This is a genomic window from Arthrobacter sp. ZGTC212 (assembly GCF_002929255.1).
Taxonomy (GTDB): domain Bacteria; phylum Actinomycetota; class Actinomycetes; order Actinomycetales; family Micrococcaceae; genus Arthrobacter_B; species Arthrobacter_B sunyaminii.
On record NZ_PJIJ01000005.1, the window covers coordinates 1 to 114,396 of the forward strand.

The 114,396-nt window shown below is 64.4% G+C and carries 101 protein-coding genes, 2 tRNA genes and 2 riboswitches; of the genes, 55 read left to right on the top strand and 48 right to left on the bottom strand.

Translation table 11 applies throughout. The annotated features are described in order from the left end of the window. Window positions 1-260 precede the first annotated feature (260 nt). Together CXQ89_RS16560 and CXQ89_RS16565 are read left to right on the top strand one after the other, a co-directional pair. On the top strand, window positions 261-746 hold the full coding sequence (locus tag CXQ89_RS16560; RefSeq protein WP_146067284.1) for a hypothetical protein: 486 nt from the start codon (window positions 261-263) through the stop codon (window positions 744-746). A gap of 9 nt (window positions 747-755) precedes the next feature. Further along, window positions 756-2,129, top strand: coding sequence for an FAD-binding oxidoreductase (locus tag CXQ89_RS16565; RefSeq protein WP_374952997.1), 1,374 nt, complete (start codon window positions 756-758; stop codon window positions 2,127-2,129). A 39-nt stretch (window positions 2,130-2,168) separates the two neighbouring features. Here the strand turns inward: CXQ89_RS16565 and CXQ89_RS16570 are convergent, their stop codons facing one another. The 5 genes from CXQ89_RS16570 to CXQ89_RS16590 form a co-directional block, all read right to left on the bottom strand. After that, window positions 2,169-3,884, bottom strand: a complete 1,716-nt coding sequence (locus CXQ89_RS16570; protein ID WP_181032414.1) for a glycoside hydrolase family 13 protein — start codon at window positions 3,882-3,884, stop codon at window positions 2,169-2,171. A gap of 132 nt (window positions 3,885-4,016) precedes the next feature. After that, window positions 4,017-5,372 (bottom strand): DUF4032 domain-containing protein, encoded by a 1,356-nt coding sequence (locus CXQ89_RS16575; protein ID WP_104055981.1) that lies wholly within the window; start codon window positions 5,370-5,372, stop codon window positions 4,017-4,019. Between the two features lie 119 nt (window positions 5,373-5,491). Then, complete coding sequence (locus CXQ89_RS16580; RefSeq protein WP_104162082.1) at window positions 5,492-6,583, bottom strand: ABC transporter ATP-binding protein; 1,092 nt, start codon at window positions 6,581-6,583, stop codon at window positions 5,492-5,494. A gap of 130 nt (window positions 6,584-6,713) precedes the next feature. After that, complete coding sequence (gene otsB, locus CXQ89_RS16585; protein WP_104162178.1) at window positions 6,714-7,466, bottom strand: trehalose-phosphatase; 753 nt, start codon at window positions 7,464-7,466, stop codon at window positions 6,714-6,716. A gap of 20 nt (window positions 7,467-7,486) precedes the next feature. After that, on the bottom strand, window positions 7,487-8,950 hold the full coding sequence (locus CXQ89_RS16590) for a trehalose-6-phosphate synthase (RefSeq protein WP_181032415.1): 1,464 nt from the start codon (window positions 8,948-8,950) through the stop codon (window positions 7,487-7,489). A 168-nt stretch (window positions 8,951-9,118) separates the two neighbouring features. Here CXQ89_RS16590 and CXQ89_RS16595 point away from each other — a divergent pair, with 168 nt between their 5' ends. After that, entirely contained in the window at window positions 9,119-9,991 is an 873-nt protein-coding gene (locus tag CXQ89_RS16595; RefSeq protein ID WP_104055989.1) for a thioredoxin domain-containing protein, read from the top strand. Window positions 9,992-10,143: 152 nt separating this feature from the next. Continuing rightward, window positions 10,144-10,220, top strand: a tRNA-Thr gene (locus CXQ89_RS16600). 74 nt (window positions 10,221-10,294) lie between these two features. Here CXQ89_RS16600 and CXQ89_RS16605 read toward each other — a convergent pair. The 3 genes from CXQ89_RS16605 to CXQ89_RS16610 form a co-directional block, all read right to left on the bottom strand. Next, window positions 10,295-10,678: a hypothetical protein gene (locus CXQ89_RS16605; protein ID WP_104162083.1), complete on the bottom strand. Its 384-nt coding sequence runs from the start codon at window positions 10,676-10,678 to the stop codon at window positions 10,295-10,297. A gap of 235 nt (window positions 10,679-10,913) precedes the next feature. Continuing rightward, window positions 10,914-11,054: a hypothetical protein gene (locus CXQ89_RS18470; RefSeq protein ID WP_181032416.1), complete on the bottom strand. Its 141-nt coding sequence runs from the start codon at window positions 11,052-11,054 to the stop codon at window positions 10,914-10,916. Between the two features lie 207 nt (window positions 11,055-11,261). Next, window positions 11,262-12,239 carry a DUF5692 family protein gene (locus tag CXQ89_RS16610; RefSeq protein ID WP_104162084.1) on the bottom strand — a complete coding sequence of 326 codons (978 nt, stop codon included), beginning with the start codon at window positions 12,237-12,239 and terminating at the stop codon, window positions 11,262-11,264. A gap of 126 nt (window positions 12,240-12,365) precedes the next feature. On the opposite strand from CXQ89_RS16610, the gene CXQ89_RS16615 reads away from it, so the two are divergent. Then, window positions 12,366-12,974, top strand: a complete 609-nt coding sequence (locus CXQ89_RS16615; protein WP_104162085.1) for a TetR-like C-terminal domain-containing protein — start codon at window positions 12,366-12,368, stop codon at window positions 12,972-12,974. A 292-nt stretch (window positions 12,975-13,266) separates the two neighbouring features. Here CXQ89_RS16615 and CXQ89_RS16620 read toward each other — a convergent pair whose 3' ends face one another. Genes CXQ89_RS16620 through CXQ89_RS16630 form a run of 3 tightly spaced genes read right to left on the bottom strand, consistent with a single transcriptional unit; the run spans window position 13,267 to window position 16,752 of the window. Further along, the gene (locus CXQ89_RS16620) at window positions 13,267-14,619 is read right to left on the bottom strand and encodes an MFS transporter (RefSeq protein WP_104162086.1); all 1,353 of its coding nucleotides are present in this window, start codon (window positions 14,617-14,619) and stop codon (window positions 13,267-13,269) included. A 10-nt stretch (window positions 14,620-14,629) separates the two neighbouring features. After that, window positions 14,630-15,625 carry a PDR/VanB family oxidoreductase gene (locus tag CXQ89_RS16625; protein WP_104162087.1) on the bottom strand — a complete coding sequence of 332 codons (996 nt, stop codon included), beginning with the start codon at window positions 15,623-15,625 and terminating at the stop codon, window positions 14,630-14,632. Between the two features lie 11 nt (window positions 15,626-15,636). Then, on the bottom strand, window positions 15,637-16,752 hold the full coding sequence (locus CXQ89_RS16630; RefSeq protein ID WP_104162088.1) for an aromatic ring-hydroxylating dioxygenase subunit alpha: 1,116 nt from the start codon (window positions 16,750-16,752) through the stop codon (window positions 15,637-15,639). Between the two features lie 239 nt (window positions 16,753-16,991). Here CXQ89_RS16630 and CXQ89_RS16635 point away from each other — a divergent pair, with 239 nt between their 5' ends. Continuing rightward, window positions 16,992-17,576: a PadR family transcriptional regulator gene (locus CXQ89_RS16635; RefSeq protein WP_104162089.1), complete on the top strand. Its 585-nt coding sequence runs from the start codon at window positions 16,992-16,994 to the stop codon at window positions 17,574-17,576. 52 nt (window positions 17,577-17,628) lie between these two features. Here the strand turns inward: CXQ89_RS16635 and CXQ89_RS16640 are convergent, their stop codons facing one another. After that, entirely contained in the window at window positions 17,629-18,837 is a 1,209-nt protein-coding gene (locus tag CXQ89_RS16640; protein ID WP_104162090.1) for an ROK family transcriptional regulator, read from the bottom strand. Window positions 18,838-18,935: 98 nt separating this feature from the next. Between CXQ89_RS16640 and gap the strand changes: the two genes are divergently transcribed. Both gap and CXQ89_RS16650 read left to right on the top strand, forming a co-directional pair. Then, window positions 18,936-19,943, top strand: a complete 1,008-nt coding sequence (gene gap, locus CXQ89_RS16645) for a type I glyceraldehyde-3-phosphate dehydrogenase (RefSeq protein ID WP_104055998.1) — start codon at window positions 18,936-18,938, stop codon at window positions 19,941-19,943. A 257-nt stretch (window positions 19,944-20,200) separates the two neighbouring features. Beyond that, window positions 20,201-20,428: a hexameric tyrosine-coordinated heme protein gene (locus CXQ89_RS16650; RefSeq protein ID WP_104056000.1), complete on the top strand. Its 228-nt coding sequence runs from the start codon at window positions 20,201-20,203 to the stop codon at window positions 20,426-20,428. An 8-nt stretch (window positions 20,429-20,436) separates the two neighbouring features. Here CXQ89_RS16650 and CXQ89_RS16655 read toward each other — a convergent pair whose 3' ends face one another. After that, window positions 20,437-21,192: a dienelactone hydrolase family protein gene (locus tag CXQ89_RS16655; protein ID WP_237687276.1), complete on the bottom strand. Its 756-nt coding sequence runs from the start codon at window positions 21,190-21,192 to the stop codon at window positions 20,437-20,439. A 156-nt stretch (window positions 21,193-21,348) separates the two neighbouring features. On the opposite strand from CXQ89_RS16655, the gene CXQ89_RS16660 reads away from it, so the two are divergent. From CXQ89_RS16660 to CXQ89_RS16675, 4 genes are all read left to right on the top strand, one after another. Then, window positions 21,349-22,305: a patatin-like phospholipase family protein gene (locus CXQ89_RS16660; protein ID WP_104162091.1), complete on the top strand. Its 957-nt coding sequence runs from the start codon at window positions 21,349-21,351 to the stop codon at window positions 22,303-22,305. A 162-nt stretch (window positions 22,306-22,467) separates the two neighbouring features. After that, a complete protein-coding gene (locus CXQ89_RS16665) occupies window positions 22,468-23,622 on the top strand; it encodes an NAD(P)/FAD-dependent oxidoreductase (RefSeq protein ID WP_181032417.1) in 1,155 nt (384 codons plus the stop codon). After that, window positions 23,562-24,503, top strand: coding sequence for an RNA polymerase sigma factor SigJ (gene sigJ / locus CXQ89_RS16670; protein ID WP_104162093.1), 942 nt, complete (start codon window positions 23,562-23,564; stop codon window positions 24,501-24,503). Before CXQ89_RS16665 ends, sigJ begins: the two co-directional genes overlap by 61 nt. Before the next feature lie 5 nt (window positions 24,504-24,508). Continuing rightward, window positions 24,509-25,588, top strand: a complete 1,080-nt coding sequence (locus CXQ89_RS16675; RefSeq protein ID WP_104162094.1) for a PLP-dependent cysteine synthase family protein — start codon at window positions 24,509-24,511, stop codon at window positions 25,586-25,588. On the opposite strand, the gene CXQ89_RS16680 is transcribed toward CXQ89_RS16675, so the two are convergent. Next, window positions 25,585-26,064 carry a hypothetical protein gene (locus CXQ89_RS16680; RefSeq protein ID WP_104162095.1) on the bottom strand — a complete coding sequence of 160 codons (480 nt, stop codon included), beginning with the start codon at window positions 26,062-26,064 and terminating at the stop codon, window positions 25,585-25,587. The two genes, CXQ89_RS16675 and CXQ89_RS16680, sit on opposite strands and share 4 nt — an antisense overlap. 137 nt (window positions 26,065-26,201) lie before the next feature. Between CXQ89_RS16680 and CXQ89_RS16685 the strand changes: the two genes are divergently transcribed. Beyond that, a complete protein-coding gene (locus CXQ89_RS16685) occupies window positions 26,202-26,621 on the top strand; it encodes a hypothetical protein (RefSeq protein ID WP_104056011.1) in 420 nt (139 codons plus the stop codon). Window positions 26,622-26,633: 12 nt separating this feature from the next. Here the strand turns inward: CXQ89_RS16685 and CXQ89_RS16690 are convergent, their stop codons facing one another. Further along, complete coding sequence (locus tag CXQ89_RS16690) at window positions 26,634-27,206, bottom strand: dihydrofolate reductase family protein (protein WP_104162096.1); 573 nt, start codon at window positions 27,204-27,206, stop codon at window positions 26,634-26,636. Between the two features lie 119 nt (window positions 27,207-27,325). Between CXQ89_RS16690 and CXQ89_RS16695 the strand changes: the two genes are divergently transcribed. The 5 genes from CXQ89_RS16695 to CXQ89_RS16715 are packed head-to-tail and all read left to right on the top strand — an operon-like array spanning window position 27,326 to window position 34,176. Continuing rightward, window positions 27,326-28,654 carry an extracellular solute-binding protein gene (locus CXQ89_RS16695; protein ID WP_104162097.1) on the top strand — a complete coding sequence of 443 codons (1,329 nt, stop codon included), beginning with the start codon at window positions 27,326-27,328 and terminating at the stop codon, window positions 28,652-28,654. Between the two features lie 7 nt (window positions 28,655-28,661). Next, window positions 28,662-29,606, top strand: coding sequence for a carbohydrate ABC transporter permease (locus CXQ89_RS16700; RefSeq protein ID WP_104162098.1), 945 nt, complete (start codon window positions 28,662-28,664; stop codon window positions 29,604-29,606). A gap of 2 nt (window positions 29,607-29,608) precedes the next feature. Beyond that, a complete protein-coding gene (locus CXQ89_RS16705) occupies window positions 29,609-30,448 on the top strand; it encodes a carbohydrate ABC transporter permease (RefSeq protein WP_104162099.1) in 840 nt (279 codons plus the stop codon). Between the two features lie 7 nt (window positions 30,449-30,455). Continuing rightward, window positions 30,456-33,497, top strand: a complete 3,042-nt coding sequence (locus tag CXQ89_RS16710) for a glycoside hydrolase family 38 C-terminal domain-containing protein (RefSeq protein ID WP_104162100.1) — start codon at window positions 30,456-30,458, stop codon at window positions 33,495-33,497. 37 nt (window positions 33,498-33,534) lie between these two features. Next, the gene (locus tag CXQ89_RS16715; RefSeq protein ID WP_104162101.1) at window positions 33,535-34,176 is read left to right on the top strand and encodes a peptidyl-tRNA hydrolase; all 642 of its coding nucleotides are present in this window, start codon (window positions 33,535-33,537) and stop codon (window positions 34,174-34,176) included. 35 nt (window positions 34,177-34,211) lie between these two features. Here CXQ89_RS16715 and CXQ89_RS16720 read toward each other — a convergent pair whose 3' ends face one another. The 3 genes from CXQ89_RS16720 to CXQ89_RS16730 all read right to left on the bottom strand — a co-directional run bounded on the left by CXQ89_RS16720 (window position 34,212) and on the right by CXQ89_RS16730 (window position 36,293). Continuing rightward, window positions 34,212-34,673, bottom strand: a complete 462-nt coding sequence (locus tag CXQ89_RS16720) for a GatB/YqeY domain-containing protein (RefSeq protein WP_104056025.1) — start codon at window positions 34,671-34,673, stop codon at window positions 34,212-34,214. Between the two features lie 63 nt (window positions 34,674-34,736). Next, entirely contained in the window at window positions 34,737-35,429 is a 693-nt protein-coding gene (locus CXQ89_RS16725) for a bifunctional 4-hydroxy-2-oxoglutarate aldolase/2-dehydro-3-deoxy-phosphogluconate aldolase (RefSeq protein WP_104162102.1), read from the bottom strand. 42 nt (window positions 35,430-35,471) lie between these two features. Beyond that, entirely contained in the window at window positions 35,472-36,293 is an 822-nt protein-coding gene (locus tag CXQ89_RS16730; protein ID WP_104162103.1) for a DUF1684 domain-containing protein, read from the bottom strand. 79 nt (window positions 36,294-36,372) lie between these two features. Between CXQ89_RS16730 and CXQ89_RS18475 the strand changes: the two genes are divergently transcribed. The 4 genes from CXQ89_RS18475 (at window position 36,373) to CXQ89_RS16745 (ending at window position 40,041) form a co-directional block, all read left to right on the top strand. Further along, entirely contained in the window at window positions 36,373-36,540 is a 168-nt protein-coding gene (locus tag CXQ89_RS18475; RefSeq protein WP_181032418.1) for a hypothetical protein, read from the top strand. 165 nt (window positions 36,541-36,705) lie between these two features. Beyond that, window positions 36,706-37,089, top strand: a complete 384-nt coding sequence (locus CXQ89_RS16735; RefSeq protein WP_181032419.1) for a DUF4282 domain-containing protein — start codon at window positions 36,706-36,708, stop codon at window positions 37,087-37,089. A gap of 117 nt (window positions 37,090-37,206) precedes the next feature. Then, window positions 37,207-38,736 (top strand): acetyl-CoA hydrolase/transferase family protein, encoded by a 1,530-nt coding sequence (locus CXQ89_RS16740; RefSeq protein ID WP_104162105.1) that lies wholly within the window; start codon window positions 37,207-37,209, stop codon window positions 38,734-38,736. Between the two features lie 60 nt (window positions 38,737-38,796). Beyond that, the gene (locus tag CXQ89_RS16745; protein WP_104162106.1) at window positions 38,797-40,041 is read left to right on the top strand and encodes an MFS transporter; all 1,245 of its coding nucleotides are present in this window, start codon (window positions 38,797-38,799) and stop codon (window positions 40,039-40,041) included. 51 nt (window positions 40,042-40,092) lie between these two features. Here CXQ89_RS16745 and CXQ89_RS16750 read toward each other — a convergent pair whose 3' ends face one another. The 4 genes from CXQ89_RS16750 to CXQ89_RS16765 all read right to left on the bottom strand — a co-directional run bounded on the left by CXQ89_RS16750 (window position 40,093) and on the right by CXQ89_RS16765 (window position 43,558). Next, window positions 40,093-40,476 (bottom strand): RNA-binding S4 domain-containing protein, encoded by a 384-nt coding sequence (locus tag CXQ89_RS16750; protein WP_104162107.1) that lies wholly within the window; start codon window positions 40,474-40,476, stop codon window positions 40,093-40,095. 13 nt (window positions 40,477-40,489) lie between these two features. Next, window positions 40,490-41,425 carry a hypothetical protein gene (locus CXQ89_RS16755; protein WP_104162108.1) on the bottom strand — a complete coding sequence of 312 codons (936 nt, stop codon included), beginning with the start codon at window positions 41,423-41,425 and terminating at the stop codon, window positions 40,490-40,492. 52 nt (window positions 41,426-41,477) lie between these two features. Next, a complete protein-coding gene (locus tag CXQ89_RS16760) occupies window positions 41,478-43,091 on the bottom strand; it encodes an AMP-binding protein (protein WP_104162109.1) in 1,614 nt (537 codons plus the stop codon). Window positions 43,092-43,267: 176 nt separating this feature from the next. Next, complete coding sequence (locus tag CXQ89_RS16765; RefSeq protein ID WP_104056044.1) at window positions 43,268-43,558, bottom strand: DUF1540 domain-containing protein; 291 nt, start codon at window positions 43,556-43,558, stop codon at window positions 43,268-43,270. Between the two features lie 281 nt (window positions 43,559-43,839). Here CXQ89_RS16765 and CXQ89_RS16770 point away from each other — a divergent pair, with 281 nt between their 5' ends. Then, on the top strand, window positions 43,840-45,534 hold the full coding sequence (locus tag CXQ89_RS16770; RefSeq protein ID WP_104162110.1) for an HNH endonuclease signature motif containing protein: 1,695 nt from the start codon (window positions 43,840-43,842) through the stop codon (window positions 45,532-45,534). Window positions 45,535-45,619: 85 nt separating this feature from the next. Here CXQ89_RS16770 and CXQ89_RS16775 read toward each other — a convergent pair whose 3' ends face one another. The 4 genes from CXQ89_RS16775 to CXQ89_RS16790 form a co-directional block, all read right to left on the bottom strand. Then, the gene (locus CXQ89_RS16775) at window positions 45,620-46,549 is read right to left on the bottom strand and encodes a hypothetical protein (RefSeq protein ID WP_104162111.1); all 930 of its coding nucleotides are present in this window, start codon (window positions 46,547-46,549) and stop codon (window positions 45,620-45,622) included. 31 nt (window positions 46,550-46,580) lie between these two features. Further along, on the bottom strand, window positions 46,581-46,946 hold the full coding sequence (locus CXQ89_RS16780; RefSeq protein WP_104162112.1) for a DoxX family protein: 366 nt from the start codon (window positions 46,944-46,946) through the stop codon (window positions 46,581-46,583). 142 nt (window positions 46,947-47,088) lie between these two features. Continuing rightward, a complete protein-coding gene (locus CXQ89_RS16785; protein WP_104105043.1) occupies window positions 47,089-48,108 on the bottom strand; it encodes a LacI family DNA-binding transcriptional regulator in 1,020 nt (339 codons plus the stop codon). A 121-nt stretch (window positions 48,109-48,229) separates the two neighbouring features. Beyond that, window positions 48,230-49,954 (bottom strand): glycoside hydrolase family 13 protein, encoded by a 1,725-nt coding sequence (locus tag CXQ89_RS16790; protein ID WP_181032420.1) that lies wholly within the window; start codon window positions 49,952-49,954, stop codon window positions 48,230-48,232. A 311-nt stretch (window positions 49,955-50,265) separates the two neighbouring features. Between CXQ89_RS16790 and CXQ89_RS16795 the strand changes: the two genes are divergently transcribed. From CXQ89_RS16795 to CXQ89_RS16805, 3 genes are all read left to right on the top strand, one after another. Continuing rightward, window positions 50,266-51,552: a maltose ABC transporter substrate-binding protein gene (locus CXQ89_RS16795; RefSeq protein WP_104162114.1), complete on the top strand. Its 1,287-nt coding sequence runs from the start codon at window positions 50,266-50,268 to the stop codon at window positions 51,550-51,552. A 129-nt stretch (window positions 51,553-51,681) separates the two neighbouring features. After that, window positions 51,682-53,289, top strand: coding sequence for an ABC transporter permease subunit (locus CXQ89_RS16800; RefSeq protein WP_104162115.1), 1,608 nt, complete (start codon window positions 51,682-51,684; stop codon window positions 53,287-53,289). Next, window positions 53,286-54,224 carry a sugar ABC transporter permease gene (locus tag CXQ89_RS16805; RefSeq protein ID WP_104162116.1) on the top strand — a complete coding sequence of 313 codons (939 nt, stop codon included), beginning with the start codon at window positions 53,286-53,288 and terminating at the stop codon, window positions 54,222-54,224. Before CXQ89_RS16800 ends, CXQ89_RS16805 begins: the two co-directional genes overlap by 4 nt. On the opposite strand, the gene CXQ89_RS16810 is transcribed toward CXQ89_RS16805, so the two are convergent. Then, window positions 54,221-55,198 (bottom strand): aldo/keto reductase, encoded by a 978-nt coding sequence (locus tag CXQ89_RS16810; RefSeq protein ID WP_104162117.1) that lies wholly within the window; start codon window positions 55,196-55,198, stop codon window positions 54,221-54,223. The genes CXQ89_RS16805 and CXQ89_RS16810 overlap by 4 nt on opposite strands. 446 nt (window positions 55,199-55,644) lie before the next feature. Here CXQ89_RS16810 and CXQ89_RS16815 point away from each other — a divergent pair, with 446 nt between their 5' ends. Together CXQ89_RS16815 and CXQ89_RS16820 are read left to right on the top strand one after the other, a co-directional pair. Continuing rightward, window positions 55,645-56,544, top strand: a complete 900-nt coding sequence (locus tag CXQ89_RS16815) for a CHAD domain-containing protein (protein ID WP_181032421.1) — start codon at window positions 55,645-55,647, stop codon at window positions 56,542-56,544. Between the two features lie 48 nt (window positions 56,545-56,592). Then, a complete protein-coding gene (locus tag CXQ89_RS16820) occupies window positions 56,593-58,161 on the top strand; it encodes an MFS transporter (RefSeq protein WP_104104988.1) in 1,569 nt (522 codons plus the stop codon). Window positions 58,162-58,193: 32 nt separating this feature from the next. On the opposite strand, the gene CXQ89_RS16825 is transcribed toward CXQ89_RS16820, so the two are convergent. Further along, a complete protein-coding gene (locus tag CXQ89_RS16825; protein ID WP_104056065.1) occupies window positions 58,194-59,246 on the bottom strand; it encodes an LLM class flavin-dependent oxidoreductase in 1,053 nt (350 codons plus the stop codon). A 261-nt stretch (window positions 59,247-59,507) separates the two neighbouring features. On the opposite strand from CXQ89_RS16825, the gene CXQ89_RS16830 reads away from it, so the two are divergent. Together CXQ89_RS16830 and CXQ89_RS16835 are read left to right on the top strand one after the other, a co-directional pair. Further along, a complete protein-coding gene (locus CXQ89_RS16830) occupies window positions 59,508-60,581 on the top strand; it encodes a peptidoglycan bridge formation glycyltransferase FemA/FemB family protein (RefSeq protein ID WP_104056067.1) in 1,074 nt (357 codons plus the stop codon). Between the two features lie 357 nt (window positions 60,582-60,938). After that, window positions 60,939-62,486 (top strand): threonine/serine exporter family protein, encoded by a 1,548-nt coding sequence (locus CXQ89_RS16835; RefSeq protein ID WP_104162180.1) that lies wholly within the window; start codon window positions 60,939-60,941, stop codon window positions 62,484-62,486. Between the two features lie 51 nt (window positions 62,487-62,537). Here CXQ89_RS16835 and CXQ89_RS16840 read toward each other — a convergent pair whose 3' ends face one another. Both CXQ89_RS16840 and CXQ89_RS16845 read right to left on the bottom strand, forming a co-directional pair. Next, window positions 62,538-63,395 (bottom strand): siderophore-interacting protein, encoded by an 858-nt coding sequence (locus tag CXQ89_RS16840; protein WP_104056069.1) that lies wholly within the window; start codon window positions 63,393-63,395, stop codon window positions 62,538-62,540. A 14-nt stretch (window positions 63,396-63,409) separates the two neighbouring features. Beyond that, the gene (locus tag CXQ89_RS16845; protein WP_374952998.1) at window positions 63,410-64,198 is read right to left on the bottom strand and encodes a uracil-DNA glycosylase; all 789 of its coding nucleotides are present in this window, start codon (window positions 64,196-64,198) and stop codon (window positions 63,410-63,412) included. A 124-nt stretch (window positions 64,199-64,322) separates the two neighbouring features. Here CXQ89_RS16845 and CXQ89_RS16850 point away from each other — a divergent pair, with 124 nt between their 5' ends. From CXQ89_RS16850 to groL, 4 genes are all read left to right on the top strand, one after another. Continuing rightward, window positions 64,323-64,625 carry a DUF3263 domain-containing protein gene (locus CXQ89_RS16850; RefSeq protein WP_104056073.1) on the top strand — a complete coding sequence of 101 codons (303 nt, stop codon included), beginning with the start codon at window positions 64,323-64,325 and terminating at the stop codon, window positions 64,623-64,625. Window positions 64,626-64,662: 37 nt separating this feature from the next. Continuing rightward, complete coding sequence (locus CXQ89_RS16855) at window positions 64,663-65,292, top strand: LytR C-terminal domain-containing protein (RefSeq protein ID WP_104162120.1); 630 nt, start codon at window positions 64,663-64,665, stop codon at window positions 65,290-65,292. A 220-nt stretch (window positions 65,293-65,512) separates the two neighbouring features. Beyond that, complete coding sequence (locus CXQ89_RS16860; RefSeq protein WP_104056226.1) at window positions 65,513-65,716, top strand: cold-shock protein; 204 nt, start codon at window positions 65,513-65,515, stop codon at window positions 65,714-65,716. Window positions 65,717-66,037: 321 nt separating this feature from the next. Next, the gene (groL, locus tag CXQ89_RS16865; RefSeq protein WP_104104981.1) at window positions 66,038-67,675 is read left to right on the top strand and encodes a chaperonin GroEL; all 1,638 of its coding nucleotides are present in this window, start codon (window positions 66,038-66,040) and stop codon (window positions 67,673-67,675) included. Window positions 67,676-67,819: 144 nt separating this feature from the next. Here groL and CXQ89_RS16870 read toward each other — a convergent pair whose 3' ends face one another. The 6 genes from CXQ89_RS16870 to CXQ89_RS16895 form a co-directional block, all read right to left on the bottom strand. Next, on the bottom strand, window positions 67,820-68,110 hold the full coding sequence (locus CXQ89_RS16870) for a WXG100 family type VII secretion target (protein WP_104162121.1): 291 nt from the start codon (window positions 68,108-68,110) through the stop codon (window positions 67,820-67,822). A gap of 150 nt (window positions 68,111-68,260) precedes the next feature. After that, complete coding sequence (locus CXQ89_RS16875; protein ID WP_308471694.1) at window positions 68,261-69,730, bottom strand: HAMP domain-containing sensor histidine kinase; 1,470 nt, start codon at window positions 69,728-69,730, stop codon at window positions 68,261-68,263. Between the two features lie 3 nt (window positions 69,731-69,733). Beyond that, on the bottom strand, window positions 69,734-70,447 hold the full coding sequence (locus CXQ89_RS16880; protein WP_104056083.1) for a response regulator transcription factor: 714 nt from the start codon (window positions 70,445-70,447) through the stop codon (window positions 69,734-69,736). 80 nt (window positions 70,448-70,527) lie between these two features. Further along, window positions 70,528-72,174: a DNA repair helicase XPB gene (locus CXQ89_RS16885; RefSeq protein WP_104056085.1), complete on the bottom strand. Its 1,647-nt coding sequence runs from the start codon at window positions 72,172-72,174 to the stop codon at window positions 70,528-70,530. Continuing rightward, the gene (locus CXQ89_RS16890; protein ID WP_104162123.1) at window positions 72,167-74,599 is read right to left on the bottom strand and encodes a helicase-associated domain-containing protein; all 2,433 of its coding nucleotides are present in this window, start codon (window positions 74,597-74,599) and stop codon (window positions 72,167-72,169) included. Before CXQ89_RS16890 ends, CXQ89_RS16885 begins: the two co-directional genes overlap by 8 nt. 39 nt (window positions 74,600-74,638) lie before the next feature. Continuing rightward, entirely contained in the window at window positions 74,639-74,902 is a 264-nt protein-coding gene (locus tag CXQ89_RS16895; RefSeq protein WP_104162124.1) for a hypothetical protein, read from the bottom strand. Between the two features lie 242 nt (window positions 74,903-75,144). Between CXQ89_RS16895 and CXQ89_RS16900 the strand changes: the two genes are divergently transcribed. The 3 genes from CXQ89_RS16900 to CXQ89_RS16910 are packed head-to-tail and all read left to right on the top strand — an operon-like array spanning window position 75,145 to window position 77,405. Continuing rightward, complete coding sequence (locus tag CXQ89_RS16900; RefSeq protein ID WP_104056228.1) at window positions 75,145-75,528, top strand: cold-shock protein; 384 nt, start codon at window positions 75,145-75,147, stop codon at window positions 75,526-75,528. Window positions 75,529-75,542: 14 nt separating this feature from the next. Next, the gene (locus CXQ89_RS16905) at window positions 75,543-76,079 is read left to right on the top strand and encodes a DUF3027 domain-containing protein (RefSeq protein ID WP_104162125.1); all 537 of its coding nucleotides are present in this window, start codon (window positions 75,543-75,545) and stop codon (window positions 76,077-76,079) included. Window positions 76,080-76,130: 51 nt separating this feature from the next. Continuing rightward, window positions 76,131-77,405: an MFS transporter gene (locus CXQ89_RS16910; RefSeq protein ID WP_104162126.1), complete on the top strand. Its 1,275-nt coding sequence runs from the start codon at window positions 76,131-76,133 to the stop codon at window positions 77,403-77,405. A gap of 41 nt (window positions 77,406-77,446) precedes the next feature. On the opposite strand, the gene serC is transcribed toward CXQ89_RS16910, so the two are convergent. Further along, window positions 77,447-78,577, bottom strand: coding sequence for a phosphoserine transaminase (gene serC, locus CXQ89_RS16915; RefSeq protein WP_104162127.1), 1,131 nt, complete (start codon window positions 78,575-78,577; stop codon window positions 77,447-77,449). A gap of 229 nt (window positions 78,578-78,806) precedes the next feature. On the opposite strand from serC, the gene CXQ89_RS16920 reads away from it, so the two are divergent. The 9 genes from CXQ89_RS16920 (at window position 78,807) to fdhD (ending at window position 86,523) form a co-directional block, all read left to right on the top strand. Beyond that, complete coding sequence (locus tag CXQ89_RS16920) at window positions 78,807-79,505, top strand: metal-dependent transcriptional regulator (protein ID WP_104056097.1); 699 nt, start codon at window positions 78,807-78,809, stop codon at window positions 79,503-79,505. A gap of 65 nt (window positions 79,506-79,570) precedes the next feature. Beyond that, a riboswitch (cyclic di-AMP (ydaO/yuaA leader) is annotated at window positions 79,571-79,784 on the top strand. A 2-nt stretch (window positions 79,785-79,786) separates the two neighbouring features. Further along, entirely contained in the window at window positions 79,787-80,557 is a 771-nt protein-coding gene (locus CXQ89_RS16925) for a M23 family metallopeptidase (RefSeq protein ID WP_104162128.1), read from the top strand. A gap of 95 nt (window positions 80,558-80,652) precedes the next feature. After that, window positions 80,653-80,839: riboswitch (cyclic di-AMP (ydaO/yuaA leader) on the top strand. 3 nt (window positions 80,840-80,842) lie between these two features. Then, entirely contained in the window at window positions 80,843-81,679 is an 837-nt protein-coding gene (locus tag CXQ89_RS16930; protein ID WP_104162129.1) for an NlpC/P60 family protein, read from the top strand. 32 nt (window positions 81,680-81,711) lie between these two features. Beyond that, window positions 81,712-82,557, top strand: coding sequence for an NlpC/P60 family protein (locus tag CXQ89_RS16935; protein WP_104162130.1), 846 nt, complete (start codon window positions 81,712-81,714; stop codon window positions 82,555-82,557). A gap of 217 nt (window positions 82,558-82,774) precedes the next feature. Next, window positions 82,775-83,275: an HNH endonuclease gene (locus CXQ89_RS16940; RefSeq protein ID WP_104056105.1), complete on the top strand. Its 501-nt coding sequence runs from the start codon at window positions 82,775-82,777 to the stop codon at window positions 83,273-83,275. Window positions 83,276-83,304: 29 nt separating this feature from the next. Further along, window positions 83,305-83,991, top strand: a complete 687-nt coding sequence (locus tag CXQ89_RS16945; protein WP_219815635.1) for a molybdenum cofactor guanylyltransferase — start codon at window positions 83,305-83,307, stop codon at window positions 83,989-83,991. 32 nt (window positions 83,992-84,023) lie between these two features. Then, window positions 84,024-84,314 (top strand): DUF6457 domain-containing protein, encoded by a 291-nt coding sequence (locus tag CXQ89_RS18675; RefSeq protein WP_219815636.1) that lies wholly within the window; start codon window positions 84,024-84,026, stop codon window positions 84,312-84,314. Then, the gene (locus CXQ89_RS16950) at window positions 84,304-85,596 is read left to right on the top strand and encodes a molybdopterin molybdotransferase MoeA (protein WP_104162131.1); all 1,293 of its coding nucleotides are present in this window, start codon (window positions 84,304-84,306) and stop codon (window positions 85,594-85,596) included. Before CXQ89_RS18675 ends, CXQ89_RS16950 begins: the two co-directional genes overlap by 11 nt. Window positions 85,597-85,695: 99 nt before the next feature. Further along, window positions 85,696-86,523, top strand: coding sequence for a formate dehydrogenase accessory sulfurtransferase FdhD (fdhD, locus tag CXQ89_RS16955; RefSeq protein ID WP_104162132.1), 828 nt, complete (start codon window positions 85,696-85,698; stop codon window positions 86,521-86,523). Between the two features lie 10 nt (window positions 86,524-86,533). Here the strand turns inward: fdhD and CXQ89_RS16960 are convergent, their stop codons facing one another. Further along, on the bottom strand, window positions 86,534-88,207 hold the full coding sequence (locus CXQ89_RS16960) for an ATP-binding protein (protein WP_104162133.1): 1,674 nt from the start codon (window positions 88,205-88,207) through the stop codon (window positions 86,534-86,536). Window positions 88,208-88,417: 210 nt separating this feature from the next. Here CXQ89_RS16960 and CXQ89_RS16965 point away from each other — a divergent pair, with 210 nt between their 5' ends. After that, window positions 88,418-90,337, top strand: a complete 1,920-nt coding sequence (locus tag CXQ89_RS16965; RefSeq protein WP_104162134.1) for an ABC transporter ATP-binding protein — start codon at window positions 88,418-88,420, stop codon at window positions 90,335-90,337. Between the two features lie 69 nt (window positions 90,338-90,406). Here CXQ89_RS16965 and CXQ89_RS16970 read toward each other — a convergent pair. Next, window positions 90,407-90,480: transfer RNA gene (locus CXQ89_RS16970), tRNA-Arg, on the bottom strand. A 67-nt stretch (window positions 90,481-90,547) separates the two neighbouring features. Further along, a complete protein-coding gene (locus CXQ89_RS16975) occupies window positions 90,548-91,057 on the bottom strand; it encodes a MarR family winged helix-turn-helix transcriptional regulator (protein ID WP_219815637.1) in 510 nt (169 codons plus the stop codon). An 85-nt stretch (window positions 91,058-91,142) separates the two neighbouring features. Here CXQ89_RS16975 and CXQ89_RS16980 point away from each other — a divergent pair, with 85 nt between their 5' ends. Next, on the top strand, window positions 91,143-93,284 hold the full coding sequence (locus CXQ89_RS16980; RefSeq protein WP_104162136.1) for an MMPL family transporter: 2,142 nt from the start codon (window positions 91,143-91,145) through the stop codon (window positions 93,282-93,284). 80 nt (window positions 93,285-93,364) lie between these two features. Here CXQ89_RS16980 and CXQ89_RS16985 read toward each other — a convergent pair whose 3' ends face one another. Next, window positions 93,365-94,000 (bottom strand): hypothetical protein, encoded by a 636-nt coding sequence (locus tag CXQ89_RS16985; RefSeq protein ID WP_104056120.1) that lies wholly within the window; start codon window positions 93,998-94,000, stop codon window positions 93,365-93,367. Between the two features lie 383 nt (window positions 94,001-94,383). On the opposite strand from CXQ89_RS16985, the gene CXQ89_RS16990 reads away from it, so the two are divergent. The 5 genes from CXQ89_RS16990 (at window position 94,384) to CXQ89_RS17010 (ending at window position 101,577) form a co-directional block, all read left to right on the top strand. Further along, the gene (locus CXQ89_RS16990; protein ID WP_104162137.1) at window positions 94,384-95,184 is read left to right on the top strand and encodes an inositol monophosphatase family protein; all 801 of its coding nucleotides are present in this window, start codon (window positions 94,384-94,386) and stop codon (window positions 95,182-95,184) included. An 82-nt stretch (window positions 95,185-95,266) separates the two neighbouring features. Beyond that, on the top strand, window positions 95,267-97,765 hold the full coding sequence (gene pcrA, locus CXQ89_RS16995) for a DNA helicase PcrA (protein ID WP_104162138.1): 2,499 nt from the start codon (window positions 95,267-95,269) through the stop codon (window positions 97,763-97,765). 206 nt (window positions 97,766-97,971) lie between these two features. Beyond that, window positions 97,972-99,141 carry an ADP-forming succinate--CoA ligase subunit beta gene (gene sucC, locus CXQ89_RS17000; protein ID WP_104056128.1) on the top strand — a complete coding sequence of 390 codons (1,170 nt, stop codon included), beginning with the start codon at window positions 97,972-97,974 and terminating at the stop codon, window positions 99,139-99,141. Between the two features lie 38 nt (window positions 99,142-99,179). Then, window positions 99,180-100,082 (top strand): succinate--CoA ligase subunit alpha, encoded by a 903-nt coding sequence (sucD, locus tag CXQ89_RS17005; RefSeq protein ID WP_104056130.1) that lies wholly within the window; start codon window positions 99,180-99,182, stop codon window positions 100,080-100,082. Window positions 100,083-100,167: 85 nt separating this feature from the next. After that, window positions 100,168-101,577, top strand: coding sequence for a sugar porter family MFS transporter (locus tag CXQ89_RS17010; RefSeq protein WP_104162139.1), 1,410 nt, complete (start codon window positions 100,168-100,170; stop codon window positions 101,575-101,577). A gap of 152 nt (window positions 101,578-101,729) precedes the next feature. Here the strand turns inward: CXQ89_RS17010 and CXQ89_RS17015 are convergent, their stop codons facing one another. The 6 genes from CXQ89_RS17015 to CXQ89_RS17040 form a co-directional block, all read right to left on the bottom strand. After that, a complete protein-coding gene (locus CXQ89_RS17015; protein WP_207377617.1) occupies window positions 101,730-103,277 on the bottom strand; it encodes an alpha/beta hydrolase in 1,548 nt (515 codons plus the stop codon). A gap of 288 nt (window positions 103,278-103,565) precedes the next feature. Continuing rightward, the gene (locus tag CXQ89_RS17020; RefSeq protein WP_104162141.1) at window positions 103,566-105,446 is read right to left on the bottom strand and encodes a BCCT family transporter; all 1,881 of its coding nucleotides are present in this window, start codon (window positions 105,444-105,446) and stop codon (window positions 103,566-103,568) included. 372 nt (window positions 105,447-105,818) lie between these two features. Further along, entirely contained in the window at window positions 105,819-106,334 is a 516-nt protein-coding gene (locus CXQ89_RS17025) for a hypothetical protein (RefSeq protein ID WP_104056137.1), read from the bottom strand. Next, the gene (locus CXQ89_RS17030; RefSeq protein WP_104162142.1) at window positions 106,331-107,275 is read right to left on the bottom strand and encodes a DUF6507 family protein; all 945 of its coding nucleotides are present in this window, start codon (window positions 107,273-107,275) and stop codon (window positions 106,331-106,333) included. Before CXQ89_RS17030 ends, CXQ89_RS17025 begins: the two co-directional genes overlap by 4 nt. A gap of 102 nt (window positions 107,276-107,377) precedes the next feature. Continuing rightward, window positions 107,378-108,205, bottom strand: a complete 828-nt coding sequence (locus tag CXQ89_RS17035) for an aldo/keto reductase (protein WP_104162143.1) — start codon at window positions 108,203-108,205, stop codon at window positions 107,378-107,380. A gap of 9 nt (window positions 108,206-108,214) precedes the next feature. After that, entirely contained in the window at window positions 108,215-109,339 is a 1,125-nt protein-coding gene (locus CXQ89_RS17040) for a VIT1/CCC1 transporter family protein (protein ID WP_207348529.1), read from the bottom strand. A gap of 379 nt (window positions 109,340-109,718) precedes the next feature. On the opposite strand from CXQ89_RS17040, the gene CXQ89_RS17045 reads away from it, so the two are divergent. After that, window positions 109,719-111,473: a long-chain-fatty-acid--CoA ligase gene (locus CXQ89_RS17045; protein WP_258060189.1), complete on the top strand. Its 1,755-nt coding sequence runs from the start codon at window positions 109,719-109,721 to the stop codon at window positions 111,471-111,473. 54 nt (window positions 111,474-111,527) lie between these two features. Then, window positions 111,528-112,685: an AI-2E family transporter gene (locus CXQ89_RS17050; RefSeq protein WP_104056143.1), complete on the top strand. Its 1,158-nt coding sequence runs from the start codon at window positions 111,528-111,530 to the stop codon at window positions 112,683-112,685. 36 nt (window positions 112,686-112,721) lie between these two features. Here the strand turns inward: CXQ89_RS17050 and CXQ89_RS17055 are convergent, their stop codons facing one another. Next, on the bottom strand, window positions 112,722-114,236 hold the full coding sequence (locus CXQ89_RS17055) for a sodium:solute symporter (protein WP_104162144.1): 1,515 nt from the start codon (window positions 114,234-114,236) through the stop codon (window positions 112,722-112,724). Window positions 114,237-114,396 lie beyond the last annotated feature (160 nt).

Below are 114,396 nucleotides of genomic sequence, written 5' to 3' on the forward strand. Positions count from 1 at the left end.
GGAAGCTAAGACCCACTGCGCCGATGGTACTGCATCCGGGAGGGTGTGGGAGAGTAGGTCACCGCCGGACAATATTTCGGTTGAGAGGTTGAGGCCCGTATCTTTTGGTACGGGCCTCAACTGTTTAACAGGCCCTGTCTAACCCATCGACTATCTAACCCATCAACTGTCTAACAACGGCGTCCAGAGCCCTTGCCCACGGCGCTGCGCAGCGGTTGCCGGCCGGCGGCCGGCAGGGACATCGGGGCTAGGCTTGGATGATGAATTCCTCTCTCTTTTCACATGCTGAGCAGCCCGAGCCGGCAAAGGAAACTATTTCAGTGCCGGACATCGTCGTGGAACGGAGAGTTCCACGCGAATTGCACGAGGCCTTCAACGGTTTCACTGAATACGTACACCTGTGGTGGCCGGAGGAGCACACGCAATTTGGCGAAGGAACCCATCCGGAGTTCGAATCAGACGCCCTGACGGAAACCGGCCCAGCGGGAGAATCTGCCGTGTGGGCGACGGTGGCCAAAAGAGTGCAGGACTCTCAGCTTCTGCTGGGTTGGATGGTGCGGCATAGCCCGCAGACCCCAACCTCGGTGCAGATCAGCTTCAGTTCAGCAGACGGGACAAGCACCCTTGTCACCCTCACGCATTCCGGCTTCAACATGGTGGCGGATCCGGTGAAGACCCAGGATGAGTTCTCCGTATTCTGGCCGCAGGTTTTGGACCGTTACGCTCGCTTCATGGGTGCCCGGTAGCATCCTCGTATGACCGCAGACATGCTTCTTGACCTATCCCGCTCCCTGACCGGCATCGAGATGGACACCGCGCCTCAGACGCTGGCAGCCTATGGAAGCGATCAAGGGCCGGTCCTGGAGTACGTCAACCCTTTGGCGGTTGTGTGGGCCCGGTCCGTTGAGCAGGTCCAGCAGATTCTGCGCTGGGCATCGCGTAGCGGCACCACAGTGGTTCCCCGCGGTGCCGGGACTGGGGTGTCCGGTGGAGCCCATGCCACAGCCGGATGCATTGTCCTCAGCCTGGAGCGGATGAACAGGATCCTCGAAATTCGGCCGGAGGATGAACTGGCCATAGTGGAACCGGGGGTCATCAACGCAGACCTCAACGCTGCTGCGGCCGAATTCGGGCTGATGTACGCACCTGATCCCGCAAGCTACCGCGTCTCCACCGTCGGCGGAAATGTTGCGACCAACGCCGGAGGGCTGCGCTGCGCAAAATACGGCGTGACACGGGACTCTGTCCTCTCCCTCGACGTCGTCCTGGCCGACGGAACGCTCATCAGCACGGGCCAGGAAACGTTTAAGGGGGTGGCCGGGTACGACTTGACCAGCCTTTTCACCGGCTCCGAAGGGACACTGGGAGTAGTGGTGGGGATAACCGTGCGGCTGCGCTACCTCCCCGTGGATGTCTGCACGATCGCCGGATTCTTCCCTGACATCGAAAGCGCTGCAGCCGGGGTGCTGGCGGTGGGCCGCGCGCGGGTGCAGCCGGCGATCATGGAACTGCTCGACGCCGAGACCATGGTGGCGCTGGACACCGCCCACGGCTCCAACCTGCGCTCCCGCGGCGCTGCTCTGCTCCTCATTCAGACGGACGGTTACGGCGCCGCGGCCGAGGCCGACGTCGTGCGTTCAGTCCTGGGCGAGCTGGGCGGGCAGGTCAGCCTGGAGGGATCAGAGGAGGCACTGGAACTGGTTGACCTTCGCCGGCACAGCCGCGGAGACGCCATCCACACCGAACACCGGGTGGGGGAGGACGTTGCGGTGCCGCGCTCCCGGCTGGTCTCCTATATCGCCGAATTGAACCGCATGGCACGCGAGCATGAGGTGCGGCTGAAAGTGGTGGCACATGCGGGAGACGGAAATCTTCATCCCACCTTCTGGGTGGACAAAACCGAGGGCAGCGCCGGCCTTCAACGGCTGGACGCTGCCCTCGATGAATCCATAGCCCTTGCCCTGGCGATGGGAGGCACCATCACCGGTGAACACGGGGTGGGTCAGTTCAAGCTCCGGTGGCTGGCGCAGGAGCAGCAGGAACAAGTCCTGGAACTGCAGCGCGCCATCAAAGCGGTGTTTGACCCGGCGGGGATCCTCAACCCGGGGAAAGCGATCCTCACCAGCTGAGAGCATCCCCCGGCAGTACCCTGTGTCTCCCGCGACACCTTAGGCCAGTCGAAGCCACACAGTGCAGTTCGGACGGATTTTGGTTCCTTCCAGAGCAGAAGCCGAACTCATGGCAAGCACCGGGAGCTCCGGCAGCTGGATTGGGTTGTCTCCCATGTTCATGGCGACCAGGACGTTTCCGTTGACGAAGGCGACCAGGCCTTCGGCGTCATGCTCCGGCCACCACGCGAGCGACCCGGCGCCCAGCGCCAGCTCACGGCGAATCTCCAGTGCCGTGCGGTACATGTTCAGCGACGAGAACTGGTCCCTGCGCTGGATGTCCCGTGAATGCCGGCCCCAGTAGCCCGGCTGCGGCAGCCAGGTTTGTCCTGAGGAGCTGAACCCGAAGGACGGTTCGTGTACTCGCCAGGGCAGAGGCACGCGGCTGCCGTCGCGGCCCACCCTAACCCCTGCTGTGCGGTGATAAGTGGGATCCTGCCGGAACTCGTCAGGCATCAAGGTATGGTCCGGGAGGCCGAGCTCCTCGCCCTGATACAGATACACTCCGCCGGGCAATGCCAGCATCAGCATGGTGGCCGCCCGTGCCCGCGCCGCACCCAGCTGATAGTGCGGCTGGGCGTCGTTGGGCCCGATGCCGTCACCGCTGCGCAGATTATTGGCTTCCAGGCCGAAGCGGGACACATGCCGGACGACGTCGTGGTTGGACAGCACCCAAGTGGTGGGAGCGCCTACCTTGTCAAAGGCCCGCAGTGAGGAATCGATAATCTCCCGCAACTTCTCGGGGTTCCACGGATGGGTCAGATACGCGAAGTTGAAGGCCTGCTGCATTTCATCCGAGCGGACCCAGTCCGTCAGCCGGTCCAGCGGGTCAACGTTGGCTTCGGCGCACAGGACACGGTCGCCGTCGTACTCGTCAAGGAGCTTCCGCCAGGACCTAAAGATGTCGTGGATGCCCGGCTGGCCGAACATGGGCGCGTCATATCCGGGGAAACCTTCGGAGGAGGCGCCGTCGGCCTTCCCGCCCCAGTCAGGCAGCCCGGATTTCTTGATCAGTGCATGCGCCACATCCACCCGGAAACCGCCCACGCCGCGATCCAGCCAGAACCGCAGGATGCGCTCAAACTCTTCCCTGACCGCAGGATTGTCCCAGTTAAAGTCCGGCTGGGAGGTGTCGAAAAGATGCAGATACCACTGGCCCGGGGTTCCGTCCGGGTTGGCGATCCGGGTCCACGCTGGTCCGCCAAAGTGGGACTGCCAGTTGTTGGGCGGATTTTCGCCGTTCTCGCCGGTTCCGTCCCGGAAGATAAACATGTCGCGCTCCGGCGACCCGGGCTCCGCGGCGAGTGCTGCTTGGAACAGGGGATGCTGGTCGGAGCAGTGGTTGGGCACCAGATCCACGATGACCCGGATGCCGTACCCGCCGGCTTTGGCCACCAGGGCGTCGAAATCCTCCATGGTGCCGAAGATCGGGTCCACCGAGCAGTAATCTGCGACGTCGTAACCGGCATCCTTCTGTGGAGACCGGTAGAAGGGTGAGAGCCAGATGGCATCGATCGCGAGTTCAGCCAGGGCCGGGATTTCCGCGGTAATGCCGGGCAGGTCGCCAACCCCGTCACCGCGCAGATCCCGGAAGGACCGCGGATAGATCTGGTAGATCACCGAGGAACGCCACCACTCGCTGCCGGGCTGGCCGTCATGGACCGGAACAGTCCTCAGCGCACCTCCCTGGGAAGGGAAAACTGCTGATGCGGACATCTCTGAGGAGGATCCTCCTGCCTCGGGAAGGTTTTTAATAAGTTCCATCGACACTATTAAACGCAACAGCTGCGCCTGCTGCCATGAACTGGGCCACAGGCCGCAACGATGCCGTGCGGGTGCCGCCCGACGTCAGTCCGGTGCGCCGCCGGCCTCAAGTATTTTCATGGTCCTGGTGTCAGTGGACAGCAAAATGGCTGCCTCATCCCGGCGGTGGCGGAGCACGGTGTCCAGATAGGACTGCACGGCCTCTGCCATGGGGACGTTGCGGTTTTCCTTTTCCGACATGTACCACCGGTGCTCAAGCACCTCGTGCACCACTTCGGCCTGTTCCAGCTTGCTGCCAAGTTCCCGGGGCACGGACTTTACGATGGGCTCGAAGACCTGGGTGACCCACAGATGTGCACTGAGTTCCTCGTCCAGCTCCGGATGGTTGTCAGCCCGGTAGGAATCCATGTCATTGAGCAGGCGGCGCGCCTGGTTTTCCTGGGCATCCAGACCGGTCAGGCGCAGCAGGCGCCGCTGGTGGTGGCCGGCGTCGACCACCTTGGGCTGGAGCTGGACCTGGGTGCCGTCGGCGGTGGTGTTGATGGTGAGTTCGTCGACGTCGAACCCCAGGTCATTCAGGCGGCGGATGCGGGCATTGACCCGCCAGCGTTCGCCGAGTTCGAAGGATTCCTTCTCCGTGAGTTCTGCCCAGAGGTTCCGGTAGCTGTTCATGATGCGCTCGCTGGTGGCGAGCGGATCGACGCTTTCTTCGATCAGCCCGCCCTCTGCGAGGTCCATCAATTCGCCGGCGATGTTCACCCTGGCAATCTCCAGGTCGTATTCGCGCTGGCCCCGGGAGAGTTCCGGATAGAGCTCTCCGGTCTCGGCATCCACCAGGTAGGCGGCAAACGCTCCGGCATCTCGTCGGAACAGCGTGTTGGACAATGACACATCACCCCAGTAGAAGCCTGCCAGATGAAGCCGGACCAGCAGCAGGGCCTGGGCGTCGATGAGGCGGGTCAGGGTGACCTGGCGCAGCGTCTGGGAGAAGACGGCACGGTACGGCAGGGAAAAGCGCAGGTGCCTGGTGACGAGGACGGGCTGCAGTTCCTGGCCGTCTACGTCGTAGCGGCCGGTGATGACAGCCACCGGTTCAACGCTCGGAACATTGAGCCTGCGCAGCTTGCGCAGCATGTGGTATTCCTGCCGGGCCACGTGCTCGCTGGTTTCCTTGATGGCGATCAGCGAGTCACTCATTCGCGCGAAGCGGACGACGTGGCGGGAAATGCCTCGGGGCAGTGCCGCTAGGTTATCCTTGGGCCACTCTTCGAGCGGCAAATGCCACGGCAGGTCCAGCAGCCCCGGGTCCATCGAAGCAGCGGTAATGTTCAGGGACGCGAGTGCCTTTTGAGGGGCCGAGAGATGAATCCGGGGCAGTTTGCCCTGCTGCTCCCAGTCTGTTGGTTCATCGCGCCATTTGGCGCCTGCGGGTTCGGACATAAGCACACGCCTTCATCGAACGTTCTGCTGAAACGGAGCTGTAGTTAAACAGAAAATGCGGTGGCCCCTTAAACGAGTCTAGAACAGTCGCATGGGCCACCGCATATTCGGCGGCGGAACTAGGCCTGGTCTGCCAGGCGCTCTCCATTGCTGGTGTCGAACAGGTGCACATGGCCCTGCTGCGGGCGGACGAACAGGGTGTCGCCCTTCAGCGGGGGACGCCTGCCGTCAACACGGACCACCATGTCCCGGTCAGTTCCGTCGAGGGTGGTGTGCCCGTAAACATAAGCATCGGCGCCAAGCTCCTCCACCACGTCAACTTCCACCTTCAGGCCGGAGCCGGAGGAGTCAACGATCTCCAGGTCCTCAGGCCGGACGCCGACGGTCACGGTGTTGCCTGCGGCCGCGCCCAGAACCGAGCTGGCGACCGGGTAGATGGCGCCGCCGAAGGCAACACCGCCGTCCACAACGGGCAGTTCCAGCAGGTTCATGGCAGGGGAGCCGATGAAGCCGGCCACAAAGACATTCTTGGGGTGGTCGTACAGGTTGCGCGGGGTGTCCACCTGCTGCAGGATGCCGTCCTTGAGCACAGCCACGCGGTCACCCATAGTCATGGCCTCAACCTGGTCGTGGGTCACGTAAACGGTGGTGACGCCCAGGCGGCGGGTCAGCGATGCGATCTGGGTGCGGGTCTGTACGCGCAGCTTGGCGTCCAGGTTGGACAGCGGTTCATCCATGAGGAAGACCTGCGGGTTACGGACAATGGCACGGCCCATGGCGACGCGCTGGCGCTGGCCGCCGGAGAGTGCCTTTGGCTTGCGGTCCAGGTAGTCCTCGAGGTCCAGGAGCTTGGCGGCATCGCGGACACGTTCCATCCGCTCTTCCTTGCCGATGCCTGCGATCTTCAGGGCAAAGCCCATGTTGTCCGCTACGGACATGTGGGGATAGAGGGCGTAGTTCTGGAAAACCATGGCAATGTCACGGTCTTTGGGCGGGACATCCGTGACGTCGCGGTCACCGATAAGAATGCGGCCGGAGTTGACGTCTTCGAGTCCGGCGAGCATGCGCAGGGAGGTTGACTTGCCGCAGCCGGAAGGCCCAACGAGCACCAGGAATTCGCCGTCGGCGATCTCCAGGCTGAGGTTGTCCACTGCGGGCCTGTCAGTGCCCGGGTACAGGCGAGTGGCCTGGTCAAACGTTACCGTTGCCATGATATTTCTCCTTCACGGGCAGGTACGTGCCCGACGATCCGTTGTGAAGTGCTTATGTAGTTGTACAGCAGGTGGCAGCGGTTGTGGCCGCGGTCACAGGGTCAGTATGCCACACCCGTCCCGCGGCGGATCATTTGTGTGCGCGGCGAAGTTCCAGCAGGTGCGCCAGGACCGAGCTGAAGGCAGCCGGGGAGTCCACCCGGAAGGCGGCACGGGTGTCCCCGGGGCCGATCTTGATGGCCAGGTCCCCGGATTCCAGGGCTGCAAAGCCGTGCTCGTCGGTGACGTCATCGCCGGCGAACAGCACCGCCGTCGCACCGGTGAGTTCGCGCAGGGCGCGGATTCCTTCCCCTTTGTTGGTATGGACAACGGAGGCTTCCAGGACCCGCTTGCCGTCCGTGAGCTGGACACCGTCCAGTGCGCCAAGTCCCCGCCGGGCTGCATCGGTTGCGGCTGACGCGACATCATCCGGTGCGCTGCGGGTGTGGAGCACGACGCCGGCCGGCTTTGCTTCCAGCCAGGTGCCCGGATGGGACGAGGTTACCCTTTCCACCGCTTCGCGTGCCCGCGCCAGCAGGTCCGCCTGCTCCGGTGTCAGACGCAGCGGTTCGGCGTTGGGTCCCGTCCAGGCCTCTGCGCCGTGGCTGCCAATCAGCAGGGTTTCCGGCTCGGGGGAGGCGGTCCGGCGGAGGCTGTCCAGGGCGCGTCCGGAGATCAAAGCGGTAAAGGTGTCAGGCAGTTCTCCCAGCCCGGCCACTGCCGCAGCCGATGCCGGAAGCGGACGGGCGTTGTCGGCGTGCTCCACCAGGGGCGCGAGAGTACCGTCGAAGTCCAGCGCCACCAGCAGCGTTTCCGTGTCCGCCACCCGTGCCAGCGCCTGCATCAGATCTTCGGGGAGGTTGTTCACTGTGCTGCCTCGTTTTCTCCCTGCTGCAGGGCACTGAGGAAGTTCTTCGACCAGCGTTCGACGTCGTTCTGCAGGACCTGCCGGCGCATCAGGCGCATGCGGCGCTGGGCCTCGCGCTCCGGCATGTTGATCGCCGTCAGGATGGATTCCTTGACCCCGTCGATGTCGTGCGGATTCATCAGTACCGCCTGCCGCAGCTGGTCAGCGGCGCCGGCGAACTCGCTCAGCACCAGCGCACCGGTGTTGTTGATGCGGGCGGCCACATACTCCTTGGCCACCAGGTTCATGCCGTCGCGCAGCGCGGTGACGAGCATGACGTCGGCGGCGAGGTATAGCGCCACCATTTCCTCCACCGGGTAGCTGTGGTGCAGGTAGCGGATGGCGGTGTTGCCCATCGTGTCGTAGGTGCCGTTAATCCGGCCCACTGTGCCCTCAACCTCTTCGCGCAGCAGCCGGTACTGTTCCACGCGCTCGCGGCTGGGGCTTGCGACCTGGATCAGCGACGCGTCCGCGACGTTGAGTTTGCCGTCTTGGAGGAGCTCCCCGTAGGCCTTGAGCCGGTGGCTGATGCCCTTGGTGTAATCCAGCCGGTCCACGCCCAGCAGGACGGTCTTGGGATCACCGAGTTCCTTGCGGATCTGCTTGGACCGCTCGATGATGTCCTCGCGCTTGGCCAGCTCGGTGATCTGTTCAACGTCAATGGAAATCGGGAAGGACTCGGCCCGCGAAACGTAGGACACTCCGTCCTCATTGGTGACGTGCACCTGCTGCTGGCGGACCGTGTGTCCGGCGAAGCGGCGCACACAGCGCAGGAAGTTGCTGGCATCGGAGGGACGCTGGAAGCCGATCAGATCCGCGCCGAGCAGGCCCTCAATGATGTTGCGGCGCCAGGGCAGCTGGGCAAAAATCTCCAGCGGCGGGAAGGGGATGTGGTTGAAGAAGCCGATCTTCAGGTCCGGACGGTCCCTGCGCAGCATCTGCGGCACCAGCTGCAGCTGGTAGTCCTGGACCCACACGGTTGCCCCCTTGGCGGCCATGGTGGCAGCGGCGTCGGCGAAGCGGCGGTTGACGGTCCGGTAGGAATCCCACCAGGTGCGGTGGAACTCCGGCGGCGCAATGACGTCGTGGTAGAGCGGCCAGAGCGTGGCGTTGGAGAAGCCCTCGTAATACAGCTCCACTTCGGATGCGCTCAGCGGAACCGGCAGCAGATGCATGTTGTCATGATCGAACTCGTCCAGCTCTTCGTCGGCAGCTCCGTGCCAGCCCACCCACGCGCCGTCGGCCTTGGCCATCACCGGGGCCAGCGCTGTGACGAGCCCGCCGGGGGAGCGCCGCCAGCTTTCGCCGTCGTCCGTATTTACCCGGTCCACCGGAAGTCGGTTGGAAACTACGATGAAATCGAAATCGCCATACCCGTCCGTGGCATTCTGTCCTGCGGAATCAGCGGCAGCAGCGTTCACGATATGCACCCCTTGTTTGGCTTATGTATTTAGGCCACTCTATCCAAGGCTGGAAACTTTATGCCTGTACAGGCCGTTGAAAGTAAGGGCGGACACCCCCGGTGGCCTAAACTGTTGCTGCCCGGCCGCATGCCCAAACGGGCAGGCGTGAGAGAGACATGAGGAACTATGACTGAGCGGAACCCCAAGCCCAGCAAGGCCGATCGCACGGCTGCTGCGCGCGAACAGGCGCGTGCCCTGCGTGAAGCCCAGAAGAAGAAGGAGCGGCGCAACAAGCTCCTGGTGCGCTGGGGCGTGGTGGTTGCCGTGGTGGCGGTCATCGTCATCGTGGCGCTGATCGTGATCAATTCCGTGCGCAGCGGCAACGGAGCGGACGCCCAGACCGGAGAATCTCCGGCCAACGCGAATGAATACGGCGGCATTACGGTGACGTCCACCACCTCGCTGGAGCCCACCGAGCCGTTCAGCGTTGACGTTGCCTCACTGCCGGAGGCTCCGTCTGACGCCAAGGAAGACGCACCCGTTCCCCCGGGCATTGAAGCAGCCGAAGCCGGCCAGCCGGTGCCAATCGTGGCTTACGTGGATGTGAACTGCGTGCACTGTGCCGACTTCGAGAAGGCCTACAACTCGCAGATCGCCACCTGGCTCGACGCCGGCGAGGTCACCTTTGAGTACCGCACCGTAGCGTTCCTGGACCGCGGATCACCCACGAATTACTCCTCGCGCGGCGCCAATGCCGCAGCCTGCGTGGCGGACACCAACCCGGAGTCCTACTGGGACTTCATGAGTGCCATCTTTGCCAACTACGACAACGGCGAGATCAAGAACGCGGAGCTGGCTGACATGGCCGAGTCCGTGGGTGCCGGCGATGCGTCCGACTGCATCCAGAATGACGGCTTCCGCGCCTTCGTGAACTATGCGGACCGCCTGGCCCGCGTGGACTACGTCAGCGGAACTCCCACCGTGTATGTCAACGGTGCGGAGAGCAACCCCAATGACTTCACTGCCGCTGTCGAAGCTGCCATTGAGGCCACCAAGTAACCCGTTCCGGTTTCCCCCGGTGCGCCCGTTTCGCGCGGAACCGCCTCCTGGTTTCGCGGGAACGGGCGCTCTGGGCTAACCTTGACTAGCGCAGTTGCTGTGTTTGGCTTTTGAAGCACGACGACGGCGGTTAGCCGGCTTAGGCCGGCGCCGCCCCCTTAGCTCAGCTGGCCAGAGCACCTGTCTTGTAAACAGGGGGTCGCCGGTTCGAATCCGGCAGGGGGCTCCACGAAACCCCTCCTGATCAGGCATAACGCTGATCGGGAGGGGTTTTTCTATGGCATTCGAAGGCTCACGACACGCTTACAACAGGGGCTGGCGTGATGCTTCTGAATCAGCCGGTGCCAGGGGTTCGGCTCGCTCTGTGCGGTACAGACCGCGCAGGTAACCCTGATGCAGGAGGTCCCGCTGGGCCCATTGCAGGTACGAAACCCCCGGCTCCAGGTCGAGCCGCTGCCAGAGCTTGCCGGAGTAGAAGAAGGAACCGAGCAGGGTACCGAGCAGCAGGACCAACCCGCCGAGGATGTTGACTTCCCAGATTCTTTGGATGGCAAGCACGGCTCCGACAGTCAGCAGGATCAGGCTAAGAAACGGAACCCACCGGATTTCCGGGATCCGGACCGTTGCCAAGAGCACGCCTAGGCACAGTCCCAGAATGGCGATGATGATCAGCGGTGTTGCCTCCATGATGCTGCCTCCTGCTCCTCTGGCGGTAAACTTCAGGCTGTCAACCCACCTGCCGGATTTCAACCTATCGGCAGTCATCGTCACTGTAGACCAGGCCGATGGGAGCCGGAACCGTGGCGATGAACAGGCACCTTCCTTGGTACGGCTCCGCCTTCGAGTTCTAGGTGAATTGTTTTATGGGCAGCCGCTAAACCGGGCATGACAAGCCCCGGCCGAAACGGGGCAGAGCGTCAAATCATTCCTTGCGGCGGGCTGTGCGCCTGACAGCGCGCTGCGGCACACCTTTGCGTGCGACGTAGACGATCCCGAAGATCACCGCGGCAATCAGGAGAATCATGAGGAACACGGTCAATGTCCAGCCTGCGATAACACCCATTTCATTTGTCCTTCCGTCGAGCCATTAGCTATTCGGAGCAGGTCATGTACGCACACCGTAGCCCACGTTCAGCTGTACCCAGAACGTAAACGGAAGTGGGTCGCCGGTTCGAATCCGGCAGGGGGCCCACAAAAAACTCCTCCTGCTCAGGCATAGCACCTGAGCAGGAGGAGTTTTCTTTATCGCAGTGAGCGGCGGCCGGCGGGGTTAGACGGTGACCGGCCGGCCCGTTCCCGGGGACCCGGGCAGGGCAGCCGGGGACTCGCCGGGGAGGTTGGCGTCGCGCACCTCCTGGTACTGAGGCAGGTGGGTGTACAGCTCGTCGCGCAGCGGGTTGCGGTGCCGTTTGACGATGGTGAACACCTGGTAGACCGCGACGGCGATGTTGGCCGCCAGCGAGATGGCCGACACGACGAACAGTGCGGTCGGGTTGTGCGAGGACTCGACGGCGAACGGCGACGTGCTCACGAATGTGGGGACCGCCATCGTGAACATCATCCACAATGCCAGGGTGTGGGCGCGGTGCTGCAGCCATGCACCCTTCTTGAGGAAGAACGCGGGGATGGTGCATGAGATGAGCAGTGCCGCACCGGCGTAGAACGAATGGTCACCGACGCAGTTGTAAACGTAGGCGAAGTTCCACAGGTCGTACGCGATGATCCAGAACCACATCATGTCGGGCCAGATCATGTCCTTCGACTTGTCGCGGGAGACGATGATGCCCGTCCAGCCGCAGATGGTGAGCAGGTTCAGGATGCCGGCGATGGCGTTCATGTAGTTCCACGGACCGCCGACCATGAAAACGCCGTCGTGCATGCCCTGCAGGCCCGCCACCTCAAAGTCTCGGATGACCGCCTCGGCGATGTTGATCGCAAGGATCAGTGCAGGGAACATCAGCATCCAGCGGTTCTTCGCCAGGCGTGGGACATAACGGATGAGCATGAAGCCCAGGCACCCGAGGAGTGCCGAGTACACCTTCACCCAGTGGAACCACGTTCCTGTGGACGACCCTTCTCCGGCCGTCGTGGGCCACACGAACACGGTCAGGAGGACGGGCAGCGCCACGAAGAAGGCCAGACCGGCCCACTTCCAGCGCCGCGTCACTTCGTTAAGCGCAATGAGGGCAACCAGGACGACGCCGAGCATCGCCCAGGAATACCAGGGAATCGATTCGTACAAGAACATCTAGGGACCTCTCCTTAGCAGCCCGGTGTATAAATGCCTTCGGATTTAAAGGTAAAAACGCAAGTACCACGGGTCATTAGACAGATGATGCGATGTGTCCAAAAGCGCCCGGTGCTACCGTCAGGCATGACCGATGAGGGCACCGACGCGCAGCGTCACGCGAGTGCGCGAGAGGCTTTGGCTGCCGCGCTCAAGGCCCGGCTGAACACCGAGCCACTGGACAAAGTGACGGTCACGGAACTAACGCGCGACTGCGGACTGACGCGGCAGGCGTTCTACTACCACTTCACCGATGTGCGGGATCTCGCGGTCTGGGTGTTCGAGACCGAGGTTGCCCGCCGGGTCCGCGCTTTTGCGGCTGAGGTGGGATGGGCTGACGGACTTGTGCGGTTGATGCTGTACATGCGCGATAACCGCTCGTCGACGCTCGGTGTCCTCAACGGGGTGGGCCAGCCCGGGCTCGAGCGTTTCCTGTTTCGGCAGATGCGACCGATCACCGAGGCCGTGATGGACCGGGACGGCGGCGGGCCGGCGCGGCCACAGGACCGCGTCCTGGTGGTCGACTTCTACACCTCGGCCGTGCTCGCCGTGGTCCTGCGATGGGTCGCGGACGGCATGGTCGAACATCCCTACAGCGTGGTCGGCGATCTGGAGATCATGCTGCACGGCGCCGTGCAGGAGTCCGTCCGCCGGCTCGACGCCAGGGCAGCTCCGCCGGACATGAACCGGTCGTGATGAGCGTGCCCACTGCCCGGCATCCTGAAGCGGCTCCATCTATGGGAACCGCATCGACAACGCTGCCGACTACAACAACGGTTGCGGGACGAACTTCAGCAGCGTGCACGCTGTGGCGGCTCGGGCCGAAAAGACTATCCCCCCGGAAAGGAGGCCTTCGGCCCTCTTTCCGGGGGGATCAGTTCGCTGCTGCACAGGTTCCGGGAATGCCCGCGGAACTGACCGGCTCTACGAAAGTCTCACCAAATGCCGTCACGGCACACTGGAAGACCGTGCTTAGCAATTCAAAGCACTAGTCGTTCGATCCTGGTGAGGCAGCTGGCGCAACGGCGACTTCGGGTTCAGCAGCTTCCTCGTACGGGCGCAGCTTCCACAGCGCGAGTGCAGCCAGGACCACGACTGCCGCAACGCCAATGTAGAGGCTGACTGGGGTCCATCCGGCGTCGAGCAGGGCGCCGACCAAGATGGGTGCAAGAATCGCGCCCACCCGGCCAACGCCAATGCCCCAGCCGACGCCCGTTGCGCGCACTGCGGGCGCATAGCTCTGGGGTGCCACGGTGTAGAGCCCGGCAATACAGCCGTTGATGAGCATTCCAACCACCACGCCGCTGGAGAATGCCAGCAACGGCATTGAAGTGCTGATGATGAACAGGACGAGAGTCGCGGAGGAGAGCACCGTGAAGGTCATCAACGTTTTCTTGGCGTCCCACTTGGTAGTCAGGGCGCCGTAGAGCAGCGAGCCGAAGGTGCCGCCCATGGTCAGCATGAGGCCGCCGACTATTCCCTGTTCCTGTGTCATTCCAGATTCCACGAGCAGCGTCGGGGTCCAGGAGTTGGCGAAGTAGAACCCGAACATGATGAGGAAGAAGGAACCCCACAGGAGGAGGCTGGTGGTTCGGTAGCGGGGGCTGAACAGCTGGGCCATGCTGCTCTTCTGTACTCCCGCAGACGCTGGGGCGGCACTTAGCTGTACTTCCCCCTGCAGGTTGAGCCGGCGGGCTATGCTGGCCAGCTGCTGCCGCGCGCCGTCGTTCTGCCGGGTGCGCAGGTAATCCACTGATTCGGGCAGCAGAGCCGCAACCAGCACGACTGCCACAACGGTCAGGAGTCCGCCCGTCAGGAAGACCGAGCGCCAGCCAAACTCGGGAATCAGCTGGGTGGCACCCATGCCGCCCAAGGTTGCGCCCACTCCGTAGCCTGCAGTGAAGATGCTGATTGCCAGGCCGCGATACCGTTTGTTGGAGTACTCACTGGTGATCACGGTGACGGTGGCGAGGATGCCGCCGATGCCCAGGCCCGTCACTACGCGCCAGATCCCGAGATGGAAAGCGGACCCGGCGGTGGCGGACAGGAAAAGGCCGAGGGCGTTCACAGTCAGCGCGACCAGGAGCAGGCGGCGCCGGCCGTAACGGTCAGCCATGGGGCCGAAAGCCAAGGCCCCGACAGCCATGCCGATCAGCCCCGTGCTCAGCAGCCAGCCCAGTTGAGAGCCGGACAGGCCGAATTCCGCGGTTACGGACGTGGCAGTGAAGGCCATGGCGAGCACGTCATAGCCGTCGAGGGCATTAAGAAAAGTGGCAATTGCCACGATGCCCCACTGGTAAAGGGACATTTTCGAGGTGTCAATGCTTTGGCGGATGTCCATGCTGGACCTTTCAGGAAACGTCAATGGTCAGGAGAGCAGGCCGCTCTGCCCGGTGCACATCATTGGTGGCTGCCCGTGAAACACAGCAGCACATTTTGGTGTTGGGTTCCTTTTGCCGGTCGGAATAAAAGACATCGCGGTGGTCCAGATGTCCGTCCAAGTCAAGGACCTTGACCTGGCACAGGCCGCATTCGCCCTTCCTGCAGTCGAACATCATCTCCACGCCTTGACGCTCCAAGGCTTCAAGCATCGATTCGTCGGAGTTGACCCTCACCTCGACTCCCAAGCGGGGGATGCTGACGGTGAAAGGCTCCGGATCGAACCATCCGCTGTTGCCGAAGGTCTCGTAGCGCAGATTTGTCGGGTCCAGTCCCTGTGCAAGCCAGGAACGCCGAACAGCATCCATAAGCCGGATGGGGCCGCACATGTAGAGTTCCCCGCCCGGGGGCAGGCTCCTCACCAAGGCATCCACGTTGAGGGAGGACCCTTCGTCATCGATATGAGCCTCCAGCCGGTCTGCATGCAGGCTGGCCAGCGTTTCCGCGTAGGCCATCGCCGTGCGGCTGCGGGCGGCGTAGACGAGCCGGTAATCGGCGCCAAGACGGCGCAGCAGGGCAGCCATGCCGGCAATCGCAGTGACGCCGATGCCTCCGGCCAGTAAAAGGTAGGTGGGGGCGCCGATCCGCAGCGGGAAGTTCTGCAGAGGCTGCGTCATCTCCAACACCTGTCCCGGGGTGAGCTGGTGCATGAAGACCGACCCTCCGCGGGAGGTGGGAGTGAGGAAAACACTGATCGCCAGCTCCGCACCGTCGGGACTGGCGTCAACCACGGAGTAGGAACGGACGACGGCGGCGCCGTCGATCAGGACCCGGACGTCAATATGCTCCCCGGGCCGGACCTGCCGGGGCAGCTCGGGGCGTAGGACGATGCGGCGGATGCCTGCGGCGACATCCTCAACGTCGGAGACGGTGCCGGTCTGCCAGACCTGCGAATTGGAATCGGCCATGGTCGGCTCCTCTAAGCTCCTGCGGAGACGGGTGCGGCGGTGGTCATGCGACCTTCTGCCTCCAAGGCCCGCTCCAGCATCCGGCGGACCCACATGCCCCCGGCATCGATGTTGAGGCTGTAAAACTCGTAGTCCGGGTTGGCATCGATAGCTGCCTGCTGTGCCTGCAGCATGGCCTCGTCTTCGCCGAAGACACCGTGGACGCCGTTGCGCAGCTGGGTGGTGATGAGCTGGCTGTCGAGACGGTAATTACGCATAAATGCCCAGAAGTAGTGGCAGGAGCGGTCCGTCTCCGGCGTGATCGTATTCATGACATACCCGTTGACGCCGCGGGAGCGGTCACCCTCCGGGGCTCCCGTACCCGCCTCTGCGACGCCGACGTCGATGCAGATGGTGGACGGGAAGTAGTAATGGATGATTTGCCAACGGTCCACCTTGCCCTCGAAGCCCGGGAACTTGTCCCGCATGTTCTTGAGCCAGAACGGGGGAGCATCAATGTTGTGCATCCACCGGCTGACGGTCACAGAGTTCTCATCGTGGGTGACTTCGAACTCGGACTCGCTAAGTTCTTCCTGCCCGATTGAGGAGCTGTGGACAAACTCCTCATGGGTGAGATCCATAAGGTTGTCCAGAACGAGCTGGTAGTTGCAGGGGGCGTGGATCGTTTCCCCGTCCCCGGCCCATTCGGCGCTCGCCAGCTGGTGCATGTCCGGAATCAACGATGGATCGGCCATGGTGGGGTCCCCCAGCCAGACCCACAGATAGCGGTAGCGCTCGGTAACCGGAAACGAGGGCACTGTGGCGGAGGGGTTCAGCGTTTCCTGGGCAGGCATGGAGGTGCACCGGCCTGCAGAGTTGTAGCGGAGGCCGTGATAGGGGCATTGAATCTCGTCCCGGCCAATCAGCTTTCCCTGCGACAAGGGTGCCAACCGGTGCCAGCAGGCGTCGGCGAGGGCTACAGGGCGACCATCTTCAGTGCGGTAAATGGCCAGCGGCCTGCCGGCGACCGTGCGGGCCAAGATGCCTTTGGAAGTGGCTTCATGGTCCCACGCGGCGACGTACCAGGCGTTGAGCGGGTGGGAGAGAAGCTTCGCAGTCGTCGTGGTTTTGGTGGCGGGGACGGTCATGGCGGTGTCCTTTGTGCAGTCTGTCCGGGCGTTCACAAATACCTACGCAAATACCTATAAACATAGTTATTGAGTGAGATTCCTCACAGCGTAGCGAGTTGGTTCCAATGGTGCAAGATGGAGGCTGGGTATTTGCAATTTCGGGGGCGCCGCCCCTGAATCGAGCAGCAGCTGCGGCTGCGCGTGAAGCGGGGCTAGGCTCGAGGGGAGACCAACGCTTCAGAAAGGGCGGTGGAGGGTTGAGTTTACGAATGGCACTGCTGGCGCTGCTGTCCTCCGGTCCCATGACCGGATACGACGTCGGCAAACAGTTCAGTGCCTCTGTAGGCCACGTCTGGCACGCGCCCGACTCGCAGATCTACCCCGAAATGCGCAAGCTGCACGCGGAGGGTTTGTTGTCAGCCAGACCGGTGCCTTGGGGATCGCGCGGCGCAACCAAAACGGAATATGCACTGACCTCCGCCGGTGAAAACGCCCTGCGGGAGTGGCAGGACCAGCCGTTTCAATATGTCCGTGACCGGGATCCGGCACGTCTAAAGGCGGCATACTTCGAGTGGGCTCCCCCTGGAGCCGCCGCAAGACAACTGCGGGCGCACATCGCCCACCACGAAGAGCAGCGATTGCAGGCGCTTAGGGTGATTGAGGAGCTTCAGGAGCGGACCCAGCCCACTCTGGCCCGACGCCTCAGCGGCTACCCGGAACAGGAATGGGACCGGATTGTCCGGTTCAAGGTGTTCGCCTACGAGGGCCAGGTGGCCAATGCGGATGAGGAAATCGCGTGGGCGCTGCGGGGGCTAGAAATTCTGCAGGACCTGGGGGAGTAGCGGACCGATGGCGCCTGGTCGTTGGATCGGGGGTGACGGTGTCGGCGGTACTTCAGCCGGGACGGCGGACCTGCGGCACCAGTTCCAGCAGGTGCTCCTCCACATAGTCCAGGGCCAAGCGCAGGGCACCGGTTGGTACCAGCAGTTTGCCCATGTTTGAGACGGCCAGCCGCGGCGGCTCCGCCACATAGCCGGCAAGTTCCCGGGTCATGGCCGGCAGCAATGCCTCGGCCGATGCTGCCACGGCACCGCCAATGACGATCAGGCGCGGGTCGAAGAAGGACGAAACAAGGGCCAGCACCCGGGCCATGCGCCGGGCGATACGGTCCAGGATTTCCTGCGCCACCGGATCGCCGTCGGCTGCTGCCTCGAAGACATAGCGGGCCGACGCGCGGTTGGTTTTCGGCCCCACGAGGTCCCGGATCCGCCCGTCATGCCCCTCTTTGAGGGCGGCACTGCCCCAGAGGCGGGCCAGTTTCGCGATGCCGTCCTCGTTGCCGACGCCCTCGACCAGTTCCAGCCCGCCCATCGCACCCGTTCCGCCGCGGGCGCCGTGCAGCAGCCTGCCGGCGTCGATGATTCCGCTGCCCAGGCGCTCGCCGGCAAGGATCACCGCGAGGTTTTTTTCACCCGCGCCCACACCGCGCCACCGCTCGGCAAGCGCCGCCAGCTTGGCATCATTCTCCACCAGCATCGGCCAGCCCCGGACCTCGCCGAATTCCCGCTGCAGGCCGAGGTCAAACAGGGGTGCCATTGGCTGGCCGGGAACGACGACGCCGTCGCCGGCCACCTGCGCGGCAACACCCGTACCAACGCAGAACACATTTGCCGAGGTGATGCCGGCGTCCTCAAGCGCCTTGTCCACCGCGTCCGTCAATATCCGCCGCCGGGCATCCGGCTGACCGCCGTGGCGGGGGAATTGGGCCTCCGCACCGCCGACGACGGTTCCGGCGAGGTCGGCAACCAGGACTCGGATAGTTGCGATGCCGACGTCGAGCCCCAGGACATAGCCGGCATTTTCATTGAACTCAAAGCGCCGTGCAGGCCGCCCCTTTTGTCCTTCCGCACGCGGGGAATCAGCTTCCCGGGCCCAGCCGCGGGCGACCAGGTCATCACACACGGCGATCACCGTGGCACGCGTCAGCCCGGTGGCTTCGATCAGGTCGGTGCCCGTCACGGACGAGGCTGACCGCAGCACTTCCAGCACCGCCCGAAGGTTGGTGCGGCGCAGAAGCTGGGGGGTATTTGCGGAGGGGTCCATGGGATGCCTTTTGACGTGTGGCGGTAATAACAGCATAATTGTAGAAGGTAATAAATTTAGTGTCTAAATCTAATCCTGATCGAGCCTGAGGAGGCCCCATGACGGTACGTGTCGGAATTAATGGTTTTGGTCGCATTGGCCGCAATTTCCTGCGGGCAGCACTGGAGCACGGCGAAGGCTTTGAGGTTGTTGCAGTCAACGACCTCGGCGATCCCGCCCAGCTGGCGCACCTGCTGAAGTACGACTCCGTTGCCGGACGCCTGAGCGAAAAGGTCTCCGTCGAGGAGGGCAACCTCGTGGTTGGCGGTCACACCATCAAGGTCCTGGCCGAGCGCGATCCCGCCAACCTGCCCTGGGGCGAACTCGGCGTTGACATCGTCATCGAGTCCACCGGCTTCTTCACCAACGCCGATGACGCCCGAAAGCACATCACTGCCGGCGCCAAGAAGGTCCTGGTCTCCGCACCCGCCAAGGGCGATGCGTTCACCGTGGTCATGGGCGTCAACGACGCAGACTACGATGCCGAGAACCACGACGTCATCTCCAACGCATCCTGCACCACCAACTGCCTGGGCCCGCTGGCCAAGGTCCTCAACGACGCCTTCGGCATCGAAAAGGGCCTCATGACCACGGTTCACGCCTACACTGCAGACCAGAACCTGCAGGACGGCCCGCACAAGGACCTGCGCCGTGCACGCGCCGCAGCCCTGAACATGGTGCCCACTTCCACGGGTGCTGCCAAGGCCATCGGCCTGGTCCTGCCGGAGCTCAAGGGCAAGCTGGACGGCTTCGCCATCCGCGTTCCCGTTCCCACCGGCTCGGTCACCGACCTGACGGTCACGCTGGAAAAGGAAGCCACGGTCGAGGAGATCAACGCCGCCTACGCCAAGGCCGCACAGGACCCGCGCTGGGCCGGCATCCTCACCTACACCGAGGATCCGATTGTTTCCTCCGACATTGTGGGCGATCCGTCCTCCTGCATCTTTGACTCCGGCCTGACCCGCGTCATGGGCAACCAGGTGAAGATTGTCGGCTGGTACGACAACGAGTGGGGCTACTCCAACCGCCTGGTGGACCTGACCGGGCTGGTTGCCTCCAAGCTCTAAGGCTGGCCGCTTCCTTCGGGAGATCAGCACAGAACAACGCACGACGGCGCCGCGCCGGACCGCTTTCAGGGTCCGGGACGGCGCCATCGTGCGTTTAACGCCGTTGGCTCTTCAACCTCAGCAATGGTGCGCGGGCCTGCGTGCGCTGCCCTTGTTCGCCCCGGGACCAACCGCGGACAATGAGTCGGATAGCGGCATAAACCGGAAGCACCAGTGGTGCGGGGCGGGCCACTGTCTAACTCGACAGGACGGACACCATGGAACTCGTTCCCAACAACACCCTTATCTGCGCAAGCCCCGAAGACGGGAGACGGCTTGCCCTCGGTCTGGCAATGCAGACCTCTTTCGCCATTCAGCCCGATGATCACGTGCAGAAAATTATCCGCGACGCCTATATGAACAACCCTGACGGCCTGATTGCCGCTGGTCATGTGGTGGCCATTGAGTTCGCCACCATTGCGGCCGCCAACAATTACTGGCGCTGACTACAGGCCTAACGGTCCTGGCTCAGCGATTGGGCGAGGAATTCCAGCGTGCGGGCCCAGGCGTCGTCGGCGGCGTCCGAGTCGTAAGCAAACCGGTTGGTGTCATTAAAGAACGCATGGCCGGTGCCCGGATAGACATCCGCGGTGAAGTCGATGCCGGCCTCGGTCATGGCTGCACCCAAATCGGGGAGCGTTTCCACAAGGTCGGTGTCCTGATCGCCGTAAAACGCCAGGACGGGGCAGCGGATGGCGGCCAGCTCGGCGACGGAATAATCAGCCCGGCCGTAGAAGGATACGCAGGCCTTCAGGCGCGGCTCCTGGACGGCGAGGGAGAGCGCGAAGGTTCCGCCCATGCAGAAGCCAACGACGCCGATTTGTCCGTGGACGCCGGGGGAGGACTCCAGATACTCAAAGCAGGAGGAAACCCGTGCCGAGGCCTGTGCTGAAAAGTCCGGACTGCGGAACGGCGACATCAGAGCCCGCAGCTTCGGCTGTGCCGCGTGGCGCTGCTCCGGATCCGGGTTGAAGAGCTGCTCACCGAGTTCCGTGGCCACGTCATCAGTGATGCCGTTCTCGCCCAGCAGATCGGGGGCAACCGCAAGGTATCCCTGTTCGGCAAACCGGTCCGCCACGCTGCGGATTTGCCCAACCAGTCCCCACGCCTCGTGAATGACAATAACGCCGCCCCGAATATCTCCCTCCGGCCGGGAAACGTAGGAGTGAACCGCGGAAGAACCTGTGCCCATTTCAATCATTTCGCCCATGCCGACACCCTGCCACAGGGAAGGCACGCCGGGCTAGGGATGTTGTGAGAGCAAGAATCCGGACAGCGCCAACGTGCGGGGACCTTGACCCTGATCACCCCCGGGAGAAGGCTTAACCGCACGTTGGCACTTACCCCGCACCCCTTAGGAGCCGCCATGCTGCGCATTCTCTCGATCGACGGCGGCGGGGTCCGCGGGATCATTCCGGTCATCTGGCTCACCCACCTGGAAAGGCGCTCGGGGCAGCGGACTGCGGACCTCTTTGACCTCATAGTGGGCACCTCCGTCGGGGGCATGATTGCCCTGGCCCTGGCCTGCCCCCGCGACGGCGGAGCTCCGTACAGTGCAGCCGACCTCCGGCATCTGGATCTGGGCAGCGTCAAGAAGATCTTCCCCCGCCATACCGCAGCCCGCCCCAAGGCCGCACCGGGAACAGTCGCCTACTCCGCCGCACCGCTGCAGGAATTCCTGCATCAGGTCATGGGCCGGACCAAGCTCTCCGAGGCTTACCGGCCAGTGGGCGTCGTGACGTGTGATCTCGTCCATACCCAGGCTCTGCACTTCGCCGGCGGGGGATTGGACCAGTCACAGCTCGGTGATGCCGACATGGCGGTTGCTGCTCGGGCCACGGCATCGCTGCCGCGGTTCTTCCCGCCCGTCACCTTCACAGACCCCGGCGGGCAGGCGCGCGAGCTGGTGGACGGCGGGCTTGCGGCTGATGATCCGGCGCTGGTGGCCTACACGCTGGGCCGGTCCCTGGCTGGGGCCGACGACGGCGTGTTGTTGGTTTCGCTGGGCACCGGAACCAGCCAAACCTCCTCCGGCCTGCTGTTGAGCTCGGAACAAACCAGCAGCACCGCAGACGTGCAGGGGATGGAACGGGACTTTTCCATGGTTTACGAAGGGCCGGGACAGCTGGTCCGTGAGAGCCTGCGCCAGCTTCTGGGCGGGGACTACGTCCGGATCCAGACCAGCCTCCTTCCAGGCACGCATCACGCTTCCGACGACGCGAGCCCCAAAAACATCCTGGGACTGCTGGCTACCGCCGAGAAGATGGTCCTGGAGACTTCCTCCGAGCTGGACCGGCTGGCGGAACTGCTGCAGGGCAGGTAACCCGGCGCTGCTCCCGATCTCGCTGGCCCCGGTGCGGGCCTCCCTGCTGTCACAAATCCGGGCTGTCACAAACCCGGCCTGTCACAAATCCGGCCCGTCCGGTGTCCTATGTGTGAGCCGGCCGCGAGCCGGAGCGGCAGGTTTCAGGGACAGGAGAAGGACATGGGAACCACAGCAGTTGTCCTGGGCGGCGGATACGCGGGAGTCATGGCAGCCAATCGGCTCGCCGCCGCAGCACGGCCCGGACTCGACGTCGTGCTGGTGAGCCCGGGAGAGCGCTTCGTGGAGCGGATCCGGCTGCATGAGTATGCCGCCGGAGTCCGCAGTGATGCCACCGCCTCCTTTGAATCCGTGCTGCATCCGGCCATCCGACGGGTGCGGGACACGGCGGTGCGCATCGATGCTGCCGGCCGGTGTGTGCGGCTAGCCGGCGGCCGGCTGCTGAACTACGACTATTTGGTCTACGCAGTGGGATCAGGGGCCCTGAAGGTTCCGGACGGTGCGCTCACCGTCCAACAGCTGGAGGGAGCCGAAAGCACCCGCAGGGCACTCGAGGCGCTGGCCCCGGGCGGCCGGGTTGCGGTGGTTGGCGCCGGGTTGACCGCCGTCGAAACGGCGGCGGAAATTGCCGCCCACCGGGGAGACCTGCACGTACGCCTGCACACGGACGGTGTTCCCCTCCCACAGGTGACAGCGTCCGCCCGCCGCGGTCTGGAACGGAGCCTTCGCCGCACAGCAGTGGAACTGCAGTCCGGCGTGCGGGTATCCGGGTCCGGTGATCCGCATCTGCGGCTTCAGGCCGATGTGGTGCTCTGGTGCACGGGTTTTGGAGTTCCGGATCTCGCCTCGGCCAGTGGGCTGCCGGTTGATCAGGAAGGCCGTCTGCTGCTGGATCCGAATCTGCAGGTGCCCGGGGAGGATCGGATTTACGGGGCCGGTGACGCCGCAGTGATTGCCAGCCCGGAGTACGCCTACCTGCGGATGAGCTGCGCGGCGGCGATGCCCATGGGTGCTGACGCGGCGGGAAACATCCTGCGCGGAATGGATGGGGCACCCGGCATCCGGCATGACAGCGGTTTCGGCGGCCAGTGCGTTAGTCTGGGCCGCAGCGACGGGCTGGTCCAGTTTGTCCGGTCGGATGACACCCCGGTCCGCGTTCACCTGCGCGGCAGGTTGGCGGCGGTCCAGAAGGAGATTATCTGCCGGATGACGCTGCGCTGGATCCGCAGCGAAATCAAACGGAGCGGAGCATACACATGGCCCAAAGGTCCGCGGATGACGACGGCGGAGCAGACTCAGGCGCCGACCGGACGGTGAGCCGGGACGCCGATTTCCTCGCCCACCGCGGCATGGTGTTCACCATCGCCTATGACGTCCTCGGGACCGTGGCGGATGCCGAGGACGTTGTCCAGGAAACCTATCTCCGGTGGCGGACGGTCCCCGATCCGGTACGCAACCCCCGGGCCTATCTGGCGCGGATCGCCACCCGGCAGGCGCTGAACACCGTCCGCTCCGCAGCCCGGCGGCGTGAGGACTATCCGGGGGAGTGGCTCCCCGAGCCGCTCCGCACCGGCGCCGGCGCAGACGGCCCCGCCACTCCGGAAACCGCTGCCCTGACCGCAGCCGAAGTCTCCACCGCCATGCTGGTGGTCCTGCAGACGCTGAGCGGACCGGAACGCGCGGGGTTCATCCTGCATGACGTGTTTGGGTTTGGTTATCCGGAAATTGCAGAGGCGTTGGAGTGCGGGCAGCCTGCTGTCCGGCAACTGGTGCACCGGGCACGGGAGCGGGTGGAGCGGGGCACACCGAAGACCCAGCCCGATCCCGCCGAGCACCGGGCCGCCGTCGGACGCTTCCTGGAAGCCACCCTGACCGGATCGCTGCAGGCGCTGCTGGACGTGCTGGCCCCGGAGGTGGTGCTGCGTTCCGACGGCGGAGGCAAAGCCAGCGCCGCACTAAAGCCGGTGTCCGGACCGGAGAAGGTTGCGCGGCTGATGCTTGGGCTGGCCTCAAAGTATGCGGCCGGTGTCCTGCCGGAGTTCGTGGAACTGAACGGGCTGCCCGCCGTCGCCTTCCGTGAGGGCGGAAGCGTCACCACCGTGTTCCAGCTAAGCCTGGCGAACGGACAGGTCCAGGAGATCTACGCAACGCGGAACCCGGACAAACTCGGGCAGCTGCAGGGGCCGCCTGTAGGCTGAATCGGGTGACTATTTCCTCGACTCCCAACCGCCGCTGGTCCGAAGACGCCATCCGGCGCATCGAGGCCGACAGCAACCGCTCTGCCGACACCCACCTGTTTGAGATTCCTGTTCCGGCGGGCTGGTCAGTGAAGGTGTACCTCAAGGACGAGTCCACCCACCGCACCGGAAGCCTCAAGCACCGGCTCGCGAGGTCACTGTTCCTCTTTGGACTGGTCAACGGCTGGATCACCCGGGGCATGACCATCGTGGAGGCCTCCAGCGGATCCACTGCCGTGTCCGAGGCCTACTTCGCACAGCTGCTGGACCTTCCGTTTGTGGCCGTCATGCCGCGCAGCACCAGTGCTGAGAAAATCGCGTTGATCGAGCAGTACAAGGGCACCTGCCACTTCGTGGATGATCCGTCGCAGGTGTACGCGGCTGCCGAAGAGATTGCCCGCAGCACCGGCGGCCATTACATGGACCAGTTCACCTACGCCGAACGTGCCACCGACTGGCGCGGCAACAACAACATCGCCGAATCCATGTTTGGTCAGCTGAAACTCGAGGACTCCCCGGTGCCGGAGTGGATTGTGGTGGGCGCAGGAACCGGCGGCACCAGTGCGACGATCGGCCGCTACATCCGCTACCACCGCCATGGAACCCGGCTGGCCGTCGTGGACCCGGAGAACTCGGCGTTCTTCCCTGCCTGGCACAATCCGGGGGCTCCCGCCGTCGGCGGTCCGTCCCGGATCGAAGGCATCGGCAGGCCGCGGCTGGAACCCAGCTTCGTGCCCGCGGTCATTGACCACATGATCCAGGTGCCGGACGCCGCATCGGTTGCCGCGGCGCGGCACCTGCGGGAAACAGCAGGTCTCCACGCCGGGCCCTCCACCGGAACCAACCTCTGGGGAGTGTGGCAGCTGGGAGCACAGATGGAGGCCGAAGGCCGGGCGGGGAGCATCGTTTCGCTGATGTGTGATTCCGGGGACCGGTACGCCGCCTCCTACGGCGACGACGAGTGGCTCGCTTCCCGGGGACTGGATCCGGCGCCCGCGGCGGCTTTGCTGACGAAGCTGTTTGAGACCGGCCGCTGGCCCGCCTAAGAAGCCTGGGGTGCGCCCGTGCCGGGTTGGCCGCCCATGTCCTTCTCAGCGGTGCTTATCAGCTTTTCCTCATCGTCACGGACGTCAACCGGGCGCTTGCCCTGCAGGGAAGGGTTGGGGCTGTAGAACCACAGGGCAACCTGCTCGTCCTTCCAGCCGGCCCAACGCCCCATGCGGACTACGTCCTTGACCGCCGGGACGGTGCGGCCGCCGGGTTCGTCAAACTGGAAACCCGGATACAGGAATGTTCCACCGCGATGCACTGCCAGGACCCGCCCTTTGCCGGTCAGCCGTCCGGCCCGCAGGTTGGGTCCGTAACCGAATCCGAGCCGTTCAGCGGCTTCGGAGATGGTGTAAAGGCCGTGTTCCTGCCGCATGGCTCGCCACAGCGCCTCGGCCTTCTTTCCTGAGGGGATCGAAGGGATGGCGCCGGTCGGATGGGAACTGTGCCGCCGGTGGGTGTCGCGGTCGCTCATAATTCAACGGTACAACCGCCGCGGTCCCTGAGGCAGAGCTCGCAGCTCCCGCCGGTCCGGCAGGAGGAAAGCTCTTTCATGAGCGCGGCTGAACGGCCAAATAGGTTCTGTCCGCCTCCAGCTGGGATTATGGAAACATGCGAACACTCAGCCACCAGGAAGCCACCCGACTTGCGGAGCAGACAGCGGCCGTGGCTGAGGCCCACATCCCCTACGGGTCCGGACTGGGTGCACCGGCATCCTTTACACTGGCCTGGCTGATGGCGGGCGCGGGCATTGAGGACATCCGCGTGGCCAGCGGTAGCTCAGGCATGGGGGATCACTTCTGGATTGAGACGGCCCAATGGCGGATCGATCCGACGTTGCGCCAGTTTCCCCATCTGAAGCACCGTTCGCTGGTGGAGCCGGTGACGGAGGCCGGGAGCTTCGAAGCGCTCAAGTACCACAACGTCCCGGCTTCCCGGGAGGAAGCGGTACGCGAGGTCTCCTACGGTTTCCGGAACGCCGTTGAAACCGAGGCATTTGTCAATGAGATGACGGCGGCCGTCAGCTTCTGACGCCCTGCATCCCTAACCTGTGAAGCCGGCCTGCCGGATGCCGTAGCGCAGGAACACCACCCCGTTGCCGAACCGGCGCTCGTCGAGCAGTTCAAGGTCCAGTCGCAGTCCGTCCGGCAGGAAGGGCTTCCCGCCTCCGACGACGACGGGGGAGAGCAGCTGGTGCAGCTCGTCCACCAACCCTGCCTGCAGCGCCTGTGCCGCCAGGGTGGGGCCGCCGACTGTGAGATCCCGGTCGGCACTTTCTTTGAGCCGGCGTAGGGCCTCAGGGTCGAAGGTCCGCTCCAACCGGGTGTTGGAGGTGCTGATGGCGGGCAGCGTGCGGGAAAAGACGATCTTGTCCGCAGCCTTCCAGATGCCGGCGTAATCCTGAATCACGGCCGGTTCCCCGGCTACGGGCATGGTCTCCCACGCAGACATCACCTCGTACAGCTTTCGTCCGTAGAGCTGAGTTCCGGTCCTCCGTTCCAAATCATTGACGAAGGCATGAACTTCTTCGTCCGGCATGCTCCAGTCGAACTGCCCGTCCTCATCAGCGACGTAGCCGTCAAGCGAAGTAATGCAGGTGTACACCAACCGTCCCATGCTGTGCCTCCTGACACCGGTGCCGATGTGTCAATGATTGAGGAAAGCCCGGCGGTGTACTAGCGTCGGGCGCACCACGGGCCGGGTCCGCCGTGGAACCCGTGGATCAAAGGAGAACCATGCGAGGGATAACCAAGACCGTGATTGCAGCCGCGGCAATAAGTTTGGTGCTGACCGGCTGCTCCGGAGACGATACAGCAGACGGCTCGCAGACGCTGAGGATCGTTTACAAGAACGCCGACGCGGCCCCTCTGGTAGCCCTGATGGAGAACGTCAAAGAGGAGTTTGAAGCGGCCAACGAGGGTGTAACGGTTGAGCTGGCGCCCATTGAGGGAAACGATGAGGACTATGCCACCAAACTGGCCTTGTCCCAGCGCTCACCTGACACCGCTCCCGATGTCTTTGTGGAGGATTCCTTCAAGCTCCGTGCTGACTTTGACGCGGGCTATGTGCTGCAGCTGGACGATTATCTGTCCGATTGGGAGGACTGGGACAGCTTCAACGAAACGGCCAAGCAGGCGGGCTTGGCCGACGACGGCGGCACCTACGCGATCCCGCTGGAAACGGACACCCGCGTGATTTGGTACAACAAGAATGTATTGGGTGCAGCGGGTATTGAGCTTCCGTGGCAGCCGGAAAGCTGGGATGACCTCCTGACCATGGCACGCACCGTGAAGGATTCCAACCCCGACGTCATCCCCTTCAGCATGTATGCCGGCACCATGCAGAGTTTCTATGAGCTCCTCTACGGGACTGAAGGTGGAACCCTCTATGACGCTGACGAGCAGAAATGGGTCACCGGGTCCCAGGGCTTCATCGATTCCCTTGCGTTTCTGAAGACCATTTATGACGAGGGGCTGGCGGTCACCCCGGCGCAGGCCCTGGATGCGAATATCTGGCAGCCCATCGTGGGAGAGATGCTTCCGCAGGACCGCATGGGTGCCACGGTGGAGGGCTCCTATGCGCCGCAGTTCTGGCAGCCGGGAGGACAGTTTGAATGGCCCGAGTACAGCGAGGTTATGGCTACGGCACCGTTTCCCACCCAGAACGGGCAGGAGCCCGGTGCAGTCAGCATGTCCGGCGGGTGGACCCTGGCGGTGGGGGCCGGAACAGAAGAGCCGGAGCTGGCCGCTGATTTCGTAAAAATGGCCCTGAGCTACGAGAACTCCCTGGAGTACACCGTGGACAGTTCCAAGATTGCCGTACGGACCGACGTCGCAGAGGCCCCGGAATACCTGGACATGAATCCCTTTGCCTCCGAGGTCACGGAGGTGCTTGACGTCAGCAATTACCGCCCGGCAACGTCCGATTTCGCCGAGATCGATGCCGCTGTCCTCACAGCCACCCAGGAAGTGGTGGCCGGCGGCAAATCTCCGGAAGAGGCGGCGGCCGCCTATGACGAGACACTGACCAAGATAGTCGGTGACGAATTCGTGGTTGAGAAGTAGCTCGGGCATGTCCAGTACGTCTCTGGCCGGCCGCTCCCGCCCCGTGAGCGGCCGGCCGGATGCCCGCCGGGCCCGTCCGCCTTCAGCGCGCCGACAGCTCGGCAGGCTGCTGCCCCTGCTGCCCGCGGTGGCCCTGCTGCTGGTTTTTCTGGGCGGCCCCATCCTCTGGGCCTTCTACGGTTCCTTTACGGACGCCGGTCTGACGGGGGCCAGCGCAAAGAATCCGGAGTGGATCGGGTTCGAAAACTACCGGACCCTTTTCACGGACCCGTTGTTTCCGCGCTCGCTGTGGCTCACTTTCCTGTTTGTGCTCGCCTCGGCGGTCATCGGACAGAACTGCTTGGGCCTGGCCCTTGCTCTTGTCATGCAGCGGGCCAACAAGGCCGTTGCCGGTTTCGTGGGTTCCTGTGTGGTGGCGGCTTGGGTTTTGCCCGAGATTGTTGCGGCCTTCATTGCGTACGCATTCTTTTTTCGGGACGGCATGCTGAACCAGATGACAGGGCTGCTGGGGATCCCTGCCGTGGACTGGTTGTACGAGTACCCCATGGCGGCGCTGATCCTGGCCAACATCTGGCGGGGGACCGCTTTTTCGATGATGAACTACCAGGCAGCCCTGAACGACGTCCCACCGGACATTACGGAGTCAGCCACCATTGACGGTGCCGGAGGGCTTGCCCGCCTGCGGTTCATCACTCTTCCCATGATCAAACGCAGCATCGCGACAAACCTCATGCTGATTACTCTCCTGACCCTGGGTACCTTCACCCTGATTTACGTTGTCACCCAGGGAGGACCGCTCAATGCGAGCACCACACTTCCGATCATGGCCTATGAGCAGGCCTTCCAGTACGGGGACATCGGTTACGGCACGGCCATCGCGGTGGTGATGCTCCTGATTGGTGCCGTTTTCTCCATTGCCTACATCCGCATGCTGCGCGAACGGAAGGAGTAGACATGGCGATCGTTTCGGTTTCCTCCGGCCGCAAGAGCTCCGGTGCGAAGATCTCCAACGCAGTGCTGCTGTTGCTGGCCGCGTGTTTCCTCCTGCCGCTGGCCTGGCTGCTGACCGCCTCCGTCAACGCCGACGCTACGTATGAGCTCACCGCCCCGGTGCTCACCCTGGGCAACTTCAGTGCCATCATGAACGCCCAGCAAACCTTCATTCCGCTGCTGAACAGCTTCATCCTGGCGGTCGGATCCGCCACGGTCACCGTGGTGGCCGCGGTGCTGGCTGCCTATCCGCTGTCGCGCTACCAGATGCGTTTCAAGCGACCCTTTATGTACACCGTCCTCTTCGGCACCTGCCTGCCCATCACCGCCATCATGGTTCCGGTGTACAGCCTCTTTGTACAGTTGAACCTGCTCGATTCCCTGGGCGGGACCATTCTGTTCATGGGAGCCACATTCCTGCCCATCGCCATCTGGATGACCAAGAACTTTATGGACTCCGTGCCCATCAGCTTGGAGGAAGCGGCCTGGATTGACGGCGCCTCCTCAATGAAGGCCCTGTACTACGTAGTGCTTCCGCTGATGCGTCCGGGTCTCGCCGTGGTGTTCATCTTTGTGTTCCTGGAGGGATGGGGAAACTTCTTTGTTCCCTTCATCCTGCTGTTCGCCGCGGACAAACAGCCTGCCTCTGTGAGCATTTTCCGTTTCTTCGACGAGTACGGCGGGGTGGCATACGGGGAACTCGCAGCCTTTTCCATCCTCTATTCCCTGCCGGTGATTGTCCTCTACATCCTCTCCCGTGCCATGGGCGGTTCCTTTGCGCTCAGCGGGGCAATGAAAGGGTAGGTGCCACGTGCACGACAACCGTGAACTGGTGGAAGCACGTATCAACAGGTTCCTCCGGGAACGGCTGCCCGGAAGCCTGTGGCGGGACCGGAGGCCGGCGGAGCTGGCAGTTTGGGAAGCACCGGGGGAGCCGGTTCCTTTTGCCCAGGCAATCAGCCAGGACTTTCTGCCCTTTGCAGCCGGTCAGGCGTGGGGCGCCCCTTGGGGAACCACCTGGTTCCGCATCTCCGGTACGGTTCCGCTGGAATGGCGGGGCCCCGGAGCAGGCCGGCCGGAACTGCTCATCGACCTGGGCTTCAGCGGCAACGGCCCCGGATTTGAGGCGGAAGCACTGGTGTACACGCCGTCCGGGGAGATTGTGAAGGCGGTGGAGCCGCGGAACCTGTACGTACCGCTCCGGCAGCTGCCGGGTGAGCCCTTCGAGTTCTACGTGGAAGCGGCATCCAATCCGAACATCATTTCCGGCTTCACCTACGCGCCAACACCGATGGGCGATCCGGCGACCGCGGGCGGGAACCCGCTGTATGTGTTCCGCGGGGCGGACGCCGCCCTGCTGGACGTCGAGGCCTGGAACCTGGCGCAGGATTTCTGGACCCTCAACGGCCTGATGCATGAACTGCCGATGGACCTTCCCCGGCGGTATGACATCCTCCGGGCCATGGAACGGGCGGTCACCGCCGTCGACCCGTCGGATGTCTCCGGAACCGCAACGGCAGCCAGGGCGGAGCTGGCCCAAGTGCTGTCCACACCCGCCAACGCCAGCGCACACCGCATCCACGCCGTCGGGCACGCCCACATCGACAGCGCCTGGCTGTGGCCGGTGCGGGAGACGGTGCGCAAGGTCGCACGCACCTTCGCAAATGTGCTGGACCTGATGGAACAGGATCCTGAGTTCGTTTTCACGGCGTCCTCCGCACAGCAGTACGCGTGGCTCAAGCAGTACTACCCGGACCTGTTCTCCCGGGTGGCGGAAAAGGCGGCCGAAGGACGTTTTGTGCCCGTCGGAGGAATGTGGGTCGAGGCAGACACCAATATGCCCGGAGGCGAGGCGCTGGCCCGCCAGTTCCTGGCCGGGAAAAGATTTTTCCTGGAGAACTTCGGGGTGGAATCAGAAGTGGTGTGGCTGCCGGACTCCTTCGGATACTCGGCGGCACTTCCACAGATCGCCAGGGCGGCCGGCTGCCGCTGGTTCCTGACCCAGAAGATCTCCTGGAATGAGACCAACGTGGTGCCGCACAGCACCTTCCGCTGGGAGGGAATTGACGGATCCACGCTGTTCACCCATTTCCCGCCGGTGGACACCTACAATTCCGAACTGTCCGGGCGGGAACTGGCCCGAGCCCAGCGGCAGTACAAGGAAAAGGGGTTTGCGAATACTTCCCTGGTCCCGTTTGGCTGGGGCGACGGCGGCGGCGGGCCAACGCGGGAGATGCTGGCTGCTGCCCGCCGAACCGCCTCGCTGGAAGGATCACCCACCGTAAAACTGTCCAGCCCGGTGCACTTTTTTGCCGTGGCCCAGGCCGAGCTGGCGGAGCCGGCCGTCTGGTCCGGAGAGCTGTATCTGGAGTTCCACCGCGGCACCTACACCAGCCAGGCCAACACCAAGAAGGGCAACCGCCGCAGCGAGCATCTGCTGCGCGAGGCGGAGCTGTGGGCAACAGCTGCCTTCTTGGCAACCGGCGCGGACTATCCCTACGACGCTTTGGAAGAGGCATGGCAGACCGTCCTGCTGCAGCAGTTCCACGATATTCTGCCCGGCTCCTCCATTGCCTGGGTCCATCAGGAGGCCGAGCGGAACTATGCACTGGTGTCGGCCGGGCTGGAGGCCCTGATCGAGGGCTCGGCGCGGGCGCTGCTGGGCGACGGCGACTCGGCGGCAGCGCTCAATGCCGGCCCGTTTTCCCAGGCCCGGGTGCCGGCCGGCGGCGCAGGACCGGCGCCGGAACCGGCCCCGTGGACCTGGCAGCGTTCCGCAGAGGGCTGGACCATCGGCAGCGACCGGCTGCGTCTCGTCGTGGACCGGGAGGGGCTGTTCCGTTCCCTTACGGACCTTCCCGGCGGCCGCGATGCCTTCCTGCCCGGGCGGCCGGGGAACCTGTTCCAGCTCTTCCGGGACACGCCCAACCAGTGGGATGCCTGGGACCTGGATGCCCATTACAAATACAGCACCACGGATTTGATGCAGCCCGATGCCATGGAGATCGAGGAGGGAAGCGGGGGCCGTACGCTTCGAATCACGCGGTCCTTCGGGAACTCGGCGGTCACCCAGCGGATCTCCCTCAGTCCCGACGGCACAGCCGTGGATCTGGAGGTGGAGGTGGACTGGCATGAGCAGCAGAAGCTGCTCAAACTTGCCTTCCCACTGGACGTGCACGCAGCCCAGGCGGCTTCGGAAATCCAATTTGGCCATGTGTACCGCCCTACACACGCCAACACTTCCTGGGACGCGGCACGTTTCGAAACAGTGGCACACCGGTGGATTCATGTGGGAGAGCCCGGCTACGGGGTGGCGGTGGCTAATGATTCCACCTACGGCCATGACACCTTCCGTGACCTGGTGGGCAGCAAGAGCTGCACCACGGTCCGGCTTTCCCTGCTTCGGGCACCGCTGTTCCCGGATCCCTCGGCCGATCAGGGCCGGCACAGTTTCCGGTTTTCCCTGCGGCCGGCCGCAAGCATTGCGGACGCGCTCGCCGAGGGGTACCGCCTGAATCTTCCGCTCCGCGGGATCCGCGGGGTCTCACGGACGCGGACGGACCCGGTTGTTGCCGTGGACAACCCTGCAGTGGTGGTGGAAGCGGTCAAGCTTGCCGAAGACCGCAGCGGAGACGTCATCGTGCGGCTGTATGAGGCGCACGGCGGCCGCGCCGGTGCGGTGGTGCGCGTGGGTTTTGCCTATGACACCGTTGCTGCTGCGGATCTGCTGGAGCGTCCGCTGGCTCCCGGGTCACCGCTCACTGGCCGGACCGGAGCAGGGGAACCAGTAACGCTGATGCTTAGGCCGTTTGAAATCGTCACCCTGAGGTTCCGGCGCGGGGAAGGAAGGTAGCGAAAAACCTGTGCCGCAGCCGTGAAAAACTAAAGGCATGCAACCCAGTGACACCGTCCAGCCGATCGTTCTGCTCGTGGATAAGGAAGACCCCGCGGCCCACCTCGATGCAGTTGCCGCTGCAGCCGCGGCGAGCGTGAGCGCTTATGCCCGGCGGACGGAGGACGACGCCTGGGACAACTGGGTGTATGGCCGGTTTACGAAGTCGGTCCGCCGCGCAGGACCGAAGATGTTCGAGAAGATGGCGGCTTCCGCGCCGTCCGGAACCGTCTCCGTCGGCCGGGCGAAGGCGGCGGCCTTTGAACCGGTGAGCTATGAGGAGATGCCCAAGAAGCTGCGTGCGCTGCAGGTTTCGGGCACGCACCTGCCGGACGGCGAGCCGGCGCCCGCCAGCCCGGGCACGCCGCTCATCATTGTGAACGCGGACTTGGAAATGTCCACCGGCAAGGCAGGTGCCCAGGCCGCGCATGCCCTGATGGCCTGGTACCTGACGCTGTCCGCGGAGGAACGCGTTGCTTGGTATGACGACGGCGCCGGCCGGGCCAGCGTCCGGCTGGCCGCGGGCGCCGAGTTTGAGACGCTGGCGAAAGCGCCGGGGGCCGGTCCGCTGATTGTAGACGCGGGGATGACGGAGATCGCACCCAATACGGCCACAGCGTTTGTCGCGGCCGCCGGATAAAACGGCAGCCGCGGCGCCGGCACTGGCGTCAGGAGTTAGGAGAGGCGGCTGCGGACGATCTCGCTGACTGCCTTGCCGTCGAAGCGGCCGGCAACCTTGGCGGTGACCGGCTTCATGACCGCACCCATCTGGCGCATGGTCAGTACCGTGCCGTCCGCCGTCAGCTCGGCCACGGCTTCGTCCACGATGGCTTCAACGTCAGCGGCGGTCAGCGGGGCGGGAAGGTAGGCTTCGATGATCTCGGCCTCGGCGATTTCAGCGGCGCCGCGTTCCTTTTCCCCGGCCTCCAGGTAGATGCCGGCGGTGTCACGGCGCTTGGCGGCTTCCTTCTGCAGCAGCGAAACCACCTGCGCATCGTCCAGTTCCACCGGTGTCTTGCCGGACTTTTCCCGGGTCTCAATTTCGCCGAGGACGTTGCGGACCGTCATGAGCGCCGTGCGGTTACCGGCTTTCATGTGGGTTTTCATGTCGGACTGGAGCTGCTCTTTGAGTGTCATGCGGACTCATTTCCGGTGAAGATTGTTGAAGTGTGTTCTTCCCATGATCTCAGCAATGCGATCTCAGGCGGGCGCGTTCCCCGCTGCGGCACAGGCCAGGCGGGTCCGTACGCCGAGGGACTGCAGATCACCGCCTGGCAAAAGGGCATCGCCCACCAGGGACCGTCCCAGGACAACCGCAGCGGCGCCGGCGGCCAGCCAGCCGGTGACGTCATCCAAGGCGATTCCTCCTCCGGGAATCACTGGGATGTCCGGCAGCGCCCGCCGAAGGGTTGCGAGGTAGCCAGGTCCCACGGGTGCGCCGGGAAACAGCTGCACGGCGGTGGCTCCCGTCCGCCAGCCAAGATGAACCTCGCTGGGCGTCATCGCTCCGGGGTAGCTGGCCAGTCCGCAGCCGCGGGCGGCATGGACCACGTCCGGCGCCACATGGGGGGACATGACAAAGCGTGCCCCGGCGTTGGCTGCCCGGACAACGTCCTCCGGCGCGAGCACCGCCGCGAGTCCCAGGTCCACGCCGTCGGGCAGCCTGCCGGCCAGATGCTCAAGTGCACTGAGAGTGTTCCCCGCCGGGGTAAGGGCCAGGCAGCGCACGCCGTTAGCCACGAGGGTATCCGCAGCGGCCGCAACCTGAGACAAATCCGGGCGGTATTGGTCGGGTGCGGAATTGGTTGCAAGCACGGCCGCAATCCGGGTTTGCTGCAGTCCGGTGCCCATTGGCGCCCGGTTTGGCATGGGGCTGACTGGTTCCGTTGTCATGTGCAGGGCCAAATCATGGGCGGGGCCTTCCCAACCTTTAGGTCAGCGTTCCGGGGCCTTTTCGCCGGCCTCCACCGGTATGCCGATGATGTTACTGCCCACCGGCATGGGGCAGGTGCCGAACGCGGTGAAGGCGCTGGGATAGTTCACGGCGCGGTTGAAGTCCACCGTGACGGCAGACGTGCCCGGTGCCGGCGCGTCGAAGACGACTTTGCGCCATCCGGCAGTGCTTTGGTTGTTGGTGGCATCGTGGAAGGTGAGGGCCAGCCGGCCGTTTCCCTCGGCGCTGACCTGCAGCCGGTACTCGTGCTCCTCTCCGGGCAGCTGAACCACGAGTTCGCCCACGGTGAGGTGCACGCCGTCGACGGCGGGATGCGCGGTGCGGATCGGAACCTCCACCGGCTCGGGATAGGCCTCAAAGCGGCCCTGGACCACCAGATCGGGACGGTAGTCGAAAGTTGGCACGCCGTCGAAATCGGTGAACACGGCCGAGGCGGCGTCGCGGGTGCGGATGGCGTAGCGGCCGCCGCGCCGGGCCAGCTCCACGGCTATCCGCCGGCCGTCGGAACCGCCGAAATACACCCACAGAAGTGACTCCTCGTCCGCCAGGGATGCCGTGACAGTGCCGTCCACCGGGGCACCGGTTTCGGCGAGGGTCAGGCCGTCGTCGGCGGCGGCGGACAGGGTTGCCGCAGCATCGTCCGCAGCCCAAAGGCCCGGAAGATGCTCCACCGCCGCAGGCTCAACCGTCAGCCACTGCAGAGACGTCAGGGTCAGCCAGCCGTGCTGCTGCGCCAACTCGGCATCCCGCGCGCTGCGGAACCGGCGCCATTCCTCCAGGACTTCGGGCGTGGGCGTACTCATGGTTCCTCCTGATTGTCCGCCAAAATAATATTCGTCTCTCTGCAGGGAAGTGTAACTGCGCAGTTTGTAGGATGAGGCCATGGAAACCAACGGTTCACGGCCTTCGCTCGACCAGCTGCGCCACCGCCAGACCGAACTGGTGGCTGCCCTTTCCGTCGAAACCAGCACCTCTTCCCTGGCCGCGTTGAGCACAGAGCTGGAAAGCGTTCTGGAACAGATCCAGCAGCACGGCAGCCAGCGGATGTAGGTCGTCTAGGCGGGGACCCCGCCGTCGTCGTCCCCTGCCGCCACTCGGATGAGGGCGGCATCGAAGTTGCCGGGTCTTAAGTCGGTTACGCTGAATCGGCCGCCGCAGCCGCGGCAGTTGACCGCGAAGTGCTCACAGCAACTCGCAAAGTCTCAGGGGGACACCATGATCAATTTTTTCGATCCGTCATTTAAGAAGTTTTCGGCACCCATTCTGATCAAGCTGTATTACGGACTGTCCGTGGGCTTGCTGGCCCTGTTCTGGCTGGTTCTGCTCATCAGAGCTTTCGACGATGGTTTCCTGAGCGGCTTCCTGGTCCTGATCCTGGGCCCGGTGGTTGCCTTCTTCCTGCTGATAGCCACTCGGATTTCCTGCGAGTGGATTCTGGCCACCATCCAGGTTTCTCAGAACACTGCCAAGTTGGTTGATTTGATGGGCGGAACCTCTGCCCCGCTGTCCGGCGCAGCCGCGCCCGGAGGCACGTCCGGACGTCGTGGTGCAGGGCAGACGCCGTCCCGGCAGCCTGCGCCGATGCCGCCGGAACAGTAGACCGTGCCGGTTGCACCGCCCCGGCGGGCACCCGTCGGAGTGGTGCAACCAACGCGTGAATATGACCCACGCCTCACAACAGATAGTGTTGGTTGGTCCCATCTAAGAAAGGCCACCATGCACGACCGCATTCACCATGAAGGACTGCTTGAGCGCAGAATGTCCGCAGAACAGGCGGCAGCGCTCATCAAGCCGGGTATGACCGTGGCGATGAGCGGGTTTACCGGCGCCGGCTACCCCAAAGCCGTCCCGCAGGCGCTTGCCGTCCAAATGGAAGAAGCCCACGCCCGCGGCGAAGATTTCCAGATCAAAGTACTCACCGGTGCCTCCACCGCTCCCGAGCTCGACGGCGTGCTCGCAAAGGCCGGCGGCATGGAACTGCGTCTGCCGTACCAGTCGGATCCCACCCTGCGGAAGCGGATCAACGACGGCGAACTTGAGTACATTGATATCCACCTCGGGCACGTGGCCCAGTACACCTGGTTTGGCTTCTACGGCCACATTGACCTGGCGGTGATCGAGGTGGTGGGCATCAATGAAGACGGCTCCCTGATTCCGTCGTCGTCGGTTGGCAACAACAAGACGTGGATTGAGCAGGCAGACAAGATCATCCTGGAAGTGAATGTCCAGCAGGCCGCTGCCATGGACGGCATGCATGACGTTTACTACGGCACGGCGCTGCCTCCGCACCGCAAGCCCATCATGCTGGTCAATCCGGATGACCGGATCGGCGAGCCCTACCTGCGGCTGGATCCGGACAAGGTCCTCGCCGTCGTGGAAACCGATGCTCCGGACCGCATGACCCCCTTCGCCGCACCCGATGAAACCTCCACGCAGATCGCCGGGCACCTGATCGACTTCTTCGGGGACGAGATCAAAGCCGGCCGGCTGACCGACAAGCTCCTGCCGCTGCAGTCCGGTGTAGGAAACATCGCCAATGCCGTCCTGGGCGGGCTGGCCACCTCGGGGTACACCGGGCTGACCGCGTACACCGAAGTCATTCAGGACGGGATGCTGCACCTGATCCGCGACGGCGTGATCAGGGTGGCGTCCGCAACGTCCTTCTCGCTCAGCCCAGCGGGAATCGAAGAGTTCAACTCCAACATCGAGTTCTACCGCAAGCGCATCATCCTGCGCACCCAGGAGATCTCCAACCACCCCGAACTCATCCGCCGGCTGGGCTGCATCGCCATGAACGGGATGATCGAGGCGGACATTTACGGCAACGTGAATTCCACCCACGTGGCCGGCACGGCCATGATGAACGGCATCGGCGGATCCGGCGACTTTGCCCGCAACGGCTTCCTTTCCGCGTTCCTCTCACCCAGCACGGCCAAGGGCGGCAAAATCTCCGGCATCGTGCCCATGGTCAGCCATGTGGACCATACGGAGCATGACACCATGCTGATCGTGACCGAGCGGGGCCTGGCGGACCTTCGCGGGCTGTCGCCCAAGCAGCGGGCCCGCACGATCATTGAGAAGTGCGCGCATCCGGACTTCCAGCCCCTGCTGCAGGATTACTTCGACCGTGCCAGCCGCGAGAGCTTCGGCAAGCACACTCCGCACCTGCTGGACGAGTCATTGTCCTGGCACCACCGTTTTGTGAAAACCGGTGACAGCCGCCCGGCGGTGGCTGAACAGGCGTAAGGACACCCGCGGCACACAGCCGGCGTGCTGTTTTCCGGCAGACATGCTAGAAACGCTCAGATGAGCGAATTCGGCGGCCGGTCTGCAACCCAACGTAAAGGCACCGTGCCGCTGCCCCTGTGGCTGGCCGCCGTCGCCGTCATCCTGGTGGCAGTGAACCTGCGGCCGGGTGCGACGTCGGTGGGGCCGGTCCTTGCCGAGATCCAGGCGGGTCTTGGCATGGGATCGGTCCAGGCCGGGATTTTGACCGCGTTGCCGGGCCTCACCTTCGCGGTGGTGGGCGCCCTCGCCGTGACGGTCTCGCGCAGGGCTGGTGTCGCGTGGACCATCACCCTGGGGCTGGGGCTGGTTTCCGCCGGATTGCTGCTCCGGTCGATAGCGCTTTCCCCGGTGCTGTTCATGACTCTGACGGTGCTGGCGTTCGCCGGCATGGCGATGGGCAATATCCTGGTCCCGGCCTTTATCAAGAGCCACGGCGGGTCCCGAACTGCCCTGTTGAATTCGGTGTACGGCACAACCCTTGCGGCGGGAGCCACGCTTCCCCTGCTGGTGGCAGCGCCGCTGACCGCCTCGGATTCCGGGGGATGGCAGCTCAGCCTCAGGGTATGGGGGCTGGCGGCCCTGGCGGCGTTTGTTCCCTGGATCCTGGTCTCCGTGCGCAACCGCAGGACAGCAGTGCATATGGAGGATGCGTCGGCACCGAGGGACCGGCTGCGGATCACGTCTTCCCGGACCGCTGTGGCGTTGTGCGTGTACTTCGGTGTGCAGTCCATGCACGCCTACGTCCAGTTTGGCTGGGTGGCTCAGATTTACCGCGACGCCGGACTGGAGCAGGCTCAGGCCGGGTTGATGGCGGCCATCCTTGCATCCCTGGGTATAGCCGGGGGCCTAATCATGCCGGCGTTGGTGGCGCGGGCTCCCGGCCTGCACTTCTACATTGCAGGTCTGGCAGCAGCTGTGGTGGCCGGGTATCTGGGTTTGTTGCTGGCCCCCGCAACGGTGCCGTGGATGTGGGCGCTTCTGCTCGGAGTCGGCGGCTTTGCGTTCCCCACGGCGCTGGCCCTGATCACGGCTCGTTCCCGGGATCCCCGGGTGACCGCGGAGCTGTCAGGGTTCTGCCAGCCGGTGGGCTATCTGCTGGCAGCGGCAGGCCCGTTTGCCATCGGTGCCCTGCACGAGGCTACGGGCAGCTGGACGGTTCCGCTGCTCATCCTCATTGCATCAGCTGCCGTCATGGCCGTAGCCGGAATTATTGCTGCAGCTCCGCGCTTTGTGGACGATCAATTGCGGCGGCATCCGGCCTGATCCGGCCTGCCTCCGGTCCGGTTCCGCTAACTTCCGCAGCCGTGTTTCGGCTCAGCGGTCGCCGCGCAGCCGGTCGATTTCCCGGCGGTCTTTCTTGGTGGGACGTCCGGCGCCGCGGTCCCGAAGCGGAACACCCAGCGCGGGTCCCACCGGACGGGGAGGGGTGTGGTCGGTAAAGCAATGGGAAGCAGCCTCCGCACCCACCCGCTTGGCAATGAGCTGTCGGACTTCCAGGATCCGTTCATAACCGGGCTGGCGGACCCTGATGGTGTCTCCGGGCTGGACCGGCTGGGCGGCCTTGGCCGGGTTGCCGTTCAACCGGACATGGCCGGCGCGGCAGGCAGCGGTGGCGGCGGATCTGGACTTGTAGGCACGGATGGCCCACAGCCAGGCGTCCACGCGGACTGATTTGGAGGTGCTGGCGGGAATGCTCATGGGGCTACCGATTCTACTGGGTGTCCTTGGGAGGCAGGGACGTATCCCTGAGACGTGCAGCGTCAGCCTGGGCATCCAGCTGTTCCGGTGTGGGGACCGTGCCGGGAATGGAGTTGCGGAACGGCTGTGCACCCCTTGCCGAGGCCAGCATCTGCCGCAGTTCCGCCGGAGTGTATGGGTCGGGGGCGCCCCGGTGCGCAATGGCATGGCAGTTGGGGCACATCGGCACCAGATCGGATACCGGATCCAGAACATAATCAGGGCTGATGGCTGACGGCGGAACAATGTGGTGCACCTGGACGAAGGATGCTCCCGCTGGTCCGTACATCTGCTCCATTGACAGGCCGCAGGCAGCACACGATGTTCCGTGGAAAGCGACACACCGCTGCACCCCCTCGGGGTCATGCTCGCAGCGGTTCACCGCTACTTCGCGCAGGGTGTCCTGGGGAAGGCTTCCCGGCAGCGGAATGGTGGGGTCCACAGCCCCCAGCCAGCCCTCCGGGACCGGCCGCGACCTCAGATATGACGTCCATGCGGCACGCATCTGCCCTTCTGCGGGGGGCGGAACAACGGTTCCCGTACTGCGCACGGCGTTCCAGTTCAGGTCCGGCACACTCTCCTGCAGCAACTCAGCCGGCAGGGCATCGCCCGGGGGCAGCAGCAGGTCAAAAACGACTCCGGCCAGCAGTCCCAACCGGGCCGGCAGTGCCGCGCCCGGTTGGGGCGCGGCTGCCACCACCCCGTGACCCAGCAGCCCGCGGCCGTGCCGGCCCTGGGCGAACAGCCACACGTCGGTGCCGCGTGCCATCTGCTGTCCGCGTCCCACCCGCCAGCGGATCCCGAAGAGTCCCGTGCGGTCCACCGTCGCCGCAGCCATGGCATAGTCTGCGCGGCCGGGTCCGGCACCAAACGCAGTGGCCGGATTCCAGCCCAGCACGACGGCGGCCATGTGTTCTCCTTACCCGTTACGGATTGCGGTCCGGTTCGCTCAAAAAAGTTCCCTAGTTAATACGCGCTACGCGGCCTTCCCATTCCGAGGACCGCAGTTCATTCTTGCGGATTTTCCCGGTGGATGTCTTGGGCAGATCGATAATGAACTCCACGCTGCCCGGAGCCTTGTAGGAGGCAATCTGGGATTTGACGTGCTTCAGCAGGTCCGCTTCGGTCACGTCCCGGCCCGGGGCCAGCACCACAAAAGCCTTGGGCCGCTCACCCCAGCGTTCGTCGGGGATGCCGATCACGGCGACGTCGGCCACAGCCGGGTGGCTGGCCAGTGCCTGTTCCACCTCAATGGTGGAAATGTTCTCGCCGCCGGACACCACTACGTCCTTGGAACGGTCCAGCAGTTGGACGTAGCCGTCCGGATGCATGACACCCAGGTCTCCCGTGTGGAACCAGCCGCCGTAGAAAGCTGTTGCCGTCCCTTCGTCGTCGCGGTAGTACCCCTTCATCACAGAGTTCCCGCGCATCACGATCTCGCCCATCTCGACACCGTCCGCGGCCACGTCGGCCAGCCCGCCGTCGTCGTCAGGCATGTCGCGGACCACGCGCAGGCGCTCGGAAGTCAGCATGCCCACGCCCTGGCGTGCCATGTTCTTGGCCAGCGCGTCTGCGTCCAGGTCCGCCCAGGCTGCCTGCGGCTCGCACACCGCGTACGGCCCGTAGGACTCGGTGAGGCCGTAGACATGCACCACGGTGGCCTGCAGCTGATGGATTTTGTTGATGACGGTGGGGCTCGGGGGAGCGCCGGCGGTGACGATGGTCAGCGGGTGTTCCAGGGTGTGGGCTTCCTCCGCGGTGGCAATGGCGCTCAGTACGGTGGGTGCGCCAGCCAGATGGTCAATGCCGTGGGTGTCGATTAGCCGCCAGATCTCCGGCCCGCGTACGGCGCGCAGGCAGACGTGGGTACCGGATGCGGCGGTCAGCGCCCAGGTGGTGCACCAACCGTTGCAGTGGAACATGGGCAGCGTCCACAGGTAGGTAGTGTCTGCACCGAAGCCCTGGTGGTGGACCTCGCCGAGCGAGTTTAGGTAGGCCCCGCGGTGCGTGTACATCACGCCCTTGGGCCGGCCGGTGGTGCCGGAGGTGTAATTGAGGCTGATGACAGTGTTTTCGTCTGCGACTTCCCAGGGGAGAGGAATGTCGGTTCCGCGGGACAGGAAATCGGCGTACGACGTCGTTCCCTCCACAGTGTCGGAGGTTCCGTCCTGGAGCGGGAAGGAGAAGGCTTCGGTGACCGTTTCGAGTTCCGGGGTGCCGAGTCCGCGCAGCAGGTCCGGGTCGCCGAAGAGCAGGGTGGCTCCGGAATGGTTGCAGATGTAGGCCACTTCGGGCGGGGACAGCCGGGTGTTCAGCGGCACGATGACGCCGCCGGCGAGGGGGACGGCGTAGTGGGCGATCAGCAGTTCTGCTGAGTTGGTGCCAAGGAATGCCGCGCGGCTGCCCTCCTCCAGACCGGATGCGCGAAGCGCGTGTGCCGTCTTCGTGACCGTCGCTGCGAGCTCCCGGTAGGTCAGGGTCCGGTCACCGTCTATTACAGCGATTTTTTCCGGGTGTACCTGAGCTGCGCGTTCGAGAAAGCGCAGAGGTGTCAAAGCAGTGTCCAAGCCGGGCATTGTTCTCCTTCAAGGCAGGTTGATGCCCACCAACGCTACAGGGTTTGTGAGGCTTGGGTCACATTCTGTGCGGGGCTCAAGGATTTGCGCCGGTGTTGTGGGTTCCTGCGTTGTTCAGTGAGGACGCCTGTCCGGCGGGGCCTATCCGGCCGAGTTGGAGGCCAGGTGCCCATTTGTCAGCGGGACTGATACGTCAAACAATCCGCCGACTCGGCTCCAGGGCCGACTTTGACATCATGGGCAGTGCACATCAGGTGGTCATTGTGTTGGCATTCGCTCCGCAGGCACGCGCCCACGGAGGCCAGTACTTTGGGCAGACCACCGGTTTCGGTGGTGTCAATGAAGGTGGAGCAGCTGGCATGGTCGGGGGCTCCGCCCACGGTGATGGCATAGGCAGTGCAGCCGTCGTGGTTGTAGTCGCAGCTGTGAACGGAGCAATCGCTGACGGGCGCTACGTGATCAGTCATGGTTCCTCCAAAGAAGGCGTAATGTCTGTCGGGTTCCGAACGTACCACCGGTGCACGCTAATAATTAGGGCGAATTTGTTGGACGTATTTACGGGTTCCGGAGGGTTTGTCGCTCCGCGGGAGCGTCCGGACAGGTCCGGGCCGTGCAGGTAAACCGGCCCTGGCGCAGGTAGTCCATGTAAAAAAGTCGAGTATTCGGGACGTCCCAAAGTGGCCTGTTTTGGGGTTTTTGGGGCTGTTTTCGGGACGGAAATGTCGGTGGCAGGTGAAAGCCTGAAGGCATGGATCAGGACGGATCTCTTCGACGCGGCGGCACCGGTGAAGCATCCGGCGCAGGCCAGGCTGCTGTGTCCAGCCGGTCGATTTACAACGCTGAGCCGGACAGTGCCCCGAGGGATCCCGAAACCGTTCACATGGATCCGGCCTACCGGGACGGGCTTACCGGTTCGTTGGTCCTGCAGGGTGCGGAGTCCCTGACCCAGGATGAAGCCAGTGTGGTGTTGTCCCGGTTGGATGCGTTGGTGCGGTGGGCGCAGGCCCAGCAGGCCAAGGTGCTGCACCGGATGGAAACCCTCTTCCGTGACGAGCTCCTCGAAGATGTTGGCCGGGAGGATCCGGCCCTGACCTTCAGCCTGGCCGCGGAGGAAGCCGCAGCCATCCTGCACCTGCCCACGAACACCGCGAAGATGCTGATGAGTGAGGCGGGACGGTTATGCACCACCCACACCGCAACCCTGGCCCGGCTGGAGGACGGGGCCCTGGGTTACGGGCATGTGCAGACGGTGCTGGACCAGTCCCAGAACGTCCCAGAACCCGAACTGGCCGCCTTCGAGGCTTCCCTGCTGGAGGCTGCTGGTGCGGGGCACACGTCGTCCCAGTTCCGGGTGAAGGCCAGAAGGTTGCGGGAGGGCCGGTATCCGGAAACCGTTCCGGTCCGGCATAAGAGTGCTTTTGAACGGCGGCGGGTGTGTTTGGTGCCGGATGAGGACGGGATGTCGTGGTTGTCGGCGTTGTTGCCGGCAGCGAGGGCGCAGCTGGTTTATACGCAGCTGACCACGGCGGCGCGGGGTGAGCAGGGGGCGGGGGATCCGCGGGGAGTGGATCAGTTGCGGGCGGACATACTGGCTGACCTGCTCGACGGTGATGAGGATGCAACGGACAGTTATGACCTCGAACGAAGTGAGCCTGCCAGCGAGGTGGACACCGGTGACGGGGACAGATGCAACCCGGGCTCTGGCGACAATGGCCGGCGGAACACCCAAGCCGGCCACAACGGCAACGGCCCGGGAGACCGGGACCGCAGGGACAGGGTCAGGGACAGGGACAGGGACAGCGGCCGCGGTACCAAGGACAACCATGCCCGGGCACGTGCACGGGCACGCACCGAGATCCTGGTCCTGATCACCGCCGAGACCCTGTTTGGTGCTGATGAACAGCCTGCCGAACTGCACGGATACGGGCCGATCAGCCCCGAAACTGCCCGGCGTTTGGCCCGGCAGGCAGCGCACTGGACACCGGTGGAACGAAACCCGGACACTGAGGAGATCCTGCGGGTCGGGCGGCGGCGGAAAGTCCCGGCCGGGCTGCAGCGATGGCTGCGGGCCAGGGACGGAACATGCCGGTTCCCGGGATGCCGGACCAACGCCGTCATCGCCGAAATAGACCACACCAAACCCTGGTCCCACGGCGGGGCCACCGATCATGACAACCTGGAGCATCTCTGCAAGCGGCATCACATGTTCAAGTCCCGGGGCTTCTGGAAAGCACAACAACACAGTCCCGGAATTATTGAGTGGACCTCGCCGGGCGGGCGGACCTACCGCACCGATCCACACCTGACCCTGGCCGCAGGGCTGAGCACGCGACCCAGCTCGGGATCCGGAGTGGAAGCCACGAAACCTGCAGTAAGCCGGATGTCGGGCTGGATCTCCGCCGACGAGCTCCCTGGCTATGGTGAGGATCCACCACCCTTCTGACCAGACAAGATGGCCGCAACTGGGCCGAGCTGCGCCCGGATGGGTCGAGCTGCGCACGGCTGGTGCAGGCGGTCAGAAGGGGGAGCTAACCCAGCTCCTCAAGTTTGGTTTGTGCCTTTTCCACCGCTCGGCGTGCCGCCCGGGCTGTCCGGCGGGCGCCGTCTCGCGCCCGTTCCAGCGTGCCGGAGCGCCGATCGGTTGCTGCTACTTCGTGTTCCAGCTCGCGGATCCGGTCCCGCAGGTCGTCAATTTCATCAGTCAGTTCGTCACGGCGGGCGGCGACGGCGTCGATTTCTTCTTGTGCAGCCCGCAGCGTTTCCTCGGCCTGTTCAGCATCGCGCTGGGCGTCCGCCAAGGACGTTTTGGCCGCCCGGAGCGCCCGTGCAGCCGCAGCACTAACAGCAGATTTCTTTTTGGCGGACTGGTTCCCGCTGGCACCGGCTCCAGTGTCGGGCTTGGACGCAGACCTGCGCTGCTGGCCGCCGCTGGCAGAGAGGGGCCGGACTGATGGCGGATCCGCTACGGATCCGTCCACGTTCACAGGATCCCAACCGTTGGCTTCCAGCGTGCGCACCAGCTGGCCGCTGGCCGCAGCCGCGGCAGCATCGGCGTCGGTCATGGCCGCCCACAACGTTTGTTCCACCTCGGCACCCACAGCTGCGCTGACCGGGCGGCCAAGCTCCTCAGCAAGGCTGCGGGCCTCTCGGGCGGCAGAACGCAGCAGGCGCTGACGCTCCCCGCTGAGCCGCCGCAGCTGCTGCTGGTCCATGTCATCCTGGGCTTCGCGCAGCACAGCACCCAGCTCCAAGACTTCCGAGATGAGCTCAGAGCGGTGCAGGGCCAACATGTTGACCAGCCAGGCCCCGGCAGACGGCTTGGGCAACGACCGCAGCGCCTTGCCCAGCTCCTTGTTCCCCGCTTTTGCGGCTTCTGCAGCCAAATTGTTTCTGGCTGAGGTGAACGTATCGGGCATCAGTGCGTAAAGTTCCGCTACGGCCTGAGCCACGTCCGGCATGCCACTCCACCTACATCAATCAGTCAGTTCGTCACATCATTTGGTCCAACCGGCCCCACAACACAATTCCGGCCATTACCAGCAGGATAGCCGGAAGCACTGCGGTCTGCCGCTGGCCCTGCCTCAGGTGCATCAGCACCGCCAAGGTCATCAGCGCGGCCAAACACCCTGCAGCTACGGCTGTCACAAGAGGAGACCACCCCAGTATCCCGGGAGCCAGGACACAGACGCCGGCAACAAGTTCCGCCGCCCCCAGGGCGCGGATGGTCCCCGGGGCATACCCGTCAGTCCAAGGCAGCTTCCTCAGACGGGACGCAGGGCGGGTCAGGCGCAGCCCTCCAATTCCCACGAACATGAGGGCCAGGACTATCTGCAGGATCCAGAGAAAAAGGGTCATGGGTGCGGCGGTATTCCTCGGGCAGCAGAACTGGGTTGGTTGACGCTCAAGTCAAGCACGGTTTTCACGGCATAACGAGGGTGGAACCCCAGGCGTCAAAGGAACCGCTCACTCAAAGGAACCGCTTGCTCAAAGGAACCGATCAGCGGCGAAGTTCTGAGGGGACCGAGGTGCTGGAGCGGACAACGAAGTCGGTGGGGTAGAACCGCTGGATCCAGTCGGCTTCCAGCGGTTTCTTTGCCAACAGGGACAGCACCGCTGCGACGGCGGCGGCCCCCTGGCCCTTCGGATCCTGGCTGATGGTGGTCAAACCGAAAACCTCCCCCAGCTCGTGGCCGTCAATGCCGATGACGGATAAGTCCTCAGGAACACGCAGCCCAAGTCCCTTGGCGGCGAGGATAGCCCCGATGGCAAGTTCATCCGAGGCGCAGAAGATGCCTGTGGGAGGGTTGTGGGGTGCCGCCAGGAGACTCTTTGCGGCCTCCACGCCGCTGGCCACTGAAAAGTCAGGACTGTTGATGTGCAGGCATTCCAGCCCGGCCCGTGCCATTGCCCGCTCGTAGCCGTCCCGGCGGGTGCTCCCCAGCCGGAAGTCGCGTTCGAGTTCCTCACCGCCGCCGATGTGGGCAATCCGTGTGTGGCCCAGCGAAACCAGATGATCCGTGGCCAGCATGGAAATGCTGGCTTCATCCACCCGGATGGTGTGGGTCCCGGGCAGCGGGCCGCCAATGGCGACAATCGGCTTGCCAACAGCATGCAGCTGGGCGAGTTCCTCGTCGGTGAGTTTCAGGGCCACCGCTATGACGGCGTCGAGCCTCTTGCGGCGCAGCATCTCCGTCAACACGCTCTCTCGGTGACCCGGACCGTCGCTGGTGTTGTACAGCGTGAGATCGTAGCCGGCATCAATGAGCGCAGCAGCAGCACCTTCGAGAACCTGCGAGAAATACCAGCGACCCACGGTGGGCATGACAATTCCGATGTTGCGGCTTCGTCCCGAGGCCAGCGACGACGCGTTGTAGGACAGGACGTATCCCAGCTCATCGGCGGCTGCTTGGACCCTGCGGCGGGTGGATTCGGACACTTTGCCGTTGCCGCTGAGGGTGCGAGAGACCGTTGCCGATGAAACTCCGGCACGTGCGGCCACATCTTTGATGCCTGCCACGGTTCTCCTCGGATCGGCTTCTGCGGGACTGGCGGCTTGGCCGGCCAAGTCAAACGGGCCGGCCGGAAGCCGGCAGTGAAACATTTTTGCGGCACCGGGCCAAGGCCCGGTGCCGCAGGAATTAGCTTAGCCGGAGCCAGACGGCGTGGTTGGGCGCCAGGATTCCTCCGGCGGCAGCCCCCGCTTCGCTGGCGACCAGCACCTCGCCCGCAGGAAGGTCAACAGGCTCGCTGCCCATGTTGAGCACCACCAGAACATTGCCGTTGAGGAAGGCAACAACTGATTCGCCGTCGACGTCGGGCCACCACGCCAGCGAACCGGCGCCCAGGGCATACTCCCGGCGGACCGCCAGCGCACTGCGGTACAGGTTTAGCGTTGATGCCGGATCCTCACGCTGGGCGTCCCGGGCCAGCAAGGCCCAGTCGGCAGGCTGGGGGAGCCAAGCCGCGCCGGTGCTGCTGAAGCCGAAGCTGTCCGACGCCGCGTGCCACGGCAGCGGAACACGGCAGCCGTCGCGGCCCAGCCGAGCCCCGCCCGTGCGGTGATAGCTGGGGTCCTGGCGGAAGTCATGCGGCATGGTGGTGTGGTCCGGAAGGCCCAGTTCTTCACCCTGGTACAAATAAACGCCGCCGGGCAGGGCCAGCATCAGCAGCGATGCGGCGCGGGCACGGGACAGCCCGAGTTCGTAGTTGGGCTGCGGATCCTCCGGGCCCAGGCCGTCACCGGGACGCTCCTGGTGGCCTTCGATGCCGAACCGTGTGGCATGGCGGACGACGTCGTGGTTGGACAGCACCCACGTGGTGGGCGCACCCACCTTGTCGAAGGCCTCCAGGGAGGAGCCGACGACGTGGCGCACGGCACCGGCGTTCCACTCGTGGTTGAGGTAAGCGAAGTTGAAGGTCTGATGCATCTCGTCGGAGCGTACCCAGTCGGAAAGACGGTCCAGCGGATCGATGGTGGCCTCGGCACACAGGACGCGTTCGCCGTCGTACTCGTCCAGCAGCTTGCGCCACGAACGGAAGATGTCGTGGACCTCCGGCTGGCCGAACATCGGCGCCTCGTGTCCCGGGAAACCTTCGGAGGAGCAGCCGTCAGCACGGCCGCCCCAGTCCGGGAGATCGGACTTCTTGATGAGGGCATGGGCAACGTCCACGCGGAAACCGCCGACGCCGCGGTCCAGCCAGAAGCGCAGCACGCGCTCAAACTCCGCGCGAACGGCAGGGTTGTCCCAGTTGAAGTCGGGCTGGCTGGAGTCAAACAGGTGCAGGTACCACTGGCCGGGGGTACCGTCCGTGTTGTTGGTGCGGGTCCAGGCCGATCCGCCGAAATGGGACTGCCAGTTGTTGGGCGGAGCGTCACCGTTTTCACCGGTTCCGTCACGGAAAATGAACATGTCACGCTCGGGGGAATTCGGCGGAGCCGCCAGCGCCGCCTGGAACAGGGCGTGTTCGTTGGAACAGTGGTTGGGCACCAGGTCCACGATGATCCGGATGCCGTGGCCGGAAGCCGCGTCAACAAGGGCATCAAAATCGTCCAGCGTTCCGAACAGGGGATCGACGGAGCAGTAGTCGGCGACGTCGTACCCGGCGTCATTCTGCGGAGACCGGTAGAACGGTGAAAGCCACAGCGCATCAATGTCCAGCTCGGCGAGCGACGCCATCTCGGCGGTGATGCCGGGCAGGTCGCCGATGCCGTCACCGCTCAGATCGCGGAACGAGCGCGGATAGACCTGATAGATGACCGACGAGCGCCACCACTGGCGGTCATGCTCACTGGAGGCAGCGTGAAGGGGGACGAGGGCGGGGTTGGCATCGGGGCCAGGGCTGGAGATAACGTCGCTGAGCATGGGTGCCATCCTAGGGGCACGGACGGCGATAAATGAAAACGCTTACACAGTACGTTCCGACGCTAAGAGTGCTGATAATTCGAAGTAATTCTGCCGGACGGCGATGCGGAAACGGTTCCCCACCCGGTCATGCACAGTGATCCAAATCTGTGATTGGACGCACACGGTGTACGCGCTTACACTTTCTCCATACTTAGGTCCCGACGGAGACTCTCCGTTTGCTCCTGTTCCCTGCGCTGCACAGCTCAGGGAGGACTCGGGCGCTGCCTGAGACAGCCTGACACCATTGAAAATCTAGGAGAGGTACACCAATGAAGGTGCACACCACGGGTACGACGGCGTTTGGCCGCCGTTCCTTCGCTCTCGGGGCCGTTTCGGTCACCGCTGCCCTTGTCCTCAGCGCCTGCGGCGGCGGCGACGCTGCCGAAAGCTCGGACTCCACGGACCTGGCCAGCGCCGGCGCCACCACCCTCACCATGTGGGTTGACGCTGAGCGTTCTCCGGCCCTGACTGACGTCACTGCTCAGTTCAAGGAAGACACCGGCATCGAAATCAAGCTGGTGACCAAGGACTTCGAGCAGGTCTCTGATGACTTCATCACCCAGGTTCCCACCGGCAAGGGCCCGGACCTGATCGTCGGCCCGCACGACTGGCTGGGCAAGTTCGTCCAGAACGGCGTGATTGCGCCGATCGAGCTGGGCGACAAGGCAGCAGACTTCCAGGAATCCTCCGTCGCGGCCATGACGTATGAGGGCAGCACCTACGGCGTTCCCTACTCCATCGAAAACATTGGCCTGCTGCGCAACGCCGACCTGGTTCCCGAACCGGCAACCACCATGGACGAAGTCATCGCCAACGGCAAGGCTGCCGTCGAAAAGGGTGCCGAGTTCCCGTTCCTGGTGGGCATGGATCCCAAGCAGGGCGATCCGTACCACCTGTACCCGTTCCAGACTTCCATGGGCGTACCCGTCTTCGGAACTGACGAGACCGGCGGCTACGACGCCTCCAAGCTGGAGCTGGGCAACGAAAACGGCGCGGCCTTCGCCGCCAAGGTGAAGGAATGGGGCGAGGGCGGAGCAGGCATCCTGAACTCCAACATCACCGCAGACATCGCCAAGGAAAAGTTCAACGCCGGGGCCTCCCCGTACTTCCTGACCGGCCCGTGGAACGTGCCGCTGGCCCAGGAAGCCGGAATCAACGTCGTCGTCGACCCGCTTCCCACCACCGGTGACCAGCCCGCCCAGCCCTTCATCGGCGTCAACGGCTTCTTCATCAGCTCCAAGAGCCAGAACTCCCTGGCCGCCACTGAGTTTGCCCTGAACTACCTGACCACCGAGGCCGTGCAGGACGCCATGTTCGAAGGCGGCGGACGTCCGCCGGCCCTGACCGCTTCGTTTGAGAAGGCTGCAGAAGATCCGATCGTCGAAGCCTTCGGCAAGATCGGCGCCGACGGCGTCCCCATGCCGGCCATTCCGGAAATGGGCGCCGTCTGGGCTGACTGGGGCGGCACCGAACTCGCCCTGATCAAGGGCCAGGGCGATCCCGCAGAGTCCTGGGCAAAGATGGTCAGCAACGTCGAAGCCAAGATCGCCAAGTAGTCCGGCATCAGCCGCACCTGAGATAGACACGTCCGCCGGCGCCTTCGCCGGCGGACAAGGTATCCGGGCCGGGACGCCGCCAGTTTTCTGAGCGGCGTCCCGGCCCGAACCGGTTCAAGGAGAACCCCGATGGTTGACCAGCTGGACACCCCTGTCCGCTCCCGCACTCCCGCAGCGCAGAAAAAACCCCGCCGCAGCCCGGATTCAACAGCAGGCCTGCTCGCGAAAATCCTGCTCCTGGGCCTGACGGATGCGTTTGCCGTATACGTCCTTATGGCCCTGTTTATGAATGAGAAATGGCTGATTCTCGCCGTTGCCGCCGCCGTAACGGTGCTCATCAACTGGATCTACCTGCGCCGCGGCGGCCTGCCGGCCAAGTACCTGGCCCCCGGTGTTCTTTTCCTGCTCGTTTTTCAGGTCTTTGTGGTGGTGTACAGCGGTTACGTGGCGTTCACCAACTACGGCGACGGGCACAACAGCACCAAGGAGGATGCCATTTCCTCCATTTCCATGAGTGCGCAGAAGCGCGTTCCGGATTCGCCGGCCTATCAGGTGTCAGTGGTGGAAAAGGATGACGTCCTGTCCCTGCTGGTCACCGATCCCGACGGCGGCGTGCGCATCGGCACCACCGGCGAACCGCTGGAAGACGTCGAGGACGCCCAAATGGGCGGCACGGGCAAAGCCGTGGGCGCGGACGGCTACCGGACCCTGAACTTCAACGAACTGCTGTCTGTCCAGCAGGACATCACCGCCATCAAGGTTCCGCTTTCGGAAGACCTCGACGACGGCATCCTGCAGACCGCCGACGGTTCCAACGCCTACGTCTTCAAGCCGGTCCTGGTTTACGACGAGGCGGCTGACACCTTCACGGACACCGAGACCGGCGTGGTCTACGCCGACGGCGGTGAAGGCTCCTATGTCTCGGACAACGGCGAACGCCTGGCCACCGGCTGGAAGGTGGGCGTGGGCTTCGACAACTTCAAGACGGCCTTCACCGATCCTGACCTGCGCGGCCCGCTGGTCAGCGTCATCCTCTGGACCTTCACCTTCGCCCTGGGATCGGTGCTGCTCTGCTTCGGACTGGGCCTGTTCCTGGCGCTGACGTTCAACCACCCGAACCTGCGCGGCAAGAAGATCTACCGCACCATCATGATCCTGCCCTACGCGTTCCCGGCGTTCCTGGCCGGACTGGTGTGGTCCGGAATGCTCAACCAGGAATTCGGCTTCATCAACGAAGCACTCTTCGGCGGAGCGGACATCCCCTGGCTGACCGATCCCTGGCTGGCCAAATTCAGCGTGCTGCTCGTGAACACCTGGCTCGGCTTCCCCTATATGTTCCTGGTCTGCACCGGCGCCCTGCAGTCACTGCCGGAGGACGTCAACGAGGCGGCACGCATGGACGGCGCCTCGGCCTGGCGGATCTTCCGTTCCATCAAGCTGCCGCTGCTGCTGGTTTCCACCGCTCCGCTGCTGATCTCCACCTTTGCCTTCAACTTCAACAACTTCAACGTGATCTTCATGCTCACCGGCGGCGGGCCGCGGTTCTCCGACACCAACATGGACATCGGCGCCACGGATTTGCTGATCACCCTGGTCTACAAGGTGGCGTTCGGGCAGGGCTCAGGGCGTGACTACGGCCTGGCCAGCGCGTTGGCGGTCATCATCTTCATCATCGTTGCAGTCATCTCAGCGGTCAGCTTCCGGCAGACCAAGGCGCTGGAGGAAGTGAACTCATGAGCAATTCGACTCTGACCCCGGCAGGCAAGGGCGCCGCGGAGCGCACCGCAGGCACCGGCCCGGTTGGGCAGCCGCGCAAAAGCTTTGGACACTGGTTCCGGGACAAGGGCTGGCGCCACCTGGTGGGCGTGGTCATGGGCGTGTTTGCGCTCTTCCCGCTGGCCTACGTGCTCTCCGCCGCACTGAGCCCCACAGGAACGCTGGTCTCGGCCAACGGCCTGTTCACCACCATCGCGTTCGACAACTTCATCGACCTGTTCTCGGATCCGCAGAAGCCCTTCGCCAAGTGGTTCATGAATACGCTAGTCGTCGGGCTGATTACCAGCGCGGGGACCGTCTTTCTCGGCGCCCTGGCCGCTTACTCGTTCTCCCGGATGCGGTTCACCGGCCGCCGGTTCGGGCTGATGAGCCTGATGCTCCTGCAAATGTTCCCGCAGATGCTCGGCGTCGTGGCGATCTTCCTGCTGCTCAGCGGGATCTCCGACGTCGTGCCTTGGCTGGGCCTGGGCAGCCAGACCGGCCTGATCATGGTCTACCTTGGCGGAGCGCTGGGCGTGAACACCTATCTGATGTACGGGTTCTTCAATACTGTGCCGAAGTCCCTGGATGAGGCTGCACGCATCGACGGCGCCAGCCACGTCCAGATCTTCTTCACGATCATCCTGCGGCTGGTCACTCCCATTCTGGCCATCGTGGGACTGCTGTCCTTCATCACGGCCACCGGCGAATTCCTGATCGCCTCCATTGTCCTGAACGATCCGGACGCCCAAACCCTGGCCGTGGGCCTCTACTCCTTCGTTGGGGACAGCCAGTCCCGCACCTGGGGCGTGTTCGCCGCCGGCGCGGTTCTTGCAGCGCTGCCCGTCATGGCACTGTTCCTGTTCCTGCAGCGGTTCATTTCCTCCGGGCTCACCGCCGGAGCCGTGAAGGGCTAGAACCCCACCACGGGGCGGGGAGTGTAGCCCTGCTCCAGCTCGTCCAGGTCCTCCGGCGAAAGCCGGAGGTCCAGGGCGGCCACCGCATCATCCACGTGCCCGACGTCGGAAGCACCAACCAGCGGCGCGGTCACCACCGGGTGGGCCAAGACCCACGCCAGGGCCACCCGCGCGCGTGGAACGCCGCGGCGCAGCGCCACCCGGAGGACAGCGTCGGCGACGGCCCGGTTGGCATCTTCGGAGCCCGCATAGAGCGAGTGGCCCCGTTCATCCTGCTGCTGCCGCCGGGTGACGTCATCCCACGGTCGTGCCAGCCTGCCCCGGGCCAACGGCGAGTAGGCCAGCACTCCGGTCCCTGTCGCAACGCACAGGGGCAGCATTTCCCGCTCCTCCTCGCGGTAGACCAAGTTGTAGTGGGCCTGCATGGTGACGAACGGGGACCATCCGTGGGCCTGCTGCAGGGTCAGCGCCCGGGCAAACTGCCAGGCGTGCATGGTGGAGGCCCCCAGATAGCGGACTTTTCCTACCCGCACCAGGCCGTCCAGGGTTTCCAGTGTTTCCTCGAGTGGAGTGGAAGCGTCCCAGCGGTGCACCTGGTAAAGATCGATGTAGTCGGTGCCCAGGCGTTTCAGGCTTTCATCCACCTGCCAGAGGATGTGCTTGCGGGAGAGCCCCCAACCGTTGGGACCGGGCGACATTTCACCGTGCACCTTGGTGGCGATCACCACTTCTTCCCGCCGCACGTACTTCAGGACGGTGGCGCCGAGGGTGCGCTCGCTGTCCCCCGAGGAGTAGACATTGGCGGTGTCAAAGAAATTGATCCCCAGCTCCACCGCCCGGCGCAGGATGGCCCGGGACTCCGGTTCGTGAAGCGTCCAGCCGTGCAATCCGTGCTGCGGGTTGCCGAAGGTCATGCACCCCAGCCCAACCGCGGACACCGTGGCTCCCGAGTTGCCCAGTTTCTTGTATCTCATGCCCGGCCCTCATGTTTGAAGATGCTCTGCAGGTTTGAAGCTGTTGCGCAGCCGTCCTGCCGCTGGTAACGGCGATGCTACCGGTGGCCCGCGGCCAAATAACAGGGGACTTGCCCTCCGGACCGCTGCACGGGCTCAACCCCCTGCCTAGGACCGCTTTCCCGGTCCTATACTGAGCCATGCCTACCGCTCAGGAGCCGGAAATCCAGGAGCACGAACCCCGATCCGGCACCACGAATAAGCCCACAACCACTTCCGAAGCGTCAGTATCCGCGCCTGCACAGGGAAAGCCTGCACGGGGAAAGCCTGCACAGGCGAAGTCCGGGCGCACGAAGCCGGGACAGCCGCGGTCCAGAACTACAAAGCCCGCCGCAGTAAAATCCGTTCCGAAGGAAGCTGCACGGGCATCCAAGGCCGCGCAGTCTGCCGCGCATATGGCCGTGCGAGTGGCTGCGAAACAGCCCGCATCGCCGAAGCCCGGCGGCCCTGTCGGGCTGCTTTTGCAGGCCTACCTGCACGGGCAGTTCCTCGCCATGCTGGCCGAGGATCCGAGGATGCGGGCCAACGAGGCGGATGCCGTCCACAAGATGCGGGTCAGCACCAGACGGATGCGATCGGCCTTGGGCAGCTACCGCAGCTTTGTGGCCCCGGAGCCGGCGCGTGAAGTGCGGGACGAATTGAAATGGCTGGCGGGAATCCTGGGGGAAGCACGGGATGCGCAGGTGATGCGGTCACGGCTGGACGCTTTGGTGGCGGACCAGCCCGCTGAACTGGTGATGGGGCCGGTGCAGCAGCGCATCGATCAAGAACTGCTCGGCGAGTACAAGTCAGCGCACACCGTCGCCATGAAGGCGCTCAACGGCGTCCGGTACCTCCGGCTGCTGGAACAGCTGGAAACCCTGGTGACCGCCCCCGGATTCACCCCGAAAGCGGACAGGCCTGCTGCTCCGAGTGCCGGACGCATGCTGAAGCGGGACCGCAAGCGCCTTCATCAGGCGGTTCGGGAAGCCCGCAGGGCGCGCAGTGAGGAACAGCAGTCCGAGTTCCTGCACGAGGCGCGCAAGGACGCCAAACGCCTGCGCTATGCCGCTGAGGTTGCTCAGCCGGTGAGAACCAAGGGGTCCTCCGAACTGATCGCCGGTGCCGAACATCTGCAGAAGATCTTGGGCGAACATCAGGACAGCGTGGTCAGCCGGGAGTATCTGAGCCGGTGGGGTGCGGGGAGTTCAGGCGCGGGACAGAACGGGTTCACGTACGGGCTGCTGCATGCGCTGGAGGAGGAACGCGGAGAGCGGGCACGGAAACGGTTCCGCAAGGCGTGGGCGGGATTTCCCCGCGTGGTCTGACCCGCTGCCGGCACCCGCACCCTATACCGTCCGGACGGAGGCGCTCTGATGGCTTCGGAATCACCGTGGGCGCCCCTGCGGCGCCGGGCGTTCCTCATCCTCTGGCTGGCGAATATCGGCTCCAGCGTGGGCACGTGGATACAGACGGTGGGAGCTCAGTGGTATCTGGTGGAAAACAGCTCCAATCCTGCGCTGGTGTCCCTGGTGCAGACCGCCAATCTGGCGCCGTCCCTGCTGCTTGGCCTGATCGCCGGTTTCCTTGCCGATGCCTTCAACCGCCGCCGCCTGATCCTCGGGGCAAATCTCTTTGCCGCCGGTGCCGCCAGTCTGCTGACCCTGGTGGCAGCCTTGGGACTGCTGGATGCTGATTCCCTCCTGCTGTACACCTTCCTCATCGGCTGCGGGGTGGCCCTGAGTCAGCCGGCATGGCAGGCCATCAATCCCGACCTGGTGCCACGGGAGGAAATCCGGGCGGCCTCAGCACTGAGCAGCATGGCAGTCAACGGGGCACGGGCGGTGGGTCCGGCGCTGGGCGGCGTGCTCATCTCCCTGTTCGGTCCGGCCTTTGTCTTCGGCCTCAATGCGGTCTCATTCCTGGGTACCGCAGTGGCTGTATATGTGTGGCGGGCGCCCCCGGAACCCGATGATCCCGAACGGATGGGGGAAGCGCTCGCCGCCGGCATGCGCTACATTCGGGCAGCGCCGCGCATCCGCCGCATCCTGCTCCGGACCGCTCTCTTCATGGCACCCGCGAGTGCACTGTACGCGCTGCTGCCGGTGGCCGCGAACGGGCACCTCCGGCTCGGGTCAACCGGTTACGGAGTGCTGCTGGGAGCGATCGGCATCGGCGCCGTCATGGGCGTGATTATGCTTCCCAGAGTGAAGGACCGGGTCCACGACAACCTGATGCTGGGCCTGTCCGCCGTTGTGTTTGGCGCGGCAATCATCGGCGCCGGTTTCCTGCCGGCAGTCCTGCTGGCCATCCTGCTGGTCCTTGCGGGAATTTCCTGGATCGCCACCTTCTCGATCCTCAACAGCGCCATGCAGCTCACGCTGCCCGAATGGGTGCGGGCACGCGGGCTGTCGGTCTACCTGATGGTGACCACCGGGTCCCAGGCCATCGGCGCCGCCGTTTGGGGCTCTTTCGCCACCGCGTTCGGCTACACCCCGGTGCTGGTGGCGGCCGGAACCCTGTTGGTGGCGGCAGGACTGAGCGTGGCCGTACTGCCGCTGCTGCCGCGCACCGGCCGGCTGGACCGGAGCGTCGCTGAGGCGGACCTGGGCATCGAAGCTGCTCAGGAACCCGCGCCCAACGACGGTCCGGTCACCATCCTCACGGCCTACGAGCTGGCCCCCGAAAAGGCTGCCGAGTTTGTGCAGCTGATGCATGAGGTGCGCCTGGCCAGAATGCGCACCGGTGCCCGGGACTGGGAGCTGGTGCATTCGGTGACGGATACCCGGCAGTTCCGCGAGATTTACGACGTCGCCACGTGGCGGGAGTATCTGCGGCAGGAACAGGAACGCATCACGGGGGAGGACCGGAAGATCATGGACCAGGCGGCGCAGCTAGCCGAGGCAATACCCCGAACCCGCTGGTTCCTCCCGGCATCGGCTTAGCTTTCCGGTCAGTGTCAGCTTTCCGGTCAGCGTCAGTCCCGCGAATCCGTGGCCGCGAGCTGCTCGCGGACCAGCGGCGCAACTTCCGTGCCGTACAGCCGGATGCAGTTCATCAGGTTTTCGTGCGGGAGGGTGCCCAGGCTGTACTTCATGTCGAAGCGGCTCAGGTCCAGTTCCTTGGCCACCCGGACAATCTTGGCGGCGACCGTTTCGGGGGAACCGATGAACAGTGCGCCGTCGGGGCCGGCGGAGGCCAGGTAGTCGCTGTGGGTGGTGGGGCTCCAGCCGCGCTCGCGGCCGATCCTGTTCTGCATGCGCTCGAAATGCGGCCAGGCTTCCTCCAGTGCCTGCTCGTCGCTGGCGGCAACGTAACCGGGGGAGTGGGCTCCCACCGGAAGCATCGGACGGCCGAACTGGGAAAGGGCCCGCTTGTACAGATCCACGAACGGGGCAAAGCGCGCCGGTTCACCGCCGATGATGGCGAGCATCAGGGGCAGTCCGTAATGGGCGGCCCGCACCACGGACTGTGGCGTGCCGCCGACGGCGATCCACGCCGGGAGTTCGCCTGACGCCGTAGGGGGATACACCCGCTGGTTCTGCAGGGGTGCCCGGGTGCTGCCATTCCAGGTCACTGGATTCTCGCTGCGCAGCCGGGTGAAGAGTTCCAGCTTTTCTTCGAAGAGCTCCTCGTACTGTGCCAGATCCAGCCCAAAGAGCGGAAAGGACTCCGTGAAGGAACCGCGGCCCAGGATCACTTCGGCTCGGCCGTTGGAGACTGCATCCAGAGTGGAAAAGCGCTGGAAGACGCGGATCGGATCGTCGGAGCTCAGGACGGTGACCGCCGAACCCAGCCGGATCCGGCTGGTTTGTCCGGCAATGGCTGCCAGGACCACGTCCGGTGCTGAAACGGCAAAGTCCTCGCGGTGGTGTTCACCGACTCCGATGAAGTCAATGCCCACCGAATCCGCCAGGACGGCTTCGGCCACTACGTTGCGCAGCACCTGGTGCTGCGGAAGCCGCTCTCCGTCCGGGTCCGAGGTGACGTCACCAAAGGTATCCAGTCCCAGTTCCAGCTGCCGTCCCATATGAAGCCCGCCATTCCCTCAAAAGTTCATGTATTTGCATCTAGTCTAGCGGCACGGGCTATCCGGCCAAGCCATCTTGTTCCGGAAGGACCGGTGCTTCTTGGGAAAGTGATCTCACAGTGTCGAAGCCCCCGGATTTCATCCAGTCATGACACCAGCAGATAGACTGAGGGACGGTTCCCCGGGCGTTTTTCCGGAACCACTCCGGATCACCCGCAATGGTGCAAGCGATCAAGCGATCAAGCGATTAGTTGAGGTATTTTGCGAGACTTTAGTGCACGCCTGGCCACCGCCGACGAGATGGAAAAGTGGGACAGCCACGTGCAGTCCAACCCGTGCGGCGGGAACGTGCTGCAGTCCGCTTCCTACGCCGAGGTTAAGTCCCGCCATGGCTGGAATCCCATTCATCTGGTGTTCACGGGCCGCGGTTACACGACGTACAACCTGGCCATAGAGAAGAAGGTCCCCGGACTGGGCAGCCTCTGGTACCTCATCAAGGGCCCAGATGTCGCGGAGCCGGCCCACGTCCCCGAGGTCCTCGATGCGCTGCGCCGGTTTATCAAAGAAACCAAGAGGAACGTGTTCGCCGTCAAGGTGGAACCTGACATTGTGGACAGCCCCGAGGTGCGTGCCCAGTTCGAGGGTGCCGGCCTGGTGAAGACCTTCAACCTGCAGCCCAATGACTCCACGGCCCTGCTGGACACCACACCGGACACCGAGCAGCTGCTGAAAAACCTCTCCTCCCGCGGACGCAACGCGGTCCGCCGGGCCATCCGCGAGGGGGCTGACGTTCGGCGGGTCGAGCCGACCGAAGAGAATATGCGCATCATGTACCGGCTCATGAGCCACATCGAGGACCGTTCTTCGGCCCGGATGCGCTCCTATGAGTACTACCACCGCTTCTGGTCCAACTTCGTGGCGGCGGGCCAGGGCCGGTTCTACTTCGCCTTTGAAGAGGGCGAACCCACCGTCGGTGCATTCGTCATCGCCTACGGCAAGAAGGGAACCTACAAGGACGGCGGGTCCAAGCCCCGGCGCAACCAGTACGGAGACTCCCATCTGGTGCAGTGGACCGCGATCAACGAGCTGAAGGAAGACTTCGGCATTGAGCAGTATGACTTCTGCGGCACGCCCCCCAGCGACCAGCTGAAGAACAAGGAACATCCCCACCACGGCCTGGGCCTCTTCAAGACCAGTTTTTCCAAGACCGTCACGGACTTCGTGGGGTGTTATGACCTGGTCCTGGATCCGCTGCGGTACAAGATTTGGAACACCATCGGCGAACGCGTGGCGCGGCAGATTTACTGGCGCCGGCATCAGCAGCCGTTCTACTAAACAGGAAGCGCGCCTGAACGGAATCAGGCCAACAGAGGCGAAAGGGTGAGTCCTTTGGAGAACACGTCCGATGCAGACCGCCAAGAGCCTGCGCAGAATCCCGACCCCCAGGTGGGACTGATCCCGGTCATTCGTCAGGGCGGACCTGCCGGGTCCGAACGGAAGAACCAGCCGGAACGCAAGAACCAGCCGGAACGCAAGAATCAGCCGGAGCGGCAGCCGGTACCAGGCAAAGCACCGAAGGCGCCGAAGGCACCCAAAGCGGCACCGAAAGGTGCCGCGGGTCTGCCCACAGGTCCTGCCGGCGTCGGCTTGCGCAGTACAAAGCCCAAACCGCCGCCCCCCACAACGTCCGTCATGCAGACGTCGCCGAAAGGGTCTTCAGGCGGGCTGGGCTCCGGACAGACCACGCCGGCGGGCCAGCCGCCGCGGAAGCCCCGGGCGCGCAAAACCGTTCCCGGCAGCCACCACCATCCCGGCAGCGCCAGCGCCCAGCGGCAGGACCGCTCGTCGGCTGCTGCCAAAAGGATGCTGCGCCGCCTGGTCCAGGGTGAGACGCCGCCCACCCAGGCCATGTCCATTGTGGAGCGGCTGGCAGGCTCGCCGTATGCGAACCCCCTGGTGCGCACCGCCGGGCCGGATGCCTCCGCAAGGAAAACGCTTGATCTGGCGCTGGGGCTTGCCGAAACCATGTTCCGTTACGGTGCCGGCGCCCTGGAAGTGGAGACCGCCATCATCGCGGTCACCGCTGCCTTCGGCCTGGACAGCATCGAAGTGGACATCACCAACCAGTCCGTTCTGCTGAACTATTCGCCCAAGGACCAGACCCCCATTACCGTGATGCGGGTCGTGCGTTCCTGGACCAACAACTATGCCGGCCTCGGACTGGTACACCAGCTGGTCACGGACATTATCGACGGCGGTGTCTCCCGCGCCGAGGCGTCCAACCGGCTGAATGAGATCATGCACCGGCCAAAGCCGTTTCCGCGCTGGGCCGTGACCTTCTCCACCGGCGCCTTCGCGGCGGCGATTGTGGGCTTCATCGGCGGCGGCCCGCTGGCCTCCCTAGTGGCTTTCGTCAGTACCTTCCTGGTCAGCTTGTTGCAGCGGGTGCTGGGGCGCTGGCGTGTTCCGGACTTCTTCACCACGGCCGCGAGCGGTTTCCTGGTCACGGCCCTTGCCATGCTCTTCTGGTCCATGGACGTGCCCATTTCGCCGGGCATCGTGGTTGCCGGAGGCATCCTTCTGCTCCTGCCCACCGGCCGCCTCGTCTCAGCTGTACAGGATGCGATCAACGGGTTCCCGGTCACCGCGTCGGGACGTTTCCTGTCCGCGTTCCTGACGTTCGGCGCGCTGGTGGCGGGCATCGCCGTCGCACTGGTGGTCGGGGCGCTGCTGGGTGTGCCGCGTCTGGATGTGACGCAGGTGGTGGGCTCCCAGTATCCGTTTGCAGTGACCCTGGTGCTGCTGGCCGTGGCGCTCGGGACCATCTGCGTGGTGGAGCAGTCGCCCATGAACCTGGTGCTCCCCACGGTCCTGACCGGGCTGGCCGGCTTCCTTGTATTCCAGCTCTCGGAGCTGGTGGGTGTGGGCCCCCGGCTGACGCCGGCCGTTGCCGCGATCTTCATTGGCATGCTGGCACGGATGATTGCCCTGCGCATGGGTGCCCCGCAGCTGATCGTGGCTGTGCCGGCCGTGCTCTTCCTGTTCCCGGGGCTGTCCATCTTCCGGGCGATGTACGGGCTGAGCATCGGCTCCGACGACATCACCGTTGGTGCGGTGGGCATCTTCAACGCCCTCACGATTATCCTTGCGATCGCCGGCGGCGTGGTCTTTGGAGACAATCTGGCCCGCCCGCTGACCCGGAACCTCTCCGGCAACGACCGCCGGAACCGGCGCCGCTAGACGTTAGGCAGGAAGAAAGAGCGCCGGACCGAGGGCCCCGGAAAGCAGGATCTAGAGGATCTTGCCGACCGGGGTCCTTTTTTCTGCCTGGAACGCGTCCTCTGTCCGGCCGGCCGCCCAATAGCCGGACAGAGAAACCTGCCGGCGTTCCAAGCCGCGGAGGCCAAAAAAGACATCTCGGAGCGCCTTCATCGCTTCGCGCTCACCGTGGGCAAAGACCTGCACATCGTTGCTGGTCCAGGGCGCATCGGCCACAGCGGCTGCCAGCAGGCCGGTGTTTCCTGCCGGGAGGTCGCCGCGGTATAGCCAAGTCACTGAGATACCTTCCGGCGTCTTCAGCGGCTGGCGGTCTTCGGGCCCGCCCACTTCCAGAAAGACCTGCCCGACGGCGGACGCGGGCAGCGATTCCAGCACGGCAGCCGTGGCCGGGAGCGCGGATTCATCGGCGGCGAAAAGGTACCAGCCGGCGTCGGGGTCTGGATTGAAGGCCCCGCCGGGACCGGTGAAGGAGAGGGTCTCACCGGCCGCGGCCCGGGCGGCCCAGGGTCCGGCGAGCCCCTCGTCTCCGTGGACCACAAAATCGATGGCGATCTCTGCGGCGGCCGAGTCGACGCTGCGGATGGTGTAAGTGCGCGACACCGGCCACTGTTCACGGGGAAACTGTTCCCGGAGTGCTTCGAGCTCCGCTGTTCCGTCCAGCGGCTTACCGTCCGGACCGAACCAGATCTTGCAGTATGAGTCGGCAAAACCATTGGTCGCAAATCGGGAGAAATTGGGTCCGCCGGCAATCACCCGAACCATGTGGGGAGTCAGCTGCTCCGTCCGCAGAACCTCCAGGACCAACAGCGGACGGGCCCGGCGGGGAACATCCTGCGCTGGCTTTGCGGCGGGCGCGGAAGGGTCAGGCATGTGGTTCTCCTAGATCAAAGGACGTTTTCTTTACCGTATCGCGCCGGCCGCCAGTCAATTGGCGAGGCGCCCTGTTGCTGCAACAGTTCGTTAACCCGGCTGAAGGGACGTGAGCCGAAGAATCCGCGCGAGGCGGAGAGCGGACTGGGATGGGCGGATTCGATCCTCGGGACATCATCGAGCAGCGGAACGATTGAACGGGCGTCGTTGCCCCATAACACGGCCACCAGCGGGGACCGGCTCCCGTCAGCCAGGCGCCGGGCAACCACGGCCCGGACCGCGAGCTCGGTAATCTGCTCCCAGCCTCGTTTGCGGTGGGACCCTGCGCTGCCGGCACGAACCGTCAGCACCCGGTTCAGCAGCAGCACCCCCTGGTCTGACCAGCAGCTAAGGTCACCGTGGATGCTGGGCGGTATCCCGAGGTCCGCGTGAAGTTCCTTATAGATATTGTTCAGGCTCCGCGGCAGCGGACGCACTGCAGGGTCCACGGAAAAGGACAGTCCCACGGCATGGCCGGGAGTGGGATACGGGTCCTGGCCGATCAGCAGGACTTTGACGTCTGCAAGGGGACGGGAAAACGCCCGGAGGATGTTCTCCGGCGCAGGCAGGACGGTGTGTCCGGACGCGCGCTCTTCCTGGAGTCCGGCAGCTATCCGGTGCAGGTCCTGGGCAGCGGGACCCAGTGCACAGGCCCAGTCCGGAGCCATGACATCACTGAGCGCTGCGGGGGCGGCGAACGGGAACGGTTTGTCGCCGGGCAGCTCGTGCGGCAGAGGAAAGAGCGTCGGGTCGCTTGAACTCACCCATCCAGCGTAGGCCGGATGCAGGGGAACGGGCTATTCCGGTAGGGCGGAAGACGCAAATGACAGAGCTGTTATTCACCAACTAACATGGGTGGTGAAACCGTCAACTATCTGGGAGCATTCTGTGGCCGAAACAACCGAAGCCTTCTCGCTTGACGGCGCGGTTGACCCCGACAGCCCGCTGGGGGAACAGGAACAGCAGATGCTGGCCTTGGAACGGGCCTGGTGGAAGTACGCCGGCGCGAAGGAACAAGCCATCCGCGAGCTGTTCGGCATGTCCGCCACACGCTACTACCAGGTCCTCAATGCGCTGATCGACACCGAGGACGCCCTGGCTCACGACCCTATGCTGGTCAAGAGACTGCGTAGACTACGAACAACCCGTCAGCGCGCGCGCACCGCCCGTCGTTCAGGCTCTGACGTCTAAACCGGCGCCACCTGAGACCAAGGACTGATACCTCACCATGAGCAATTACCCCCGGGATGAGTTCGACAAGGTTCCCGAAACGTCGTCGCGCCAGGGCGTTCACCGGGAACGGCTGATCCCTTCGCGCTCAAGCGGACTCGGCCTAATCATCACCGTTGGCGTACTCGCCCTGGTGCTTGGGGTGGCGGCTTACTTTGTCCTTCCCCGCCTGGGCATCGGAGCGGACGACGGCGACAGGGCGCCTGCCGCAGATTCCTCCGCTTCCGTGGAATCCCCGGAACCGCAGGCCTCTGAACCCGGGCAGAGTACGGAACCAACCCCGTCCGCCACCGCTGCACCGAGTGCTGAGCCCGCACCCACACCTTCCCCCACACCTTCACCCGCGCCTGCCGCAGTGGACCGGAGCCAGCCCGTAGTGGTCTTGAACGGAAGTGGAATCGGCGGCTTGGGAGCCAGCGTGTCAGCCCGGCTGGGAGCCGATGGCTGGACTACGGCGCAGGTTGCCAACTGGGGCGGACAGCCGCTGCAGGGATCGATCATTTTCTACGGCACCGAGGACCAGCTGCCCAATGCCCAGGAGCTGTCGCAGCTGCTGGGGATTCCCACCGTCGTTCAGTCCCCGGACTTCACGCTGGTCACCGTGGTGCCCGGCCCGGGCTTCCAGTAGCAGCCAAACTGCCTCCTGCTGCGTAAATACTCCATAACAATCCTGCACAGCACCGGGCGCTCCGGCCTGCACTGGCTACAGTGAGTGCCAGCCGTACCGCGCAGGATCCGGAGCCGGCAGAAACAGCTCCGCGTTCCGGACTGCTCTGTGTGCCGCGGCCAGTTCCGCCATGATCACCGTGGCTGGACTTTCGCTCGCAAAGAAGGTGGGAGAAACGCACATGGCGCAGGGGATCGTCAAATGGTTCAACGGGGAAAAAGGCTACGGATTCATTACCGTGGACGAAGCACAGACGGATGTTTTTGTGCACTGGTCGGCAATCCAGGCATCCGGATACCGCACCCTTGAAGAGGGCCAGCGCGTGGAGTTCGACATCGGCGAAGGCCAGAAGGGGCCGCAGGCTGAGGACGTCCGCACCGTGTAGCTGCCGGTGCCGGGCCGCCAATCCTATGACTGCCCGGCGGACACGGACACGGAACCCGTGGATGCTGTTGCCTGTGACGCGCCAAGCACCGAGCCGTGATCGCTTGCACTCAGTGTGCGGGAGTGCTAATTATTGACTTAGCACTCTTGCCGTATGACTGCTAAAAGCGGTCGGCGTTGAGTGAAAGAGCAAGCCACTGAGGTGAGGGCCTGCGGGAGCGTAAAGAGATCGCTCCTGTTGGCCCGTCCGTCGCGGGCACCGCAGTCTGGAATGCAACATCTAAGCACCCAGCATGACTGTTCCGGAAGGACGAAAGCCGTTATGGCCAAGATCATTGCATTTGACGAAGAGGCACGCCGCGGCCTCGAGCGCGGACTGAACATCCTCGCCGACGCCGTGAAGGTTACCCTCGGCCCGCGTGGCCGCAACGTTGTTCTTGAGAAGAAGTGGGGCGCCCCCACCATCACGAACGACGGCGTATCCATCGCCAAGGAGATCGAGCTCGACGATCCCTACGAAAAGATCGGCGCAGAGCTGGTCAAGGAAGTTGCCAAGAAGACTGATGACGTTGCCGGTGACGGTACCACCACGGCAACGGTCCTCGCCCAGGCACTGGTCAAGGAAGGCCTGCGCAACGTTGCTGCCGGCGCCGACCCGCTGAGCCTGAAGCGCGGCATCGAGAAGGCTGTCGAAGCTGTCACGGCCGAGCTCCTCGCCTCCGCCAAGGAAATCGAGACCAAAGAGCAGATTGCTGCCACGGCTTCCATCTCCGCCGGTGACCAGCAGATCGGCGATCTGATCGCTGAGGCGCTGGACAAGGTTGGCAAGGAAGGTGTTATCACCGTCGAGGAGTCCAACACCTTTGGCCTGGAGCTTGAGCTCACCGAAGGCATGCGCTTCGACAAGGGCTACATCTCCGGTTACTTCGTCACCGACGCCGAGCGCCAGGAAACGGTCCTCGAGGATCCGTACATCCTGATCGTGAACTCCAAGATCTCCAACGTGAAGGACCTCGTTGCCGTTCTCGAGAAGGTCATGCAGTCCGGCAAGCCGCTGCTGATCATCGCCGAAGACGTCGAAGGCGAAGCCCTGGCAACCCTGGTGGTCAACAAGATCCGCGGCACCTTCAAGTCTGTTGCCGTCAAGGCTCCGGGCTTCGGCGACCGCCGCAAGGCCCAGCTGGCTGACATTGCCATCCTCACCGGTGGCCAGGTCATCGCCGAGGAAGTTGGCCTGAAGCTGGAAAACGCCACGCTGGACCTGCTGGGCAAGGCCCGCAAGGTGGTAGTCACCAAGGACGAGACCACGATCGTGGAAGGCGCCGGTGACCCCGAGGAAATCGCGGGCCGCGTCAACCAGATCCGTGCGGAAATCGAGAACTCCGATTCTGACTACGACCGCGAGAAGCTGCAGGAACGCCTGGCCAAGCTGGCCGGCGGTGTTGCAGTCATCAAGGCCGGCGCTGCGACTGAAGTTGAGCTCAAGGAACGCAAGCACCGCATTGAGGACGCTGTCCGCAACGCAAAGGCTGCTGTTGAAGAAGGCATCGTCGCCGGCGGCGGCGTTGCCCTCATCCAGGCCGGCCTCAAGGCCTTCGCTAACCTGAACCTCGAGGGTGACGAAGCAACGGGCGCCAACATCGTCCGCGTTGCCATCGACGCCCCGCTGAAGCAGATTGCCTTCAACGCCGGCATGGAGCCGGGTGTTGTCGTGGACAAGGTCCGCGGCCTGCCCGAAGGCTTCGGCCTGAACGCTGCCACGGGCGAGTACGAAGACCTGCTGGCTGCCGGCGTCAACGACCCGGTAAAGGTAACCCGCTCTGCCCTGCAGAACGCGGCTTCCATCGCCGGTCTGTTCCTCACCACTGAAGCCGTTGTTGCCGACAAGCCTGAGAAGGCTGCTCCGGCAATGGGCGGCGGCGATGACATGGGCGGCATGGGCGGTATGGGCGGCTTCTAGCCCCCACGCCGATTCGTTCCCAAGGGCCGCCATGAGCCGGCGGGACGGATCACCATGACGCGGTTTTGAGAAGGCGCGGCACCTGCGGGTGCCGCGCCTTCCTGTTATTGGGAACTGCCCGTCTCAGTGCCGATACAAGGGATCTCAGTGCCGAAACAGGGCGACGTTTGCCGCTTCAGTTTCGGCGTACTGGGCCGAGGCGTGTCCGAGTGCCAGATTGATGCTTGCCAGGGACTCTTCGACTTTTGCCTGTGTGCTCCGCCAATCGGCCACGAGCGATTGAAAGTTGGCCGAGGCCTGTCCCTGCCATGACTCGCTTAGTGCCTGCAGGCCGGACTGCATTCGGTTGATGTCTGACTGGAGCCGGTCGATGGTTCCGCGCACCTCGGCGCTCTTGGCGTCCAGGATCTCGCTGTCCACTGATACCAGTGCCATGGTTGTCTCCGTTCAAAAGCTGTTCCGTTGGTCATTGAGCTTTTGACACTAGGCCGGTCGGGGAATTGAGGACGACCGTCCGCTGGAGACTGTGGGCAGCTTCAGCCCAGCCGTGCGCCGGCCCCGCCTGTGGAGGGCCGGCAACCCGGACTAGTCGTTGTCCGGCCGCTCCCCGGCGTCGTCGTCGAACTCCTCCGGAGCGCGGTAGGGCAGGCGGATGGACATTGTGGCGCCGCCGCCCTCAGTTTCGGAAAGGCGGACAGTGCCGTCATGCTGGGCCACCAGCGCGGCCACAATGGCCAGACCAAGGCCGGTACCGCCGGTTTCGCGGTACCGGGAGGAATCGGCCCGGTAAAAGCGTTCAAAGACCCGTGCCGCATCTTCTTCCGAGATGCCCGGTCCGTGATCCCGAACCTCCAGCACGGCGTCGGAACGGTTGTGGATAACCGGAGCCACCCCCACGGCGATCTCGATGGGAGAACCGTCAGGGGTGTAGCGCAGCGCATTGGTCATCAGGTTTGCCACAACCTGTCGCAGACGGGCCTCGTCACCGATGGTGGGGGCCGGACGCGGCTGCTGCCCATCCAGACCCACCACGCGGATGTCACGTCCCGGCGCACTGGCGCGCGCGTCCATGGCCGCATCATTCCCAAGAAGCATCAGGTCCACGGGCGCGTATTCCAGCGGGCGCTGTTCATCAATTCGGGCCAGGGTAAGCAGGTCTTCGACCAGCTGGCCCATTCGCTTGGCCTCACTCTCGATGCGGCCCATGGCGGCGCCAATTTCCTCCGGTTTCTGCAGGGCTCCGTGGCGGTAGAGTTCGGAGAATCCGCGGATGGTCACCAGCGGGGTGCGCAGCTCGTGGGAGGCGTCCTGGACGAAACGGCGCATCTTCTGTTCTGACTTGGTCCGCGCAGCAAACGCCGTTTCAATGTGGGCCAGCATGGCGTTGAGGGACCGCGAGAGCCTGCCGATTTCGGTTGCCGGGTTGCCCACATCCACGCGCCGGGACAGATCGCCGGCGGCAATGGCTGCCGCCGTCTTTTCCACCTGGCTGAGCGGGCGGAACTGGCGGGTTACTGCCCAGTATGCGATCCCAGTGGCGCCCAGAGTGCCCAGCAGCCCCACGGAGAACACCAGCGATGCTGCTTCATCCACTGTGGTGGCCACGGAATCCAGCGGCAGTGCCACCACAACGGATCCCGGAACATTCTCCAGCGCGAATACCTTCAACCGCCAGCCCTTGCTGCCCGGGGCGGTGCCGGGCACGGTCTTCCCCGCCTGTTCCAGCTCCAGGACTTCCTGAGCGGTGTAATGCGGCACATCGGGCGTGTCAGCGCGGGGATCGCTGTGGGTTTCCGGGCCGTAGCTGCCGTCATCGCGGAGGTAGAGTCCGTAGAACTGGAAGAGCGACGCGTCGCCGTTCTGGCCCTCCGAGACGAGATAGCGAGCAACGGCCGGCGCGTTGTCATCGATTTCCGCGTCCAGGCGGGTCACCAGGATTTGGCGCAGTACATAGATGGTGGCCAACCCCGTGATGGTGACGGTGATGACCATCAGGACTGCCATAATGGCTACGAGCTGGGTGCGCAGCGAGGCAGATTTCCAGCGACGGAGCAAGGCTTAGCGCTTCTCCGACGTACGCAGCAGGTAACCCACCCCGCGCTTGGTCTGGATCAGGGCGGGCGCGTCCGGGCTGCGGTCAATCTTGCGGCGCAGGTACGAAATGTAGGACTCCACAATGGAGGCGTCGCCGTTGAAGTCGTACTCCCAGACATGGTCCAGAATCTGGGCTTTGGACAATACCCGGTTGGGATTAAGCATCAGGTAACGGAGCAGCTTGAACTCGGTGGGGGAGAGATCAATAGTGACCCCGCCGCGGCGGACTTCATGCGCGTCATCGTCAAGCTCGAGGTCATCGACGCGCAGGACGGCGTCGTCGTCGTCGAGCGGCTGGGTCCGCCGCAGCACAGCGCGGATGCGTGCTACGACTTCGTCGAGGCTGAACGGCTTGGTGACGTAGTCATCCCCGCCTACGGTCAGCCCGGTGACCTTGTCCTCGGTGTCGTCCCGGGCCGTCAGGAAAACCACGGGGAAATGCCGGCCGGCCGCCCGCAGGCGCCGGGTGAGCGTGAAACCGTCCATGTCCGGGAGCATGACGTCCAGGACGGCAAGGTCCGGGGCATGCTCCTCCACGGCGGCAAGGGCCTCCCGCCCGTTTCCGGCGGCTACTACGTCGAAGCCGGCGAAGCGAAGGGAGGTGGAAAGGAGTTCGCGAATGTTGGGCTCGTCGTCAACGACCAGGAGACGGGCTTCAGGTCCGGATGATTTATTCACTCAATCAGTTTCTTACATTTAGCTGTGCGTTGTCTGTAGGTAGGCCCGACAGTTGCTGACTGCGAGCTGGTGTCTGGCGCCTAAACCGGCTTCTCGATGTCCGCCGCGTCGAGAATGGAGTAGGCGTAGCCCTGTTCAGCGAGGAAACGCTGCCGTTTAGCCGCGAAGTCCTGGTCCAGGGTGTCCCGTGCCACCACCGTGTAGAAGTGCGCCGCCTTGCCGTCGGCCTTGGGGCGCAGCAGCCGGCCCAGCCGCTGGGCCTCTTCCTGCCGGGAACCGAAGGACCCGGACACCTGCACGGCCACTGACGCTTCCGGCAGATCGATGGAGAAGTTGGCAACTTTGGAAACCACCAGGGTGGTCAGTGTGCCGTCCCGAAACTCGTTGAACAGCCGCTGGCGTTCCTTCACCGGAGTGTCACCCTTGATGACCGGGGCATCCAGGCGCTCCGCCAGCTCATCCAGCTGGTCCAGGTATTGCCCGATCACGAGGGTCTGCTCGCCGGCATGGCGGCGGACCAGCTGTTCGACGACGCCGGTCTTGGTTTCCGATGTCGAGCACAGGCGGTACTTGTCTGCGTCTTCTGCCATGGCGTAGGCCACCCGCTCATCGCGGGGCAGATCCACCCGGACCTCGACGCATTCGGCCGGGGCAATGTAGCCCTGCGCCTCAATGTCCTTCCACGGCGCGTCGTAGCGCTTGGGGCCGATCAGCGAGAAGACTTCACCCTCGCGTCCGTCCTCGCGTACCAGTGTGGCGGTCAGCCCCAGGCGGCGGCGGGCCTGCAGATCCGCCGTCATCCGGAAAATCGGCGCCGGCAGCAGGTGCACCTCGTCATAGATAATCAGGCCCCAGTCATTGGCATCCAGCAGCTCGAGATGCGGATACAGTCCGCCGCGCTTCAGCGTGAGCACCTGGTAGGTGGCGATGGTGACCGGCCGGACTTCCTTCACCGCCCCGGAATATTCGCCAATCTCATCTTCGGTCAGCGACGTCCGCTTGAGCAGCTCGTCCTTCCACTGCCGGGCCGAGACCGTGTTGGTGACCAGGATCAGGGTGGTGGTTGAGCTGGTGGCCATGGCCGCTGCGCCCACCAGCGTCTTCCCCGCGCCGCAGGGCAGGACGACGACGCCGGATCCGCCGGCCCAGAAGTTCTCCGTGGCGAGCTTCTGGTACGGGCGCAGCGACCAGCCGTCTTCATTGAGCATGATGGGGTGCGGGGTGCCGTCCACATAACCGGCCAGGTCCTCGGCAGGCCAGCCAAGCTTCAGCAGCAGCTGCTTGAGCTGTCCGCGCATGGAGGACTGCACCACCACGGTCTCGCCGTCGATCCTCGGGCCGAGCAGCGGCTGGATCTTCTTGGCGTGCATCACTTCTTCCAGCACCGGGTAGTCATTGGTGCGCAGCACCAAGCCGTGCTGGGGGTCCTTCTCCAGCCGCAGCCGTCCGTAGCGGGACATGGTTTCCTCAATGTCCACCAGCAGCGAGTGCGGTACCGGGAAGCGGGAGTAGGTCAGCAGGGTGTTAAGGACCTGCTCGGCGTCGAGCCCCGCGGCCCGGGCATTCCACAGGCCCAGCGGCGTCAGCCGGTAACTGTGGATGTGCTCAGGCGCCCTTTCAAGCTCGGCAAAGGCGGCGATGGCGTGCCGTGCCTCTGTCGATTGGGCATGATCCACCTCCAGCAGAATGGTTTTATCACTCTGGACAATCAATGGTCCGTCAGCCATGCGCCGGGGTATCCTCCACTATTTCGACATCCATGATTCGGTGCACCGACACCACTCTCTCCACGTCCCGGCGCGGATCAAAGACCCGCACCCGTCCGTCGGTGACTGATAAGGGAACGAAAATTTCCTGCCGCTGATTCCCCTGGCTGTCCACGACACCCATCCGGACCGAGCTGCGGGTGCGGATGGCTTCGCGGAGGATTTCCAACCCGATCAGGGGCTGGCTCTCGCTGCGTCCGGCGACGGGGGGTCCGGAGCCGCGCAGGGCTGCCAGCTGGTCCGCAATATCCTCGTCCGTCAGTTCCCAGGGATTGAGCCGGGTGCGCGACGACGCCGGTACGGTGATGGGCGGATGCGCGTGGGATCCGGCCACCGGGCGGGCACGGCCCTCCAGCGCGGGCGTGTATCCGAGCTCGCGCAGGGTGTGGGAGAGCTCCTGCGGGCTTGCCACGGAGCCGATGACGGTGGGTGACAGCCGCACCAGGCCCAGGGCAGCTGTGCCGGGATCGACCATCAGGCCGGAGAGCCCGTCCTCGTCGTCGCTTCGGAGGTAGGAAGCCATGGCACCGACCCGGAGCCGTCCGTAGCGGGCGGCGGTGTCTTCCACCAGATACCTTAACGGCTGGGGGACTTCCGTGGCTGAATGCCTGCGCAGGAAGTCCAGGATGTCCGCGGCGCTCTGCCCGTCATCCAGGGCGCGGCGGATGGAGTCAGCGCTGAAGCGGTAGATGGTGGCAGGGCCCTGGCCCTCAGCCACAGCAATGGAAGCGAGCTTGCGGGCGACGCCGGGCTCCAGATATCCGGGAGCGACAGCCGTCAGGTCCGCCTGCAGCAGGAAGGAGTTCAGCGGTTCCGGAAGCGCATTGCGCAGGCGTTCCACCGCAGTGTCCCAGTCGCCGGCGGCAACGGCGGCGCCCAGGCCGGTAAGGGCCCCCGATCCGAGCAACCCCAACTGGGCGGCTTCTTTGAGGATGCCGGGAACCAGCCGCGCAAAGCGGCGCTGAAGCCGGGGCTGGTGCCAGGTCAAGGCACCCACGAGGGATTCTCCGTCAAGGGCTCCCGTGGAACCTTCCTCAGCGGTGTCCTCCTCCAGCATGGCGGCAAGCATCTCCAGCGACCGTTTGCGCACCAGCGGTGCATCGGGACGGGATGCCTCGGCTGCCAGGGCGTTGACAGCTCCGCCGCCGGGCAGCGGACTGCCCACCAGGGAGGGAGCACGGTCTGCCTCCAGCCATGCGCTCACGAGCTGCTTCCACTGCTCATGCCGGTCCAGGGTCAGCCAGGTCTCCTCAGTGACGCACCAGCGGGAGGTGGTGACGTCCAGAGACAACAGGCCGGCCAGTGCGGCCAGTTCCAGCAGCCAGGCGGTGGAGGGCACATCAACGCGCAGTGCTTCCGAAACCCGGCGCACCTCCCGCACTCCCACTCCGCCTGAACGCAGTGTGCTGATCGGTGTTGACGCGGCAAGGGTCAGCAGCTCGGTGACCAGCCGCAGGGTTTCGGCCACTGCCCCGAAAGCGGCATTATCCCGCACGTTGTTGGAGACACGCCGGGTTGCCGGAACGGGAGGTGAAAGCTTGAAATCAGAAACAATGACGTGACCCCGGGAGGCCTGGCCCACGGGGCGGGGAAGCTCCACATGCAGCGCATCCAGTGGAACCAGAAGTCCGCGGGCCACCAGCCACTCCACGGGTGTGGGGGAAGGATTATCAAGCACGGCACGGCCCAGCGCGGCCTTTTTGGGGATGGTACCCACCGGGGAGTACTTGAACCGTCGAAGGAGGTCGAGGGTTTGCTGCGGCGCATCGGCCATCAGCATGCTCCAGCCGGCCGGATCCGAAACCAGGTGGTGCAGCGAGTGGGCCGCGGTGGCAGGGGTGTCGGCCCTTTCCATGGGAATGCCGCTTTGGCGCAGTCCCTCCACAATGCCCACGAGCCGCTGGCCGAATTCCGGTTGGTGGACTGCAAGCGTGGAATAGGGCCGGCCCAACCCCGCGGGGTAGGCGCCCAGCGCTTCCCCCAGCACTGAGACCGGCAAATAGAAGCGGCGTCCGGCGTCGGCCTTGGGCGCTCCGGGGTGCGGAGTGGCGCGGCGCAGCAGGGCAAGTGCGTGCAGGTGGTTAAGGATGGCGTCCAGGGCCTTGATGGTGGACCCGGCTATGGCGCTCTTCAGCCACGACGCCGTGGTGCTGAGGTGCGAGTTTTCATTGGTCGTCAGGTCCACGGCCTCCAGGACCTGCAGCTCGGGGGAGGTGAGCTTTTCCAGCACGCGCTGGACGCTGATCCGTGTTGACGCACGGGCCGCAAGGGCTTGGAAATCAGGGACCGGAGGCAGGACCAGGTCTGGTCGGGCCGCAAGCAATTCACGCAGTTGGTCGTCACTGCGTGCAGCTAGATCTTCGGCTAAAGCTCGGATCGCGGACATCGTCTCCACGTTACCCGACCAGGAACCAAAACAAACGGCTTAGCCGCGTCGCCTGCGGCGGATTCCGTCAATTATTAGGCCTGCCATCAGGAGGAATGCCGCCGGGAGCAAATAGATGGCCCCCGCGGCGAAGCCGGGCCAGACGCTCTCACCGCGAAGAGCGGAGAGGAGAACAACTCCCAGGCAGAGCAGACCCAGGACAGCCAGCATCGCGGCCGTGCCCGAGAGCACCCGTCGAAAAATGGACTTCTGGAGGGCGGTGCGTTGCGGTGTCTCGCCGGGCGAAGGCGTGCGGGTGTCCATGGGCTTTAACGCTAACAGCGGAAACGGTGCCCTCCAAAGGTTGGGCACGGAGAAGGATTACCCGGGCGGGATATTCTAAAGGGAACAGACTTCCCCGTAGTATCTCTCCCGTAGTATCTGGCAGGCCCGCATTAAGTGGAAACAGTTGCCGCGCACCAGTGCTGCACGCGGACGAAATTACGGGATGCGGACAATGCGGCAGGCATCTGCTGCACTCAACAGCTAAGAACGAGGTAACCGAAGTGCCCATCGGCAAGGTCAAGTGGTTCGACACTGGTAAAGGTTTTGGGTTTCTGGCCACAGACGAGGGCCAGGAAGTATTTCTTCATGCCTCTGCGCTTCCGGCCGGTGTCACCGAGGTAAAGCCCGGTACCCGCATGGAGTTTGGTGTTGCCGACGGGCGGCGGGGGCCACAGGCCCTCTCGGCCCGGATCCTGGAAGCTCCGCCGTCGGTGGCCCGGGCCACGCGCAAGAGCGCGGATGACATGGCAATCATTACCGAAGACCTTATTAAACTGTTGGATGCAGTCTCGAACGGCCTGCGCAAGGGCCGGTATCCGGATAAGAAGCATGCCACCAAGGTGGCGGCCGTTCTGCGTGCCGTTGCCGATGACCTGGACGTATAAGGCGGACTCGCTGCATGAGCACTAGCGCAACAGAATCTTCCGAAACGGTTTCCGCGGCAGCTGCTGCCGACGGAACCCAGTCACCTGCCAAGGCCCCCCGCCGCGTACGCCGGCCATCGAAGCCGGACGCGGTTTTGGCAGCCGCCGTTGAAACGGCCCGTGCAGGGCTTCTCGAAGTTGTTCCGGCTGAGCAGATCGGGTCCTACATCGGTGCGTTTCCCGACGCGGAGCGCCTGGTAACGCACCGTTTTGAGTCCCTGCGCCCCGGCTACAACGGCTGGCACTGGTATGCCACGGTGGCGCGGGTGCCGCGGGGCAAAGCGGCGACGGTGTGTGAGGTGGGCCTGCTGCCCTCGGAACATGCTGTTCTGGCTCCCGAGTGGCTGCCGTGGTCGGAACGGCTGCGTCCGGAGGACGTTGCCGCTGAGGAAGCCGCCCGTGCGGCGCAGGAACGCGAACAGCCCGACGGCGACGGCAACGCAGCAGACGATGCCGCAGTCAGTGCCGGGGACGGCACCGGCCAGGACGGGGCAGCGCAGGAGGATCGTTAAACCAGTGGGTCCGGGGGAAATCATCAAGTCTTGTGTGGCCGGTGGTGAGCTGTGTTCCGGTCGCTGAGGTTCTTTAACTACCGCATCTGGTTCCTGGGTGCGCTGGTGTCCAATATCGGCACCTGGATGCAGCGGACCGCCCAGGACTGGCTCGTGTATGACATCCTTACGGACCAGGATGCCGCCGCGATGGGCATTGTCATGGCCCTGCAGCTCGGTCCCCAGCTGGTGCTGGCTCCCTGGGCCGGGCTGATTGCCGACACTTACAACCGGCGCAGGGTGCTGGTCTTCACTCAGGTGGCCATGGCCGCTCTGGGCCTGGGGCTGGGGGTGCTGGTCCTTTCGGGCGCCGCCCAGCTGTGGCATGTTTACGCGTTTGCGCTTGCACTGGGCGTGGTCTCCGCCGTGGATGCGCCGGCCCGCCAAAGCTTCGTTTCGGAAGTCGTGGGTGAATCCGACCTGCCCAACGCCGTTGCCCTGAACAGTGCCTCGTTCAACGGTGCCCGCATGGTCGGCCCCGCCGCAGCAGGACTGCTGACGGTTGCGGTAGGCCCGGGCTGGGTCTTCCTTATTAACACCCTCACTTTCGCAGCCATGGTCATCGCCCTGCTGAAGATGCGCAGCAGCGAACTGAGGGTCCTGCCCAAAGCGGCTCCGGGCAAGGGGCGCATCAGGGCGGGTTTGCGGTACGTCCGGCTTCGCCCCGACCTGATGATGGTGCTTCTGGGCGTGTTTATCGTGGGCACCTTCGGACTCAACTTCGCCGTTTTCATTGCCGCCATGGCCCGCACCGAGTTTGGCCAGGATGCCGGAATCTTCGGGTTGCTGAACTCGGTCATGGCCATTGGATCGCTGTGCGGGGCGCTGCTCTCGGCACGGCGGGACAAACCGCGGCTGCGTTTTGTCTTCGGTGCGGCCGGGGCTTTTGGTGCAGCCTGCCTGGTGGCAGCCTCAGCGCCCACCCTGTTGTGGTTTGCCGTGTCCCTCATCCCGGTGGGGCTCTTTGCGCTCACCCTGATGACCAGCGCCAACGCCTATGTCCAAACGACCACCACCCCGGTGATGCGCGGGCGGGTGATGGCGCTGTACTTCGCCATCTTCATGGGCGGGACCCCCATTGGCGCTCCTCTGGTGGGCTGGGTTTCCAACAGCTTTGGGCCGCGCTGGAGCCTGGGCGTTGCCGCCGCTTCCGGGCTCATCACCGCCGTGGTGGGTTTCGTCTGGGCATGGCGGGCGCACCACCTGCGGATTCGCTACGACCGCGCCCTTCCCCGGCGGCTCCACATGACTACCAGTGAGACAGAACAGGACCCGGGCCTGGTCTAAGGCCGGGTCCTGCTGGTTGGCTGTCTCGCTGTCCGGGGGAACTAGCGGGTGTGCTCGATGACGTAGTCAATGCACCGCAGCAGCGCGCTGACGTCGTCCGGCTCGATGGCCACGAACGTCGCGATCCGCAGCTGGTTGCGGCCGAGCTTGCGGTAAGGCTCCACATCGACGACGCCGTTTGCGCGCAGCGTCTTTGCGATTGCCGCCGCATCAATGCTGTCGTCGAAGTCAATCGTGGCAATGACATTGGAGCGGTCCTCGGGCCGGGCCACGAAGGGAGTGGCCACCGGGGAAGCTTCCGCCCAAGCATAGATCCGGCCGGCGGAGTCCGCTGTGCGCGCGGTGGCGAAGTCCAGCCCGCCGTTCGCGTTCAGCCATTCGATTTGCGCGTTCAGCGTGACCAGGGTGGACAGCGACGGCGTGTTGTAGGTCTGGTTGAGCTTGGAATTGTCGATGGCCGTCTGCAGGTTCAGGAAATCGGGAATCCAGCGGTCCGTTGCATTGATCTGCGCTGCCCGTTCCAGTGCTGCGGGGGAAAACATGCCCAGCCACAGCCCTCCGTCGGAAGCGAAGTTCTTCTGCGGAGCAAAGTAGTACACATCGGACTCCGCCAGGTCCACATCCAAGCCACCGGCGGCAGAGGTCGCGTCGATGAGGACCAGTGAATCGGCGTCGGCGCCCTGAACTCGCCGGACCGGTGCGGCGACGCCCGTGGATGTTTCATTCTGGGGCCAGGCGTAAACGTCCACGCCGGCCTCAGCGACAGCCTCGGGACGGGTTCCCGGGTCAGCCTTGATGATGGAGGACTCCGCGAGGAACGGAGCCTTGTTGGTGGCCGCGGCGAACTTGGAACCGAACTCGCCGAAGGACAAATGCTGTGCTTTTTCCCGAACCAGGCCGAAGGACGCCACATCCCAGAATGCGGTGGAACCGCCTACCCCAAGTACCACCTCGTAGCCGTCCGGTGCGCGAAAAAGGCTGGAGAGTCCCTCCCGGACGCTCCCCACAAGATTCCGGACGGGTGCCTGGCGGTGGGAGGTGCCGAGCAGGTTTGAGCCGGCGCGGGACAGTGCTTCCATCTGTTCCGGGCGCACCTTGGAGGGCCCGGCACCGAACCGCCCGTCCCGGGGGAGTAGTTCGGCGGGAATCGTAAGCGCGGCGGTTTCGCCCATGGGGTATCGCTCCAAGCGGTAGGCAGGGTGCTCTGATATGCCCTTTTATTCTGCCCCACCGTGCCGTGTCCGGGCCATTTGTGAACTCGCTCAGCAAGGTGCCGGACACTGCTGGAATTATCCGCCCTGTGGGTCAATGAAGTAACGTATTGGCAGTAATCACCTGTGGCGGCGGCGTCCCGCCGTTGTTCTCCTGATCTTCCCTCGAATACATAGGAGCGGCCCTGCCATGACGGACCTCATTGATACCACTGAGATGTATCTGCGGACCATCCTGGAGCTTGAAGAGGAGAACATCGTTGCGCTCCGGGCGCGGATCGCAGAACGCCTGCGCCATTCCGGGCCAACGGTTTCCCAGACAATCGGCCGGATGGAACGGGACGGACTGGTGGTGGTGTCCGGGAACAGGCATCTCGAGCTGACCGAACTGGGCCGGCGCCGGGCAACAGAAGTGATGCGTAAGCACCGTCTGGCGGAACGGCTGCTCTCAGACGTGATCGGCTTGGACTGGGCGTATGTGCATGATGAAGCCTGCCGCTGGGAACACGTGATGAGCGAGCGGGTGGAGCGGCGCCTTTACGAATTGTTGGGCCGGCCCACGGAATCGCCGTACGGAAACCCCATCCCGGGCCTGGAAGAGATTGGCGGAGTAGCCGCCGAACTCTTCCACCACGGAGTCATCAACCTGGTTGCGGCGGTTGCCGCGACTGAGCCCGGAACCAAGCTGCAGCTGGTTCGTCTTGCCGAGCCGGTCCAGGTGGAGCCCGAGCTGCTCGTCCAGCTTGATGAGGCAGGGCTGCGCCCGGGAGCGGAACTTACCGCCGAGACGGTGGCCGGCTACATCTCCGTGCGCGTACCAGGAATTGAAGGGGCACTCGAGCTTCCTCCAGAGGTAGCCAACCACGTGTTTGTTTCCACCGCTGGATAACGGAATGGTCTCTTTTGGCTTCCTTAACCTATAGTGACTTACTGACGTTGAAATAACACCGTTATCCGGGCCTTACGCCGAACCCTGCCACTGGCCCGGAATTTCAGACTTTCAGGCAGGGGCGGAGGACCCATCAATCGGCAGCCAAGGCTGCCTCGGGGTGAAGCCTCCAGCATCAGCACAGCGGCCGCACCACTGGTGCGGCCGGTGGTGAGTGCGGGGCCGAGTTTCTCTACTCGAATCCGACAGCTAACTTCGCAGGCATATGAGAGAGGTATACCTTGTCGAAGCATGCTGCCCCGGGCAGGCGCCGCGCGTCTGCTCCGGCCCCGGCTCCACGCCCCCGGAACGGCCAGACTTCCGGCCGCCGCCGCGCAGAAACCAAGAACCACACCCTAGGTGACACCGCACAAAAGGTAGCCATCACAGCGGCAACCTCCGGCCTGATCCTCACCGTTGCCATCCCCACCACCGCCGCCGTCAGTGAGCCCGTGCAGGAACTGCAGTCTGTTGCGGTTGAAGCCCCGGTGGTATCGGCTGACCCCGAAGCAACCGTCAGCTTTGAACGCGCCGCGCTCAGCAGCAAATTCGATCCCGAAGCCAAACTCCGACACGTGGTTGTTGCCTCGGGTTCGGAGGTCTCTGCAGGCGCGGCCAAGGGAACGCTCGCGAAGCCGCTGGCAGCGGACCTCATTGAAACGTCGGGCTTCGGCTACCGTGTCAGCCCGATCACGGGCACGGCGGGCGAGATGCACCGCGGCCAGGACTTTTCGGCCGCCTGCGGCACTGACGTCACGGCAGCTGCGTCCGGGACCGTGACCTTCTCGGGCTGGCACGCCTACGGTGGCGGCAACCGCGTGGTTGTGGACCACGGTAACGGTGTTGAAACGACTTACAACCACATGTCCAGCCTTGCCGTTGCTGTGGGAGCCACCGTGGAGCGGGGAGACCTGGTGGGGGCCAGCGGTACCACCGGTGCTTCCACGGGCTGCCACCTGCACTTTGAGGTCATGGTGAACGGCGAAGTTGTTGACCCGCTGGGCTGGCTGTGACCGCAGGATAACCATTCCGTGACCTGAACGTGACATTGGCCAAATGTTGTTGTAAGGTCATCCTCGTGCCTGATCGACCTAAAGATCGGGCACCCTCTAACAGATCGCCGAGCTCTGCCACTGTCTGAGGTCCGTTCGCAACATCGCATGGCAGAGGCGGGGGAACCAAATTCGGGCTTCGCAAGAAGCCCTTGGGGTTAAGTTGCCAGGCTTCACAGCCGGCAACCGGGTGACTCCCATCCGAATCCGACAGCTCACCTCGCAGGCATTGGGAGAGGCAAACTTGTGTCATCAGTAGCTCACGGCCGCCGTCGCGCGGCCACCGTCCAGTCGAGCCCAATTTCAGCATTGTCCCGGGCCGTCACCTCCAATGTGGGAACCATCGGCCGCCAGGCAGCCGTCGTCGTCGCTGCTTCAGGACTCGTCCTGGCCGCTGGTCTTCCCGCCCAGGCAGCCGTCAGCACCGATCGTCAGGCACTCGAGGCCACGCCGCTCAGTGCCGTGACCACCACCGGCGCCGTTTCGGTCTCCGCACAGGCACCCTTCGAACTGGCCACCATTGAGCCGGTCTCCGCTGTGTCCGGCGCTGAATACCGTGCCCAGGTTGCTGCGGAAGAAGCAGCAGCGGCTGCCGCCGCCGTAGCCCAGGAGCAGGCAGCTCAGGCCCAGCAGGCTGCCGCCGTTCAGGCGCAGCAGGCCGTAGCCGTTCAGGCCCAGCCCGCCGCCCCGGCCGCCACCAACGCGGCACCGGCAGCGGCTCCGGCCGTCAACACCCCGGCTCCCGCAGCTGCTTCGGCTCCTGCTCCCGCAGCCAGCGGTATTGGCGCGGCCCTGGTAGCCTCCGCCTACTCGCAGATCGGCGTTGCCCAGGACTGCACCGCCATGGTGGAGAATGCACTGCGTTCGGTTGGCAAGTCGGTTGGCGACCTGGCTCCCGCACAGTTCTTCGCCTACGGCTCTGTTGTCGGCTCGCCCGAGCCGGGCGACCTCGTCATCACCTCCGGCCACGTAGCAATCTACGTGGGCAACGGTCAGGTAATCAGCGGCGGCTTCGACGGTATGAACACCGTTCTGCACCCGCTGTCCTACCTCGGCGGCGCAAGCTTCGTCCGCGTCAGCTAAGCCCAGTTGCAGATAACGGAGACTTCACTCGCATGACTTCTACAACTGAGCGTGCCCGTCACCGGGCACCGGTGGAACGCACCGCCCCGCTGAGTGCACTTGCCCAGGCAGTGTCCGCCAACGCCGGTACCATGGGACGGCAGGCGGCTGTTGTTGTTGCCGCATCCGGCCTGGTTCTGGCTTCCGGTGTCGCAGCCAACGCGACAGGTTCCGATGTCGCCCGCGACGTTCAGACCAGCACGCTGGACCTGACCGCTGCCGCACAACTGACGGTTCCTTCCACTGCTTCCGTGAACTTTGACCGTCCGGCCGTTGCCGGTGTCATTACGGCTCCTGAAACAGTGCAGCCTGAGATCGCCGTGCAGTCCCAGACTGCGCTGCAGACGCCGGCCGTGCAGTCTGAGGCAGGGCAGTCCGAGGCAGGGCAGTCCGCGGCAGAGCAGTCCCAGGCAGCTGCCCCGCTGCAGGATGCAACTCCTGCGGGCTACGGTGCACAGCCTGCCGTCTCGGCCAGCCCCGCTCCGGTCCAGGACAGCGCTCCGGCGGCGTCCGGTACGGCTTCCATCATTGCAGCGGCTGCTTACGCCCAGCTGGGCGTGTCGCAGGACTGCACCATGCTGGTTACCAACTCACTGGCTGCTGCAGGAATCAGTTTTCACGACTGGCCTGCAGGCTACCTGTCCCTGGGCAGCACCGTCAGCGCCTCACAGGCTGTTCCGGGCGACCTGATCTACTACGCAGACGGCGGCATGGGTATGGCCCATATTGCTGTTTACGTGGGCAACGGCCAGGCCATCCACGGCGGCTTCAACGGAAACTCCACGGTAGTCGCTCCGGCCGAGCTCGGCTCGGGCGGCGTGTACATCCGGGTCCGCTAGAAGGCCTGTAAAACACTCTGCGCACGCTCCGATACGCCGGAGTTGTCAAGGGTTCCTCCTTCGGGGGGAACCCTTGACGCGTTTAAACCTGCGGCTGGTGCCGGAAATGGCGAAGACCCGGATGTGGGCATACCCTTTCCATAGATCATCCGAAGTCCCTTCATCCGTCGACGGGTCTGGCCCCGCCGACGGACCGCAGGCGAAGAGGAAAACGTCTATGCGCACTCTCGTTCTGAATGCCGGGTATGAGCCGTTGGCTGTAGTGAGCTTCCGGCGGGCGCTGGTGCTGGTGTTGGCAGGAAAAGCAAGCGTTGTTGCAGAAGACGGCGAACCAGTGGTTGGGCCCACGGAAATCCTTCCTCGACCATCAGTGATCCTGCTGCACCGTTATGTGAAAGTTCCGTATCGGGAAGGCACCGTTGCCACCCGGCGCGGAGTTCTGCGCCGTGATGGTCACCAATGTGCCTACTGCGGCAAGGCTGCGTCCACCGTGGACCACGTCCTTCCCCGGGCCAGGGGCGGGGCGGACAGTTGGGAAAACCTGGTTGCATGCTGCTTGCGGTGCAACAATGCAAAAGGCGACAGGACCCTCACCCAGCTGGGATGGCAGCTTAGGTTCCGGCCCCAGCCGCCGCGGGGAGCACGCTGGCAAATTCGCGAATTGGAACGGCCGGCACCGCAATGGAATCAGTTCCTCGATGCCGGCACCGCAGCCTGATGGAGCCCAATACCTGGGGGTTGGGCCATATGGCCGAACACAATGCCATTATTCTTGCTGGCGGGAGATCGTCCCGGCTCGGCGGAACACCGAAAGCTCTGCTGGAGTCTTCCGGCCGCACGCTTCTGGCAGTTGCGCTGGAGGCTGCGTCCGGGGCACGCAGCTGCGCCGTAGCGGGGCCGCCGGAGCTGTCCGCTGCTGTGGAGGCATCCGGTGTTCCTGCGCAATTGGTCCGGGAGGACCCGCCGTTCTCGGGCCCGGCAGCCGCCGTAGCCGCAGCATGGACTGCGCTGGCGTCACGGGATGAGTTCACGGGGACAACCCCGCCCGAATGGACGCTGGTCCTTGCCTGCGACATGCCGTTCATCTCTGCGGCAGTAACGGCGCTCCTCCTTGAAGCAGGCAACTCGGCAGACGACAGTGATGAAGGGAGCCGGCAGCCCCAATCCCTCCTCTGCGTGGACGAATCCGGAAGATCCCAGCCGTTGGCCGGACTGTATCGAACGGCTGCCCTGGGCGCCGCCGTCAGCTTCTTCGACAGGCCTGGCGGACTGGAAAACCTTTCAATGAAGCGGCTCCTTGCTAGGGTGCAATGGAGGAACGTTGCGGTGCCGCCCCACAGCACAGCGGACATTGACACCTGGGAGGACGCGGGCCGCTGGTCAGTGAAACCCGGAACCACCGGGGACCCGGATGCGCCCGCGGCGTTGAACTAGCGTGCAGATATGCGCCGATAAAGGAGCAGGAAATGGCAAGCCAGGAAGAGGAACTCGAAGCGTGGTGCGGCAGACTGCTCACCTCCTTGGAGCTTGAAGACACCACAGTGGACGTTGGCGCAGTGTTGCAGCTGGCCTCCGTTGCAGCGCACACGGTAGTCCGCCCGGCTGCTCCGCTGACCACCTTCATTGCGGGATTCGCGGCAGGCCTGGCGGCCGGGAGCGGCCAGGCCGACGACGCCGCCGCCATGGGCGCAGCGATGCGCGTGGCTGCCCGAGAATGCAAGAACTACGGTGAAACCGGAGATACTGATGACCACTGACAACTCAACGCCCGTCATACTTCCGCTGCAGCCGAACGCAGCGTGGGAACATGCCCGTAGCTCCGCATACTCCGCAGGACGGCCGCTTCCCTATGAAACAGTCCCGCTGGCCGAGGCACTGGGGCAAATCCTCGCGCTGGATACAACGGCGCTGCAACCGGTTCCCCACTATGCTTCCTCTGCGATGGACGGCTGGGCCGTATCCGGTCCGCCGCCCTGGCAGCTGGTGACCCAGGAAGAACCCCGGGCCGAGCGCTGGCAGATCCACAAGGAATCAGGGCGCCGCCCGCTGCAGCCCGGACAGGCCGTGGCCATCCTCACCGGCGGGATGATTCCTGCCGGTGCAAGCAGTGTGCTTCGCTCCGAAAGCGGTGTTGTCTCCGGCGATGACAAGCTCACCCTCAGCTCCAGCGCCCGAGGAGACGAACCCAGCGTCGGCGAGCACATCCGGCCGGCGGGGGAAGAGGCGGCGGCCGGCGAAGTCACCATTACACGCGGCACCGTGCTCAACCCCGCACACATTGCCCTGGCAGCTGTGTGCGGGCATGACACCTTGCCGGTGCTGCGCCCTCCCCGCGTGTCCCTCCTGCTGACCGGCGATGAAGTCATTGAGTACGGGCTTCCGGAAGCCGGCCAGGTGCGGGATACTTTCGGCCCCCAGCTGCCCCAGCTGGTGACCATGCTGGGCGGCCGCATGGATGTGGTGAGGCGTCTCTCGGACCGTTATGAAGACGTTGTGGCGGCATTGAGCTCCGACGCCACGGACGAGATGTCCATCGCGATGTCCTCCGGAGACGTGCTGATCACCACCGGAGGTACCGGCCGGTCTGAGGCCGACCACCTGCGCCAGGCACTGGAGGACATGCAGGCTGAGATGCTGATCGACGGCATCGCCATGCGCCCCGGACACCCCACCATGCTGGCACGCCTTCCCGACGGACGTTTGCTTGTAGCGCTTCCCGGCAATCCGCTGGCTGCCATGATGGCGGTCTTCACCGTCCTCCAGCCGCTTCTGGACGGGCTCCGCGGCGCTCCGCTCCCGCCCGAACGACATGTGCTCGCCGGAGTGGATATCGAGCCGCTGCCGGGACGGACGCGGCTTATTCCGTGCCGGATCGAGGACGGCAGGGCGGTGCCGTCGCCATACTTCCGATCGGGAATGCTTCGGGGGATCGCGGACGCTGATGCGGTGATGGTGGTCCCCGAGGCAGGGTGCACCACTGACGAAGCCGTTACCGCGCTGCCGCTGCCCTGGACGGTAGAGCAGCCTCCGGCACGTTAGGGCAGGCGCGGCACACCGGACGGGCAGCCGCCACGGTGGAAGAGCAGGCAGCGGTTGAATGAACCGGTTGCTAAAAGCGGGTGTGTCTAAGGAGAGAGTATGGGACGGGTTACCAGGCGCGGTCAGATTACGAAATTCCGGACGGACGGAACAGTCGCCAAGCGCGAGGACGTACTGGCCGGCGAAGAGCCGCTGGAGATCAGGGTGGGCGGCCGTTCGTTCACCGTGACGATGAGGACGCCGGGCGACGATTTCGACCTGGTGGCAGGGTTCCTGGTTTCAGAAGGCATCATCTGGGAACCGGGACAGCTGGTCAGCCTGCGCTACTGCGCCGGCGTCGACGACTCCGGGCAGCAGACCTTCAACGTGGTGGATGTGCAGTTGCGGCCCGGCACTGCCCTGCCGGACACCACGATGGAGCGCCACGTCTACACCTCAAGTTCGTGCGGTATCTGCGGCACCGCCTCCATAGAAGCGGTTCGCAAGTCGTCCCATTTTTCGGTGGGCGACGACGACGTCCGGGTGCCGCTGCGGATCCTGGCCGGGCTGCCGGAACAGCTCCGGCAGAAACAGAAGGTCTTTGACCGCACCGGTGGCGTGCACGCCGCCGGATTGTTCACCGTCCAAGGTGAGCTGTTGTGCCTGCGTGAAGATGTTGGGCGCCACAACGCCGTCGACAAGGTGGTTGGCTGGGCCCTGCGTGCCGGAATGCTGCCGCTGCGCGGGACCGTGCTGCAGGTTTCCGGCCGGGCATCCTTTGAGCTGGTGCAGAAGGCGCAGCTGGCCGGGATTCCGGTGCTGGCGGCGGTGAGTGCGCCGTCGTCGTTGTCGGTTGAACTGGCCCAGGACGCCGGAATGACCGTGGTTGGTTTCAGCCGCGGATCGTCCTTGAACTGCTATTCGTATCCGGAACGGATCCTGGCCTGAGAAAGACCGGTCAGCAGGCGGGGATCTGGACCGTGACCGTAGTGCCGCGGCCCAGGGTTGAATCGATGTCCAGCTCCCCGCCGTGCTGGAGCACGATGTCCTGAACGATAGCCAGGCCAAGGCCGGTGCCGGGGATGGCGGCCGAGGTGGCGTTGGAGGCCCGGAAAAAGCGCCGAAACAGCTTGGGCAGGTCCGCTTCCGGGATGCCGATGCCGTTGTCCACAATTTGAACCCTGATCTGGCGTCCGGCGTCCGTGGCCACCATTTTGCTGCACACGTTAACAGTCCCGCCGGGAAGGGTGAACTTCACGGCATTGGACAACAGGTTCGTAAAGACCTGTTCCAGCTGGGCTTTGTCCCCCCGCACCACATGCGCAGCCGGCAGCAGCCCGAGTTGCAGCGTAATCCCGCTGGCAGCGGCAGCGGGTGCAAGGGAAGCAGCCACGGTATCCAGCAGTTCGCGGAGGTCCAGGTCCTCCAACGCCAGACCTGCATGGGCATCCGTGCGCGAAATGGTGAGCAGATCGGAAATGAGCTGATCCAGCCGGGCGGCGTTGCGCCCAACTATTTCCAGCATCTGCCTGGTTTTCGGCGGAATGTCTTCTCCGGAGCCCTCCAGGATTAGCTCAAGGTAGCCGGTAATCGAGGTTAGCGGGGTCCGCAGTTCGTGATTCACTGTGGCAACGAAGTCAGTCTTGGCCCGATCGAGTTCCCGCAGCCGTGCCAACACCTCACGCTGGGCCGTAATGACGTGCCCCTGCACCAGTCCGTGAGCCAGATTCCCGCATACGTGCTGGATGAGGGAAAGTTCTGTCCGGCTCCACCTCCTGGGTCCGGTGGTGCCGGCAATCCAAACATAGCCAAGCACCTGATCCCCGTGGCCCAACGGAGCAAAGACCGATGTCCGCACAGCGGCAGGCACGCGGGCCGGGAACATGTCGCTCTCGGGATCATCGGAGCAGAGGTGGTCCTCAATCCGAAGAACAGCTTCACGATCCCATAACGAGGAACTGAGGATTGAGGTTTCGGCCAGGGGAAGCGGCGGAAGGCCGGATGCTCCGCTGGTCATGCTCCAGGACGCTGCCACCTCGGGAACACGCTCGTCCTGGAACGTCTCAATCCTGACGTGGCAGGCGCCAAACGCCTCGCCGAGACCCTGAACGGCAAGGGCAGCCATCTGCTGGGGGTCGTTGGTTCCCCGCAGCGCGGCGGACACGGCCCGGGCTTTGTCCCGGAGACGGGCCGCGGCGACCTTGCGGCGGCGGGTGGCCCGGGTGCCTGCCAGAATAAGGGCCACGCGGTTGGCCAGATCCGTGCTTTGGACGCTGCCGGCTACAAAGTGGGTGATGCTCAGCTGGACCATGGTTTCAATGTCCAGCTCTTCATCGCCGGCCAGCAGGATGACCGGCAGCGAGGCCACGGAGGGTTCCTGCCGCAGCCGGCTAAGGTGTTCAGGCCCTGTTGCCGCCAGCATTTCCGCGTCGACAACTGCCAGCACCACATCGCCTTCAATGATGGCGCTGACGACTTCGTGCTCAGACTCCACATGCACCGGAACGAGGCCCGCTGTCAGCAGGACGGCCTCCGCTGTGTCCCGGAGATCAGCGCTGCGGACCCCCACTACCGCGCACTGTTCACCGGCATCACCGGATGTTTCCGGCAGCGGTAGGAGAGCCGTGGGCATGGATGCCTTTCGTTGTGTGCCGAGCTCCCGAGGAGGACCCGGCGAAAGGAATCCTACCAGCGCGCACACTTATTGGTGTGTCTGCCGTCACTGCGGGGTTTTGGTTCCATTGGGCCCAGGGTTGGAGACGCTGTCCGGGACATTGGACCCGGCCTCCGGTGTCAGTGCCGAGGCTTAAGCTGGAGAGGGTCAACAACATAAGGACAGATCATGAGCATGGAAAGCGCGGCCTGGAGTTCTCTTCATAAAATCTCCACCGCCAAGGGCAGCACCAACAAGATCTCCAAGGAAACCCTCAAGCGGATAGTCACGTTTGCTTCTCCCTACAAGAAGCAACTGATCGGCTTCATCCTGCTGTCCACCCTTGGTGCTTTTCTGGCAGTTGCCACGCCGGTGCTGGCAGGAGAAGTTGTCAATGCCATCGTGGCGCGCTCGGCGACGGGCGTGGTCATCCAATTGGCGGGGCTCATCGGGGCAGTGGCAGTGGCGGATGCTGCGGTGTCCCTGGCTACCCGCTGGTTCTCGTCGCGGATCGGCGAGCAGGTCATCCTGGACCTAAGGACTGCCGTCTTTGATCATGTGCAGAAAATGCCGATCGCCTTCTTCACCCGCACCCGGACAGGTGCCCTGGTCAGTCGGCTGAACAATGACGTCATTGGAGCCCAGCAGGCCTTCAGCGGAACCCTCTCCGGCGTCGTCAGCAATGTCGTGGCCCTGGTCCTGACGCTGATCGTCATGCTCAACACCTCCTGGCAGGTGACCGTCCTGGCGATGCTGCTGTTGCCGGTGTTCCTGATCCCCGCCCGCCGCATGGGCGGAAAACTTGCTTCGCTGCGCCGTGAGGCGGCCAACCACAACGCGTCCATGGGCACGCAGATGACTGAGCGGTTCTCGGCACCCGGTGCCACGCTGGTGAAGCTGTTCGGCCGGCCGGAGCAGGAATCCACCGAGTTCTCGGTACGGGCAGCCCGGGTGCGGGACATCGGCGTGAAAATGGCCATGATGCAGGCAGTTTTCGTCACTGCTCTGACCCTGGTTTCCGCCCTGGCTCTGGCCCTGGTCTATGGGCTGGGCGGCTACTTTGCCCTGACCGGGCGGCTGGACACAGGCGATGTGGTGACGCTTGCGCTCCTGCTGACCCGGCTCTACGCACCGCTGACGTCGCTGGCCAATGCCCGGGTGGAAATCATGAGCGCGGTGGTGAGTTTCGAGCGCGTTTTCGAAATCCTCGACCTCAAGCCGCTGATTCGCGAGAAGGAGAACCCGGTTCCGGTTCCGGAGGGTCCGCTGGCTGTGGAGTTCGACGACGTCCGGTTCGCCTATCCGACGGCGGACAAAGTGTCGCTGGCGTCGCTGGAGGATGTTGCGGTGCTGGATTCCCGCGGCGGCGAAGAAGTGCTGCACGGCATTTCGTTCCGGGTGGAGCCGGGCCAGACGGTTGCCCTGGTGGGCACTTCCGGTGCCGGCAAATCCACCATCGCCCAGCTGCTCTCCCGGCTGTACGACGTCGATTCCGGGGCCGTGCGCTTTTCCGGCACCGATGTCCGGGACGTCAGTTTCGCTTCCATCCGGCAGGCGCTGGGAATGGTCACCCAGGACGGGCACCTGTTCCATGAAAGCATCCGCTCCAACCTGCTCCTGGCCAATCCGGAAGCCAGCGAGGAACAGGTGTGGGATGCGCTGCGGCGCGCCCGCCTCGAGGACCTCATCCGTTCCCTTCCCGACGGTCTGGACACCATGGTGGGGGAGCGCGGCTACCGGCTGTCGGGCGGAGAGCGCCAGCGGATGACGATCGCCCGGCTGTTGCTGGCCCAACCCCGGATCGTCATTTTGGACGAAGCGACTGCGGCTTTGGACTCCACATCCGAAGCCGCCGTACAGGCTGCCCTCGGGGAAGCGCTGGAAGGCCGCACCGCCGTCGTCATTGCGCACCGGTTGTCCACCATTCGCAACGCGGACAAGATTCTGGTGATCGAGGGAGGCCTCATCGCGGAGCAGGGCACCCACGCTGAGCTTCTGGCGCTGGGGGGACGCTATGCGGAACTTCACGGCACGCAGTTCGCGGTGGAAACAACGCCTGCCGCGGATGTGGACGCCGTGTCGGCGGGGAAGCGCCCGACGGCATCGTGAGGACATGCCCGGGCAGAAGTGCCCGGGCAGAAAAAGTGTCCGGGCATAAAAGTGTCCGGGCAGAAAAAGTGCCCCCGGCCGGAATCGAACCGACGACCTGCCCTTTAGGAGAGGGCCGCTCTATCCTACTGAGCTACGAGGGCGGACTGCCGGACTGGCCGGCAGGCGGTTATCAGCTTACCTGTTTCCGCGGCGGTGTTGTTGCAGGCATTACGGTCCGTGTTGTTCGGCGGGCTCTGTTGCCGCCGGCGGAACAGGATCGGCCAACGCGGCCTGATGAGCAGCATAGGCAGTGCGCATGTCTTCCATGAACCGGTGGACAGTTGTCAATTCCTCTGTGGTGTACCGGTTCATGACCTCGTCGGTGAGCGCTCCGAGCGGCCCGAAGTACGCCCCCGCGAGCTGCATCGCCAGCGGTTCAAAATGCAGGGTTACTTTCCGGCGGTCCGCATGGTCCCGGTTGCGGTGGATGTGTCCGATCCGTTCCAGCCGGTCTATCACCGCAGTGGTGGCTCCGGTGGAAGTGCCCAGCTTGGCGCTTAGCCGGCCGGCCGTCAGAGCTTCATGCTTCAGCTCAGCCTCCATGATGAGGGTCAATGCCCGCATATCGGTGTTATTGAGTCCGTGCCGGTGCGCGAAAGTATCCGCCACGCGCTGCCCGTCAAGGCTCATGCCGCGGATGGCGTTGATGATGTTGCGCCGCAGATCTATTTCTTCCACGGTCCTACTGTAACTCCACATTGAAGTATCTCTATAAGTGAGATACTTTTTGCTGGAGACAATTTTTAGTGCACCAGGAGCGAGCATGTACGCAGGGATAGTGAAGTCGGCCAAAGCGGCCTGGATTACGCTGCTGCTGAGCCTTGCGGTCGTCATTGGCCTCTTTGCTTTGCCAGCGCAGGAGAACGAGGCCTCCACCGTCGGAGGCCTCAGTGACAAATACCAAACCACGCAGGTCAACGAACTCCTCGAAGAGTTTCCCGATGCGCAGACATCCACCGCACTGATCGTGGTGTCCCGGGAGGACGGCGGCGAACTGACCGACGCCGATCAGGCTGCGATCGCAGAGATTAATGCCGCTGCCACGGAGCTGGGGGCCGTTGGCCCTCCTCCGCAGGTGCCGCCGATCGTGTCGGAAAACAAGCTGGTGGGTCTGGTTCCGGTCACCCTGAAAGCGGCCGCGGACGACGGCGATGCCGTTGCCGCCGAGGTGGAAAGCCTCCGCGGAAGCATTTCGGATGCTGCCCCCGAAGGCATCAAGGCTGAACTGACCGGCGGGGCGGCGTTCACTGCTGACCTCGCCGGTGTTTTTTCCGGAGCAAACTTCATTCTGCTGACCGTTACCGCCGGCGTCGTTGCGCTCCTGCTGCTCATCACCTACCGGTCACCGTGGCTTTGGCTGGTTCCCCTGGCCGTGGTGGCCACCATCGAACAGGCTGCGCTGAAGGTGGTGGACCTGCTGGCGCCGGTAGTGGGAATCGACGTTGATCCGTCCGCAGTGGGCATCACCAGCGTGCTGGTCTTTGGTGCTGCCACCAACTACGCCCTGCTGCTGATCGCCCGGTACCGCGAAGAACTGCGCATCCACGAGTCCAAGTACCAGGCCATGGGCAAAGCGCTCACCCGCACCCGGGAAGCGATTATCGCTTCCGGCGGCACGGTTATCCTGGCCCTGCTGGTGCTGCTCTTCACCGATACCCTGAGCTACCGCGGCCTGGGCTTCTCCGCAGCCACCGGCATTGTGCTGGCCATCCTCAGCGCCCTGTTCATCCTGCCCGCAGCCCTGGTACTGCTGGGCCGGAAGCTCTTCTGGCCGTTCGTGCCCAAGGTCGGCGACGCAGCCCGCGAAGGCAAATTCTGGGGGAAGCTCGGAGAGGCCACGGCCCGTGCCCCCAAGCGCATCGCCGGAACCGCCGTCGTCGTCCTGCTGGCGGCCGGCGCACTCCTGTTCAACGTCCAGATCGGCCTCAGCGAGAACGAACAGTTCACCGAGAAGCCGCAGGCCGTCACCGCAGCCGAAACCCTTGCCGAAGGCTTCCCCGCCGGCTCCACCTCACCGGTCATTGTCCTGGTGAATACCGATTCCGCGGAAGCCGCGGCGGAAGAACTCGCCGCTGTTGAGGGCGTGTCCAGCGCCGACGTGGTCTCCGAAAACAACGGCGTGAGCCGCATCGACGTTGTTGACCAGTATGAGCCCGGCACTGCCGAGGCCAACGCCTTCATTGAAGACCTGCGCAACGATCTGGCGGAAACCCCTGAATATGAAGCGCTGGTGGGCGGGGAAGCCGCCGAACGCGTGGACCAGCTGTCAGCAAACCAGCATGATCTGACGCTGGTGGTCACCTCGGTGATCATCCTGGTGTTCCTCGTTCTGCTGGTCCTGCTGCGCAGCATCGTGGCCCCGGTGCTGCTGGTCGCGTCGGTTCTCCTCACGTTCGTCGCCAGCACCGGCATCAGCTGGTTCCTGTTCGTGAACGTGCTCGGCTTCCCGGCACTGGACACGCTGACGCTGCTGTACTCGTTCATCTTCCTTGTGGCACTGGGTGTGGATTACAACATCTTCCTGACCACGAGGGCCCGAGAGAACGCCATGACCATGGGTACCAAGCAGGGCATGCTCAGCGCCCTTCGCTCCACCGGCGGCGTGATCACCAGTGCCGGCATCCTGCTCGCTGCCGTCTTCGCTGTCCTTGGTGTGCTGCCGCTGGTCACCCTGACCCAGGTGGGCATCACCGTGGCGATCGGCGTCCTGCTCGACACCCTGGTGGTGCGCACGGTCATCGTTCCGGCGCTGACCTTCATCCTGGGCGACAAGTTCTGGTGGCCGTCCAATCCGGCAGGCAAAGCCGGCACGGGAGGCCGGCACGAGGCACCTGCCTCGAGTGATGATTCGGGATCGGAGTCCCTGCCTGCACCCGCCGGCGCGCATCGGGCAACCACCCGCTGACGGTTCACCCGTAAGAAACAAAAGTGCCTGTCCGGACTATCCGGACAGGCACTTTTCTGCTTGAAGTCGGTCGTGGGCGGCTAGGCTTTCGTCGAAGCCTGGCTGTCCGCCGCGGGGGGACGGCGTTTGCTGAACACGGCAACCAGCGATGCCAGCAGGCTCAGGGCAAACAGGACCCAGCGCGCAATCGTCAGGGCGCTGGCCAGGGTCGCATCGGCACTGGTCAGGGTGTCCGCGCCAAGAGCCGCGTCAATGGCAACGTTTTCCCACAGATCCACAATGACAAAGAGGATGGGGGCGGCCCACAGAATCCAGCGTTTGACCCGTCCGCGGGCGTTCAGCCCGATGATCAGCAGCCAGGTGAAGCCAAAGATCAGGGGAAAGATGGTGCCGGCTGTCTTGTGCACATAACTGAGCTGGCCGAGGGCATCGGCGTCCATGACCGAGCGCAGGTCCGCCAGGTACTCCATGCTGTAGCCGCCCACCAGCGAATCGGGCATGGCCATGCCACCGGAGAGCTGCGTCATCTGATCCAGGACCAGCAGGTGCAGGTAGAAGAACATGAATAAAGTGGTGGCAACCGCCGCCACCAGGATCAGATTGGCGTTGGACTTGGCCTGCTGCCCGGAGGGCGGAGTGGCCATATTCGCTGTATGCGGCGGGGCGACTGCATTCTCGCCGTGCTTGGCGGCCCGCTGTGCCGGAGTTTTTCCCATGCTTAACAGTATGGCCGCAGTGCGCAGCGGCCGATCTATACCTTCCCGGTCCAGCAGCTGCTGGCGCTGTACGGGCTGCATGAACGGGGGCTGCCCGCCTACATCATCATTGCGGGAGTCCTCACGTTCCTGCCGGCTATTTGCTCCTGGATCTGGCTGGAGCGGCCCATCATGCGCACGGTCCGCCGGGCCGGAAAAGCTGCGGCACCGCACGCTGCCGTCCCGCAGCCTTCAGCTGGACCCGCCGTGCCGCTCATGCCGGCGGCCACCGCGGACGGAGTCCCGGAAACACCCGCCGCCGCAGCCGCCCAAGCCTGAGCCGGCCGGCCGGCCGCCGGCAGCCGTTCCTTTGGTTAGGTGATGGCGCCCGATAGGCTGGCCGAATGAGTGTTCACGCGACGAACGAAGATTTCTCCCTCGCGGCTTCCCTGGTGCGCGATGCCGGGGCACTGGCCCTGCGCATGCGCTCGGAGGGGCTGACCGCAACCGCCAAGACCACCGTGTCCGACGTCGTCACCGCGGCGGACCATGCTGCTGAAAAGCTGGTGGTGGAGCGGATCCGCGAGCTACGCCCCGATGACGGAATAGTGGGGGAGGAAGGTGCCAGCGTTACGGGCACCTCCGGCAGATCCTGGGTGATCGACCCCGTGGACGGGACCTATAACTTCTTTGCCGGATCCACGTACTGGTGTTCCGCGATTGCCCTGAAGGCGGACGAGCCGGAATCACTGGACGGTGATCCTGACGTTCTGCTGGGAGCCATTTTCCAGCCGCAGGAAGACAGGTTGTGGCTCGGCGGCGAGGGACACCCCGCCACCCTCAACGGTGATCCGGTTCCGCCGCTGGAAGACGCATCCCTGGACCGGCTCAGCGCCGGAACCTACCTGCATCCCACCTGGCTGCTCCGCCCCGAAGTGGTCGGTCCCTGGACCGCTGCGGCCTCACGGGCTGCCACCATCCGCATGCTCGGCTCGGGTTCCTGCGACCTCGGGGGAGTAGCGTCAGGCCGGCTGGGAGCCTGGTTCCAGCACAGCTGCCCGGAGTGGGACTGGCTGCCGGGCAAGGCCATTGTGCGGGCCGCCGGCGGAAGCACGGCCGTGGTTGAGGTGAACGGTTTCCGGTGGCACATCGCGGGTAGGGCGTCGGCGGTACGCGAAATCGAAGGCGCACTCATACGGGCCTGAACGGGGCCGGTCAGGCGCAGCCCGCCACGGCAAAAGGCCCGCGCCGGAATGGTCGGCGCCAGCGCCTAGACTTAAGAACACCATGGACTATCTTTTTGATCCGTACTTTTCAGCCGCCAAGACCGACGCCGGCAAGCCAGGTTCCGCCGCCGCCGATTCCGCCGCGGACTCTCCTTCGCAGAACGGCCGCGGCGACGTCGAACGCCCGCACACGCCGTCGCGCGTGGATGAAAAGCGGGCAGCAGACCTGCTGCAGGGCCTGAATCCGCAGCAGGAAGAAGCCGTCAAACACGCGGGCTCACCGCTGCTGATCGTGGCCGGAGCCGGGTCAGGCAAGACGCGGGTGCTCAGCCACCGCATTGCCTATTTGATGGCCACGGGACGGTCCAACCCCGGCCAGATCCTGGCGATTACGTTCACCAACAAGGCCGCGGCGGAAATGCGCGAGCGCATCGAAACGCTGGTTGGCGGCGTCGCCAAGACCATGTGGATTTCCACGTTCCACTCCTCCTGCGTGCGCATCCTGCGCCGGGAGGCCAAATCCGTGGGCATGAACTCCAATTTCTCCATCTATGACTCCGCGGATTCGCTGCGCCTGATCACGCTGGTGGCCAAGGGCCTGGATCTGGACCCCAAGCGATTCACGCCCAAAATGATCATGCACAAGATCTCCGCCCTGAAGAATGAACTGATCGACGACGAGTCCTTTGCCGCCTCGGCCAACTACTCCGATCCGTTTGAGCAGGCAGTCGCCGATGTCTACAAGGGCTACACGGAGCGCATGCGGTCGGCCAATGCCATGGACTTTGACGATCTGATCGCCCAGACGGTCTACATGTTCCGTGCGTTCCCCGGCGTGGCCGAGTATTACCGCCGGCGGTTCCGCCACATCCTCGTGGACGAGTACCAGGACACCAACCATGCGCAGTATGCGCTGGTGCGGGAGTTGGTGGGTGTGCCCGGTGAACACAACACGGAGGACATCCCGCCGGCCGAGCTCACCGTGGTCGGTGACTCGGACCAGTCCATTTACGCGTTCCGCGGAGCCGATGTGCGCAATATTGTCGACTTCGAGAAGGACTATCCAACAGCGCGCACCATCCTGCTGGAACAGAACTACCGGTCCACGCAAACCATCCTGAACGCAGCCAACGCCGTCATCTCCCGCAACCCGAACCGGCCGGAAAAGCGCCTGTGGACGGCCGAGGGCAACGGCGAGAAGATTATTGGCTACGTCGGGGAAAACGAACACGAAGAAGCCCGGTTCATTGCCGAGGAAATTGACCGGCTGCAGGATGAAGAGGGTCTGCGCCCGGGCGACGTCGCGGTGTTCTACCGGACCAACGCACAGTCCCGTTCCCTCGAAGACGTCCTGGTCCGCGTGGGGCTGCCCTACAAGGTGGTCGGCGGCACCCGGTTCTACGAGCGCAAGGAAATCAAGGACGCGCTGGCCTACCTGCGCGTGCTGGTGAATTCCGACGACGTCGTGAACCTGCGCCGGATCCTGAACGAGCCCAAGCGCGGCATCGGCGACCGCGCCGAATATGCCGTAGCGGCCCTGGCCGAGCGGGAGCGGATTTCCTTCATGGCAGCCCTGCGGCGGGCGGACGAGGCCCCGGGGCTGGCCACCCGGTCACTCAACGCAGTCAACGGGTTCGTCAAGCTCATCGATGACCTGTCCGAGGTGGCGTCCGGCTCCGGTGCCGCGGCCGCCCTGGAAGCCGTGCTTGAACAGACTGGCTATCTGGCCCAGCTGCGTTCCTCCGCTGACCCGCAGGATGAATCGCGGGTGGAGAACCTTGCCGAACTGGTGGCAGTGGTCCGCGAATATGAGAAGGACAATCCCGAGGGGTCGCTGGGGGAGTTCCTGGAGCAGGTCTCCCTGGTGGCGGACGCCGACTCCATCCCCGACGCGCCGGAAGGCTCGGCCGAGGAAGTGGCAGCCGCCGTCGAGGAGTCCCGCCGCCAGGGCGTGGTAACACTGATGACCCTGCACACCGCCAAGGGCCTGGAATTCCCGGTGGTCTTCCTGACCGGCATGGAGCAGGGGCTCTTCCCGCACCAGCGTTCGGCCACCGACCCTGCGGAGCTGGCCGAAGAACGGCGGCTCGCTTACGTGGGCCTCACCCGTGCCCGGAAGCGCCTCTACATTACGCGTTCTGAAGTGCGGAGCATGTGGGGGCAGAGCCAGTACAACCCCGCCAGCCAGTTTGTCGGGGAGATCCCCGGGGAACTGATCGAGTGGAAGCGCGAAGGGATGGAACGGCCCGCCTGGGGCGGGAGCTCCGGAGCCGGGTCCAGCCGGTACGGCGGCTCGCACTGGGGTGCCGGGTCCGCGTCGGGCTCCGGCACCGGCGGCAACATTTCCGCTGCTCCCGTTGCCAAGGCCATTGGGCGGGTGCAGCCGCAGAAGGAAGTCATTTCAGTGGCGCCGGGGGACAAGGTCAACCACACATCCTTCGGGCACGGAACGGTGCTCGCGGTGGAAGGCTCCGGCGACAAGACGGTCGCCAAGGTGAAGTTCGACGTCGGCGAGAAGCGCCTGCTGCTGAGGTATGCGCCGTTGACAAAGGAGTCTTAGGGGAAAGTAATCTGCGCCTCATACTCCACGGCAGCGGATTTCTACAAACCATAGAAGTGTGCGCTTAATCACTAAAGCGGTAGTCTATGGACGGCATTGAGCGCTGAGCGACTAAAGTTCCAGAGAGGCAGACCGGCTACATGCATCTGCTTCTGCGATCATTTGATCGAATGTAAACCTACTTCGACGTAGAAGGACACTAGCCCGTGGACCTGTTTGAATATCAGGCGCGCGATCTTTTTGAGGCGCACGGTGTACCCGTGCTTGCCGGAATCGTGGCGCACACTCCTGAAGAAGCAAAAGCTGCAGCCGAGAAGATTGGCGGCGTAGTTGTCGTCAAAGCACAGGTCAAGGTCGGTGGCCGAGGCAAGGCTGGCGGCGTCAAGGTCGCCAAGACCGCTGACGAGGCGTTCCAGTACGCCTCCGACATCCTCGGAATGGACATCAAGGGCCATACCGTCAACACCGTGATGATCGCCCAGGGCGCTGACATTGCCGAGGAGTTCTACTTCTCCGTTCTTCTGGACCGTGCCAACCGCAACTACCTGGCCATGTGCTCGGTGGAAGGTGGCATGGAAATTGAGGTCCTCGCCGTAGAGCGCCCCGACGCTCTGGCCCGCGTTGCCGTTGACCCCGCCGTGGGCATCGACCAGGCCAAGGCCGAAGAGATCGTCGACGCCGCCGGCTTCGCGCCGGAGCTGCGCGAAGGCGTCGTCAACGCGATCCTCAAGCTGTGGGATGTCTTCGTCAAGGAAGACGCCACCCTGGTGGAGGTCAACCCGCTGGTGCGCACCGGCGCCGGTGACATCGTTGCCCTCGACGGCAAGGTTTCCCTGGATGAAAACGCAGACTTCCGCCAGCCCGGCCACGCCGCGCTGGAAGACAAGGACGCTGCCGATCCGCTCGAGGCCAAGGCCAAGGCCAATGACCTCAACTACGTCAAGCTTGACGGCCAGGTTGGCATCATCGGCAACGGCGCCGGTCTGGTCATGTCCACGCTCGACGTCGTCGCCTACGCCGGCGAGAAGCACGGCAACGTGAAGCCGGCCAACTTCCTGGACATCGGCGGCGGAGCTTCCGCATCCGTCATGGCCGCCGGTCTGGACGTCATCCTGAACGACGAGCAGGTCAAGTCCGTGTTCGTGAACGTCTTCGGCGGCATCACCGCCTGTGACGCCGTCGCCAACGGCATCGTCAAGGCCCTGGAAATCCTGGGCGACGAAGCCAACAAGCCGTTGGTCGTCCGTCTGGACGGTAACAACGTCGAAGAAGGCCGCCGCATCCTCGCCGAAGCCAACCACCCGCTGGTCACGCTGGCCACCACCATGGACGAAGGCGCCGACAAGGCTGCCGAGCTCGCTTACGCCGCTCGCTGATCCAGAGCCTGTCGAACCTTTAGAAAGAGAATCCCCTTATGTCTATCTTTTTGAACAAGGACTCCAAGGTCATCGTTCAGGGCATCACCGGCGGCGAAGGAACCAAACACACCGCCCTGATGCTCAAGGCCGGAACCCAGGTTGTCGGCGGCGTTAACGCCCGCAAGGCCGGCACCACGGTCACCCACGGCGACGTGGAACTGCCCGTTTTCGGCACCGTCACCGAGGCCATGGACAAGACCAACGCAGACGTCTCCATCGTCTTCGTGCCGCCGGCCTTCACCAAGGACGCCGTCATGGAAGCGATCGACGCCGGCATCGGCCTCGTCGTCGTCATCACCGAAGGTGTTCCCGTCCAGGATTCCGCTGAGTTCTGGGCCCACGCCCAGTCCAAGGTGGATGCCGACGGCAACCAGGTCACCCGCATCATCGGCCCGAACTGCCCCGGCATCATTACCCCGGGCGAAGCACTGGTTGGCATCACCCCCAACAACATCACCTCCAAGGGCCCGATCGGCTTGGTCTCCAAGTCCGGCACCCTGACCTACCAGATGATGTACGAGCTGCGTGACCTGGGCTTCTCCACCGCCATCGGCATTGGCGGCGACCCCGTCATCGGCACCACGCACATCGATGCGCTGGCCGCATTCGAAGCTGACCCGGAGACCAAGGCCATCGTCATGATCGGTGAAATCGGCGGCGACGCCGAAGAGCGTGCCGCCGAGTTCATCAAGGCCAACGTCACCAAGCCGGTTGTCGGCTACGTGGCCGGCTTCACCGCTCCCGAAGGCAAGACCATGGGCCACGCAGGCGCCATCGTCTCCGGTTCCGCAGGAACCGCTCAGGCCAAGAAGGAAGCTCTTGAAGCTGCCGGCGTGAAGGTCGGCAAGACGCCGTCCGAGACCGCCACCCTGCTGCGCGAAGTTTACGCAGCGCTCTAACACGCACGCATCAGCCCCCGTCCGCCGGAGTACTTTCCGGCGGGCGGGGGTTTTTGTGCGCTTGGCTATATCCAGAAAGAACGTGATGTCCACAACTCTTACCGCCGCCTCCTCCGCACGGCAGGGCCGAAACCGCCACCGCGGTGTGCTGGGGCGTGCCTCCTGGATTGCCACCCTCGGTGGCTTCCTGTTCGGCTATGACACCGGTGTCATTAACGGGGCGCTGCCCTTCATGACGGAGGATCTGGGCCTGACCCCGTTCACGGAAGGCCTGATTACTTCAAGCCTTCTTTTCGGAGCAGCCTTTGGTGCCCTGGCCGCAGGCCAGCTCGCTGACCGGTTTGGCCGCCGCCGGCTGTTGATGGCCCTGGCCGCAGTCTTCCTCGCCGGTGCCCTCGGTACAGCGGCTGCCCCCACCGTGGGTTTGATGGTGGTGGCCCGCGTGGTGCTGGGTCTGGCCGTGGGCGGAGCATCCGCCGTCGTGCCCATGTTCCTGTCCGAAATTGCTCCCGCTGACCGGCGCGGACAAATGGTGACGCGGGACCAGCTGATGATCGTCACCGGGCAGCTGGCCGCTTTCACGGTCAACGCCGGCATCGGCAACGCATGGGGCGGGGAGACCCACGTCTGGCGGTGGATGCTGGCCGTGGCCTCGGTACCGGCGATCGCCCTGTGGATCGGCATGAAGTTTGTGCCGGAAAGCCCGCGCTGGCTCGCCGCGCAGGGACGCTACCCGCAGATGATGGCGGTGCTGCAGAAAATCCGCAGCACTGAAGACGCACAGTCCGAGTACGACGGCGTCCGCGCCCTGGGCGCCGGCGAAGACACCCGGCGCGGTTCCTTCAAGGACTTCGCCGAACCCTGGCTGTTCCGGGTGCTGCTGATCGGCATGGGCATGTCCGTGGTCCAGCAGATCACCGGGGTCAACGCCATCGTGTATTACGGGACGCAGATCCTCGCCGACGCCGGATTCGGCACCGAAGCCGCGCTCACCGCCAACATCGCCAACGGCGTCGTCTCGGTGGCCGCAGCGATCCTGGGCATCTGGTTGCTGGGCAGGGTGGGCCGCCGTCCCATGCTGATCACCGGCCTGATCGGCACCTCCACGACGCTGCTGCTGATTGGTGTCGCCTCCATCACGATGCCCGAGGGGACGGCCCGCGGCTTCGTGGTGTTGTCCCTGACGGTGTTGTTCCTGGCCTTCCAGCAGGGTTCCATCTCTCCGGTCACCTGGCTGATGATCGCCGAAATCTTCCCGCTGCGGGTCCGCGGGCTGGGCATGGGATTGTCCGTTTTCGTGCAGTGGATGGCGAACTTCGCCGTCGGCTTTTCTTTCCCCATGCTGATGGCCGGCCTCGGAATATCCACCACGTTCTTCATCTTCGTGGCGCTGGGCCTTTGCGCGATTGTGTTCGTGAAGCACTTCATGCCCGAAACCCGGGGCCGAAGCCTGGAGCAGGTGGAAGCACAGCTCCGCGCCGCCGGCACCAAGTAGCCGGCGCCGGGCTGAAGTGTCTCGATCCGGCACGGTGCTCCGAAGGGGTATGGAGCGGCGGTCATGGCGGGACCTCGAGTTCATGGCGTCATTGGATGCGGTAACAGCGGCAGAGTCCTCTGCCGCTGTTACCGCATGGCAGGGCAGAAGACCTAGGGAACCACAGGGTAGGCGCCAACCGTCGGCACCGTGACCGACGCCGTGAAGCTGGTCAGGGCCGTCGCCTTCGGCAGTGCGTAGACGGACGTTGCCGGCGTCACCTGCAGCACCAGCCTGCTGGCGGACGTTACGGTGTAGGACACCTCTTCCAAGGGCACTGTCACCGTGCGTTCCCGGCCGTCCAGGATGAGGGGAACCGGGGTGACCTGGTTGCCCAGCACCAGCGACGCCCGGGCCCTGTCTATGATCTGCGCGTACACATGGGTGTTCCCCCGGGGTGCGTATCCGCGGTAGGTCAGGGTCAGCTGCGGAGCTCCAAAGACCGACGTCGTCACCGCCGGCGCGCTGATGGGCACGTTGACCGCCGACGGCGCCACGGCCGCCGCAACAACCGCGCCGCTGAGGGCAGCCGGCGTCAGCAGCAGCGGACCCTTACCGGACCCGGTCAGCGACCCGGTGGCTGCCGGGTAACCCGGAGCCGCCCGGGTTACCCCAAACTGGTCGATGAACTCGAACGCCGCTCCGGTATCCACCGGTGCATTCTGCAGATACTTGCCGAACCAGTTCAGCACCGCAGGAGTGATGCGGTCCGGTCCGGCCGTGGAGTTGCACAGACCATGACCGCCGCAGAACTGCAGCATCTTGGTGGGGGTGCCGGCGCTGCTGATCAGTTCATAGTTGCGGGTGGCTTCGGAGAGCGTAAAGAGGGTATCCGCGGTGCCCTGGATGATCAGGGTCGGTGCCGTGATGGACGTGAACATCTCGTCCGGGGTGAGCGAGGCGAAGTACGCCACGGATTCGGAGCTGAGCCGGTTCGGATAAGTCAGCCCCTCCTTGCAGGCTTTGCGCACAGGCGCGGACAGTGCGCCCTGGTTGCCAACGAGCGAACCCAGCTGGCCCAGCGCGGTGCCTTCGGCGCAGAGCAACGCACCCCAGCCGGTCTTGAACGAGCCTTCTTTGTACAGGCTGGTGGTCAGGTCATTCCAGGCGATGGTGGGGGCGATGGCGTCTACGCGCGGATCCTGGGACGCCAGGACAAATTGGATGCCGCCGCCGTAGGAAGCACCTGCCATGCCAAGTACCGGATCCCCCGGGGCATCCAGGCGGGCCTCGGGCTGGGCCGCGATGTAATCCACGATGGCCTGGGCGTCCCGGCCCTCGTACTGCGGGTTGTTGATGTAGGCCTCGCCGCCGCTGAGGCCGAAGCCGCGCGGGTCCCAGGTCACTACGTTGTATCCGGCATCGCGCAGGGGAGCGATGCCGATGGAACCGATGAGTGTGCTGGTGGAAGTGACGGGGAGGCGTCCGCCGGGAAGCCCGAACCCGGGCCCGACCATTACAGTGGGCGCCTGCTGGCCGGAGGCAAGACCCGCGGCCGGAAAGAAGTTGGTGTGGATGGGAGTGCCGTCAAAACTCGTGATGACGACGTCGGTGCGGACGGCGGGTGCTGGAGCCGGTGCCGCCCAGACGACGGGAGCCGCTGCCAGGGATGACCCCAGCAGTCCTGCAACTGCGGCCAGAATACCAAGATGCTTCCTCATAGGGACCTCATTGTCTCTGTGCGTGATTGTCGCAAAGCATGGCGTGGAACGAGTTACCATTCGGTAACTTGTGGGAGGCTATGCAGAGGATTGAGGTACCGCAAGGAAGACGGCCAAATTGGGGCCAAATTAGGGGAATTAGCGGTTCCCGCTGCCGGGGAGTCTTCAGCCAGGTTCTGTCGTCAAGTACTCTTCCGCCTTCACATGAGCTGTTGCCTCCAGCCGAGACAGCAGAGGCCCGCGCAGCATTCTCAAGAATAATGCTGCGCGGGCCTCAGCTTCTGCTGGCTAGCTGCGCGGGCGCAGCGGTCCGCCGTCGCCCGCTGGCGTTCCGGCCTGCGCTGAACGCGCGGGCACGGGGGCGGGGGTGGCGGCGTCGTGCGTGGTGGCCTCGTGCTCATGCGTGGACAGGTCGAAGGTCGATCCGCCGTGCTCATCCACACCGGAGGCGATAGCCCGTTCAACCACTGACCTGGCCAGCCGGCGTCGCAGGGCCATCGGGTCGCGGGTCAGGTCCTTGGCGAGGGCAACGGTCATCAGCAGCATGACGAGCGCGAACGGCAGCGCCGCCACGATGGTGATCCGCTGCAGGGCAGCCAGCGCCGTTGACGGATCGGCGTCGTCTCCCGCCAGGAGCATGACCGCCGCCACCGCACCGGTCAGGACACCCCAGAAGATGACGACGCCGCGGGCCGGCTTGTCAGACCCGTTGGAGCTCAGGGATGCCATCACAATGGATGCGGAGTCCGCACCGGTGACGAAGAAGATGCCCACCAGCACCATGGCCAGGATACCGACGGCCGCAGCAATCAGGTTGGGCATGGGCAGCAGGGCAAACAGCTCGAAGAGGGCTGCGTCCGAGCCGGCAGCCGCCGTCAGGGCATCTGCCTCGCCCGGAGCGGCAGTCTGGGACGTGCCGATGGCGGCGCCGCCGAAAATCGAGAACCAGAGGACGGTGACCACAAAAGGAACCAGCAGGACACCGCTGACAAATTGCCGGATGGTCCGCCCGCGGCTGATGCGGGCAATGAACATGCCAACAAACGGCGTCCAGGAAAGCCACCAGGCCCAGTAGAAGATGGTCCATCCGGAGAGCCAGGCACGCATGGATTCGTCGCCGACGGCCTCGGTGCGTGACGCCATCTCGGCCATGTTGCCGGCGTAGTCGGCAATGGCGGAGGGAATCACGTTAAGGATGAACAGGGTGGGGCCGGCGATAAAAACGACGATCGCCAGCAGCAGTGCAAGGCCCATGTTGATGTTGGAGAGCCACTGGATGCCCTTGGAGATCCCGGACATGGCTGAGCCTACGAAGCACGCCGTCAGGATCGCGACGATGCCAACCAGGATGGGGGCGCCGACGGTGTCGACCCAGCCGGTTGATTCCATGCCGCTGCCAATCTGCAGTGCGCCCAGGCCAAGGGAGGCCGCGGTGCCGAAGAGAGTCGCGAAAATGGCAAAAACGTTCAGCAGCTTGCCCAGTGGACCGTCAACCCGTGCCCGGCCAAAGAGGGAGGTGAAGGTGGAGGAAATGAGCTGCTTGCGTCCAAGCCGGTAGCTGCCGTAAGCCATGGCGATGCCAACAATTGCGTACATGGCCCAGGGATGCAGTCCCCAATGGAACATTGAAGTGGCCATGGCCGTGCGCAGGGCTTCCGGAGTCTGTCCGTCAACGGTGCCGGGAGGAGGCGAAACGTAGTGGAACAGCGGTTCCGCAACGCCGTAGAACATCAGGCCGATGCCCATGCCGGCAGCGAACATCATGGAGATCCAGGACAGTGTCTTGAACTCCGGTTCCTCATCGTCCTTGCCCAGCGGAATGTTGCCAAAACGGCCCAGGGCGAGCCACAGGACGTAAACCACGAAGAAGGACGCCAGCAGGACAAACAGCCAGCCGGTGTTGGCCATGACCCAGTCCAGAGCAGTCTGGGACGACGTGGCCAGCGAATCACCGCCCAAGAATCCCCACAGGATGAAGGCAATGGCCAGTGCACCGGTGATTCCGAAAAGGACCTTGTCCAGTTTGGCCGGTACGTCGGCCCGGCGGGCAGCTTCATGCGCCCGTTCGGTTTCCAGGAGCTGCTGGAGCAGTTCCTGGTCCGGATCAGCTTCTGCAATCAGGGCGTCTTCCCCCGGGATGGCGGGGGGAATTTCAGTCGTGTTAGCCATAGGCCTTCCTAGATATTAACGGAAGAATGCCCGGTATTCGTAAGGATATTTCGGGCGGCTGGGATGAGGCGGCTGGTCCCGGAATTTGCAGGCATAAACTCTGCGGGCATGGCTTTTACCGGGTGATGAAAGCGACGCTGCCCCTCTTCTGCGTTTCTTCCGCACCTGATACGTAGTGATGCGTAGTCCTTCTTAGGCTTTCCCGGTTGTACATTCAAGTCAAATTGCGCAGGAGTAAAATTGTCCGGAAATTGCCCAAAAAAGGCTCACATCCGCGGACCTGTGCCGATCTCGGCCGGGGGCGGGGTGTGGAAACACACAGCACCTTTGTGATCGGGAGCTCAGGTAAATCAGAGGCAGGAACCCCGCCCGCTACAGTCCCCGCCGCTCGGCACCGTGGCTGCGCTCCAACCGTGCCAAGGCACGCATGCACTCATCTTCAGCGGCGCTCAGCTCCAGGGCCAATTGGTCCGCTCTGCTCTGCAGAAGGAGCGCGGGAAGACTGGTCGGGACGTTTCCGGCAGGCAAAGCGCCGGTTGGTGCGGGGCAGTTGTTCTCTTCCAGAAGCTCACCGGCTTCGGCCTGGAGCTCAAGGCGCTTCCGGTGGATTTCTTCGACAGCGCCCGCGAAGGCCCTCAGCGCCGAGGCTGCATGGGAAGCGGCTTGCAGTACTGCTTCCCCTGCGGTGCGGGGCAGGTCCATGCCGCCGCGGACCTGAAACTGTTCGGGGGCTTCATAGGCATCGGCCAAAAGCGACCACCTGGCATGCGCCCGCTGAAGGGAATCGTTGATGATGGAACCCCGGTGCAGGATGGCCGCGGCGCTTTCCTCAAGCTCCGAGGGGGCCGGCAAGCCCGCCGTAGCCGTCAGGTCGATGGAGGTGCTCATGTCAGTCCCCACTTTCGGCTGCCGGGGCCGGCATCGTATACAGCCGGAGTCTCGGCGTCGGCGGGTATGGTCTGGCGGCCAATCAGCATCTGCGCGACGGGCAGCTCTGTGCCCACCCGGGGAACCTCCAGCGGGACCAGGGGGTAGTAATAATCCGGAGGAGGCAGGAAGCCCACGTCCGGCAGCCGATGCGGACAGGGGCAGCCCGGCACCGGCCAGAATCCCCAAAGCCAGGGAGATCTGTGTATGCCGGGCCCGTGGGGCCACCGGGGCAGCCCGGGGAACCACGGAGGACGCATCCACCGTGGCGGGCCCAGCCACCACGGCGGACGCCGCCACCACGGCAGCTGCATCCACCAGTACGGGATTCTCAGCAGCGGGTTCGGCAGGACAGGAAGGGGCTTACGCGGCCAGACGGGCTTCCAGGGCGGCGGTCCGGGCAGAGGCACAACAGCTCCGCGTTCCGGCTCCGGCTCTTTGCCCGGGGGCGGTGACGGCAACGGCCGGGGCCGGGGAACAGCAGGCGGAACCACCGAACCTCGATCCGGCTCGACACGCGGCCCCGCCTCCGGCACGGCCCCGGGAAAGACAGCGGGCAGCGTTTTCCCCGGGTTGCCGGAACCGGCAGCCGGCACAGCTGCTGCCGCTGCCTCGGCGCGCCTGCGCATCTCCTCATCGGCGGCGACGTACTCGGCAACCGCAGCCTTCACGGACCGAACGGTGCGGTCCGAGCTGACCAGTCCGGAACGGAGGTCATGGAACAGCGTTTCGGCCGCAAAGTTAGTGAAAGCCCGTGCCACCGGGCTGACGCCGAGCGAGGCTGTGACCGCGTCCACCCCGCACTGGAGATCTGTTTGTTGGGTGACCAGCGAAGCGAGCTCTGCTTCCGTGTCCTGCAGGGCAGCCATGACCGCAGCGGTGTCAATGTTGTAGGCGGCCACGAGTTCCCCTTCCGATGCCCGGCGGCTGGCCGGTCAGCTCAATCTAACCGGTCCGGTTAGCCTCGGATACGGGAGCTTCCCGCCTGTGGAAAACCCCGGGAGCTAGTGGCCGAAGACGTCCGAATCGGTCACTGGAGCATCAGTTTCCAGTGTGTCCAGCGCTGTCATCTCCTGGTCATCGAGCTCAAAATCGAAGATGTCCAGATTCTGCGCCATCCGTTCCGGGTTGGCGGACTTGGGGATGGTCACGATGCCGGACTGGATATCCCAGCGCAGCACCACCTGTGCCGGTGTCTTGCCGTATTTGGCGGCAAGTGTGCCGAGCAGGGGATCCTCCAGCAGCCGGCTGCCCTTGCCCAGCGGGCTCCATGCCTCGGTCACCGTCCCGAGCCTGGCATTGGCCTCCCGGACATCCCTGCGCGGACGGTAGGGGTCAAGCTGGATCTGGTTCACTTCCGGAACCAGACCGGCATCGGCCAGCGTCTGCAGATGGGCGGGCTTGAAGTTGGAGACGCCTACGGCTTTGGCCAGGCCTTCCTCCTGGACGGCCCGCATACCTCGGAAAGCGTCCACATAAGTGTCCTGTGCGGGATTGGGCCAGTGGATCAACAGCAAATCCACATAGTCCGTTCCCAGCCGTTGGACGGCCGCCTCCACTGCCCGGCGAACGCCGTCGAAACTGTGCCATTCCTTGTTGAACTTTGTGGTGATGAAAGCTTCTGCGCGGTCCAGGCCGCTGCGGCGCAGGCCCTCGCCCACACCCCTCTCATTGCGGTAGTTCTCTGCGGTATCAAAATGCCGGTAGCCCAGACTGATGGCGGTTTCCACGGCGCTCGCCGCCTGATCATCGTCGAGGGGCCAGGTTCCCAGCCCGATCTGGGGGATGAGGGCGCCGCTGCGGAGCGGGAGGAGGGGCACAGAAGTATTCATGGGGGAAGCCTAGGCCACGCCGGTGCCGAACAGCATGCCCAGCAGGTACGTGGCGCCGGCTGCTCCCAGGCCGATCGCCAGCTGGCGCAGTCCCCGCTTCAGGGGTGAGGCGCCGGACAGCAAACCCACCACGCCGCCCGTGATGAGCAGGGCCAGGCCTACGAGAACGCAGGACATGATGACGGCGGTCAGCCCGGTGAGCCCGAAGATGTAGGGCAGGACCGGGATGATGGCGCCGGAAGCGAAGAAACAGAAGCTGGAGGTTGCGGCTCCGATTCCGGTGCCCACCGTTTCATGCTCGTCCACGCCCTCCACGGCAGCTTCGGGATTTAGCGAGAAGCTCGGGTCACAGTCGCAGCTGTACAGGCCCATGCGCTCGGCCGCACGGTGTTCTGCGGCTTCCGGAGACATGCCCCGCGCCCGGTAGACAAGCACCAGCTCATTGGCATCAATATCAAGGGATTTGGCGGCGGCCAGCGTGATCTGGGTGGGACGGGATGCTTCGAGGAGTTCGCGCTGGGAACGTACGGAGACGTATTCGCCCGCTCCCATGGAGAGCGCGCCGGCCAGGAGGCCGGCCAAGCCGCTGAAGAGGATGAAGCCGCTGGACACGCCGGTGGCGCCAATGCCCATCACGAGGGCGAGGTTGGACACCAGCCCGTCGTTGGCGCCGAACACGGCGGCCCGGAAGTTGCCGGAGAGCCGGTTGCGGCCGCGGGTGGCCAGGCCCCGCACGACTTCTTCGTGGATTTGTTCATCGGCGGCCATGGCGCTCGTGGCGTTGGGATCCTGAGCGTAGGGGGAGCGGCCTTCGGCCCGCTGGGCCAGCGCCAGGACAAACACCGATCCAAACCGCCGGGCCAGGAATCCGAGCAGACGGTTGCGCAGGGACGCGCGGGTTCTCCGGTTGGCCTCTTCACCCAGCAGCTCCCGCCAGTGGGCTTCGTGGCGGCCTTCTGCTTCGGCCAGGGCCAGCAGGATGTCGCGTTCTTCGCCGTCGCGGCGTTCGGCAAGGTAACGGTAAGTGTCGGCTTCCGCTCGTTCGTCGGCAAGGTACTGACGCCACCGTTTGAGGTCGGACGACGACGGCGGCCGGGGCTGGGGCGAGCGCTCGGCTTCGGGGTGGGTGTTCAACACTGCTCCTGGTAGGTGGACCGGAGCGTTTGGGGAGGCTCCGGTCAGCTGATGGCGAAACTGACCGAAGGTCTCGCTCGCCCGTGCGTTGAACACACCGGGTGGTATGCCGGGCCACATGGCGGCCAGTATGTCGACAGACCTCGGCTGCTCCGCGGATCCGGTGAACGCGGCAACCAGCGGCAATTAATGACAGCTGACTGAGTTCACTACTATGGATTCTGCGGGAGGGCCGGAGCTACTCCCCTTCGACCTATCAGTGTAGCGGAGAACTAAAGTGCAACCCGAGGAAGACAGGATGCAGGCAACAGCAGACAATGGTGTCGGAATGGGCGGGCGTGGGACGGGAGCTCTCCGGCCAACGGCTAAAGTCGAGGACGTGACTACGCATACACCAACAGTCCCTGCCGAATACCCACGGCCCTGGACGCGCCACTACGGCGCCGGGGTTCCCGCAAATCTGTCCCTGCCAGATGGGTCCCTTGTGGACATGGTGGAGCAGTCAATTCGCAAATACGGGTCCAAAACCGCCCTGGAGTTCTTCGGAGCGACCACCAGTTATCAAGCCCTTGGCGAACAAATCCGCCAAGCAGCCTCCGGACTCAAGAAGCTGGGCGTAAAGCAGGGCGACCGCGTGGCGCTGGTGCTGCCGAACTGCCCGCAGCACATCGTGGCGTTCTACGCGATCCTGCGGCTGGGCGCCGTAGTGGTGGAGCACAACCCGCTGTACACGGACCGGGAACTGCGGCACCAGTTCGAGGACCACGGTGCCACGGTTGCTGTGGCGTGGGACAAGGCAGTGGATCGGCTGGAGGCGATGCCGACAGACATCCCGCTGCGCAGCATCGTGTCGGTGAACCTCATCGAGAGCATGCCGCTGAAAAACCGGCTGGCCCTTAAGCTTCCGGTTCCGGCGGCGCGCAAGGCCCGCGAGGCCCTGACCGTTTCCAGGACGCCCCGCAGCGGATCGCGGAACGTCGTCGCCTGGAAAAAGCTGCTGGACCACCGTCCGCTGCGGCGCCGGCATCCCCGGCCTGCGGCATCGGACCTCGCAGCAATTCAGTACACCAGCGGCACCACGGCCGCCCCCAAGGGTGCCATGCTCAGCCACGCCAACCTGATGGCCAACGCCGCGCAGGGCAGGGCCTGGGTGCCCGGGCTGCGTCCGGGCAAGGAAACTTTCTACGCCGTCCTGCCCATGTTCCACGCCTACGGCCTGACGCTGTGCCTTACCTTCGCAATGAGCTTGGGCGCGAAGCTTGTCCTGTTCCCCAAATTCGATGTGGACCTGGTGCTGAACGCCGCAAAGAAGTCGCCGCCCACCTTCCTGCCCGCCGTTCCGCCGATTTATGACCGTATTGCCGCCGGAGCCAAGGAAAAGGGAGTTTCCCTGAAGGGCGTGCGCTTCGCGATTTCGGGCGCCATGAACCTCCCGCCTGCAACCGTCCAGGCCTGGGAGGAAGCCACCGGCGGCTACCTGATCGAGGGGTACGGGCTGACCGAAACGTCACCGGTTGCCATCGGCAACCCGATGGGACCCACCCGGAAGCCCGGAACGGTGGGGGTGCCGTTCCCCCTGACCGATATCCGTGTGGTGGATCCGGAAGACCCCACCGTGGACCGGCCGGCCGGACAGGAAGGCGAGCTGCTGATCCGCGGCCCCCAGGTTTTCCAGGGCTACTGGAACAAGCCGACGGAAACCCAGGCGGCCCTGCTGGACGGCGGTTGGTTCCGCACCGGTGACATCGTTTCCGTGGACGAGGATCACTTCGTCACGATCCGCGACCGGATCAAGGAACTGATCATTACCGGCGGCTTCAACGTTTCCCCGTCCGAGGTGGAGGAAGCGCTGAAGCGCCATGACAGCATTGCCGAAGCCGCCGTCGTCGGCATTGGCAGGCCCAGCGGCGGAGAGGACGTGGTGGCCGCCGTGGTCCTCAAGGAGGATGCACACTTCAAGCCCGAAGATCTCCGCGAGTATGTCCGTAAAGAGCTGGCAGCCTACAAGGTGCCGCGCCGGATCGTTCAGATTCCCGATCTGCCACGCTCGCTGATCGGCAAGGTGCTGCGCCGGCACGTCCGGGACAGCCTGACCGAGTCCGCTGCCTCGACCGACGGCACAACTGCACCGTAGCGGCAACACCCGAGTAATTCCTTCACCGGTTCCGCCAACAGGAAGACCAAGGATATGTCCACAACACCGTCCCCCCAGCACCGCGGACCCGTGGGGGAACCACCTCAGCGGTACTGGAGCGGTTCCCTGGGCCACGCTGCCCAACGCGCCGCCCAGATCCTTCTGGTGCTCGTCCTCGCGGTGGTCGCCATCTATGGGCTGTTGCAGATCACCCTCGTGGTCATTCCCGTGCTGCTCGCCCTGATTCTGGCCGCAGCCATTGCCCCGTTCGTGAATTGGCTGCGCCGCAAGGGGTGGCCAAGCGCCCTCGCCACCGGGGTTTCCTTCCTGCTCCTGCTCATCGTGTTCGGCGGACTCATCACCGGCATCGTTTTTGCCATCCGCAGCGAGTGGAGCTCTCTGGTGGACCAGGCCGTGGACGGGTTCAACAAGCTGTATGAATTCATTCAGGACAGCCCCATCCCGCATGACACCGCCGCAATTGAAAACGCCCGTGACGCCGCGATCAGCTTTGCCACCAGCTCGGCTGTGGGTAACGGCGCCCTGGCCGGCATTGGTGCGGCCACAAACTTCATCACGGGGTTCATCCTGCTGGCCGTGGTGCTGTTCTACTTCCTGAAGGACGGGGACAAGATCTGGGCATTTGTCCTGCGCTGGTTCCACGGGGACCGGCTGCAGAAGGCGCGCCTGTCCGGTACCCGGGCCATGGAGGTTCTGGGCGGGTACGTCCGGGGCACGGCCATTGTGGCCGCCGTGGACTCGATCTGCATCGGCGCGGCTCTGTTCATCCTGCAGGTGCCGCTGGCACTGCCGCTGTCCGTGATTGTTTTTGTCGGCTCCTTCATTCCTCTGGTGGGAGCCACGGCGGCGGGCGTGCTGGCGGCCCTGATCGCCCTGGTGGCCAACGGGCCCCTGGTGGCACTGATCGTGGTGATCGTGATTATCGCCGTGAACCAGCTGGAGGGAAACTTCCTGCAGCCGGTAGTGATGGGCCGAACCCTGAGCATTCACGCCCTGGTGATTCTGCTGGCGCTGACGGCCGGCACCATTCTGGCCGGAATTGTTGGCGCCATCCTCTCCGTTCCCATCGCTGCGGTTTCCTGGGCGATTATCAAAGTTTGGATCGGAGAGGACGACGGCGATCCGGAGGAAGTCCCCGAGCTCCCCGAGCCGGAGGAAGCGGAATCCGCCGGCGCGGCTGCCCAGGACTGATTTTCGGCCTGGGCGAGCCGTGCAGGGGGCGGCGCCTCAGGCTACCGGTGCGGTCTCGGCGTCGGTGTCCGTCCAGCGGCCGGCTACCCGGTCCTCCCAGGCCCGCATCACGACGTCGTCGGTGCGGGGCGTGAGCAGCGAACCGGCAATGTAGGCGACAGCCGAGGCCAGCAGCCCGAAGTAGATGGGTTCGTTGGCGTAGATTCCGTCGTACTGCTGTTCCGCAGTGATTTCCAGGAAGACCATGGTTCCCAGCGTGACCACGGTGCCGGCGGCCATGGACAGCGCCGCGCCGAATCCGGTGCCCCGCTTCCACGTGAGGCCGCCGAGGATGCTCACGAGGAGGCCGCCGACCAGGATGTCATAGGAAATGGTCAGGGCAGCCACCACGTCCTGGACCGCGATGGCCAGGCCGATGGCCACAAGGCCCAGGCCCAACACCCAGGCCCGGTTCTGAGCCACCAGGTGCTCGGGGTTTCCTCCTGCCTCAGCGGGTGCAGCGGTGCCGCGTCCGCGGACCCAACCGGTGACAAAGGGAACGACGTCGGTACGGGCCACGGTAGCGGCGGCAATAAGTGCGCCGGAGGCTGTGGACATCATGGCAGCGACGGCCGCCGCGAGGACCAGGCCGCCCAGTCCCACAGGAAGGATGTTGATGGCAACATCGGCGTAGACGTCGTCCTTGGAAGCCACTGCGGGCAGGACCACGCTGGCGGCCATGCCGATCACTGCTCCGGCCACCCCGTACAGGATGCAGTAGATGCCTGCAGCGGTGCCGCCCCACTGCGCGATCAGCGGGGTGCGGGCGGTGAAGACCCGCTGCCAGATGTCCTGTCCAATCAGCAAACCAAGGGTGTAAACCACAAAGTACGTAATGATGCTCTGGGCGCCGATGCCGGTAAGGCTGAAGAACTCGGCTCCCACGCGCTCCCGGATGCCGTCCAGGCCGCCTGCCGCGTTGAGGGTGAAGGGCAGCATCAGGGCAAAGACGCCCACGGTCTTGATGATGAACTGGACCATGTCGGCCAGGGTGATGGACCACATTCCGCCGATGGTGGAGTAGACCAGCACAACTGCGCCGCCCACGGCGATGGCTGCCCACCGCTCCCAGCCGAAGAGGACTACGAAGATGGTCGCATACGCCCCCGTCGACGTTGCACACAGCATGAGGGTGTACGCGAGCATCACGATGGAGGAGACCTGCGTGGACCGGACTCCGTAGCGCAGGGTGAGCATCTGCGAGACGGTGTAGATCTTCAGCTTTTGCAGAGTGGAGGCAAAAAGCAGGCTCAGGAGCAGCACCCCGGCACCGATCGCCACCACCAGCCACATCCCCGAGATCCCGTAGGTGTAGCCCAAGCCCACTCCGCCCACAGTGGAGGCTCCGCCCAGGACCACGGCGGCCATGGTGCCGGTGTAGAAAACCGGGCCCAGACGGCGGCCGGCCACCAGATAGTCGCTGACATTCTTGGTCCGGGACTTTCCCCACCAGCCGAAGGCCAGCATGCCAGCGAGGTAGGCCACCACGATGACGGTATTCAGGTGTTCCATGAAATTCCTGCCGTTGCGCCAGACTTGGCAGCAAAATGCCCCCAAGTAAACTTATGTTGTCCCGTAGGCTAATTCAGCGCGGTGCCGCCGTCAATGATTCCGGCAGTTGTTACTTGGTGCCGCGCAGGGCGGGACTGGGCGGTGGGCCGCAGTCGATATG

Coding starts and splice junctions, on each gene's coding strand:
- CXQ89_RS16560 (WP_146067284.1), top strand. CDS start 261: ATGAATTCCTCTCTCTTTTCACATGCTGAGCAGCCCGAGCCGGCAAAG.
- CXQ89_RS16565 (WP_374952997.1), top strand. CDS start 756: ATGACCGCAGACATGCTTCTTGACCTATCCCGCTCCCTGACCGGCATC.
- CXQ89_RS16570 (WP_181032414.1), bottom strand. CDS start 3,884: ATGTCCGCATCAGCAGTTTTCCCTTCCCAGGGAGGTGCGCTGAGGACT.
- CXQ89_RS16575 (WP_104055981.1), bottom strand. CDS start 5,372: ATGTCCGAACCCGCAGGCGCCAAATGGCGCGATGAACCAACAGACTGG.
- CXQ89_RS16580 (WP_104162082.1), bottom strand. CDS start 6,583: ATGGCAACGGTAACGTTTGACCAGGCCACTCGCCTGTACCCGGGCACT.
- otsB (WP_104162178.1), bottom strand. CDS start 7,466: ATGCAGGCGCTGGCACGGGTGGCGGACACGGAAACGCTGCTGGTGGCG.
- CXQ89_RS16595 (WP_104055989.1), top strand. CDS start 9,119: ATGACTGAGCGGAACCCCAAGCCCAGCAAGGCCGATCGCACGGCTGCT.
- CXQ89_RS16605 (WP_104162083.1), bottom strand. CDS start 10,678: ATGGAGGCAACACCGCTGATCATCATCGCCATTCTGGGACTGTGCCTA.
- CXQ89_RS18470 (WP_181032416.1), bottom strand. CDS start 11,054: ATGGGTGTTATCGCAGGCTGGACATTGACCGTGTTCCTCATGATTCTC.
- CXQ89_RS16610 (WP_104162084.1), bottom strand. CDS start 12,239: ATGTTCTTGTACGAATCGATTCCCTGGTATTCCTGGGCGATGCTCGGC.
- CXQ89_RS16615 (WP_104162085.1), top strand. CDS start 12,366: ATGACCGATGAGGGCACCGACGCGCAGCGTCACGCGAGTGCGCGAGAG.
- CXQ89_RS16620 (WP_104162086.1), bottom strand. CDS start 14,619: ATGGACATCCGCCAAAGCATTGACACCTCGAAAATGTCCCTTTACCAG.
- CXQ89_RS16625 (WP_104162087.1), bottom strand. CDS start 15,625: ATGGCCGATTCCAATTCGCAGGTCTGGCAGACCGGCACCGTCTCCGAC.
- CXQ89_RS16630 (WP_104162088.1), bottom strand. CDS start 16,752: ATGACCGTCCCCGCCACCAAAACCACGACGACTGCGAAGCTTCTCTCC.
- CXQ89_RS16640 (WP_104162090.1), bottom strand. CDS start 18,837: ATGGACCCCTCCGCAAATACCCCCCAGCTTCTGCGCCGCACCAACCTT.
- gap (WP_104055998.1), top strand. CDS start 18,936: ATGACGGTACGTGTCGGAATTAATGGTTTTGGTCGCATTGGCCGCAAT.
- CXQ89_RS16650 (WP_104056000.1), top strand. CDS start 20,201: ATGGAACTCGTTCCCAACAACACCCTTATCTGCGCAAGCCCCGAAGAC.
- CXQ89_RS16655 (WP_237687276.1), bottom strand. CDS start 21,192: ATGGGCGAAATGATTGAAATGGGCACAGGTTCTTCCGCGGTTCACTCC.
- CXQ89_RS16660 (WP_104162091.1), top strand. CDS start 21,349: ATGCTGCGCATTCTCTCGATCGACGGCGGCGGGGTCCGCGGGATCATT.
- CXQ89_RS16665 (WP_181032417.1), top strand. CDS start 22,468: ATGGGAACCACAGCAGTTGTCCTGGGCGGCGGATACGCGGGAGTCATG.
- sigJ (WP_104162093.1), top strand. CDS start 23,562: ATGGCCCAAAGGTCCGCGGATGACGACGGCGGAGCAGACTCAGGCGCC.
- CXQ89_RS16680 (WP_104162095.1), bottom strand. CDS start 26,064: ATGAGCGACCGCGACACCCACCGGCGGCACAGTTCCCATCCGACCGGC.
- CXQ89_RS16685 (WP_104056011.1), top strand. CDS start 26,202: ATGCGAACACTCAGCCACCAGGAAGCCACCCGACTTGCGGAGCAGACA.
- CXQ89_RS16690 (WP_104162096.1), bottom strand. CDS start 27,206: ATGGGACGGTTGGTGTACACCTGCATTACTTCGCTTGACGGCTACGTC.
- CXQ89_RS16695 (WP_104162097.1), top strand. CDS start 27,326: ATGCGAGGGATAACCAAGACCGTGATTGCAGCCGCGGCAATAAGTTTG.
- CXQ89_RS16700 (WP_104162098.1), top strand. CDS start 28,662: ATGTCCAGTACGTCTCTGGCCGGCCGCTCCCGCCCCGTGAGCGGCCGG.
- CXQ89_RS16705 (WP_104162099.1), top strand. CDS start 29,609: ATGGCGATCGTTTCGGTTTCCTCCGGCCGCAAGAGCTCCGGTGCGAAG.
- CXQ89_RS16715 (WP_104162101.1), top strand. CDS start 33,535: ATGCAACCCAGTGACACCGTCCAGCCGATCGTTCTGCTCGTGGATAAG.
- CXQ89_RS16720 (WP_104056025.1), bottom strand. CDS start 34,673: ATGACACTCAAAGAGCAGCTCCAGTCCGACATGAAAACCCACATGAAA.
- CXQ89_RS16725 (WP_104162102.1), bottom strand. CDS start 35,429: ATGACAACGGAACCAGTCAGCCCCATGCCAAACCGGGCGCCAATGGGC.
- CXQ89_RS16730 (WP_104162103.1), bottom strand. CDS start 36,293: ATGAGTACGCCCACGCCCGAAGTCCTGGAGGAATGGCGCCGGTTCCGC.
- CXQ89_RS18475 (WP_181032418.1), top strand. CDS start 36,373: ATGGAAACCAACGGTTCACGGCCTTCGCTCGACCAGCTGCGCCACCGC.
- CXQ89_RS16735 (WP_181032419.1), top strand. CDS start 36,706: ATGATCAATTTTTTCGATCCGTCATTTAAGAAGTTTTCGGCACCCATT.
- CXQ89_RS16740 (WP_104162105.1), top strand. CDS start 37,207: ATGCACGACCGCATTCACCATGAAGGACTGCTTGAGCGCAGAATGTCC.
- CXQ89_RS16745 (WP_104162106.1), top strand. CDS start 38,797: ATGAGCGAATTCGGCGGCCGGTCTGCAACCCAACGTAAAGGCACCGTG.
- CXQ89_RS16750 (WP_104162107.1), bottom strand. CDS start 40,476: ATGAGCATTCCCGCCAGCACCTCCAAATCAGTCCGCGTGGACGCCTGG.
- CXQ89_RS16755 (WP_104162108.1), bottom strand. CDS start 41,425: ATGGCCGCCGTCGTGCTGGGCTGGAATCCGGCCACTGCGTTTGGTGCC.
- CXQ89_RS16760 (WP_104162109.1), bottom strand. CDS start 43,091: ATGCCCGGCTTGGACACTGCTTTGACACCTCTGCGCTTTCTCGAACGC.
- CXQ89_RS16765 (WP_104056044.1), bottom strand. CDS start 43,558: ATGACTGATCACGTAGCGCCCGTCAGCGATTGCTCCGTTCACAGCTGC.
- CXQ89_RS16770 (WP_104162110.1), top strand. CDS start 43,840: ATGGATCAGGACGGATCTCTTCGACGCGGCGGCACCGGTGAAGCATCC.
- CXQ89_RS16775 (WP_104162111.1), bottom strand. CDS start 46,549: ATGCCGGACGTGGCTCAGGCCGTAGCGGAACTTTACGCACTGATGCCC.
- CXQ89_RS16780 (WP_104162112.1), bottom strand. CDS start 46,946: ATGACCCTTTTTCTCTGGATCCTGCAGATAGTCCTGGCCCTCATGTTC.
- CXQ89_RS16790 (WP_181032420.1), bottom strand. CDS start 49,954: ATGCTCAGCGACGTTATCTCCAGCCCTGGCCCCGATGCCAACCCCGCC.
- CXQ89_RS16795 (WP_104162114.1), top strand. CDS start 50,266: ATGAAGGTGCACACCACGGGTACGACGGCGTTTGGCCGCCGTTCCTTC.
- CXQ89_RS16800 (WP_104162115.1), top strand. CDS start 51,682: ATGGTTGACCAGCTGGACACCCCTGTCCGCTCCCGCACTCCCGCAGCG.
- CXQ89_RS16805 (WP_104162116.1), top strand. CDS start 53,286: ATGAGCAATTCGACTCTGACCCCGGCAGGCAAGGGCGCCGCGGAGCGC.
- CXQ89_RS16810 (WP_104162117.1), bottom strand. CDS start 55,198: ATGAGATACAAGAAACTGGGCAACTCGGGAGCCACGGTGTCCGCGGTT.
- CXQ89_RS16820 (WP_104104988.1), top strand. CDS start 56,593: ATGGCTTCGGAATCACCGTGGGCGCCCCTGCGGCGCCGGGCGTTCCTC.
- CXQ89_RS16825 (WP_104056065.1), bottom strand. CDS start 59,246: ATGGGACGGCAGCTGGAACTGGGACTGGATACCTTTGGTGACGTCACC.
- CXQ89_RS16835 (WP_104162180.1), top strand. CDS start 60,939: ATGCAGACGTCGCCGAAAGGGTCTTCAGGCGGGCTGGGCTCCGGACAG.
- CXQ89_RS16840 (WP_104056069.1), bottom strand. CDS start 63,395: ATGCCTGACCCTTCCGCGCCCGCCGCAAAGCCAGCGCAGGATGTTCCC.
- CXQ89_RS16855 (WP_104162120.1), top strand. CDS start 64,663: ATGAGCAATTACCCCCGGGATGAGTTCGACAAGGTTCCCGAAACGTCG.
- CXQ89_RS16860 (WP_104056226.1), top strand. CDS start 65,513: ATGGCGCAGGGGATCGTCAAATGGTTCAACGGGGAAAAAGGCTACGGA.
- groL (WP_104104981.1), top strand. CDS start 66,038: ATGGCCAAGATCATTGCATTTGACGAAGAGGCACGCCGCGGCCTCGAG.
- CXQ89_RS16870 (WP_104162121.1), bottom strand. CDS start 68,110: ATGGCACTGGTATCAGTGGACAGCGAGATCCTGGACGCCAAGAGCGCC.
- CXQ89_RS16885 (WP_104056085.1), bottom strand. CDS start 72,174: ATGGCTGACGGACCATTGATTGTCCAGAGTGATAAAACCATTCTGCTG.
- CXQ89_RS16890 (WP_104162123.1), bottom strand. CDS start 74,599: ATGTCCGCGATCCGAGCTTTAGCCGAAGATCTAGCTGCACGCAGTGAC.
- CXQ89_RS16895 (WP_104162124.1), bottom strand. CDS start 74,902: ATGGACACCCGCACGCCTTCGCCCGGCGAGACACCGCAACGCACCGCC.
- CXQ89_RS16905 (WP_104162125.1), top strand. CDS start 75,543: ATGAGCACTAGCGCAACAGAATCTTCCGAAACGGTTTCCGCGGCAGCT.
- serC (WP_104162127.1), bottom strand. CDS start 78,577: ATGGGCGAAACCGCCGCGCTTACGATTCCCGCCGAACTACTCCCCCGG.
- CXQ89_RS16920 (WP_104056097.1), top strand. CDS start 78,807: ATGACGGACCTCATTGATACCACTGAGATGTATCTGCGGACCATCCTG.
- CXQ89_RS16935 (WP_104162130.1), top strand. CDS start 81,712: ATGACTTCTACAACTGAGCGTGCCCGTCACCGGGCACCGGTGGAACGC.
- CXQ89_RS16940 (WP_104056105.1), top strand. CDS start 82,775: ATGCGCACTCTCGTTCTGAATGCCGGGTATGAGCCGTTGGCTGTAGTG.
- CXQ89_RS16945 (WP_219815635.1), top strand. CDS start 83,305: ATGGCCGAACACAATGCCATTATTCTTGCTGGCGGGAGATCGTCCCGG.
- CXQ89_RS18675 (WP_219815636.1), top strand. CDS start 84,024: ATGGCAAGCCAGGAAGAGGAACTCGAAGCGTGGTGCGGCAGACTGCTC.
- CXQ89_RS16950 (WP_104162131.1), top strand. CDS start 84,304: ATGACCACTGACAACTCAACGCCCGTCATACTTCCGCTGCAGCCGAAC.
- fdhD (WP_104162132.1), top strand. CDS start 85,696: ATGGGACGGGTTACCAGGCGCGGTCAGATTACGAAATTCCGGACGGAC.
- CXQ89_RS16960 (WP_104162133.1), bottom strand. CDS start 88,207: ATGCCCACGGCTCTCCTACCGCTGCCGGAAACATCCGGTGATGCCGGT.
- CXQ89_RS16965 (WP_104162134.1), top strand. CDS start 88,418: ATGAGCATGGAAAGCGCGGCCTGGAGTTCTCTTCATAAAATCTCCACC.
- CXQ89_RS16980 (WP_104162136.1), top strand. CDS start 91,143: ATGTACGCAGGGATAGTGAAGTCGGCCAAAGCGGCCTGGATTACGCTG.
- CXQ89_RS16985 (WP_104056120.1), bottom strand. CDS start 94,000: ATGGGAAAAACTCCGGCACAGCGGGCCGCCAAGCACGGCGAGAATGCA.
- CXQ89_RS16990 (WP_104162137.1), top strand. CDS start 94,384: ATGAGTGTTCACGCGACGAACGAAGATTTCTCCCTCGCGGCTTCCCTG.
- pcrA (WP_104162138.1), top strand. CDS start 95,267: ATGGACTATCTTTTTGATCCGTACTTTTCAGCCGCCAAGACCGACGCC.
- sucD (WP_104056130.1), top strand. CDS start 99,180: ATGTCTATCTTTTTGAACAAGGACTCCAAGGTCATCGTTCAGGGCATC.
- CXQ89_RS17010 (WP_104162139.1), top strand. CDS start 100,168: ATGTCCACAACTCTTACCGCCGCCTCCTCCGCACGGCAGGGCCGAAAC.
- CXQ89_RS17015 (WP_207377617.1), bottom strand. CDS start 103,277: ATGAGGAAGCATCTTGGTATTCTGGCCGCAGTTGCAGGACTGCTGGGG.
- CXQ89_RS17020 (WP_104162141.1), bottom strand. CDS start 105,446: ATGGCTAACACGACTGAAATTCCCCCCGCCATCCCGGGGGAAGACGCC.
- CXQ89_RS17025 (WP_104056137.1), bottom strand. CDS start 106,334: ATGAGCACCTCCATCGACCTGACGGCTACGGCGGGCTTGCCGGCCCCC.
- CXQ89_RS17035 (WP_104162143.1), bottom strand. CDS start 108,205: ATGAATACTTCTGTGCCCCTCCTCCCGCTCCGCAGCGGCGCCCTCATC.
- CXQ89_RS17050 (WP_104056143.1), top strand. CDS start 111,528: ATGTCCACAACACCGTCCCCCCAGCACCGCGGACCCGTGGGGGAACCA.
- CXQ89_RS17055 (WP_104162144.1), bottom strand. CDS start 114,236: ATGGAACACCTGAATACCGTCATCGTGGTGGCCTACCTCGCTGGCATG.